This window comes from Streptomyces sp. NPDC088252 (assembly GCF_044740965.1).
Taxonomy (GTDB): Bacteria; Actinomycetota; Actinomycetes; order Streptomycetales; family Streptomycetaceae; genus Streptomyces.
The window spans coordinates 293,881-409,223 of sequence record NZ_JBIURS010000005.1; the positions used below are offsets into that span (position 1 = coordinate 293,881).

90 protein-coding genes and 4 pseudogenes (1 of these 94 running past the window's edge) are annotated in these 115,343 nt (G+C 70.2%); 52 read left to right on the forward strand and 42 right to left on the reverse strand.

Annotation, left to right across the window (positions count from 1 at the left end):
- Positions 1 to 162 precede the first annotated feature (162 nt).
- From ACIOHC_RS13285 to ACIOHC_RS13305, 5 genes and pseudogenes are all read right to left on the reverse strand, one after another.
- Complete coding sequence (locus ACIOHC_RS13285) at positions 163 to 1,296, reverse strand: FAD-dependent monooxygenase (protein ID WP_351075022.1); 1,134 nt, start codon at positions 1,294 to 1,296, stop codon at positions 163 to 165.
- 43 nt (positions 1,297 to 1,339) lie between these two features.
- A pseudogene (locus ACIOHC_RS13290) lies at positions 1,340 to 1,908 on the reverse strand (GTP-binding protein).
- 6 nt (positions 1,909 to 1,914) lie between these two features.
- Positions 1,915 to 2,319 (reverse strand): DUF742 domain-containing protein, encoded by a 405-nt coding sequence (locus ACIOHC_RS13295; RefSeq protein ID WP_389636234.1) that lies wholly within the window; start codon positions 2,317 to 2,319, stop codon positions 1,915 to 1,917.
- Entirely contained in the window at positions 2,316 to 2,753 is a 438-nt protein-coding gene (locus ACIOHC_RS13300; RefSeq protein WP_351075020.1) for a roadblock/LC7 domain-containing protein, read from the reverse strand. Before ACIOHC_RS13300 ends, ACIOHC_RS13295 begins: the two co-directional genes overlap by 4 nt.
- On the reverse strand, positions 2,750 to 5,554 hold the full coding sequence (locus tag ACIOHC_RS13305) for a nitrate- and nitrite sensing domain-containing protein (RefSeq protein WP_401842748.1): 2,805 nt from the start codon (positions 5,552 to 5,554) through the stop codon (positions 2,750 to 2,752). The genes ACIOHC_RS13300 and ACIOHC_RS13305 overlap by 4 nt, the downstream gene beginning before the upstream one ends.
- Before the next feature lie 179 nt (positions 5,555 to 5,733).
- On the opposite strand from ACIOHC_RS13305, the gene ACIOHC_RS13310 reads away from it, so the two are divergent.
- The 9 genes from ACIOHC_RS13310 to ACIOHC_RS13350 all read left to right on the forward strand — a co-directional run bounded on the left by ACIOHC_RS13310 (position 5,734) and on the right by ACIOHC_RS13350 (position 14,588).
- Positions 5,734 to 6,129 carry a (4Fe-4S)-binding protein gene (locus ACIOHC_RS13310; RefSeq protein ID WP_365691599.1) on the forward strand — a complete coding sequence of 132 codons (396 nt, stop codon included), beginning with the start codon at positions 5,734 to 5,736 and terminating at the stop codon, positions 6,127 to 6,129.
- Positions 6,130 to 6,377: 248 nt separating this feature from the next.
- The gene (locus tag ACIOHC_RS13315; RefSeq protein ID WP_401842749.1) at positions 6,378 to 9,305 is read left to right on the forward strand and encodes a Na+/H+ antiporter subunit A; all 2,928 of its coding nucleotides are present in this window, start codon (positions 6,378 to 6,380) and stop codon (positions 9,303 to 9,305) included.
- On the forward strand, positions 9,302 to 9,904 hold the full coding sequence (locus tag ACIOHC_RS13320) for a Na(+)/H(+) antiporter subunit C (RefSeq protein ID WP_351075015.1): 603 nt from the start codon (positions 9,302 to 9,304) through the stop codon (positions 9,902 to 9,904). Before ACIOHC_RS13315 ends, ACIOHC_RS13320 begins: the two co-directional genes overlap by 4 nt.
- Positions 9,901 to 11,553 (forward strand): Na+/H+ antiporter subunit D, encoded by a 1,653-nt coding sequence (locus ACIOHC_RS13325; RefSeq protein ID WP_389636236.1) that lies wholly within the window; start codon positions 9,901 to 9,903, stop codon positions 11,551 to 11,553. The genes ACIOHC_RS13320 and ACIOHC_RS13325 overlap by 4 nt, the downstream gene beginning before the upstream one ends.
- Complete coding sequence (locus ACIOHC_RS13330; protein ID WP_351075011.1) at positions 11,550 to 12,176, forward strand: Na+/H+ antiporter subunit E; 627 nt, start codon at positions 11,550 to 11,552, stop codon at positions 12,174 to 12,176. The genes ACIOHC_RS13325 and ACIOHC_RS13330 overlap by 4 nt, the downstream gene beginning before the upstream one ends.
- Complete coding sequence (locus tag ACIOHC_RS13335) at positions 12,173 to 12,526, forward strand: monovalent cation/H+ antiporter complex subunit F (RefSeq protein ID WP_365691544.1); 354 nt, start codon at positions 12,173 to 12,175, stop codon at positions 12,524 to 12,526. Before ACIOHC_RS13330 ends, ACIOHC_RS13335 begins: the two co-directional genes overlap by 4 nt.
- Positions 12,523 to 12,876 carry a monovalent cation/H(+) antiporter subunit G gene (mnhG, locus tag ACIOHC_RS13340; protein WP_351075007.1) on the forward strand — a complete coding sequence of 118 codons (354 nt, stop codon included), beginning with the start codon at positions 12,523 to 12,525 and terminating at the stop codon, positions 12,874 to 12,876. The genes ACIOHC_RS13335 and mnhG overlap by 4 nt, the downstream gene beginning before the upstream one ends.
- Positions 12,877 to 12,997: 121 nt before the next feature.
- Positions 12,998 to 13,756 (forward strand): TIGR03086 family metal-binding protein, encoded by a 759-nt coding sequence (locus ACIOHC_RS13345; protein ID WP_365691546.1) that lies wholly within the window; start codon positions 12,998 to 13,000, stop codon positions 13,754 to 13,756.
- 10 nt (positions 13,757 to 13,766) lie between these two features.
- On the forward strand, positions 13,767 to 14,588 hold the full coding sequence (locus ACIOHC_RS13350; protein WP_351075003.1) for a hypothetical protein: 822 nt from the start codon (positions 13,767 to 13,769) through the stop codon (positions 14,586 to 14,588).
- A gap of 588 nt (positions 14,589 to 15,176) precedes the next feature.
- Here ACIOHC_RS13350 and ACIOHC_RS13355 read toward each other — a convergent pair.
- Both ACIOHC_RS13355 and ACIOHC_RS13360 read right to left on the reverse strand, forming a co-directional pair.
- A pseudogene (locus tag ACIOHC_RS13355) lies at positions 15,177 to 15,572 on the reverse strand (DUF7003 family protein); the annotation flags it as partial.
- Positions 15,573 to 15,795: 223 nt separating this feature from the next.
- Positions 15,796 to 21,207, reverse strand: a complete 5,412-nt coding sequence (locus ACIOHC_RS13360) for an FAD-binding protein (protein WP_401842751.1) — start codon at positions 21,205 to 21,207, stop codon at positions 15,796 to 15,798.
- Positions 21,208 to 22,011: 804 nt separating this feature from the next.
- Between ACIOHC_RS13360 and ACIOHC_RS13365 the strand changes: the two genes are divergently transcribed.
- The 4 genes from ACIOHC_RS13365 (at position 22,012) to ACIOHC_RS13380 (ending at position 24,603) form a co-directional block, all read left to right on the forward strand.
- Complete coding sequence (locus ACIOHC_RS13365) at positions 22,012 to 22,401, forward strand: hypothetical protein (RefSeq protein ID WP_351074995.1); 390 nt, start codon at positions 22,012 to 22,014, stop codon at positions 22,399 to 22,401.
- A gap of 94 nt (positions 22,402 to 22,495) precedes the next feature.
- On the forward strand, positions 22,496 to 23,788 hold the full coding sequence (locus ACIOHC_RS13370) for a hypothetical protein (protein ID WP_365691550.1): 1,293 nt from the start codon (positions 22,496 to 22,498) through the stop codon (positions 23,786 to 23,788).
- Entirely contained in the window at positions 23,788 to 24,114 is a 327-nt protein-coding gene (locus ACIOHC_RS13375; RefSeq protein ID WP_351074991.1) for a hypothetical protein, read from the forward strand. Before ACIOHC_RS13370 ends, ACIOHC_RS13375 begins: the two co-directional genes overlap by 1 nt.
- Positions 24,115 to 24,381: 267 nt before the next feature.
- Complete coding sequence (locus ACIOHC_RS13380) at positions 24,382 to 24,603, forward strand: hypothetical protein (RefSeq protein ID WP_351074989.1); 222 nt, start codon at positions 24,382 to 24,384, stop codon at positions 24,601 to 24,603.
- A gap of 675 nt (positions 24,604 to 25,278) precedes the next feature.
- Here ACIOHC_RS13380 and ACIOHC_RS13385 read toward each other — a convergent pair.
- The 3 genes from ACIOHC_RS13385 to ACIOHC_RS13395 all read right to left on the reverse strand — a co-directional run bounded on the left by ACIOHC_RS13385 (position 25,279) and on the right by ACIOHC_RS13395 (position 28,176).
- A complete protein-coding gene (locus ACIOHC_RS13385) occupies positions 25,279 to 25,473 on the reverse strand; it encodes a hypothetical protein (protein WP_365691552.1) in 195 nt (64 codons plus the stop codon).
- A gap of 226 nt (positions 25,474 to 25,699) precedes the next feature.
- Positions 25,700 to 27,229 carry a UDP-N-acetylglucosamine 1-carboxyvinyltransferase gene (locus ACIOHC_RS13390; RefSeq protein WP_351074985.1) on the reverse strand — a complete coding sequence of 510 codons (1,530 nt, stop codon included), beginning with the start codon at positions 27,227 to 27,229 and terminating at the stop codon, positions 25,700 to 25,702.
- Positions 27,230 to 27,540: 311 nt separating this feature from the next.
- Entirely contained in the window at positions 27,541 to 28,176 is a 636-nt protein-coding gene (locus ACIOHC_RS13395; RefSeq protein ID WP_351074983.1) for an RraA family protein, read from the reverse strand.
- Between the two features lie 562 nt (positions 28,177 to 28,738).
- Here ACIOHC_RS13395 and ACIOHC_RS13400 point away from each other — a divergent pair.
- Both ACIOHC_RS13400 and ACIOHC_RS13405 read left to right on the forward strand, forming a co-directional pair.
- A complete protein-coding gene (locus ACIOHC_RS13400) occupies positions 28,739 to 29,953 on the forward strand; it encodes a beta-ketoacyl-[acyl-carrier-protein] synthase family protein (protein ID WP_351074981.1) in 1,215 nt (404 codons plus the stop codon).
- Positions 29,954 to 30,217: 264 nt separating this feature from the next.
- Positions 30,218 to 31,192 carry a phosphotransferase gene (locus ACIOHC_RS13405; RefSeq protein WP_351075078.1) on the forward strand — a complete coding sequence of 325 codons (975 nt, stop codon included), beginning with the start codon at positions 30,218 to 30,220 and terminating at the stop codon, positions 31,190 to 31,192.
- Between the two features lie 312 nt (positions 31,193 to 31,504).
- Here the strand turns inward: ACIOHC_RS13405 and ACIOHC_RS13410 are convergent, their stop codons facing one another.
- Positions 31,505 to 32,971 carry an IPT/TIG domain-containing protein gene (locus tag ACIOHC_RS13410; protein WP_351075076.1) on the reverse strand — a complete coding sequence of 489 codons (1,467 nt, stop codon included), beginning with the start codon at positions 32,969 to 32,971 and terminating at the stop codon, positions 31,505 to 31,507.
- 857 nt (positions 32,972 to 33,828) lie between these two features.
- Between ACIOHC_RS13410 and ACIOHC_RS13415 the strand changes: the two genes are divergently transcribed.
- Complete coding sequence (locus ACIOHC_RS13415) at positions 33,829 to 34,149, forward strand: hypothetical protein (RefSeq protein ID WP_351074979.1); 321 nt, start codon at positions 33,829 to 33,831, stop codon at positions 34,147 to 34,149.
- A 38-nt stretch (positions 34,150 to 34,187) separates the two neighbouring features.
- Here ACIOHC_RS13415 and ACIOHC_RS13420 read toward each other — a convergent pair.
- A pseudogene (locus ACIOHC_RS13420) lies at positions 34,188 to 34,742 on the reverse strand (TnsA-like heteromeric transposase endonuclease subunit); the annotation flags it as partial.
- Between the two features lie 358 nt (positions 34,743 to 35,100).
- Here ACIOHC_RS13420 and acnA point away from each other — a divergent pair.
- A complete protein-coding gene (acnA, locus tag ACIOHC_RS13425) occupies positions 35,101 to 37,815 on the forward strand; it encodes an aconitate hydratase AcnA (RefSeq protein ID WP_351074975.1) in 2,715 nt (904 codons plus the stop codon).
- Here acnA and ACIOHC_RS13430 read toward each other — a convergent pair.
- Positions 37,778 to 38,572: a hypothetical protein gene (locus ACIOHC_RS13430; protein WP_401842755.1), complete on the reverse strand. Its 795-nt coding sequence runs from the start codon at positions 38,570 to 38,572 to the stop codon at positions 37,778 to 37,780. The two genes, acnA and ACIOHC_RS13430, sit on opposite strands and share 38 nt — an antisense overlap.
- Here ACIOHC_RS13430 and ACIOHC_RS13435 point away from each other — a divergent pair.
- Both ACIOHC_RS13435 and ACIOHC_RS13440 read left to right on the forward strand, forming a co-directional pair.
- Positions 38,566 to 38,769, forward strand: a complete 204-nt coding sequence (locus ACIOHC_RS13435; protein ID WP_351074971.1) for a hypothetical protein — start codon at positions 38,566 to 38,568, stop codon at positions 38,767 to 38,769. The two genes, ACIOHC_RS13430 and ACIOHC_RS13435, sit on opposite strands and share 7 nt — an antisense overlap.
- Positions 38,770 to 39,098: 329 nt before the next feature.
- Positions 39,099 to 39,743 carry a histidine phosphatase family protein gene (locus ACIOHC_RS13440; protein ID WP_351074969.1) on the forward strand — a complete coding sequence of 215 codons (645 nt, stop codon included), beginning with the start codon at positions 39,099 to 39,101 and terminating at the stop codon, positions 39,741 to 39,743.
- A gap of 128 nt (positions 39,744 to 39,871) precedes the next feature.
- Here ACIOHC_RS13440 and ACIOHC_RS13445 read toward each other — a convergent pair whose 3' ends face one another.
- Positions 39,872 to 43,717 (reverse strand): GH92 family glycosyl hydrolase, encoded by a 3,846-nt coding sequence (locus tag ACIOHC_RS13445; protein ID WP_401842757.1) that lies wholly within the window; start codon positions 43,715 to 43,717, stop codon positions 39,872 to 39,874.
- A 499-nt stretch (positions 43,718 to 44,216) separates the two neighbouring features.
- On the opposite strand from ACIOHC_RS13445, the gene ngcE reads away from it, so the two are divergent.
- The 9 genes from ngcE to ACIOHC_RS13490 all read left to right on the forward strand — a co-directional run bounded on the left by ngcE (position 44,217) and on the right by ACIOHC_RS13490 (position 56,500).
- Positions 44,217 to 45,665 carry an N-acetylglucosamine/diacetylchitobiose ABC transporter substrate-binding protein gene (gene ngcE / locus ACIOHC_RS13450; RefSeq protein ID WP_351074965.1) on the forward strand — a complete coding sequence of 483 codons (1,449 nt, stop codon included), beginning with the start codon at positions 44,217 to 44,219 and terminating at the stop codon, positions 45,663 to 45,665.
- 50 nt (positions 45,666 to 45,715) lie between these two features.
- Positions 45,716 to 46,639, forward strand: coding sequence for a sugar ABC transporter permease (locus ACIOHC_RS13455; RefSeq protein ID WP_351074964.1), 924 nt, complete (start codon positions 45,716 to 45,718; stop codon positions 46,637 to 46,639).
- A 100-nt stretch (positions 46,640 to 46,739) separates the two neighbouring features.
- Positions 46,740 to 47,657 carry a carbohydrate ABC transporter permease gene (locus ACIOHC_RS13460; RefSeq protein ID WP_351074962.1) on the forward strand — a complete coding sequence of 306 codons (918 nt, stop codon included), beginning with the start codon at positions 46,740 to 46,742 and terminating at the stop codon, positions 47,655 to 47,657.
- Positions 47,658 to 47,855: 198 nt separating this feature from the next.
- Positions 47,856 to 49,055 carry an ROK family transcriptional regulator gene (locus tag ACIOHC_RS13465; protein ID WP_351074960.1) on the forward strand — a complete coding sequence of 400 codons (1,200 nt, stop codon included), beginning with the start codon at positions 47,856 to 47,858 and terminating at the stop codon, positions 49,053 to 49,055.
- Between the two features lie 121 nt (positions 49,056 to 49,176).
- The gene (locus ACIOHC_RS13470; RefSeq protein ID WP_351074958.1) at positions 49,177 to 50,274 is read left to right on the forward strand and encodes a substrate-binding domain-containing protein; all 1,098 of its coding nucleotides are present in this window, start codon (positions 49,177 to 49,179) and stop codon (positions 50,272 to 50,274) included.
- Positions 50,275 to 50,579: 305 nt separating this feature from the next.
- Entirely contained in the window at positions 50,580 to 51,374 is a 795-nt protein-coding gene (locus ACIOHC_RS13475) for an ATP-binding cassette domain-containing protein (RefSeq protein WP_351074956.1), read from the forward strand.
- Positions 51,371 to 52,681 (forward strand): sugar ABC transporter permease, encoded by a 1,311-nt coding sequence (locus ACIOHC_RS13480; protein WP_401842760.1) that lies wholly within the window; start codon positions 51,371 to 51,373, stop codon positions 52,679 to 52,681. The genes ACIOHC_RS13475 and ACIOHC_RS13480 overlap by 4 nt, the downstream gene beginning before the upstream one ends.
- A gap of 173 nt (positions 52,682 to 52,854) precedes the next feature.
- The gene (gene dxs / locus ACIOHC_RS13485; protein WP_351074952.1) at positions 52,855 to 54,783 is read left to right on the forward strand and encodes a 1-deoxy-D-xylulose-5-phosphate synthase; all 1,929 of its coding nucleotides are present in this window, start codon (positions 52,855 to 52,857) and stop codon (positions 54,781 to 54,783) included.
- A gap of 172 nt (positions 54,784 to 54,955) precedes the next feature.
- Entirely contained in the window at positions 54,956 to 56,500 is a 1,545-nt protein-coding gene (locus ACIOHC_RS13490; protein ID WP_351074950.1) for an amino acid permease, read from the forward strand.
- A gap of 15 nt (positions 56,501 to 56,515) precedes the next feature.
- Here ACIOHC_RS13490 and ACIOHC_RS13495 read toward each other — a convergent pair whose 3' ends face one another.
- Together ACIOHC_RS13495 and ACIOHC_RS13500 are read right to left on the reverse strand one after the other, a co-directional pair.
- Complete coding sequence (locus ACIOHC_RS13495; protein WP_351074948.1) at positions 56,516 to 56,914, reverse strand: NTP pyrophosphohydrolase; 399 nt, start codon at positions 56,912 to 56,914, stop codon at positions 56,516 to 56,518.
- A 37-nt stretch (positions 56,915 to 56,951) separates the two neighbouring features.
- Positions 56,952 to 58,064, reverse strand: coding sequence for an LCP family protein (locus ACIOHC_RS13500; RefSeq protein ID WP_365691590.1), 1,113 nt, complete (start codon positions 58,062 to 58,064; stop codon positions 56,952 to 56,954).
- Positions 58,065 to 58,402: 338 nt separating this feature from the next.
- Between ACIOHC_RS13500 and ACIOHC_RS13505 the strand changes: the two genes are divergently transcribed.
- Entirely contained in the window at positions 58,403 to 59,524 is a 1,122-nt protein-coding gene (locus ACIOHC_RS13505; protein WP_351074945.1) for a hypothetical protein, read from the forward strand.
- Between the two features lie 75 nt (positions 59,525 to 59,599).
- Here the strand turns inward: ACIOHC_RS13505 and ACIOHC_RS13510 are convergent, their stop codons facing one another.
- The 9 genes from ACIOHC_RS13510 to ACIOHC_RS13550 form a co-directional block, all read right to left on the reverse strand.
- A complete protein-coding gene (locus tag ACIOHC_RS13510) occupies positions 59,600 to 61,606 on the reverse strand; it encodes a glycosyltransferase (RefSeq protein WP_401842762.1) in 2,007 nt (668 codons plus the stop codon).
- Between the two features lie 73 nt (positions 61,607 to 61,679).
- Positions 61,680 to 63,158: an SDR family NAD(P)-dependent oxidoreductase gene (locus ACIOHC_RS13515; RefSeq protein WP_401842764.1), complete on the reverse strand. Its 1,479-nt coding sequence runs from the start codon at positions 63,156 to 63,158 to the stop codon at positions 61,680 to 61,682.
- A gap of 53 nt (positions 63,159 to 63,211) precedes the next feature.
- On the reverse strand, positions 63,212 to 65,227 hold the full coding sequence (locus ACIOHC_RS13520) for a hypothetical protein (RefSeq protein ID WP_351074939.1): 2,016 nt from the start codon (positions 65,225 to 65,227) through the stop codon (positions 63,212 to 63,214).
- Between the two features lie 311 nt (positions 65,228 to 65,538).
- Positions 65,539 to 66,576 (reverse strand): signaling protein, encoded by a 1,038-nt coding sequence (locus ACIOHC_RS13525; protein WP_401842766.1) that lies wholly within the window; start codon positions 66,574 to 66,576, stop codon positions 65,539 to 65,541.
- Between the two features lie 166 nt (positions 66,577 to 66,742).
- Entirely contained in the window at positions 66,743 to 68,872 is a 2,130-nt protein-coding gene (locus ACIOHC_RS13530) for a 3-hydroxyacyl-CoA dehydrogenase NAD-binding domain-containing protein (RefSeq protein ID WP_389636246.1), read from the reverse strand.
- Positions 68,869 to 70,098, reverse strand: coding sequence for an acetyl-CoA C-acyltransferase (locus ACIOHC_RS13535; protein ID WP_351074933.1), 1,230 nt, complete (start codon positions 70,096 to 70,098; stop codon positions 68,869 to 68,871). The genes ACIOHC_RS13530 and ACIOHC_RS13535 overlap by 4 nt, the downstream gene beginning before the upstream one ends.
- 351 nt (positions 70,099 to 70,449) lie before the next feature.
- Positions 70,450 to 71,724, reverse strand: coding sequence for a ribonuclease D (locus tag ACIOHC_RS13540; protein WP_351074932.1), 1,275 nt, complete (start codon positions 71,722 to 71,724; stop codon positions 70,450 to 70,452).
- A 117-nt stretch (positions 71,725 to 71,841) separates the two neighbouring features.
- Entirely contained in the window at positions 71,842 to 72,504 is a 663-nt protein-coding gene (locus ACIOHC_RS13545) for a response regulator transcription factor (protein WP_024488613.1), read from the reverse strand.
- A 232-nt stretch (positions 72,505 to 72,736) separates the two neighbouring features.
- Positions 72,737 to 73,396, reverse strand: coding sequence for a DUF3000 domain-containing protein (locus tag ACIOHC_RS13550; protein WP_351074930.1), 660 nt, complete (start codon positions 73,394 to 73,396; stop codon positions 72,737 to 72,739).
- 91 nt (positions 73,397 to 73,487) lie between these two features.
- Between ACIOHC_RS13550 and hemE the strand changes: the two genes are divergently transcribed.
- The gene (hemE, locus tag ACIOHC_RS13555; protein WP_401842768.1) at positions 73,488 to 74,561 is read left to right on the forward strand and encodes a uroporphyrinogen decarboxylase; all 1,074 of its coding nucleotides are present in this window, start codon (positions 73,488 to 73,490) and stop codon (positions 74,559 to 74,561) included.
- A 24-nt stretch (positions 74,562 to 74,585) separates the two neighbouring features.
- Here the strand turns inward: hemE and ACIOHC_RS13560 are convergent, their stop codons facing one another.
- Positions 74,586 to 75,971, reverse strand: coding sequence for an FAD-dependent oxidoreductase (locus tag ACIOHC_RS13560; RefSeq protein WP_351074928.1), 1,386 nt, complete (start codon positions 75,969 to 75,971; stop codon positions 74,586 to 74,588).
- Positions 75,972 to 76,008: 37 nt separating this feature from the next.
- Positions 76,009 to 76,989: a DUF4349 domain-containing protein gene (locus ACIOHC_RS13565; RefSeq protein ID WP_401842770.1), complete on the reverse strand. Its 981-nt coding sequence runs from the start codon at positions 76,987 to 76,989 to the stop codon at positions 76,009 to 76,011.
- A gap of 127 nt (positions 76,990 to 77,116) precedes the next feature.
- Between ACIOHC_RS13565 and hemG the strand changes: the two genes are divergently transcribed.
- Both hemG and hemQ read left to right on the forward strand, forming a co-directional pair.
- Positions 77,117 to 78,604, forward strand: coding sequence for a protoporphyrinogen oxidase (hemG, locus tag ACIOHC_RS13570; RefSeq protein ID WP_401842772.1), 1,488 nt, complete (start codon positions 77,117 to 77,119; stop codon positions 78,602 to 78,604).
- Between the two features lie 4 nt (positions 78,605 to 78,608).
- Entirely contained in the window at positions 78,609 to 79,322 is a 714-nt protein-coding gene (hemQ, locus tag ACIOHC_RS13575) for a hydrogen peroxide-dependent heme synthase (RefSeq protein ID WP_351074923.1), read from the forward strand.
- Between the two features lie 188 nt (positions 79,323 to 79,510).
- Here hemQ and ACIOHC_RS13580 read toward each other — a convergent pair whose 3' ends face one another.
- The 4 genes from ACIOHC_RS13580 to ACIOHC_RS13595 form a co-directional block, all read right to left on the reverse strand.
- Positions 79,511 to 80,305: a TIGR04222 domain-containing membrane protein gene (locus tag ACIOHC_RS13580; protein WP_351074921.1), complete on the reverse strand. Its 795-nt coding sequence runs from the start codon at positions 80,303 to 80,305 to the stop codon at positions 79,511 to 79,513.
- 98 nt (positions 80,306 to 80,403) lie between these two features.
- Entirely contained in the window at positions 80,404 to 81,522 is a 1,119-nt protein-coding gene (locus tag ACIOHC_RS13585) for a TIGR04222 domain-containing membrane protein (RefSeq protein ID WP_401842774.1), read from the reverse strand.
- 7 nt (positions 81,523 to 81,529) lie between these two features.
- Positions 81,530 to 82,840 carry a DUF692 domain-containing protein gene (locus ACIOHC_RS13590; protein WP_401842776.1) on the reverse strand — a complete coding sequence of 437 codons (1,311 nt, stop codon included), beginning with the start codon at positions 82,838 to 82,840 and terminating at the stop codon, positions 81,530 to 81,532.
- A gap of 172 nt (positions 82,841 to 83,012) precedes the next feature.
- Complete coding sequence (locus ACIOHC_RS13595) at positions 83,013 to 83,732, reverse strand: peptidyl-tRNA hydrolase (RefSeq protein WP_351075074.1); 720 nt, start codon at positions 83,730 to 83,732, stop codon at positions 83,013 to 83,015.
- A 123-nt stretch (positions 83,733 to 83,855) separates the two neighbouring features.
- Between ACIOHC_RS13595 and ACIOHC_RS13600 the strand changes: the two genes are divergently transcribed.
- From ACIOHC_RS13600 to ACIOHC_RS13615, 4 genes are read left to right on the forward strand one after another with little or no spacing between them, the layout of a single operon-like run.
- Entirely contained in the window at positions 83,856 to 84,533 is a 678-nt protein-coding gene (locus ACIOHC_RS13600; protein ID WP_351074918.1) for an AIM24 family protein, read from the forward strand.
- A 44-nt stretch (positions 84,534 to 84,577) separates the two neighbouring features.
- Positions 84,578 to 85,417 carry an ATP-binding cassette domain-containing protein gene (locus ACIOHC_RS13605; protein WP_365692604.1) on the forward strand — a complete coding sequence of 280 codons (840 nt, stop codon included), beginning with the start codon at positions 84,578 to 84,580 and terminating at the stop codon, positions 85,415 to 85,417.
- Positions 85,414 to 86,082 carry an ABC transporter gene (locus ACIOHC_RS13610; RefSeq protein WP_351073886.1) on the forward strand — a complete coding sequence of 223 codons (669 nt, stop codon included), beginning with the start codon at positions 85,414 to 85,416 and terminating at the stop codon, positions 86,080 to 86,082. The genes ACIOHC_RS13605 and ACIOHC_RS13610 overlap by 4 nt, the downstream gene beginning before the upstream one ends.
- A gap of 14 nt (positions 86,083 to 86,096) precedes the next feature.
- On the forward strand, positions 86,097 to 86,294 hold the full coding sequence (locus ACIOHC_RS13615; RefSeq protein WP_401842779.1) for a hypothetical protein: 198 nt from the start codon (positions 86,097 to 86,099) through the stop codon (positions 86,292 to 86,294).
- Positions 86,295 to 86,310: 16 nt separating this feature from the next.
- Here the strand turns inward: ACIOHC_RS13615 and ACIOHC_RS13620 are convergent, their stop codons facing one another.
- The 5 genes from ACIOHC_RS13620 to zapE form a co-directional block, all read right to left on the reverse strand.
- Positions 86,311 to 87,168, reverse strand: a complete 858-nt coding sequence (locus tag ACIOHC_RS13620) for a polysaccharide deacetylase family protein (RefSeq protein ID WP_401842780.1) — start codon at positions 87,166 to 87,168, stop codon at positions 86,311 to 86,313.
- 20 nt (positions 87,169 to 87,188) lie between these two features.
- Complete coding sequence (locus ACIOHC_RS13625; RefSeq protein ID WP_365692602.1) at positions 87,189 to 87,767, reverse strand: hypothetical protein; 579 nt, start codon at positions 87,765 to 87,767, stop codon at positions 87,189 to 87,191.
- Between the two features lie 30 nt (positions 87,768 to 87,797).
- A complete protein-coding gene (locus ACIOHC_RS13630; RefSeq protein WP_351073882.1) occupies positions 87,798 to 89,177 on the reverse strand; it encodes an alkaline phosphatase PhoX in 1,380 nt (459 codons plus the stop codon).
- A 125-nt stretch (positions 89,178 to 89,302) separates the two neighbouring features.
- Positions 89,303 to 89,728, reverse strand: coding sequence for an OsmC family protein (locus ACIOHC_RS13635; RefSeq protein ID WP_365692601.1), 426 nt, complete (start codon positions 89,726 to 89,728; stop codon positions 89,303 to 89,305).
- 102 nt (positions 89,729 to 89,830) lie between these two features.
- The gene (gene zapE / locus ACIOHC_RS13640) at positions 89,831 to 90,970 is read right to left on the reverse strand and encodes a cell division protein ZapE (protein WP_365692600.1); all 1,140 of its coding nucleotides are present in this window, start codon (positions 90,968 to 90,970) and stop codon (positions 89,831 to 89,833) included.
- Between the two features lie 192 nt (positions 90,971 to 91,162).
- Here zapE and ACIOHC_RS13645 point away from each other — a divergent pair, with 192 nt between their 5' ends.
- From ACIOHC_RS13645 to msrB, 4 genes are all read left to right on the forward strand, one after another.
- Positions 91,163 to 91,927 (forward strand): pyrimidine reductase family protein, encoded by a 765-nt coding sequence (locus ACIOHC_RS13645; protein ID WP_351073879.1) that lies wholly within the window; start codon positions 91,163 to 91,165, stop codon positions 91,925 to 91,927.
- 149 nt (positions 91,928 to 92,076) lie between these two features.
- Positions 92,077 to 92,529, forward strand: coding sequence for an indole-3-glycerol phosphate synthase (locus ACIOHC_RS13650; protein ID WP_351073895.1), 453 nt, complete (start codon positions 92,077 to 92,079; stop codon positions 92,527 to 92,529).
- A 40-nt stretch (positions 92,530 to 92,569) separates the two neighbouring features.
- Complete coding sequence (gene murC / locus ACIOHC_RS13655) at positions 92,570 to 93,964, forward strand: UDP-N-acetylmuramate--L-alanine ligase (protein ID WP_365692598.1); 1,395 nt, start codon at positions 92,570 to 92,572, stop codon at positions 93,962 to 93,964.
- Between the two features lie 9 nt (positions 93,965 to 93,973).
- A complete protein-coding gene (msrB, locus tag ACIOHC_RS13660) occupies positions 93,974 to 94,381 on the forward strand; it encodes a peptide-methionine (R)-S-oxide reductase MsrB (protein WP_266729075.1) in 408 nt (135 codons plus the stop codon).
- A 174-nt stretch (positions 94,382 to 94,555) separates the two neighbouring features.
- Here msrB and ACIOHC_RS13665 read toward each other — a convergent pair whose 3' ends face one another.
- From ACIOHC_RS13665 to ACIOHC_RS13675, 3 genes are all read right to left on the reverse strand, one after another.
- Positions 94,556 to 95,026 carry a hypothetical protein gene (locus ACIOHC_RS13665; RefSeq protein WP_351073877.1) on the reverse strand — a complete coding sequence of 157 codons (471 nt, stop codon included), beginning with the start codon at positions 95,024 to 95,026 and terminating at the stop codon, positions 94,556 to 94,558.
- Between the two features lie 128 nt (positions 95,027 to 95,154).
- Entirely contained in the window at positions 95,155 to 97,593 is a 2,439-nt protein-coding gene (locus ACIOHC_RS13670; RefSeq protein ID WP_401842784.1) for a GTPase-associated protein 1-related protein, read from the reverse strand.
- 208 nt (positions 97,594 to 97,801) lie between these two features.
- Positions 97,802 to 98,197, reverse strand: coding sequence for a hypothetical protein (locus ACIOHC_RS13675; protein ID WP_401842786.1), 396 nt, complete (start codon positions 98,195 to 98,197; stop codon positions 97,802 to 97,804).
- Between the two features lie 283 nt (positions 98,198 to 98,480).
- Here ACIOHC_RS13675 and ACIOHC_RS13680 point away from each other — a divergent pair, with 283 nt between their 5' ends.
- Positions 98,481 to 98,723 (forward strand): RCC1 domain-containing protein, encoded by a 243-nt coding sequence (locus tag ACIOHC_RS13680; RefSeq protein WP_351073874.1) that lies wholly within the window; start codon positions 98,481 to 98,483, stop codon positions 98,721 to 98,723.
- A gap of 197 nt (positions 98,724 to 98,920) precedes the next feature.
- On the forward strand, positions 98,921 to 99,805 hold the full coding sequence (locus ACIOHC_RS13685; RefSeq protein WP_401842788.1) for a peptidase S1: 885 nt from the start codon (positions 98,921 to 98,923) through the stop codon (positions 99,803 to 99,805).
- Between the two features lie 392 nt (positions 99,806 to 100,197).
- Here ACIOHC_RS13685 and ACIOHC_RS13690 read toward each other — a convergent pair whose 3' ends face one another.
- Complete coding sequence (locus ACIOHC_RS13690) at positions 100,198 to 100,404, reverse strand: DUF5988 family protein (protein ID WP_351073872.1); 207 nt, start codon at positions 100,402 to 100,404, stop codon at positions 100,198 to 100,200.
- Positions 100,405 to 100,646: 242 nt separating this feature from the next.
- Between ACIOHC_RS13690 and ACIOHC_RS13695 the strand changes: the two genes are divergently transcribed.
- From ACIOHC_RS13695 to ACIOHC_RS13705, 3 genes are all read left to right on the forward strand, one after another.
- The gene (locus ACIOHC_RS13695) at positions 100,647 to 101,306 is read left to right on the forward strand and encodes a zinc ribbon domain-containing protein (RefSeq protein WP_401842790.1); all 660 of its coding nucleotides are present in this window, start codon (positions 100,647 to 100,649) and stop codon (positions 101,304 to 101,306) included.
- Between the two features lie 369 nt (positions 101,307 to 101,675).
- Entirely contained in the window at positions 101,676 to 102,500 is an 825-nt protein-coding gene (locus ACIOHC_RS13700; RefSeq protein ID WP_351073870.1) for an LLM class F420-dependent oxidoreductase, read from the forward strand.
- A 120-nt stretch (positions 102,501 to 102,620) separates the two neighbouring features.
- Positions 102,621 to 103,049, forward strand: a complete 429-nt coding sequence (locus ACIOHC_RS13705; RefSeq protein ID WP_351073869.1) for a TIGR03668 family PPOX class F420-dependent oxidoreductase — start codon at positions 102,621 to 102,623, stop codon at positions 103,047 to 103,049.
- Between the two features lie 186 nt (positions 103,050 to 103,235).
- On the opposite strand, the pseudogene ACIOHC_RS13710 reads toward ACIOHC_RS13705, so the two are convergent.
- Positions 103,236 to 103,411: pseudogene (locus ACIOHC_RS13710) on the reverse strand (helix-turn-helix domain-containing protein); the annotation flags it as partial.
- A 283-nt stretch (positions 103,412 to 103,694) separates the two neighbouring features.
- On the opposite strand from ACIOHC_RS13710, the gene ACIOHC_RS13715 reads away from it, so the two are divergent.
- The 7 genes from ACIOHC_RS13715 to ACIOHC_RS13745 all read left to right on the forward strand — a co-directional run bounded on the left by ACIOHC_RS13715 (position 103,695) and on the right by ACIOHC_RS13745 (position 112,597).
- A complete protein-coding gene (locus ACIOHC_RS13715; protein ID WP_401842792.1) occupies positions 103,695 to 104,639 on the forward strand; it encodes an ABC transporter ATP-binding protein in 945 nt (314 codons plus the stop codon).
- Positions 104,636 to 105,517 (forward strand): ABC transporter permease, encoded by an 882-nt coding sequence (locus ACIOHC_RS13720; protein ID WP_351073867.1) that lies wholly within the window; start codon positions 104,636 to 104,638, stop codon positions 105,515 to 105,517. Before ACIOHC_RS13715 ends, ACIOHC_RS13720 begins: the two co-directional genes overlap by 4 nt.
- Positions 105,518 to 105,525: 8 nt before the next feature.
- The gene (locus ACIOHC_RS13725; protein ID WP_401842793.1) at positions 105,526 to 105,963 is read left to right on the forward strand and encodes a hypothetical protein; all 438 of its coding nucleotides are present in this window, start codon (positions 105,526 to 105,528) and stop codon (positions 105,961 to 105,963) included.
- Positions 105,964 to 106,130: 167 nt separating this feature from the next.
- The gene (locus ACIOHC_RS13730; protein WP_401842795.1) at positions 106,131 to 108,953 is read left to right on the forward strand and encodes a bifunctional YncE family protein/alkaline phosphatase family protein; all 2,823 of its coding nucleotides are present in this window, start codon (positions 106,131 to 106,133) and stop codon (positions 108,951 to 108,953) included.
- 321 nt (positions 108,954 to 109,274) lie between these two features.
- Positions 109,275 to 110,303 carry an L-threonine 3-dehydrogenase gene (gene tdh, locus ACIOHC_RS13735; protein ID WP_351073864.1) on the forward strand — a complete coding sequence of 343 codons (1,029 nt, stop codon included), beginning with the start codon at positions 109,275 to 109,277 and terminating at the stop codon, positions 110,301 to 110,303.
- Positions 110,304 to 110,341: 38 nt separating this feature from the next.
- Positions 110,342 to 111,535, forward strand: coding sequence for a glycine C-acetyltransferase (locus ACIOHC_RS13740; protein ID WP_401842797.1), 1,194 nt, complete (start codon positions 110,342 to 110,344; stop codon positions 111,533 to 111,535).
- Between the two features lie 129 nt (positions 111,536 to 111,664).
- Positions 111,665 to 112,597, forward strand: a complete 933-nt coding sequence (locus ACIOHC_RS13745; protein ID WP_351073862.1) for a LysR family transcriptional regulator — start codon at positions 111,665 to 111,667, stop codon at positions 112,595 to 112,597.
- A 176-nt stretch (positions 112,598 to 112,773) separates the two neighbouring features.
- Here ACIOHC_RS13745 and ACIOHC_RS13750 read toward each other — a convergent pair whose 3' ends face one another.
- A protein-coding gene (locus ACIOHC_RS13750) for an ABC transporter permease (RefSeq protein WP_401842799.1) crosses the window boundary here: on the reverse strand, positions 112,774 to 115,343 show its 3' portion. 13 nt of this gene lie beyond the right edge of the window; 2,570 of the gene's 2,583 nt are visible here — the last part of the coding sequence; the start codon falls outside the window, past its right edge; the stop codon is at positions 112,774 to 112,776.

Consider the following 115,343-nt stretch of genomic DNA (forward strand, 5'->3'; position numbering starts at 1 on the left):
GGTGTCTTGGGGGTGGTGGGGGGGGGGGGGGGGGGGTGGGGGGCGGGGGGGGGGGGGGGGGGCGGGGCGGGGGTGGGGGGGGGGGGGGGGGGGGGGGGGGGGGGGGGCCGGGCGGCGCGCGGGCCCCCCCCCCCCCCCCCCCCACGTCCGGCTCCGCGCGGATCAGTAGGGCTTCACCAGCACATGCGCCGCGCCCGGAATACCGACCTTCAGCAGTTCGTCCTCCTCGGGCGTGGTTTCGATGCCCGTCTCCTGCTTGAGCACCGCACGCGACATGGCCTGCACCCACATGGCGCGCGGGCGGCGGCGGGCCTCCCACGCTTCGAGGGCCTCGGCCACGTCCGCCTCGGCGTCCAGCGACTCGGCGAGCACCAGCGCGTCCTCGACGGCCATCGCCGCCCCCTGCGCGATGTGCGGCGTGGAGGCGTGCGCGGCGTCACCGGCCAGCACGACCCGGCCCACGTGCCACGGCTCATCGACCGTCACCTGGGAGATCCGCGAGTAGACCACCGCGGCCGGGTCGGTGACGGTGGCGAGTGCCTCGGCGACCGGCCCGGAGAACATCGCCAGCCGCTCCGTGAGCTGTTCATGGGCCCGCTCCGGGTCCGGCCGGAAGTCCTCCTGCTCCGCGAACACCGCGCCCAGGTACATCAGTTCCTCGGTGATCGGGGTGAGCAGCGCCTTGGCCTCCTTGCCCGCCGTGCCCATCACGACTCCCCGCACCCGGGACTGCCGGGGCACCGTCACCCGCCAGTTGGCGAAGCCGGTGTACTCGGGGGTGTAGCGGTCCCCGTACAGGCGGGTGCGCAGCGGCGAACCGATGCCGTCGAAGCCGACCACCAGGTCCCAGCGTCCGGTGGAGCCGTCGGAGAGAGTGACGTCCACCCCCGAGCCGTCGTCGGCCAGCTCGGTGATGGTGGTCCCGAAGCGGATCATGGCCCCGGCGGCGACGGCGGCGTCGTTCAGCAGCCGGGCCAGGGCGGGACGCGGGATGCCGTTGTTGGAGGGGGCATCGCCCATGCGGGGCTGCGGTATCTCGGCGAGTGTGGCGCCGGCCGGGTCGGCGATGGTCAGGATCTCCCACTCGAAGCCCGCCTTGAGGCAGTCGTCGAGGACCCCGATCTCCCGCATGACATGGAGGGCGTTGGACGGCTGGATGATGCCGACGCCGAGCGCCTCCAGCTCGTCGCGGAGCTCGGCGACCTCGACGGTGTGGCCGCGCCGGGCCAGCGCGGTGGCGAGCGTGAGCCCGCCGATGCCGCCGCCGTGAACCAGGACGCGCAGAGGTGATGCCATCTCAGATCTCTCCAGAGCGAGAAAAGTAAGGGGGTACGAGGGGTCAGCCGGCCGCTACGGGCAGGCTCATCAGATGGTCCACCAGGGCCAGCAGCACGTCCCGGCCGAACGGCCGCTCCCGGACGTCGCCGATCAGCAGCGGCACATGGGGATCGAGGTCGAGAGCGGCCCTGATCTCCTCCGTCGTACGGGTGTTGTGGCCGTGGAAGCAGTTGATCGCGACCACGAACGGGATGTCCCGGCTCTCGTAGAAGTCGATCGAGGCGAAGCTCGTCTCCAGCCTGCGCGTGTCGGCGATCACGACACCGCCGAGCGCCCCGTGGACGAGGTCGTTCCACATGAACCAGAAGCGTTCCTGGCCGGGGTGCCGAAGAGGTAGACCACCAGCTCGGGACTGACCGTGATCCGGCCGAAGTCCAGGGCCACGGTGGTCGTGTCCTTCCGGCCGACACCGGCCAGGTCGTCGACACCGACGCTGGCCTGGGTCAGATATTCCTCGGTGCGCAGCGGGGTGACCTCGCTGACCGCGCCCACCAGGGTGGTCTTGCCGACGCCGAAACCTCCGGCGACGAGGATCTTGACGGCGGCGGAGGCCGCCTGACTGCTTGTCATCTTGGTTCAGAGTCTCCGGAGTCCGTCACGAACGGCGGCCAGCAGGCCCATGTCGGCCCCGCCTGCCGCCCGCGCCACCGACAGCGGGGCACGGGCCAGCAGCAGGCCCTGGGCGACGAGGTCGGCCAGCAGGATCTTGGTCACCGACACCGGGAGCCCGAGGCCGGACGCGACCTCGGCGACCGCGGACGGGCGGCGGCAGCGCTCCAGGATCAGCCGGTGCTCCGGCTGGAGCCGTCCCGGCAGGATCGGCGCGCCGTGCTCGTCCCGCGGGTCCCGCGTGGTCGTCAGCACGGTGATGAGGCTGAAGTCGTCCCGCTCGGGAGCGGTCCGGCCCCGGGTGATGGTGTACGGGCGCACCATCGTGCCCGCCCCGTCCTTCTCGGCCTCCTCCTCCCAGTACGGGGTCACGCGCGCTGCCCCTCCCCGGTGCCGAAGGCGTCGAAGTCGTCGCGGGCCGGGGTGCCGAGCTTCTGGCCGACCTGCTGCACCAGGTTGTGCATGGCGAGCGACATGATCTCGGCGTCCACCTCCTGGGAGGCGATCACGGCCAGGTGGGTGCCCTGGCCGGCCGAGATGATGAACAGCCAGAGATCCGCCAGCTCGACGATCACCTGGTGCACGCCGCCGCCGTCGAAGAGCTGCCCGACACCGCGGGCGAGGCTCTGCTGACCGGTGCAGATGGCGGCCAGCCGCTCGGCGTCGGCACGGTCGATGGTGCGCGAGTGGCTCACCACCAGGCCGTCGTCGGAGAGCAGCACGGCGTTCAGGGTCTCGGCCACCGAATCGACCAGGCCGTCGAGCAGCCAGTCGAGATCCTGGTGGGTGGCGGTTGTGCGTGTCATGACCGTTCTTCTCTCGTGGGGAGGGGGGTGGCGGACGGTGCCGGCCGCGTGGGCGTCTCGTCGGTCGCCCGGGCGGCACGGGACCGGCGCTGGAACGCTCCGATCGCGGCTCCGGCCCGGCGCGGGGCCGGTCGCAGCGGTGCGTTCTCGTTCGAGTTCGGCGAACCGGGCACGGCGGTCCGGGTGGCCGGGGCGACCCGCAGTTCGTCCACCAGGCTGGCCTGCCGCACCCGGCGTGGCAGCGGGGGCTCCGCTCCGGGCGCGGGCAGGGCGGGCGGTCCGGACCCGTTCTCCCGGCGGACGGCTTCCGGCTCCGGCGGCGCCGGGTGGTCCGGCACGGAGATCGGCAGCTGCGCGGGGCGCGCGCCGTCGGACCGCCGCGGCCCCGGGATCGGGAGACCGGGACCGCCCGCCCCGGCCCCGGAGGGGTACGGAGCGGCGTACGGCTCCTGCGGCGGAGCGGCGTACGACTCCTCGGGCACCGGGTACGACGGCTGGTCCACGGGGTACTGGCCGGCGGCCGTCATGTACGGCTGCTCCGTCGTGTCGTACGGGGCCTCGTGCCTGCCGTACGGCACGGCCGGTGCGGCGTACGGATCCGTGGGCGTCCCGTACCGCTCGTCCTGCGCCGGGACCGTGTTCTCCGGTGCCGGGCCGGGCCGTCCCCGGCCGCCCGGGAACGCGTCGTCCGCCGGCCGGTACGGCTGCTCGGCCACGGTGTACGGCTGTTCTGCCGTGGCGCGGGGAACGCCCGCCGTGTTCAGCGCGGTGACCCCGGCCAGCGCCTGACCCTGGACGCGGGTGGGCAGCGGCTCACCGGCGGCCGTCGTGGCGGCGGGCGCGGCTGCGGGGGCGGCGGGTGCCGGGGACGGTACGCCGACCGGACCGGAGGGCGGTTCGGGAACGGTGAGTTCGTCGGGGACGAGCACGACCACCCGGGTGCCGCCGTACGCCGAGGAACGGAATTCCACCCTCAGGTTGTGCTGGTCCGCGAGCCGCGCGATGACATACAGGCCGAGCCGGATGTCGTCGGAGTGGGCGAGCACATCCATGCGGGGCGGCCGGACCATCAGCTCGTTGGCCGCGGCCAGCTGGTCCTCCTCCATTCCCAGGCCCCGGTCCTCGACCTCGATGGCCAGACCACGGCTCACCTTGGCGGCCCTGACCTCGACCGGGCTCGGCGGGCGGGAGAAGGCGAGCGCGTTCTCGATGAGCTCGGCGAGCACATGGGAGACCGGGCCGACGGCCCGCTCCGACAGCCAGGGGCTGCCGTCGAGGTCCAGCACCACACGCCGGTAGTCCTGCACCTCGCCCTGGGCGGAACGCATCACGTCCAGCAGCGGGACCGGCTTGCGCCAGCGCCGGTGCGGGGAACCGCCCGCGAGGATCACCAGGTTCTCCTCGTACCGCCGCAGTCGGGCGGTGAGGTGGTCGAGGTCGAAGAGGCCGTCCAGCACCTCGGGGTCCTCGTGCTTGCGCTCCAGCTCGTCCAGCTTCTTCAGCTGCTGGCCGATCAGCTGCTGGGTGCGGCGCGCGATGCGCTGGAGCAGCCGCTCGAAGCCCCGGTGCTGGTCGGCCTGTCCGACCGCAGCCGCCAGGGCACTGGTACGAGCCAGATTGAGTGCGTCGCCGAGCCGGCTCAGCTCGTCGGACCCGCCGTCCCTGTTGTCGTGCTCGATGGCGCGGGCCTCGGACTCGACATCGATGCGCTCTCCCCGGCCCAGCCGTTCGACGACATCGGGCAGGGCACTCTCCAGCTCCTCGGCGCGCTCCTGCAGGCTGCCGATCCGGCGGCGGAGGTTACGGGTGAGGCGCCAGGTGGTCCAGATGACCGCGATCACGGCGACCAGGCCGACCACCGTGGTCAGCACCATCTTGAACAGCAGCGACATCACGCTGCCCTTGCCCTCCTCGACCACGAGGGCGGTGCGGTGCTCCAGCAGCTTCTCGATCTGCGGATCGAGTTCGTCCATCGCGCCGCGCCAGGTCTTCTCCTCGGCGCCGACACGGACGAAGCCCGCGGCATCGGCTTCGGCCGGACGCAGTACCTCGTTCTCCACCCGCGTCTTGGTCTTCCAGGCCGGGCTGTGGGTGATCTCCTCCCACATGGCCTTCTCGTCCGACGGCAGATAGGGAACGACCTTGGTGGAGTACTGGAGCGACTGGCCGGAAACCGCCTCCCGGATCTGCCGCAGGTCCTCGCTGCTCAGCTTCCCCCTCGGCCAGCCGCGGATCAGCAACGCGTTGGAACGGGAGATCATCTCCTTGGTCCAGAACAGGTCGACGAGCGGCTGCGAGAGCGTGGTGATCCTGCCGTTGTCGACATGGCTGAGCGCCGTGAAGAGTTCGAGGTCGACCGTGATCAGATCGGTGTAGTAGCCGTACACGGCCTTCTGCTGGTCATTGCCGCCGTCGTCGACGAGGGCGCGCTGGGCGGGCAGTTGGTTGATCGCCTCGCGCGCCTTGCGGACCGCGTCGCGGACCTCGCCGGGGGCGTCGTCGGTCGCCACGTCGGAGAGCGACTGGAAGCTCTTGATCGCGTCGTCGGTCAGCTTCCGCTGCCGCTGCAGTGCGTCGTTGGCGCCCTTGTGCCGGGCGAGCGCCTCGGCGCTGAGCCGGCGCTCCGCCTGCAGGTTGTAATACACGATGTTGGACGGCTGGCCCGCCTTCTGGGCCAACTTCCCCTGGGTGGCCTGGCGTTGGAAGTCGAGCAGGGTCTGGCCACTGGTGACGGCCCAGAGGGCGGCCAGAGCGACGCCGGGAACGATGGCCAGTACGAGCAGGGCCGTCCGCAGCGACATGGTGGTCGATTTTGGTCCGCCGTGTGGCGCGCGTGCGCAGGGCGTGCTCCTTGACGATGATGCCAGCCTCACGGCTGGTCAAATCCGTTGAGAACTTCGACACATAGATATTAGTCACACTGCAAAAATGAAAAGAAAGTGGGCTCACAAGTGCATCACTGATCACGCACATCTCCGCCATCCGGGATCCCGAATCGCCTGTTCCGAGCTGGTTCGAGTGGCGGGCCGGGTGGTCGCGGGGGTGCGTCCGCGGTCTCCCGTCGGTCTTCGACACCGCCCGCAAGCCGTGGATGCAGCCCGCGAACGCCCCGGCCGACGACATCGCCGACGTCATCCGCCGCTGCCCGAGCGGCGCACTGCAGTACCACCGCACCTCCGGCACCTCCGACGGGGTGCCGGAGGTGCCGACGCATGTCTCGCTGCACGTCGACGGCGTACTCCATCTGCGCCCCGACCTCGAAGTGGTCACCCCCCAGGGGGCGCGCCAGGAGACCCGGGTGATGCTGTGCGGCTGCGGACGCACCGGGAACGCGCCGTACTGCGACCGCAGCGGGGTCTGCGGCGAGCACGGGTGAACGAGCCCCGGCGCTGTCCGCGGGTGAGCGGGGCCGGGCGCGCCACGGTGTCCCCGGCGAGCAGGGGAGGCCCGACCCGGTGTCCGCGCAGGGCGCGGGCGAACCCAGCGCGCCGGGCCGGGCGCGGCGCGCCGTACGGGTGAAGAGCGTTCAGGGATATATCTGTATTTGGTGCCCTTTGCCCGTGATGCATCATCCAGGCCCGCGACGCCCTCCCGGGGCAGGCGCGGGACGCCCCCCGGGCCCGTATGACCGCGCTCATCGTCTGCCATTTCGTCCTGGCCGCCTGTGCGCGCCCGCTGGTACGGGCTCTGGGCCGGCGCGCCTTCGTCGTGCTCGCGCTGCCACCGGCCGCCGCCACCGCGTGGGCGGCCACCCAGTGGAACACCGCCGCGTCCGGCGGCTCGGTCACCTGGTCGTGGCAGTGGATGCCGGCGTACGACGTCACCGTCGATCTGCGGCTCGACGCGCTCGCCGAGCTGATGGTGCTGCTCGCGGCCGGAATCGGCACGCTGGTCCTGCTCTACTGCGCCTCGTACTTCACCGACCGGACCCCGCAACTGGCCGGCTTCGCCGGGAACCTCCTCGCGTTCGCGGGCGCCATGCTCGCCCTGGTCCTCGCCGACGACCTGATCTCGCTCTATGTGTTCTGGGAGCTGACCACGATCTTCTCGTACCTGCTGATCGGGTACGACAGCGAGCGGAAGCACAGCCGCCGCTCCGCGCTCCAGGCACTCACCGTGACCACCCTCGGCGGCCTGGCGATGTTCGTCGGCTTCCTGATCATCGGTCGGTCGGCGGGCACCTACCGGATCTCCGCCATCCTCGCCGACCCGCCCGCGGCGAGCCTCGCCGTCTCCGTCGCGGTGGTGCTGATCCTGTGCGGCGCCCTGTCGAAGTCGGCGATCTGGCCGTTCAGCCTCTGGCTGCCGAACGCCATGGCCGCGCCCACCCCCGTCAGCGCCTATCTGCACGCCGCCGCGATGGTCAAGGCCGGTGTCTATCTGGTCGCCCGGCTCGCCCCGGCCTTCGCCGACGTGCCGGTCTGGCGGCCCGTCGTGATCGTCCTCGGCGCCGCGACCATGCTGCTCGGCGGCTGGCGCGCGCTGCGCCTCAACGACCTCAAGCTGGTCCTCGCCTACGGCACCGTCAGTCAGCTCGGCTTCCTCACCCTGCTCGCCGGGGTCGGCGACCGGGACACGGCACTGGCCGCCGCGGTCATGATCCTCTCTCACGCCCTGTTCAAGGCACCGTTGTTCCTCGTCACCGGCATCGTCGACCACGCGGCCGGCACCCGGGACCTGCGCAGACTCTCCGGCGTCGGCCGGGCACTGCCGTACGTCTGCACGGTCGCGGTGCTCGCCGCGGCGTCCATGGCCGCCCTGCCCCCGCTGCTCGGATTCGCCGCCAAGGAGGCCGCGTTCGAGGCGCTGCTGCAGGGCGACACCGCGGACCGCTGGGCACTGGGCGTCACGGTCGCCGGGTCCGCGCTGACCGTCGCATACACCGTACGGTTCGTCTGGGGCGCCTTCGCCCGCAAACCCGGGGTCGAGGACACCCCCGTGCACCGGGTCGGCGCGGCGTTCCTCGCGCCGCCCGCCGTGCTCGCGGTCTGCGGGCTGGTGCTCGGACCGGGCGTCGGACGGGTCGACCGGCTGCTCAGCGCGTACGCCGACACGTTCCCCTCGTCCGCGCGTCCGTACCACCTGTCGCTCTGGCACGGATTCGGTACCGCCCTGCTGCTCTCGGCCGTCGCCCTGGCAGGTGGTGCGGTGCTCTTCGCCGGGCGCGCCACCGTGACCCGGCTCTCCCGGCGGATCGCGTGGCCGACCGCCGACAGCGTCTTCGGACACCTGCTGCTCGGCCTTGAACGGCTCTCCCTCCAGCTCACCGGCTTTGTCCAGCGCGGCTCGCTCTCCGTCTACCTCGCCACCACCCTCCTCGTCATGCTCGTCGGTCAGCTGACCGTCCTGGGGGTGGACCAGCCCTGGCGCGGTGCCGTCGTCCCGCGGGCCTGGGACGTCCCGCTCCAGGGCGCCGTCGCCGTGCTGACCTGCACGGCGGCCCTGCTCTGTCTCACCGTCAGCCGCCGTATGAAGGCGGTGGTCCTGGCGGGGCTGACCGGATACGGGGCCGCGCTGCTCTTCGTCGTCCAGGGCGGCCCGGACCTGGCGCTCACCCAGTTCTGTGTCGAGACCGTGTCGATGATCGTGTTCGTGCTGGTGCTGCGGCGGATGCCGGTGCGCTTCCAGGAGTCGGTCAGCACCTGGCGGCGCGCCCTGCGCATCCCGGTGGCGCTGGCCGCGGCGGCGACGCTCGGCGTGGTGGTGTGGGTCGCGGCGGCCGCCCGTACGGCACCACCGGCCGGCGCGGCCATGGTCGAGGAGGTCTCCCACCACGGCCTCAAGGACGTGGTGGCGACCATCCTGGTCGATCTGCGCGCCTGGGACACGATGGGGGAGTCCGCCGTGCTCGCCGCCGCGGCGATCGGCGTGACGAGTCTGATCTATCTGCACCGCCGCACCGAGGGGGAGTCGCTGCGGGAGGAGGTCCGGGGACGTACCGCGTGGTCGTTGACGGGGGCCGAGTTGACAGGGTTGCCGCACGGTGACGAAGGGGCGCCGGAGCGCGGCTGGCTCGCGGCAGGCTCGACGCTCGCGCCCGAGCACCGCTCGATCGTCTTCGAGGTCGTGGCCCGGCTGCTGTTCCACCCGGTCCTGGTCCTCTCCGTGTATCTGCTGTTCTGCGCCGAGAACATGCCGGGCGGCGGCTTCGTCGGCGGGCTCGTCGCCGGGCTGGCCCTGATCACCCGCTACCTGGCGGGCGGCCGATTCGAACTCGCCGAGGCCGCACCCCTGCAGCCCGGACTCTTCACCGGACTCGGGCTGTTCATCTCCACCGGCGTCGCCCTGCTCGGCCTCTCCGAGGGAACGGTCCTGCACGCCTGGACCCACCACGGCCGACTGCCGCTGATCGGTGAATACCACCTGGGCACCCCGATCCTCTTCGACTTCGGGGTCTATCTCCTGGTCCTGGGCGTGGTGCTGGACATCGTGCGCGCGCTCGGCGCCAAGATCGACCGGCAGATCGAGCGAGCGGCGTTCGAAAAGGCCGCCGCGACGAGCGCCCGCACCCCACCCGGAGCGGAACCCGGGACGGGAGGCACCCCCGGATGACGGTCAGCGCCTCGCTCCTGGCAACCGCCGCGGTACTGTGCGCGGTCGGCGGCATCCTCATGCTCACCCGCCCCCTCACCCGCATCCTGCTCGGCGCGGTGATCGCGGGCAACGGCATCAATCTGCTCGTCCTCGCCGCGACCGGGTCGGCCGGCCGGGAACCGCTGCTCTACGGCGTTCCGCTGCACCGGGTCACCGACCCCCTGCCACAGGCCATCGCGCTCACCGCGATCGTCATCACCCTCGCCACCACGGCGTTCCTCCTCGCCATGGCCTACCGCAGTCACCAGCTCACCGGCACCGACGAGGTCCACGACGACGACGAGGACCGCCGCATCGCACTGCGCTCCGAGGTGCTGGGGGAGCGGGACGAACTGCGCGAGCGCTACCGCGCCGCCCCCGACGTCACGGAGGAGGACCGTGCCCGCTACCGCAAGGAGCGCCGCCGCCTGCGGGCCAGGCTGCGCGCCGACCGCGCCCTCCAGGCCCGCGGCAGGTACGCCACCGGGGACCTCTGGCACGACGTACTGGGCGCGGACCCCGAGGACTACGCACAGAAGCAGGCCCATGCCGACGCCGACCCGGGAGCCACCGGATGAACGCACTCGTCCCCCTGCCGGTACTGCTGCCGCTCTGCGCCACCGGCCTGAGCCTCGCCGTCGGTACCCGGCTCAAGCAGGTCCAGCGCTTCGTCAGCGTCGCCGTGCTCACGGCCGTGCTCGGACTCTCCCTCACGCTGATGGTCGTCGCCGACACCCGCGGCCCGCTCACCGTCCACCTCGGCGACTTCGCCCCACCGCTCGGCATCACGCTGGTCGCCGACCGGCTGTCCGGGCTGATGCTGTCGGTCTCCTCGGCCGTCACGCTCTGCGTGCTGATCTACTCCCTCGGCCAGGGCATGGCCGACCGGGACGAGGAGACACCCGTGGCGGTCTTCCACCCCGCGTACCTGATCCTGGTCGCCGGGGTCTCCTGCACCTTCCTCTCCGGTGACCTCGTCAACCTCTACGTCGGCTTCGAGATCATGCTCGTCGCCAGCTTCGTCCTGCTCACCCTCGGCGGCACCGGACCCCGCGTCCGCGCGGGTTCCACCTACGTGATCATCTCGCTGTTCTCGTCCATGCTGTTCCTCACCGCCATCGCCATGACGTACGCGGCCACCGGCACCGCCAACTTCGCCCAGCTGGCCGGCCGGCTCGCCGAACTCCCGCTCGGGGTACAGACCCTGATCCAGGCGATGCTGCTCACCGTCTTCGCCATCAAGGCCGCCGTCTTCCCGCTCGCCGCCTGGCTCCCCGACTCCTATCCGACCGCACCCGCCCCCGTCACCGCGGTCTTCGCCGGCCTGCTCACCAAAGTCGGTGTCTACTCCATGCTGCGCACGGAGACCCTGCTCTTCCCGGGAAACCGGCTCGGCGACCTGCTGATGGCCGCCGCGCTCGCCTCGATGGTGGTCGGCATCCTCGGAGCCGTCGCCCAGACCGACCTGAAGCGACTGCTCTCCTTCACCCTCATCAGCCACATCGGCTTCATGGTCTTCGGCATCGGCCTCGCCACCCGGGACGCGTACGGGGGCGCGATCGTGTACGTCGCCCACCACATCACCGTCCAGACCACGCTCTTCCTGGTGGCCGGGCTGATCGAGCGCCGGGACGGCACCACCGAACTCACCCGGATCGGCGGACTGGCCAAGGCCGCCCCGCTGCTCGCCGTCCTCTTCTTCGTCCCCGCCATGAACCTGGCCGGCATCCCGCCGCTGTCCGGGTTCATCGGCAAGCTCGGGCTGATGCGGGCCGGTGTCGCCGACGGCGGTGTCTGGGCATGGATCCTCGTCATCGGATCGGCCGTGACCAGCCTCCTCACCCTGTACGTGACGGCCAAGGTCTGGAACCTGGCGTTCTGGCGGGCCGCTCCGCCAGGACAGACCGCGGCCGGCACCGTCCTGGAGTCCGACTCCGACGAGGACGACGACGTCGACGAGGGCCCCGACCACATCCCCGGCAGTGGCGACGAAGCGGTCCGCCCCCGCCATCAGCCCGCCGGGCGCGCGGTGGCGGCCACCCTGCACGGACACGCCGTCACCACCACGACGCAGCTCCCGCGGCTGATGACCGCGGCCACCGCGGCGACCGTCGTGCTCGGACTCGCCTTCACCGTCCTCGGCGGACCGCTGACCTCCTACACCGACCGCGCGGCCGCCGAACTCATCGCACGCACCCCCTATGTCGAGGCGGTGCTCGGCCGGTGAAACGCCGCATCAGACTGTCCTTCCGGAACAAGGACCTGCCGCCCTTCAGCTGTGAGTTCGGCGGTCGGCGGCGACGCGTCCTGGACCTCCCGCTGATCGCCTGGCTCACGTTCATCTGGGTACTGCTCTGGTCCGGCCTCCACTGGGCCAACGTACTGACCGGCGCGGTCGTCGCGGTGGCCGTCTGCCTGGCCTTCCCGCTGCCCCGGGTCGACCTCGGGCTCCGCCTGCACCCCTGGGGCATCCTGCTGCTCGCCGGCTATCTGCTCTACGACATGTACACCTCGGGCGTACGGGTCACGCGGCAGATCTTCGTCGACCATCCGCACCGGGCCGCGGTCATCGCCGTACCGTTGCGCTGTCGCTCCGACCTGATGCTCGCGGCCACCGCCGTCGCCGTGTCGAACGTCCCCGGCGGATCGATCGTCGAGGTGCGCCGCTACACGGCCACCCTCTTCCTGCACGTCCTCGACGCGGACAGACCCGCCGCGCTCGACGCGGCGCGGCGCTCCGTCTGGCGGCTCGAACGGCTGATCGTCCGAGCCTTCGGCACCCCGGACGAGATCGCCCGCGTCGCCGAACCACCTCCACCGGTCGGGCACGAGAGAGGAGAGTGGGCATGAGCGGGCCGGAGACCATCGACCGGGTGCTGCTCACCGCGGCCGTCGTGGTGATCATCGTCGCCGGAGCGGGGCTTCTCGCCCGGATCTGGTGGGGCCCCTCCATGCTGGACCGGGCCATCTCACTGGACGTGTGCGCCGCCCTCATCATCGCGGGCCTCGGCGCCAAGTCCGCCTTCGCGCGTGACCCGTTCTATTTTCCGATCATGCTGGTGCTGGCCTTCCTCGGGTTCACGGGGTCGGTGGGCATCGCGCGATTCATCGCCGTGCGCGACCGGCCGGCATCGCGGCACGGTACGGAGGCGATCGGGAGGGACGACGGACGCGCCGGCACCGGGGGAGAAGGCCGGTGAAGCTCTGGCTCCAGATCCTCGACACGGCCGGTGCGGTACTGGTCCTCGTCGGCGCGGCCATCTGTCTGCTCGGGGTGATCGGGATGCTGAGGCTGCCGGACGTGCTGTCCCGCAGCCATGCCGCCACCAAGCCGCAGACCCTCGGCATGCTCCTCGTGCTCGGCGGGGTGGCCCTGCGGCTGCGCAGCGGCATGGATCTCGCCACCCTCGCGCTGATCGGCTTCTTCCAGATGATGACCGGTCCGGTCGCCGCCCACCTGGTGGCGCGATCCGCCTACCGGACCGGGCAGATCGACCACGGCGAACTGCTCTTCGACGAACTGGACGAGCAGCTGACCGAGGAGAACTGAGACCTCTCGTGCCCTGAGGCCTTTCGTGCCCGGCCGCCCGGGTCATTCGTTGGGATCAGGCCTGATCGCCGCCCCTGGCCAGGGATCTCCCAGCCGGCGGAACCACGCCGACCAGGCCGCGGTGTCGCGTTTCTTCAAGACCGCATCCCCGGGCGGCGTCCAGGCTCCGTCCATAAGCGAAGTCGACCTTCTTTCGGGTGTGCTGTCCAAGACCGGAGACATCATCGAGGGAGTCGGGGCGGACCAGCTGAGCCTTCCGACGCCGTGCGACGACTGCGACGTCGAGGCGCTGATCCATCACATCGTCGGATGGCTGCTCGTGTTCGAGGCCGGCGCCCAGGGCCGGTCCCACGACGTCGACGCGGCGAACCACCGATGCGGCGCCGACCCCGCCCGCGAGTTCCGTACGGCAGCGGCCGGTGTCGTCGCCGGATGGGGGGCGTACGGATTCGATCGCCAGGTCACGGCCTTGAGCGGCAGCATGCCGGGCGAAACGGTGTTCACCATGACCGTCATGGAGTACCTGACCCACGGCGGGGACCTGGCGGTCGCCACCGGGCAGCCGATCCCCTCGATCAGGAAGCCGCAGAAGTCCTGGCTCGCGCGGAGGCCACACTGCAGCCGCGGTACCGGGGCGAGAACATGCCGTTCGGCCCGGTCCATCCCGTCGGCGAGGACGCCTCGGCCGTCGACCGGCTCGTGGCATTCCTCGGACGCCGGCCGTTCCCGGCGCCGTAGCCGCCGCCCCGAGGACGTGCTGGTGACACCGCGCGCCGAAGCGCCACGAGCCCGCCGTCCCCGCCCCGTTCCGCCGCTCCGTCCTCCGCGACACCACCGCCCCGCCCGGTTTCTCCCACGTGTCGGTGGCACCCCGGACTAGCCTCCGCATCATGCTCCGAATCACCGACACCCGCACCGGTCACCTCGTGGAGATCCCCGCCGCACCACGCCGCCTCCTGCGCAGCTGCGTCCATCTGCCGGCCGCCGTCGGTACCGGGATCGGCCCGGTGCACCTGCGGGTCCCGTTGATCGGTGACGTACTGGCGCGCACCGCGGAGCTGAACGGTCTGCAGGTCGTCACGGTCCTCACCACACCGGAGCTGACGCATGATCAGAGACGGGCGCTCGAACGTGTGATGGCGGTGCTCGGCATCCATCCGCCGGTGGTCGTCGGGGCCCACCGCCCCGACGCGGCACTCGGCGGCCCCGCCGACGTGCACGTGGCCGCCCGGGGCGCCGACACCGGCGACGTCCCGGACGGGGTCCGGATGGAGGTGGGGGAGGTCGGCACGGTCCTCCCGGAGGAGGGCGCCCCCGACCCCGGTCGCCTCCTCGCCCCGGAACTCCCGGACGTGTCCGTGCCGGAGGCCGCCGATCCGCTGGCGGTACGTCTGCTGTTGCTCGGCCGCCCCTACGACGCGCCGGTGACGGTCACCGGCGAAGCGCTGGCCGACGCCCGGCAGACCCTGCGGCGGTGGCGCCGACAGGTGGCGGACTGGGCACAGGAGCCGTCCAGGCCGATCCCCGCCGAACTGCTGCGGGAGTCGCACGCGGCGCTCGCCGACGATCTCGGTGTCGCCGCCGTCCTGGACCTGCTGGCCGATGTGGCAGGACGGTCCGAGGTGCCGGCCGGCGCCAGGTTCGAGACCTTCGCCCATCTCGACCGCGTCCTCGGCCTGGACCTCGTCCGCGACGTCGGCCACCAGCGCTGACCACAACGCCCCGCACCGCGGTGAACGGGCGTGACTCCCGCTCGCCCGCGCGTGCGGGCTGCTCGGCAACGGGGACGGCGTTCCGAAGCCCGGCCCGGGCGGCGTCGGACCCCTCCCCGACCCACATAGGTGCAGGTCAAAAGGGGCCCGGCGGTCCCACCCGTCAGATGTCCCGGAAGAGACCAGCGAGGCCCGTGACCTGTCGGCCTTGGTGGTTGAGAGTGGCTGACCTGCGCATATGGTCTTTCGGTTGTTTCAGGGTCGTGCCCCTTGATGCGGCCGAAAGTCCCAGAGAAGTCCCAGGGGTATCCCAAGGGCGACGGCTGATCTTTTGGCTTTGTGTAGTGGTTGGGTCCAGGCTGTCGGACACAGGCTGGGGTAACCGGCTGCGGCCTCTCTTGTCGGCGCAGATGTCAAACGGGCAGGTCCCGGCCGACGTGCTGAACGCCGTCGTGACCGTGTTGGCGGACTGGGCCCGCTCGCAGGGCGGCTGGGCCAGCGGCTCTCCTGACGCGGCCCGTGGGCCCCTGCGTCCACGGCGAGCGGTCGGCCTCTGACCACTACAGGAGCATCACCCGCGTAGTAGGTCTCCTCGTCGTCGATCTCTCCCATGTTCTCGACTCGGTCGAGGAAGTCCCCGTTCACGAAACCCGGCCCGCCGGTGGTCAGGCAGTTACCGAAGATGTGAACCACATCGACGAGGTTTTCCATGCGCGGGTTGTAGCCGACGGTCTCGACGATCAGGGCCCAGCGCTCCAGGTCGCGGAAGAGGTGCATCCGTGCGTCCACGGCGTAGGAGTAACCATGGCCGAGGTCGGGGAAGGTGAACTCGGTCGCGCTTTTGTCCAGTTGGGCGAGGATATCTTCTGCTTGGATCACGCCGAAGACGCTATCGGCACCCCCTGACAATGACCCTTCGGTAAAACCAGTATGCGCGGGCAAGGCGCTGGCCTGCAGTAACGATCGACTCAACCTGTCATGCATGGCTCAGACACAGCTTCTCAAGCCCGGAAAGACAACAGCTTCTGAGGATGCCGCGTGGCGTGTGACCGCCGCTCCCCCGGCCGGGACGACCTTGCCGAGGCCGTCCCACCGTGCGGTCATGTCGAATGATCTCCGGTGCGTTGAGCGTCATGGCGAAGGGGCCGAGGTTCGCTGCTGTGACGGCCATGCCGTCCGCGAGGGAGGGGAGGTGGGGACCATCGCGTCACTTCCATGGTGGCGGGACGGGCTCGCCCCTGCCGGTTGGCCACGGAGTGGAGGTACGCATCGGGGCTGCTGGTTGGCTGTGGGGTCCGTCCGTGGAGCGGGTGCCGGCTGTGTCCTGTGGCTGAGTGGGGAAGGCCGGCAGGGTGGGGAAGGCTGGCAGGGAGGGGACTCGGACGGCCTGGGGAAAGTCGAGCACCTGGCCGGGGTCGTAGGTCGCCTTGACCCTTTGCAGGCGGGGGTAGTTGTCGGCGTAATAGGCGTTTTCCCAGCCCAGGAGTTCGGGGTCGGTGTCGTTGACGTAGGCCCCGGGGCCCAGGTGCATCTGCATGGCGGCGTGGGTGTTTCGCATCGAATCCAGCCGGGCGGCGGAGTCGGAGGGCGGGCATGTCCGGGGCCATGTGGTGATGTATTGAAGGACTGCCAGGGCGTTTCGGTGTGGAAACGCCGTCGCGCTGCTGGTGATGTCGGCCACGGCGCCTCCCAGGGAGTCGAGGTAGAAGCCGCCGGTGGCGCCGAGCCCGTGGAGGTCGTTGATGCCTGCGATCAGGACGGCGGTGGCGGCTTCGGTCATGGGTGCACGCACGATGTGCGACTTCCCGGCCCAGGCCATCCGGTCATCGCCGCCGGGGGTGTCACCCGAGTCGTTGCAGGCACCCGGGTCCGTGAAGGCAGGGGCGGGCCAGGCGGATTCGGAGTGCGTCGCGCTGTCGCGCAGGGGGTGGTCGGTGACCATGGCGGACTCGACGTAGCTGCCGGGTGTGATGTTGATCCGTTTCGGCGGGCGTCCAACGGCTGCGATCAGGCGGTCGATCACGCGGAGAAGCGAGGCGGTGCCGCCGATCCAGGCGCCGTGCACGATGGGTTGGGAGGGCCCGCTGCCATCGAGCAGGATCCGTACGTCGCAGGAAAGTCCCCAAGCGCGGGAGAAGGCACTCTTGCCGCCACCGAGGGTCAAGCCGGCGACCCCGACCGATCCCCACCGTCCTGCTGCGATCGCCAGGTTGGAGCGTGCGAGGGTCTGTCCGGCGCTCGTGCTGCTGACACCGGCGCCCAGGCGCACCCTGTCGCGTGAGACGGTGATGCTGTTCAGGGCGGCGACATCGATCACCAGCCCTGGGGTGGTGGAGAAGCCTGCGTAGTTGTGGCCACCCGCGCGGACAGCGGTCGCTGTGCCGGTCTCGGCGGCGTAGGCCAGGCACGCCGCGGCGTCGTCCTCGTCTGCGATGCGGGCGATGGCTGCGGGCATGACGATGTCGTAGCGCTGGTTGTGCAGCACCCGGGCTTTGTCGTAGTCCGGGTCGCCCGGGCGCAGGAGCCGCCCGTGAAGCCTTCGTGCCAGCCGGGTGAGCTCCGCGTCGGAGCGGTGCCCGTGGGCCCGGACGGTGGGGCGTGATCCGGTGTGCGTCGTGACCGTACCGGTGGAAGGTGTCTTGGCGGGGGTGATGGCCTGGGGCTGGGTGAACAACTGGTCCGGGTCCACTGCGGCCTTGACGCGTTGCAGGCGGGGGTGGTTGTCGCCGTGATAGGCGGTTTCCCAGTCGTCGAGTTCGGGGTCCATGCCGTTCACGTAGCCGCCGGTGCCCAGGTGGGGGCGCATGGTGGTGTGGATGTCGCGGAGCCACTGCATGCGCTGTTCGATGTGGGGCAGCGGGGTGAACTCGTGCCAGTAGGAGTGGTATTGGACGACACCGACGGCCGACCGGTGGGGGAAGGCGGTGGCGTCCGGTGCCACGTCGTTGACCGCCCCGCCCATGGAGTCGATGAGCAGCCCTCCGGCTCCGGTGACGCCGTTGAGCCGGTGGAGCCGGTTGACCGCGGCGACCATGTCGTCGGCTGCCGCCGGGGTCATGGGCCGGCGGACGATGTGCGACTTGGCTGCGAAGGCAACGCGGGGCCCGATGGTTCCCCCGCCCCAGCGCTCCGGTTCGGCTGCCGCCTGGACGTAGCTGACGGGGTGGGTGACGCGGTCGCTCTCGGGCCTGCCGACGGCGGTGACCAGGCTGTCGAGGAGCGGCTGGACTTGGCGGGGGGTGCCGATGAAGGTTCCGGTGACAACGAGTTCGGACGGTGCGCCTCTGTCGCTGAGCTGTTCGATGGCGGTGCACAGTTCGCGCGGCAGGTTCGGGTCGGCGTTCCAGGCTGTCCAGCCCTGGATGAGGGCGGACATGTCCTTCATGGGCCAGCGCATGACGATGCGGGTGAAGGCCATGTCGCTGATGTCGACGGTGGTGTAGTCCAGTGCGGTGACCACGCCGAAGTTGCCTCCGCCACCGCCCAGCATGGCCCAGTGGAGATCGCGGTCGGCACCCGGGGAATGAGCGTTGACGCTGCGGAGTTGTCCGTCCGCGGTGACGATGTCCACACCCGTGAGGTGGTCGATGGCCAGGCCCCAGGACCGGGTGAAGGCGCTCAGGCCGCCCCCCAGGGTCGCTCCGGCCACCCCGATGGAGGGGCAGCGCCCCAGCGGCAGGCCCGCTCCGGATGCGGCCAGTGCCGTGTGGGCCGCCATCCCCAGCGTTCCCGCACCCAGCCTGACCCGGCCGTCGCCCACCGTGATCGAGTTCAGTTCGCGCAGGTGGACCACGAGGCCGGGACCGGTGGAGTACCCCGCGTAGCTGTGGCCGCCGGAGCGGATCGTCAGTTGCACGCCGCGCTCTCGCGCGAAGGTCACGCACGCGGCAACGTCCTCGGCGGTGGCCGGGTAGGCCACGGCTTGCGGGTGCACGTCGTCGTAGCGCTGGTTGACCACGAGCCGTGCCTGCTCGTAGCCGGCGTCGTGAGGCTCCAGCAGCGTTCCGCTCATCCTGACGTCGAGGGCCGACCAGTCCACGGTGCTCGGGGTTCGGCTGCTGGACCGGATTCTTCGGTGGGTCGCGGAACACGGCGACGGGGTGGCCGGGTCCTGGGTGAGCGAGGCGGCGGTGAGGAGGGCCGGCAGGGTGTGGAGGGAGGCCAGGACCGGAAAGTCGAACGGCAGCGGGCGGGGGCCCGTCTGGTCGGGTACAGAGGTGAATCCGCCGTCGGAGTCCTGGTGGGCCAGGAGGTAGCTGATGCCACGGCGGGCGCACGCGTGGTTGCCGTGGCGGGCCAGGACGGGCACGGCCTGTGCCGTGGACAGCACGTCGCTGGAGTCGTTGTTCTGCCGGCCCCAGCCTCCGTCGGCGTTCTGCACGGCAGTCAGGTGTGACACTGCTCGCGCGGTCGCCTCGGCGATCCGGGCGGCGAGGGAAGCGGAAGGCTGCGGCACCGCGTGCAGGGCGTTGAGCGTGCGGAGGATCCCGCTGGACTCGCTGATCGTCCAACTGCGCTCGAAGGTTCCGTCAGGTCGCTGGGCGTCGAGGACGAACCCGGCGGACCTGGTGAGCAATGCGTGGTGCCGCCCGGTGGGGGCGAGTGCGAGGAGGGCCCCGGCGGTCATGTCCAGGTCGGGCGCATCGCTGCTGACCCAGGTTGGGAAGCCGCCGTCCGGCCCGGCCATGGCTTCCAGGTATCGGGTGGCCCGTCGCAGGCGGGAGGCGTAGCGCTCGGGGGCACTGGCCTGGAGGAACTCCATGCAGCGGGTGGTGGTGTCGAGGTCTGTCTGGGACATGGCGCTGGCGAACGGCCAGCCACCGTCGGGCGCCTGCCAGGAGGCGACGAACTCGCCCATCCGGCCCGTGAGCGGGCGCAGCCGGTCATCGGCAAGGAAGGCCAGCCCGGCGACGGCTGCGAGCCAGAGGTCCTGGCTGTCGAGAAACGGCAGCCCTCCGTCGCGGTTCTGAGCCAGCGTCATCCTCAGAATGCCGTCGTCCACCACCGGGTGGCCGGGGCGGAAGCCGCGAACGGCGTGCAGGGCGAGCAGGTGGGTGGTGGCGCCGGCCTCCCAGAACAGCCGGTTGCGGCCGGTGCCCAGCGAGTCGACCAGCCGGTTGCGTTCGGCTCCGGTCACCATGTGCGGGTGGCCGGTCGCCCGGGCGCAGATCACCCGGATGGCGAGAAGATTGACATCGGTGTACGTCGTGATCCGGTCCGGCGGCATCGACGGCAGGAGATCGTCGTCCGTCATGGGGGCGTCGCACAGCAGGTGAAGCACTGCCCGCATCATGGCGGCCTTGAACCGGCCGCGCCCACCGGTTCCGCGGTTCAGCTGTCCGGCGAGCTCCGCGACAGCCCGGCGTGCCCGTCCCGCTGTTTCGGCGGGGTGGAGACAGGCATCGATCAAAAGGGCGTCGACGGGATCCGCGCCCACCCGGCGTGCGCGCAGAAACAAGGTCAGCTGTTCCTGCTGGGGCTCGTGTGTCCGTGCGGCGCGCAGGAGGGCGAGGAACAGTGCCGATTCCAATACCCGGCTGGCGCACCGGTCGGTCACCGCTCCTCCGGGCGAGACGGCCAACGAAAGATGCCGGGTGAGGCGGTCGATGCTCCTCGGCACGTCTGTCGGTGCCTGCCAGGGGCCGGGCGATCCGGTGGCCGGACCAGAGGGCGGAGGATTGTTGCCGGCCCGCTCTGGCTCGGCCGGCCGGGCGGCGTCGGGGCCTGCTGCCTCGGGGTCGTTGCGTCGCGTTTCTCCCTGCCAGGCCAGGGCCCCGTCGAGGAAGGAGCGGATCCGATCGACTCGTACGCTCAGACCTGCACTGTGCGGTCCTTGAGCGAGCGCGGTTGCCGCTGCCGCGTCGAAGGCGTCCATGCGTTCGCTGATCATCGTGCGGGCGATCGCGGCAGCCTCGTGGTGGGTGCACCGGCGTTCACGCGCGAGGATCGAGACGAGGTTGTCCGTTCCTTCAGCGGATTCCCGTTCCGCCGATGCCAGGTCGTTGGTCCACGCGACGAGATCCGCGGTGGCCTCGCGCAGACTCTCCAGGTCGCTCTCCTCGCCGGACAGCCCGCGCTCCACCAGAGCGAGCAGCGGCAGCACCGTGATGGTGTGCCGGCGCATCTCCACGTAGCGGGACAGCGCAAGGGGAGTGCGCCTGGTGCGCAGCAGGGATTCTTCACAGGTGGCGTCGGCGAAGTCGCGGTAGCGGGCGGCGAACCGCCTTGCCCATTGCGGGCTGGTGGCCGGTGTCGAGCGGTTCCACAGGTTCACGATCGCCCGCACCGCGGGGATGGACAGATCAGATGTGGTGGCCGACCCGTCCACCACGGAGACCAGGGAGTCCATGAGGGCCCGTACGTGCGAGGTACTGCCGTTGCCCGGTCCACGGTCGAGGCTGTCGTCGACCAGTGCGATGAAGGCACCCCACTGTGCCAGGAGTTCGAGTTCGGCCGGGTCCGCTCGGGGAGCGACGAAGCCGGCCATCCTTCCCTGCCCCATCCTCTCCAGACGCCGCTTCTCGTCCGGGGTCGTGAGCAGTCCCATGCGGTCGGCCCAGGCGCGTGCACGGCGTTCTGCCCGGTCCCACTGCCGGTTGCAGGTGGTCGGTTGGTTCATGGTTCGCTCGCCCTTGGTGGAAGTTCGTGTGCGGCTGGACAGCGGCGGGACGGGCCGCGTTCGAGGGGCTGGTGACCGACCTCGTTCCGCGAACTCATCCGTAGGGAGGCGGCCGGGATGCGGCTGGCTCCGAGCAGGGGGCCACGTCGAACCGGCGGTGCGGGCCCGCCGGTTCATACGGACCGATACCGGGCTCCGCGGCGCTCCAGGGCCGGGCTTCCTGGAGGCGGAGCGTGACCCGCTGGTGCTTGCCGGCGGCCCGGTGCTCCGACGTCCTCTTCGGCGGCGCGACCGGTGCCTCGCCCACCAACGTCGTGAACGTACGGCGGCCCGGCCCGGCCTCCTTCGTTATCTCCCGCAGGCTCATCGCACCGCACTCGACAGACCTCGAACGGCCTCAAACTCCAGCCGCCGATGCGGGTCCAAAGCCATCGTCAGTCGCCCCTCCGCCACCCCGAAACCGACCACAGCAGACTTGCGGCACCCACCCGTCACCGCATCAACTTTGGTGCACTCTCCTTCGTACGAGGTGATGCACGATCACTTGTACGGCGCCGACTGTCGGCGTACTCCTGTGTAAGTGGCTCTGGCACGCATTCCGTTTGCGCCGTGAGGCGCTGTTGGTTCGCGTGGAGGTGGAATACCTGCACCAACCCGCTGTCGCAGCAGTTAGGTTGAAGCTGAGGGCAGCCTGATCCGGGTGATGCCGGGGCGGGTGAGAGCGGCCCTGACAAAGCCGGGACGTGTCCAGTACTGCCAGATGGGGCGGGCCCGGCAAGCGCTCTGGCGCGCCGGGCTACCGGTATGCAGCTCAATCAGCTGCCGGCCGACCAGGGCGGCGGCCCAGGAGGTGCGGCCGCCGGCGGCACGCTGGACTACAACAGCGCGTCCATCAACGGGAACGCCAATCTGTTGATCGAGATCGCGGGCTTCCTTTACGAGGGGCGGCCGGACGGTGACCTGTGCACCATGGCGCGGGAACCACGGGCCCACAGCGACGTAGCCGCACAGGTCGAACGCTTCGGCAGGTTCGCTGACGACCAGTATCAGGACGCGGTCGCGCTCTTCGCTGCTCTCGCCACGCGACTCAAAAGCGCCGGGACGGACTTCGTCACCGTGGACGACGGCAACGCCCAGCAGTTCCTGGAAACTATCCTGCGTGACGGTAGCTACGTACCACCGGAGGCGAAGTGAGCGGGCTGAGTCACCGCAGTGATGTCGAGTTCCTGGAGGGCTGCAACCCGGCCCTCGTGGAGCGGACGCCGATGAATTCACCAGAATACGCAACATGCTGGCAGAGGCTGACGAGCCCGCCGAGCGGGCTGAGAAGAAGACGCACTGGCATAGTGAAGGAAGTCAGCGCTATGAGGCTCGCGTCGTTGAGGCACGCAAGCTGGTGACCAACCTTGCGGAGGGTTATGGCAAGGCGGCCAGTGCGCTCCGTAGCTGTGCCTACGCGCTGACGACCGCGAAGAGCCACTACTCCAACGGCAAGGCCAATGAACAGGCATTGGCCGAACTGATCGCCACCAAGGGAACCGCGATCACCCGTGAGGCGCAGGACGCGGAGCCCATGCGTCAGTGGGAGGACATGCGCGGTACAACGGGCGTGCTCGACTTCTTCGCTGAGCTGACCATGGACGTGGACGACATCAAGGACGAGGCGAACCGACTGCACGATGCTGCGGGGGGCAATTTTCACCTCGCCAAGACAACGGAGAAGGAGGCGCGTGACATCTGCGTACACGGAATGAAGCAGGCCTACGACCTGCTTCCTGAATTCCGATTGCGGAACGTCCCGCGCGTGGACATCTTCTCAGCCATCGCCGCCATGCAGCGCGAGGCCCACGAGGCCAGCAGCAACCCTCTGACCCATCTGCCCGGCAGCGGACCGAAACAGGACTACACGGCACAGGTCGGCAGTGCTCCGGTCTCGCCGACGCTTCGTGACATCAGGACGCAGGTCGCCAACCTGCCTCAGCCGAAGGATGGTTACTGGCTTCCTCCGTCCTCGGACCAGGAGAAGAAGGAGTGGATCGCGGCGAACAAGGAGATCATCCAGGCTGCGGCGAAGAACTCCGGACTGCCTCCGGACATGGTCGCGGGCATCGCATGGCAGGAGATCGCAGGCCAGCCGGGGTACGCGGACGACGTGGTCGACACGATCCGTGAGCAGGCCGACGCACCCTGGGGGCTGAGCCCTATCTCACCGGAGAATCTGCCGGGTCGTCTCGGCGGTAGCCCCGACGAGACTTCCTTCGGACCCATCGCGATCCAGGTCCGACGTGGTGCTGAAGTGCTCGGTTATGATCCGGACAACCTGACCGAACACCAGCGCGCCGTCGTGGAGGAGTCCCTCCAGGACCCCGGGCAGAACATCTTCATCGCGTCCGAATACCTGGCGCAACTCAAAGCGGAGAGTGAGTTCGCCAACGTGCCCGCAGAGGAGATGACGTCCGCCCAGTACCAAGAACTTGCCGCGCGGTACAACGGTGGGCCCTACTGGGAAGGCGACAAGGCCCAGGCGTACGGCCGGGGATTCAACAACGACCTCGATAACGCCAGGAAAGCACTGCGCTGATGTCCGACCAGTTCGAAACCACACGTGCGCCCGGGGACGACAGCGGCTGCCTTCGACGGGTCATGGCTGTACCGCTGACACTCCTCTATGCGATCGCAGCATTCTGTTGCTATACGGCGCTGATCACCCGCCCTTCGGGGAGCTGGGACCAGGACGCGTACGGTGCGATCACACTGATGTGTTTTCTCGCCGTCGTGGTCAGCGGCCTCGGACTGCTCGTCACGGTCGTCCCGCCCACGGTACGGCGCGCGATGGGCCCCTGGTGGTTGGCGCCGCCGCTGATGCTCAGTGCGATCGCGGTGGCCCGGTGGGTTTTGGGAGGCTGATGGCTGTCCTGTGATGGGGCAGCCTTCAGGCCGGCCGTCAATCTGGCGAACTTGGCCGATCATGAACACGACGCGGTGGTCCGGTGAATTGGTCCGGGCGAGGCTTTTCGACCTTGTGGCGGATTGGGACTTCGACCTTGCCATCTCCGTCGCCACCGGCGACCCGAAGAAGGTGCAACGACGGTTCGCGGACATGGACAAACTCTTCCGGGGGGTACTGAACCGCCCGGGTCAGGTGGAGACTCGATTTCATGAAAGGATCGAGTCATGGCACGACCTTCCCGTTATCCGCTTGAGCTCCGCCGCGGTGCGGTGCGCATGGTCGCCGAGGTGCGCGACGACTACCCGAACGAGACGGCCGCTCTGCAGGCGGTGACCGGGAAGCTCGGTATCGGTTCCCGCGAGACGCTGCGGAACTGGCTGAAGCAGCACGAGATCGACGCGGGCACGCGCCCGGGCACAACCGGGATCGCGGGGCCGAACTCCTGATCGCCCTCGCCCAGGACACCACCCTCAACTTCCACGCCCGCCGCTCGGCGGCCGAAGACCTGAGCTGAGTGGCCGGATACCAGGAACGCGCGGCCGGACTCCTCGACCGACTGCCCGACGACGACGCCATGCGGGGCACCCACCGCCGCTTCCGCATAGTCGAGAGCCTCGGCCGCAAACCCTGGCGGCGGATCCGCAAGGTGTTCAGAGGGCGTTACATGGATTCTTGGCATAGTTCATGACGCTGTGGCGGTGCCCCGAATCCCCCTCGAATCGGGCAGATTTGCGGCGTGGTTGCAGCGACTCGGCCGGATAGGGCCGTGCTTGACGGCGTCGCGCCGAAACTGCAGATCAACCGCCCGGTTGCAATCGAGGCCCTCGTCGCCAATCGTCCTGACAGTCCATGTAGCGCCTTCTCGATGACAGTCTCCGGGTTAGCAGGCAGCGGCCGCCGACCGACGCTCGCGCACCAGGCAGTGAAGGCGGCCATGTCGGCGGAATACATCAGGCGGGTGGAGTCGGTCAGCTGTCGGTTGGTCTCGGCGCTCCCCGCGGCTATGTGCTGAGGGCCAGAGCCTGGGGCGCGTAGGCTTGTCACGCTGCTCAACGTAGGGCGGCCCGACACCCCGCTGGCCCGGACGTCACGGCGGGTGCTCCCACGAGGTCGGCGCAGGCTCAGCCCGTCACGGCGCCCGTCTGCGACAGCGGACCCGCGCCCGCGTGGTGCGGGTCCTCTTGCGTGGCGAGGTGGTCAGCCGGAGGACTCGGATGCGCGGCCGGACCCCAGGCTCGCGTCGCGAGGCCGGAGACGTCGGGCAGATAGCGGTTCACCTCGTCGACCAGACGCGGTCGGCGTGACGCGACCGACATCGGACGTTGCGAGGCCACTTCGGCGACAACTCTCCGTGAAGGCTGACGGTTACTCAGGCTTCTCTGACGTACCGTCAACTATTCAAGATCATCTTGCACGTGCGTTGCACAAGATGCTGAAAAACAACAGTGATCAGTGGAGGGCCGTGAGGGTGAGTATCCGCAGGTCAGCTGGCATGTTGAGGTGTCGTGCCCCTTGCCTCCAAGGGGCACGACATCGTGCCGATCAGATGTCCCGGAAGATCTCGATCTGTGCCCCCACGGAGTTGAGCCGCTCCGCCAGTTCCTCGTAACCGCGGTTGATCACATACACATTGCGCAGTACGGACGTGCCCTCCGCCGCCATCATGGCGAGCAGCACCACCACCGCGGGACGCAGTGCGGGCGGGCACATCATCTCGGCGGCGCGCCACCGGGTCGGGCCCTCGACCAGCACCCGGTGCGGGTCGAGGAGTTGCAGCCTGCCGCCCAGGCGGTTCAGGTCGGTGAGGTAGATGGCCCGGTTGTCGTAGACCCAGTCGTGGATGAGGGTCTGACCTTGGGCGGAGGCGGCGATGGCCGCGAAGAAGGGCACATTGTCGATGTTGAGCCCGGGGAACGGCATGGGGTGGATCTTGTCGATCGGTGCCTCCAGTTTGGAGGGCCGGACCGTGAGGTCGACCAGCCGGGTACGGCCGTTGTCGGCGGTGTACTCCGTCGTACGGTCGCAGTCGACGCCCATCTCCTCCAGCACCGCGAGCTCGATCTCCAGGAACTCGATCGGTACCCGGCGGATCGTCAGCTCGGACTCCGTCACCACGGCGGCGGCGAGGAGGCTCATCGCCTCGACCGGGTCCTCGGAGGGGGAGTAGTCGACGTCCACGTCTATGTGCGGGGAGCCGTGCACGGTCAGAGTGGTGGTGCCGATGCCGTCGACGCGTATGCCCAGCGCCTCCAGGAAGAAGCACAGGTCCTGGACCATGTAGTTGGAGGATGCGTTGCGGATGACGGTCGTGCCGTCGTGCCGGGCGGCGGCCAGCAGCGCGTTCTCGGTCACGGTGTCCCCGCGCTCGGTCAGCACGATGGGACGGTCGGGCGTGACCGAGTGGTCTATCCGGGCGTGGTAGAGCCCCTCGGTCGCGGCGATCTCCAGGCCGAACCGGCGCAGCGCGATCATGTGCGGCTCGATGGTCCGCGTACCGAGGTCGCAGCCGCCCGCGTACGGGAGCTTGAACGAGTCCACCCGGTGCAGCAGCGGGCCGAGGAACATGATGATGGAACGGGTCCGGCGGGCGGCGTCCGCGTCGATGGCGGACAGGTCGAGCCGGGCGGGCGGGACGATCTCCAGATCGGTACCGTCGTTGATCCACCGGGTCCGCACGCCGATGGAGTTCAGCACCTCCAGGAGGCGGTAGACCTCCTCGATACGGGCCACCCGGCGCAGCACCGTACGGCCCTTGTTGAGCAGTGTGGCGCAGAGCAGGGCCACGCACGCGTTCTTGCTCGTCTTGACGTCGATGGAGCCCGAGAGCCGGCGACCACCGACCACTCGCAGGTGCATGGGCCCGGCGTAGCCGAGCGACACGATCTCGCTGTCGAGTGCCTCACCGATGCGCGCGATCATCTCAAGGCTGATGTTCTGGTTGCCGCGCTCGATGCGGTTCACGGCGCTCTGGCTGGTGGCGAGCGCCTCGGCGAGCTGACTCTGTGTCCAGCCCCGGTGCTGACGGGCGTCACGTATGAGCTTGCCGATGCGTACGAGGTAATCGTCTGACATGGCGAAAGGCTATCTCAGATATGAGATGAGACCTGTGGTGGGGTGTGGCATTCGGGTGACGGCAGGGCGTGGAGGCACGGAAGTTGCGCGGCCGGTCGCGTGTGAAGGGTGCGGCGAACGGCGCATCGTGCGTTCCATGGTTCACCCGGACCGGCGTGACCGCGAACGGTGTACGCCCGTCCGGGGAACGGGGAACGGGGAACGGGGAACGGGGAACGGGGAACCGGGCCGACGCTGCGCTCCGGCCGCCGGATCCACGCTGTTCCCGGCGGCCTTGCCCTGGCCTCGGGTCCGCTGCCCCGGTCCCCGAATCAGCCCTCGACGGCGCCTTCGAATCCGCTTTCGGCCAGGATCCTGTCGATGCGGGCGCGATGCGCCTTCTCCCAGTCGTCGAGGGATTCACCCGCTTCCTTGGCCAACTTCTGCCGGGCATCGAGGAGTACCTGCGCCCGGCGGGCACGGGGAGTGACCACGACGCCCTCCTCGTCGGCCACCACGATGTCGCCGGCGTGGACGTCCACGCCGCCGCACCGGACCGGACCGTTGAGCGGTCCGACGGCCTTCTTGGCTCCGGGGATGGGGACGACCCCCCTGGCGAAGACGGGAAAGCCCATGTCGCGCACCTCGGCGAGGTCACGGATCACCCCGTCGGTCACGAACGCCACGATTCCCCGCCGCTGCGCGACGGCGCAGACGTTTCCGCCGGCGAGCGCGTAGTCCACGTCGCCCGCTTCGACGACGACGACCGAGCCGGGTTCCGCGCGGTGGATGGCCGCGTGAAGCATCAGGTTGTCGCCCGGGGGGCACCGCACGGTGAACGCCGGGCCGGCGACGCGCGGCATCGAGGGCCACAGGGGGCGGATGCCGAGGTCCATGACCTGTTCCCGCCCGAGGAGATCGGCGAGGGTGGTCGGGGAGATGTCCTTGAACTCGGTGACGTCGTTCATGTTCCTCCTTCGTCCGGGCACCCGTACCGCTCCGGGGGCCGATACGCCCGTCGGGGCACCGGGCGGGCGGCGTGCGGCGGCGAGACTACCGAACGGCGGGGCGGGTCCGGGCCGCGGCGGCGAGCGCCGGGCGAGGCCGGCCGGCTGCCGGGGCGTCGGCGGGACGGACGCCGCGGCAGCGGGACACCGAAGTGTGTGGCCACCTCGGGGGGCGGCCCGGTGGCGACCACCTCCGTGGTGCCGGCGGCGAAGGCTCCCGGAGCCGGGCGGGGAGCGATGCCCGTTCTACGGGCGCGGGCAGTGGCGGGAGAGGCGGTACCGGGCGGGGCGGCTGAGAAGTCGTTGGCTACGCCTTCAGGCCGGCGTCGTTACGTCGACGGCCGAGCGCGCCCCTGCCCCGTCTCAGTGAAGTTACCAATGGTTGGGATGGGACAATCTCTCGCTTTCGAATCGGTCGACTCCTGGTCGACTCCTGCCCTGATTTCCCCTCTGAACGCTGGCATGATCCCCATGTGGCCGAGTCAGGCGCTATGTAGCATCTGCACAATTCAAGGAGGCTCGTGTGACCCGCAAAGGTCGTGTGCTGGTGACGGGTGTCGGTGCGATGACGCCACTGGGAGCCGATGCGCCGACGTCGTGGTCGGGGCTGCTGGACGGTGAGTCGGGGGTGCGTTTCCTGGAGGAGGAGTGGGCCGCGGACCTGCCCGTGCACGTTGCGGCCGGGCTCACGGTGGATCCTGCCGCCCTGCTTCCGAGGGTCGAGGCCAGGAAGCTGGACCGCAGTGAGCAGGTCGCCGTTCTCAGTGCGCGCGAAGCCTGGCAGGACGCCGGTGCTCCGCAGGTCGAGCCGGAACGACTCGCCGTCGTCATCGGTACTGGGACCGGTGGTGTCCTCACCACGCTGGGGCAGGACGACGTCTTCGAACGCGCCGGGATTCGCCGGCTGTCGCCGTTCGCGGTCCCCATGCTGATGCCCAACGGGTCGGCTGCTCGGGTGAGCATGGACCTGGGCGCGAAGGGAGGCGCCAGGACTCCGGTGAGTGCCTGTGCGTCCGGGGCGGAGGCCCTCGCCCTGGGGCGGGATCTGATCCGCAGCGGGCGGGCGGACGTGGTCGTCGCAGGTGGGGTGGAGGCATGCCTGCACCCCTTCACCATTGCGGCATTCGCCCAGATGAAGGCCCTGTCGACGCAGTCCGTGGACCCGGAGACCGTGTCCCGTCCGTTCGACGTCAAGCGGTCCGGGTTCGTCATGGGCGAGGGCGCGGGGATGATGGTGCTCGAACGCGCCGAGTTCGCCCGGGCCCGTGGAGCACGTGCCTACGGAACGCTGGCCGGCAGTGCCGTGAGTTCGAGCGCAAACCACATCACGGCCTCCGACGCGGAAGGCCAGGCCTTCGCCATGGAACTGGCGCTGCGCGACGCCGGCCTGGCCCCGGCGGACATCGGGGTCGTGCACGCCCACGCCACCTCGACGGAGTCCGGTGACCTGGCGGAGGCCGAGGCGATCGGCCGGGTCATCGGCAGCCACGCCGCGGTGACGGCGACGAAGTCGATGACAGGTCACATGATGGGCGCGTCCGGAACGGTTGGCGCCATGGCCGCTCTGTTCGCGCTCAGGGACGGCACGGTGCCGGCCACGCGCAACCTCGACGAACTCGACCCGCGCGTGGAACTGGACGTGGTGCGCGGTGGGCGGCGCACCGGCAAGTGGTCTGCCGCGCTGGCCAACTCGTTCGGGTTCGGCGGACACAACGTCAGCCTCGTCTTGACCAAGTGACGACGAGACCTTGACCGCCACACGTGGTCAGGCGCTGTCGTTCCTCGGTACGGGGAGCTCGCGTATCCACCTGTCGCCGGTTCTCCGCAGAGCTCAGTTCGGCGGTCGCCGCCGGTGATCCCGGTCGGCAGCGGGACGTCCCAGGGGACCGGAGTCAGCGGGCGCTCGGATCCGGAACAAACCAATCGCCCTCACGTCGATGCTCCCGTAGGGTGCGCGGGTTGTCGTGGCGGAGAGGCGGTTCGGAACGTGGCACCCAGGTCGGTGACGCGTGAGCAGTTGGCGGGTGCGGCGCGGGCCGCGCTGGGTGGCGGGCGGCGACTGGAGGCGGCCGAGCGGGTCGCGGGCGGCAGCAAGAAGGGCGTGTACCGCCTGGTGATGGACGACGCGACGACGGCGATCGCCTACCTGTGGGACGACGCCGAGAACTACTGGCCGGCGGCCGAGGGCGACGACGACCTCACCGATCCGTTCTCGCCCGGCCCGGGGCTCGATCCGTTCCAGGCCGCGCACACGCGGCTGGACGCGCTTGGCGTCCGCGTACCGGCGATCCGTCTTGTCGACCGCGACGGCGCCCACTGCCCGGCCGACCTCGCGATCGTCGAGGACCTCCAGGGGGAGAGCCTGGAGGAGTTGCTCGCGCGCGACCGGCGCGCCGCTGCTCCGGTCATGGCCCGGCTCGCGGAGTCGCTGGAGGCGATGCGGGGCCACCGGGCACCGGCGTACGGCAAGGTGGCTGTGGTCGACGGCGGAGGAACGTCGCGCGGCACGTCGTGCGAGGGGGTGGTGCTCGACCGCGCGCTGCGGGACCTCGCCGAGGCGGCCTCGCGCGATCCGCGCATCGCAGACGCCCGCGACCGGCTGGAGGAACGGCTGCTGAGCCTGGCGGCGGTGGTGCGGCCGCGCGCGGAGTACACGGTCGTGCACGGCGAACTCGGGCCCGACCATGTGCTGGTGGACGCGGACGGGAGCCCGGTGGTGATCGACATCGAGGGGGTGATGTACTTCGACGTCGAGTGGGAGCACGTGTTTCTACGGATCCGCCTGCACGACGCCTACCGGCCGCTGGAGGTGGCAGGGTTGGACGGGCACCGTCTCGCGCTCTACATGCTCGCACAGCGACTCTCGCTGACGGCAGGCCCGCTGCGGCTGCTCGACGGGGACTTCCCCGACCGGGCCTTCATGGCGGGCATCGCCGAGTACAACCTGAAACAGGCGCTGGAACTGGTCCGCGCTTGATCTCCCGGGTGCCTCAACGGGCTCGGCCGGATCGAGGCGCATGCCGCAGGCCTGCGCGCCCTGGTGACCCGATGGAGTGCGGTCGGTCCGGCGGGGATCACCGCGGCCGACCGCAACTCCGTCCGCAGCGACCCCTACGGCGGGCTCCGCCGAGCTCGGCAGTTGCTCGGCCGTGCCGCACAGCTCCGTGGCCTGCTCGCCGCAGGGCGAACGGTCCTGCGGCGATCCCTCGCCCGGGCACGGTTCGACCCCGTCGGCGGCCAGGGCCCGGGCTGCTCGAAGGGCCACCCTGGGAACGGGCGCGTGCGGGCGCTACCGTCCGGTGTAGGTGAACTCGTCGGCCGGGCTGGTGGGAGAGGTGGCCTTGCCGACCGTCACGGTGACGTTCACCGTCTGGCGGTCGTCGAGCTGACCGGGCGCGGTTGCGGTGATCTGGCCGGTGGAGACGAATTTGACCGAATCGGATGCCTTGTCCTTGAAGTGCACGGTGGCGCCATCGGCGAAGCCCGAGCCGCTGATGGTGACCGGGGTGCCGACCTTTCCGCTGGTCGGGCCGACCGCACTGACCACCACAGGTGCGGGTCCGCCGTAGGCGAACTGCCCCATCGCGACGGCCGGGGAGGTGCCGAGGGTGTTGGTGACGCGGACGTGGACGACGCCGGTTCCGTTGGGGACCTGAGCGGTGATCCTGATGCCGGAGGGGTCGATGTCGCGCTTGGTGCAGGCGAAGCGTCCGAAGTCGACCACGCTGTCCGGACTGAAACCGGTGCCGTTGATGGTCACCGTGGCGCCTGGTGCGCCGAAGGTGGGGGTCACGTCGGTCACCACCGGTCCGGACGGGACGGCAGGCGCCCCCACCAGGTCCAGGTAGGTGGAGTTGGCGTGCTGGAAGGCGATCTGGCCGAGGAAGTCCTGGGTGGTCTTGTTGACCAGGTTCTTGGCAAAGCTCGTGTATCCGGTGTTCATCAGGCAGAGCGTGCCGGGCTGGACGTAGACGTTACCCCTGGTGCGCTTGGAGATCGCCCCGATGAGCAGCTTCACTTCTTCGGTCGCCTGTGGTCCCGGGCCGGGGTACCAGCCGGCGGTGGTGTCGAGATCGGCCCACGCGTGCGGTACCAGGTCGTAGGCGTTGTTCTGGCGCTCGTCGATGACCCACGGCACGGAGTCGAAGTAGTCGACGAAGCTCTGCACGCCGGCAGTGGGAGCGGCATAGGTGATCACCGCGAACTTCGGCTGTTTCGGCCAGGTCTGTGCCTGCAGGTACGGCGCGAGCATGGTGGCGATACAACCGCCCAGGCTGTGACCGGTCAGATGGACGGTCGGCTGCGGCGAGGAGGGCGCCGACTTGAGCACGGCGGCGAGCGCCTGAGCGAGCGTGACGTTCGGGGAGGGGGAGGCGATCGAGCGCGCGTTGACAACCCGTTTGAACGCATCCATCGCCCCCTTGGAAACGGCGATGGGCTTCGGTGATCCGCTTTCGGGGAACGGGACGACTGTGCCGACATCGAGGTCCTCGAGGATGTCGGTCAGATCGGCGTCCGTTCCCCGAGCGACCACGGCGAACTCGTTCGAGCCGTTGGTGCTCTGCGCGATGTAGGCCATATTGGCGTTGGCCTCGCTCAGGGCGAGCCACACCAGCTTCCACACGCCCTGCGTCGCAAGGCTGGGATCGTTCAGTTGCGCGTCGATGCCGGTGATGATTCGCTCGGTCTGATGCTCCAGGGTTTCGCCGGACGGACGCGGGGTGGCCCCGGTGGCTGCAAGGGCAGCCAGGGTCATGGTCACCTGGGCGATTGTCGGATCGGGCGCCATCGTCGTTCCTGCTCCTCGGATGTTTTGCCGGTGCGGAGGCGGGACGGCCTTTCGGCAGCATCAGGGCAGATCTGTGCCGAACCGGCCGTCGGATTGGATCGCACACAATCAGACCTCCCCTCTGCGTCGTCCGGTGCTCTTCCCGCCTTCCGGTTGACCAGGTTCACCTTGTTGGCCGTTCGTCATACCCAGAACTCGAAGCCGACGTGCTGCCCGGTCGTCGCCCAGTACCAGCCTGCGAAGCGACGCTCACCACGTGACCGCCGAAACGGCCGTACCGGAGCCACGTCCTCGAAGCGGGCCGTCACACAGTCCAGCAGCGGACGGCGCTGTCGCCGGCATACGGCATTCACGTACGACAGCTCTGCGTATGGCTCTGCAAGATCCGCCCCAGCCGGTACAGCCACCCCGCACCCCGAGCACGTTTTGCCCGTACGGCTGGGTTCACCGAGACAGAAGGCGGAACGACTGGGTTCGCTGAGTGAACGCCTTGATCGGATGAGGGCGGTCACTGACCTGTCGCAGTGAAGATTGAGCGATTCTCATCGAAGGTTGAGTGACTGCTCCTAGTGAGCCGAAGCACGATATCTGTCACCAAGGCAGGCTGTCTGTCACCAGGCCTTCCGGGCAGGGTGTGCGCGGGGCTGGAAGCCGTGCGAGAACCCGTGATCCGTGACGTTCTGCGACTGTGGACCGGGTCGGTGGAGCCAGTGTGGCTCCCGGCAGTCACCTGAGACTCATCAGCGATCTCGTTTGTGCAACCCACCTCGATGCCCCGGCCTCCAGTTCTATGACAGACGGCTGCCGATCACCCGGGAGGGCATGTGGCGAAGAAGGACGGGACAACGGACGCGGCGAGGGACAAGGACCGCGAGAAGTGGATGGCGCGTTTCCAGGTACGGCTGGCCATGCAGCCGGGCGTGGACCGGGCAGTGGTGCTCCAGGCGGTCAAGGACGTCACGACGCACTGCGCGGATACGGGAGAGCACCCGCGGACTGCTTTCGGCGCCCCGGACGCCTATGCCGTGCAGGCCGCCGCGCGGCTGGTGCCGGCGGACCGGGCGGCTCGCGCGAGGCGGCACGACGCCGCGGTGGACGCGCTCGGCTCCGTGTTGAAAAGGGCCAGGGACGTCACGGGTTTGTGACCGGTTGAAGCGACTGCCCGCAGCCCCTGAGGCTGCCGGAAGACCTCCACCGGACGCTCGACGACATCGGTCTCACGGCCGCACCGCCCGTGCCGGTAGCGGGCCAGCCACCGCAGACTCGCCATGAACACCGGATCCGGGACCCCGACGTGCGCAAACTCCGAACCCACCGCCGAACAGGCCCGCTCGGACGCGGCGAACGCCTCCGCGGTCCGCTCGTCGACATCGTCCTCGGCACGGACATCCACCACCCGGGCGCGCCCGTCGGCCAGCCGTACGAAGTAGTCAGGTGCGTGCCGCCGCTTCTCTTCGCCCTCGCGCCAGTGCAGCCGGAACGGCTGTGAGGCGATCCCCACCACGTCCGGGGCGAAGTCCAGCAGGATCAGACGGCCCCGCTCCAGCCACGACTCGTAACCCACATGCCCGCCGGTGGTCACCGCGTAGTACCAGCCCGGGAAACTGCGATCGCCCTTGCTCCAACGGAACCCGCGTACCGGCGGCACGTCCTCGAACCGGACGTTCCATCCGGCACCCAACGCGGCGCGTCGGCGCTGACCGTCGGCGAAGAAGTCCAGCTCGAAGGCGCTGAGCACGGGATCGCCGTACGCGCGTACCGGTTCCCCCGCCGTCTCCCCGGACAGCCAGACCTAAACGATCACTCAACCTTCGGTGAGAAAACTCAGCGGTCACCAATCTTCGGTGACAAACGCTCAACCTCCACTGCGAGAGGTCAGTCACCCCGCCCGCACATGACCGTGCGGCAGTGATGTACTAGAGTTATCTCGACATCGAGATATATGCCGAAGGCGCACCGCAGTCCGCCACTCGGTAAGGGTTGCCTAACTAAGCCTTACCTTAGCGGATGGTCGAGGGGCCGTAGGCGGCACCACGCGGCGCCCGCCGTAATCAGGCGCGGCGCGGAGTACGCGCACATTGATGAAGGAGACTGTCGTGTCGGCGAACAGCTTCGACGCCCGCAGCACGCTGCGCGTGGGCGACGAGTCGTACGAGATCTTCAGGCTGGACAAGGTCGAGGGCTCCGCGCGCCTCCCTTACAGCCTGAAGGTGCTGCTGGAGAACCTGCTCCGCACCGAGGACGGCGCGAACATCACCGCCGACCACATCCGGGCGCTCGGCGGCTGGGACTCCCAGGCGCAGCCCAGCCAGGAGATCCAGTTCACCCCGGCCCGTGTGATCATGCAGGACTTCACCGGTGTGCCGTGCGTCGTGGACCTCGCCACCATGCGTGAGGCCGTCAAGGAGCTGGGCGGCGACCCGGCCAAGATCAACCCGCTCGCCCCGGCCGAGCTGGTCATCGACCACTCCGTCATCGCCGACAAGTTCGGCACCAACGACGCGTTCGCGCAGAACGTCGAGCTGGAGTACGGCCGCAACAAGGAGCGCTACCAGTTCCTGCGCTGGGGCCAGACCGCCTTCGACGAGTTCAAGGTCGTCCCCCCGGGCACCGGCATCGTCCACCAGGTCAACATCGAGAAGCTGGCCCGTACGGTCATGGTCCGCGGCGGCCAGGCGTACCCCGACACCCTCGTCGGCACCGACTCGCACACCACCATGGTCAACGGTCTCGGTGTGCTGGGCTGGGGCGTCGGCGGCATCGAGGCCGAGGCCGCGATGCTCGGCCAGCCGGTCTCCATGCTCATCCCGCGCGTCGTCGGCTTCAAGCTGACCGGCGAGCTCCCGGCCGGCACCACCGCCACCGACCTCGTGCTGACCATCACCGAGATGCTCCGCAAGCACGGTGTCGTCGGCAAGTTCGTCGAGTTCTACGGTGAGGGCGTCGCCGCCACCTCCCTCGCGAACCGCGCCACCATCGGCAACATGTCGCCGGAGTTCGGCTCCACCGCCGCGATCTTCCCGATCGACGACGAGACGCTGAAGTACCTGCGCCTGACCGGCCGTGACGAGCAGCAGGTCGCGCTCGTCGAGGCGTACGCCAAGGAGCAGGGCCTCTGGCTCGACCCGGCCGCCGAGCCGGACTTCTCCGAGAAGCTGGAGCTGGACCTGTCGACGGTCGTCCCGTCGATCGCCGGCCCGAAGCGCCCGCAGGACCGCATCGTCCTCGCGAACGCCAAGGAGCAGTTCGCCCAGGACGTGCGCAACTACGTCTCCGAGGACGAGGAGTCGGGCAAGGAGTCCTTCCCGGCCTCCGACTCGCCGGCCTCCACCAACGGTGTCCCGTCGCGGCCGACCACGGTCACGGCCCCCGACGGCACGACGTACGAGATCGACCACGGCGCCGTCACCGTCGCCGCGATCACCTCCTGCACCAACACCTCGAACCCGTACGTCATGGTCGCCGCGGCGCTCGTGGCGAAGAAGGCGGTCGAGAAGGGCCTGACCCGCAAGCCGTGGGTCAAGACCACCCTCGCCCCGGGCTCGAAGGTCGTCACCGACTACTTCGACAAGGCGGGTCTGACCCCGTACCTCGACAAGGTCGGCTTCAACCTCGTCGGCTACGGCTGCACCACCTGCATCGGGAACTCCGGCCCGCTGCCGGAGGAGGTCTCCAAGGCGGTCAACGAGCACGACCTGGCCGTGACCTCGGTGCTCTCCGGCAACCGTAACTTCGAGGGCCGGATCAACCCCGACGTCAAGATGAACTACCTGGCGTCCCCGCCGCTGGTCGTCGCGTACGCCATCGCCGGTTCGATGAAGGTGGACATCACCAAGGACGCCCTGGGCATCGACCAGGACGGCAAGCCGGTCTACCTCGCGGACATCTGGCCGTCGGAGGCCGAGGTGAACGACGTCGTCGCCAACACCATCGGCGAGGACATGTTCAACAAGTCCTACCAGGACGTCTTCGCGGGCGACGCCCAGTGGCAGGCGCTGGCCATCCCGACCGGCAACACCTTCGAGTGGGACCCGCAGTCCACCTACGTGCGCAAGCCCCCGTACTTCGAGGGCATGACCATGGAGACGACCCCGGTCGAGAACATCTCCGGCGCCCGGGTGCTCGCCAAGCTCGGCGACTCGGTCACCACCGACCACATCTCCCCGGCCGGTGCGATCAAGGCCGACACTCCGGCCGGCAAGTACCTCACGGAGCACGGCGTCGAGCGCCGCGACTTCAACTCCTACGGCTCGCGCCGTGGTAACCACGAGGTCATGATTCGCGGCACCTTCGCGAACATCCGCCTGCGCAACCAGATCGCCCCGGGCACCGAGGGTGGCTTCACCCGCGACTTCACCCAGGCGGACGCTCCGGTGTCGTTCATCTACGACGCCTCGCAGAACTACCAGGCCGCAGGCATCCCGCTCGTCATCCTGGCGGGCAAGGAGTACGGCTCCGGCTCGTCCCGCGACTGGGCCGCCAAGGGCACCGCGCTCCTCGGTGTCAAGGCCGTCATCGCCGAGTCCTACGAGCGCATCCACCGCTCGAACCTCATCGGCATGGGCGTCCTCCCGCTCCAGTTCCCGGAGGGCGCGAGCGCCGAGGCCCTCGGCCTGACCGGCGAGGAGACCTTCTCCTTCACCGGCGTGACCGAACTGAACAACGGCACCACGCCGCGCACGGTCAAGGTCTCCACCGACACCGGTGTGGAGTTCGACGCGGTCGTCCGCATCGACACCCCCGGTGAGGCGGACTACTACCGCAACGGCGGCATCATGCAGTACGTGCTCCGCAGCCTGATCCGCAAGTAGACGATCCGGCAGGGCGGTGGGCCGCGCCTCTTCGCAGGACGAAGGGGTGCGGCCCTTTCCCGTACCGGCTCACCGCTGCGCGGCCACCTCGGAGCTTCTTGGGCGAGGTGTAGCCGACGACGTACGGCGCCACCGCCGACTGCTTGGTGTTCTTGTAGTTGAGCTTCTCGCCGGAGTTGCCCTCGACGGAGAAGTACGCCTTGTACTTGGTGCTGTACGCGGTGAGGACCCCGACGTGGTCGATGACTCCGTCCCTGTCCCAGTCGTAGCTGACGACATCGCCCTTCTTCGGTACGCAGGCGCCCTTGGCGCCCTTCGTTTCGGCCACGTCGGCGCGAGAGTGCCAGGCGTGGTTGGTCAGCCCGTAGCTGTGGAAGGAACCGGCGGACGCGTTGAGCCCCGTGACCTTTGCGCCGCCCCAGTACCAGGTGTACTTCGCGAAGTCGGAGCACCAGGCGCGGGACTTCCACTTCACGGGGGTCCAGGTCTTGACCCAGGTCTTTTCCGGCAGTTCGCCCAGGCACCCGGGGCCGACATCAGCCTGCCCGCCGCCAGCCTCACCGGTCTGCCCCTCGCCCGCCTCCGTACACGGCTGCACCGCCTCCAGGCCCACCACCTCGTTCAGGAACGCGTCCCCGGCCGTTTCACCTGCCACGACCTGCTGCGTGCGTACGCCCTTGAGATGGCGGAAACCGTCGCCCCCGCCAGCGAAGCGGATGCGGCACTGACCCGCGTTCTCGACCACAGGCCTTGACACTGGTCCACCTGGGCCAGACCTACCGTGCGACGGAAGCCGTCGAATCGGCCAGGCGCGCCTTGCGCGAGGCACTCGACATCTACCTCGACCTCCATGTTCTCAATCCGGAAGTGGAGCGGGCCCGTGTACTCCGGCGCGAACTCGACGATCCACCGGTTCCGGATGGCCCGGACAGCCCATTCGCCGGTGGGTCCTGAGAGGTGTCCCGTAACACCTGGTGGGCGCGACGACAGCTACGGCACCTCGCCGCGTTGTCGGAACGTTCGCATACATCCGGTATGCGGACGTCCCTCCGCCTTGCGACGCACCGCATCCGACGCCGCGCACTGATCCACCACGGATTACGGGACACCCCTTGGCCTCGCTGCTCGGTTGCGATGATGCGGTGTCGTTGATCGGGACATGGGCCTGCCGTACCCGGGAAACGAGGCATCGGCCGCCCCGTCCCGGGCGCGTGGAATGCGATCGTGGACCAGGGGGTTTGCCGGTTACGCAGTACGAACAGCACAGAGAGCGGATGACACCCATGGGCGAGTTGATCCTGATCAGGCACGGCGAGACAGAGTGGTCGCGGTCCGGGCAGCACACGAGCCACACCGATCTGCCCCTCACCCCCCTCGGTGAACGCCAGGCCCGCGCGCTGGCTCCGCTGCTCGCCGATCGACGGATCGCGCTCACCCTGGTCAGCCCCGCCGCACGCGCCCGGCGCACCGCGGAGCTCGCCGGGCTCGCCGCACCCCGTGTCACCCCCGAACTGCGCGAATGGGACTACGGCGGCTACGAAGGGGTGACCACCGACGAGATCCGCCGCACCCGCCCCGACTGGAATCTGTGGACCGACGGGGTCGCCCCCGGCCCCGAGGCGCACCCCGGCGAGACACCTGCCGAGGTCGGTGCCCGAGCCGACCGGGTGCTGGCCGAAGTCGCCAGGACGGCGGAACGCGGCACGGACGGGGACATCGCGCTCGTCGCCCACTCCCACTTCCTGCGTGTACTCACCGCCCGTTACCTCGGCCTGACCCCGGCCGAGGGCACGCTCTTCCAGCTCGCCACGGGAGCGGTCTCGCGGCTCGGCACCGAGCACGGCAATCCGGTGATCACGGCGTGGAATGTGACATTGCCCGAGAGTCTGTTCCCCCAGGTCGTTCCGGGCACCCCGGAGCGGGACTGACCGAACGGGGGCTCGGCCGCTCCACACCCCGCCGGCCGCTCCACACCCCGCCGACCGCCCGGCATGCGGACGGCCGGCGCCTCGGAGCGAGGCACCGGCCGCCCGCGCACCCTGGAGCGGGTGGAGAATCAGGAGAGCAACTCCACCTCCGCCAGGCTCCCTTCACCCGCGAACACCAGGCGGTAGTGCGCGTACGAGCCCGGAGTGCGCACCGAGAACACCCTCGTCTGCCTGTCCCAGGCGAACGACTGGCCCGACCGCTCGTCGAGGTCCTTCCACGTCGTGCCGTCCGACGAGCCCTGCAGGACCCAGCCCGTCGGGGCCTTGGCCGCCGCGCTCGATGTCAGCGTGTACTGGGCCGCGTTCGTGGCCGAGGGCACCGGCAGGTCCACCGAGGCGACCGTGGCAGAGGTGGCCGAGGTGTTGTCGAACAGGGCGCCCGCACCCTTCAGCACGTCCGCCTTCGGCTTCGCCACGCTGTCGTCCGTGGTGATCGAGACCGGTGCGGCGTCCTTGCCCGTGCCCCACGACGAAGGCTTCGCACCCATGTCGAAGTCCAGGACGCCGCCCTTGGCCAGCAGGTCGTGCGGCAGTGAAGTCGATTTCCACTTCTTGCCGTTGACCCTCAGGCCCTGCACGTAGATGTTCTTCGCGCTGTTCTTCGGCGCCCTGACGACCAGATCGCGGCCGTTCTCCAGATGGACCGTGGCTTTCGTGAACAGCGGCGAGCCGACCGCGTACTCGCCGCCGCCCATCACGAGCGGATAGAAGCCGAGCGAGGAGAAGAGGTACCAGGCCGACTGCTCGCCGTTGTCCTCGTCACCGTGGTAACCCTGCCCGATCTCGCTGCCCGTGTAGAGCCGGCCCAGTACCTCACGGACCTTCTCCTGGGCCTTCCAGGGCTGCGAGGCCGCGTCGTACATGTAGGCGACATGGTGTGCGACCTGGTTGCTGTGGCCGTACTGCCCCATCCGTACGTCACGCGCCTCCGTCATCTCGTGGATGACACCGCCGTACGAGCCGACGAACTCGGGGCCCGCCGTCTCCGGAGTGGCGAAGTAGGTGTCGAGCTTCTTCGCCAGGCCGGCGCGCCCGCCGTAGAGATTCGCCAGGCCCCGGCTGTCCTGCGGGGCAGTGAAGGCGTAGCCCCAGCCGTTCGTCTCCGTGTAGTCGTAGCCCCAGACCCGAGGGTCGTACTGGTCCGCGGGGAGCCGCCAGTCGCCCTTGGCGTCCCTGCCCTGGAAGAAGCCCACCTTGCTGTCGAAGAGACCGACGTAGTTGCGGGCGCGGTTCAGGAAGTACTCGGACTCCTCCTTGTACCGCTCCTTCTTCGTCTTCTTGTAGAGCGCCCGGCCCATCTGCGCGATGCCGTAGTCGTTGAGGTAGCCCTCCAGCGACCAGGACAGGCCCTCGTGCGTGGAGGTGTCGGCGTAACCGACGAACGGGGACGTCTGCATGCCCTTGCGGCCGACGCCCGAGGACGGCGGGACCACGGTGGCGTTCTTCAGCGCCGCCTCGTACGCCGCCTCGGCGTCGAACTTCACGCCCTTGACGTAGGCGTCCGCGAAGGCGACGTCCGAGGAGGTGCCGGTCATCAGGTCGGAGTAGCCGGGGGACGACCAGCGGGAGATCCAGCCGCCGTCCTTGTACTGCTGGACGAAGCCGTCCACCATCTCGCCGGCCCTGTCCGGCGTGAGGAGGGAGTACGCGGGCCACGTCGTGCGGTAGGTGTCCCAGAAACCGTTGTTGACGTACACCTTGCCGTCGACGATCTTCGCGCCCGTGTGGGTCGGGGTGTCGGAGCCGACCTGCGGGGAGAAGGGGCTGGCGTACTTGTCCTTGCCGTCGACCGTCTCGAAGCCCGAGTTCGGGTACAGGTAGAGCCGGTACAGGCTGGAGTAGAGCGTGGTCAGCTGGTCGGTCGTGGCACCCTCGACCTCCACCTTGCCCAGGATGTCGTCCCAGGCCCGCTGCGCCCGGTCCTCGACCCGTCCGAAGGATCGGGAGGCGGGGATCTCGGCGGCGAGGTTCCGCTTCGCCTGGTCGACGCTGATCAGCGAGGTCGCCAGACGCAGCTCGACCGTGCGGTCCCTGCCGGCGTCGAAGCGGAGGTAGCCCGTGACGTCGTCGCCCCCGCCGCCGGACAGCTTGCCGCTCGCGGTGACCGGCGCGTCGAAGACGCCGTAGACGAAGAGGCGGGTGGCGCCGGTCGAGCCGCCGCTCTTCACATCGGAGTAACCGGTGAAGGAACTGGTCCTCGGGTCCAGGGTGAGCCCGCCGTCGTTGGAGACGTTGTCGAAGACTACGCTCGCGTCGGCACCGGGGTAGGTGAACCGCATCCGGGCCGCGTGGTCGGACGGTGTCATCTCCGCCTTGAGGCCGTTGTCGAATGTCACACCGTAGTAGTGCGGCTTCGCCGTCTCGTTCTCGTGGTGGAACGGCAGGGCCCGCGCCTTGCGGGAGGCGTCCGGGGTACCGGGGACCACCGACGGCATCAGCTGGAAGGTCTGCCGGTCGCCCATCCAGGGGCTCGGCTCATGGCTGGCGCTGAAGGCCTGGAGGGTGGGCAGGTTGTCGTCGTTGTTGCCGCGCGCGTAGTCGTACAGCCAACTGGTCGATCCGGCGTTGGTGACCGGGGTCCAGAAGTTGAAGCCGTTCGGGAGCGCGGTGGCGGGGAAGTTGTTGCCGCGCGAGAAAGAACCGCTGGAGTTGGTGCCGCGGACCGTCGACGCGTAGTCGGAGAGGTGCGCGCGGCGCTTCTCGGGCGCCTTCGGGGCGATCTTGATGTCGTCGATCCAGCCCTGGAACTTCGACGGACCCTTGGGGGAGTCGTACGCCACCAGAATCCGGTCCACGGTCCTGCCCGCGGCGACCGTTCCGATCGCCGAGTCGACCTTGTTCCACTGGTTGACGTAGAGCCGCTTGGCATCGGCCTGACCCTGCGGGGTCAGCAGGCCGCCGTTGCTGTCCGTGGCCCGCAGATCGCTCAGGTACGTGCCGTCCGTGAACGCCAGGTCCACCGAGACGTGCGTGGCCGGGTAGGAGAGGTCCGTCTCGCCCATCTGGGGATAGATCAGATAGGAGAGTGAGGTGTCACGGGTGACAGCCGTGTTCACATCGAAGATCTTGTTGTACGAGTAGGCCCGGCCGTCCGCCTTGTGCGTGCCGGCGTACCGCAGGGCCTTCCTGCCGGTGAAGCCCGCACCCGACTTGGCGGTGGGGGAGCCGGACGGGCCGCGGTCGACCTGGCTGCGCATCGATTCCGGCGCCGGGGCCGAGGTGCCGCCGTCGGAGAACTGGATGTCGGCGAGCTGGGTGGCGTCAAAGGCGCCGTTGTTCTTCGTGATCTGCAGCCGGAAGTGCTGGTAGGCCGCGTCGGATGTGAAATCGTACGACTTCGTCCGGAACCGCTCGGTGAAGCTCTGGCCGGTCCGGGAGTCGAGATCCTTCCAGTCCTTGCCGTCCGTGGAGCCCTGCAGGGTCCAGTCCTTCGGGTCGCGTTCGTCGTGATCGTTGGCCGAGGTCAGCGCGTAGGTCACGACCTTGACCGGTTCGACGAGATCGAACTCGACCCAGCCGGTGGGCGCGAAGGTCAGCCACTTGGTGCCGGACTCCCCGTCGACCAGGTTCTCCTTCACCTCCCCGCCGCCGGTGTTCTCGCCACTGGCACGGACGTCTGTCACCTTGTCGGTGACATTGCCCGGTATTCCAGTGGAGAATCCGCCGTCGACACCCGATGACCGCTTCTTTCCGCCAGAGCCTTCTTCGACGGTGTTGCGCCAGTCCGGTTGCTTTTCATCCGCTTCGAATGACGAGCCGAATGTCCGTTCACCCGAGGTGCTTTGGCGCTTTTCGCCTGTCCCGGCCGATTGCGCGGCGGCCGCGGTGGGGGCTGTCACGACCAGAACCAGTGAAGCCGCGACCAGTGCGGCCGTACGGCTTTGTCTCCTGCGAGAACCATGTCGGGGCTGCATGCGGAGCCATTCCTCCCGAGGAAGTGCGCTTGGACAACGTTGTCAGGGAGATGCGCAAGGTCCAGTAGGGAGCCAAGTGGCGTGATGTGTCAAGGGTGTTGAGCGCGAACCGCCAGTCGAATCGACCGTAATGCGGAAATCGTTACACCCGGACGGAGGCGCACGGGGTCCAGGTATCCGCGAGGTCTCAACTCGGGAAAGACTGCTGCTCAACCTTGCATTCGATCTTGCTCAGTCGGGCGCAAGTGGACTATACCTGTCGGCGTCTGCACAGCTGTTTCCGGCGCTGCGGACAAGGGGGACACGGGGGAACGGTCACGGGGCACGACAAGTGCATCCGCTGCCCGATCTCCCGAAGCCCCCCACTGCACATGGCTAGCCTGAAATCAGCACTACCCAAGCGCAACTGACCGCGGTGGCGGGGCCCTTCGCCTGAGGCGAATATCGACGGGCGACCGGTACACACCGCCTGAGTCCTGGAGAAGGCGAGGACTTGAGCATGGGATCCACCTCCGCCCACAAGAATGAGGGCCTCGGCCGTCGCGATGTGATCAAGCGATCTGCCGCGCTCGGCCTGCTCACCGTACCTACGATGGGTTTCCTGTCGTCGTGTGCGAGCAGCGACAGCGGCAGTGACAAGAAGGTCGAGAAGGGCAAGGTCAGCAAGACGAACCCGCTCGGCGTCAATGAGACGGCCCCCCTTGAGGTGGTCATCTTCGACGGCGGCTTCGGCCAGCAGTACGCGATCGACGCGGAGAAGAAGTACAACGCGGCGTTCCCGAAGGCCCCGAAGGTCAAGCACGTCGCGACCCAGAAGATCCAGTCGCAGCTGCAGCCGCGTTTCAACGGCGGCACCCCGCCGGACCTGATCGACAACTCCGGTGCCGAGCAGATGGACATGGGTGTCCTGGTCGGCAAGAAGCAGCTGGCGGACCTGACGCCGCTGATGGACGCCCCGTCCATCGACGACCCGACCAAGAAGGTCCGCGACACGCTGCGCCCGGGTGTCCTGGAGATGGGTCAGTTCGACGGCGACCCGGTCTGGATCATGTACTACGCGTACACCGTGTACGGCGTCTGGTACTCGCAGACCGCGCTCGACAACCTCGACGCGCAGTACCCCGAGAACTGGGACGACATGCTCGCCCTCTGCGCGAAGGCGAAGAAGAAGGGCATCGCCGGCTGGACGTACGCCGGTAAGTACCCGTACTACCTGCCGTTCTCGCTCTACCCGTTCATCGCCAAGATCGGTGGCCGGGAGGTTCTCGACAAGATCGACAACCTGGAGCCGAACGCCTGGAAGGACCCCGCGGTCAAGGCGGCGTTCGAGGCGTACTACGAGCTGTACCAGAAGGGGTACATCCTCAAGGGCACCCCCGGCCTGACCCACATCCAGTCGCAGACCGAGTGGACCAAGGGCAAGGCGCTCTTCATCCCGAACGGTTCGTGGGTGGAGAACGAGGCGGCGCCGACCACGCCCAAGGACTTCAAGATGATGGTCGCGCCGCCGTCCAGCCTGGACTCGTCCGACAAGATGCCGTTCGGCACCATCTGGGCCTCCGGCGGTGAGCCCTTCGTCGTCCCGGCCAACGCGAAGAACCCCGAGGGCGGCATGGAGCAGCTGCGCATCATGCTCTCCGAGGAGTCCTCCAAGAACTTCACCAAGCAGGTCAAGTCGCTCAGCGCCTTCAACGGCGGCACCGACGGTCTGACCCTGTCGACCGCCATGCAGTCCGGCGTCGACTCGCTGAAGAAGGCCGGCGACAACGTGGTGAACCCGCGTCTGCAGGACTGGTACGTGAAGCTCCAGAAGGAGCAGATCGGTGTCGCCGGTATCGGCGAGATGATGGCCGGCCGCGCGACCCCTGCGGAAGCCATCAAGAAGATCCAGGCCTTCGCCGACGCGGCGGCCAAGGACCAGTCCATCAAGCACTACAAGCACCAGTGAGCAACCGTCACCAGCGGCGGCACCCGCGGAAAGATCGGGGTCGGTAAACGATGCAGCACGGCAAGTACCGTTTCATCGTGGGATTCTTGGTGGTCCCACTGGCGTTGTACGCGGTCTTCGTCATCTGGCCGTTCATCCAGTCCATCTACTACTCGTTCACGGACTGGACCGGCCTGAGCCCGGACTTCAAGATGGTCGGGTTCGACAACTACACGAGGATGCTGAAGGACGACATCTTCTGGAAGTCCTTGCAGCACAGCGTGTTGCTCGTGCTGCTGCTGCCGCTGGTGACGCTGGGCCTGGCGCTGTTCTTCGCCTTCATGCTCAATGTCGGAGGCCGGCGGCGCAAGAACGCCGCGGTCTCCGGTGTGCGCGGGTCGAGTTTCTACAAGATCGCCTATTTCTTCCCGCAGGTGCTGTCGATCGTCATCGTCGCCCTGCTGTTCCAGTTCGGGTTCAACCCCACCAGCGGGGTGCTGAATTCGACACTGAAGGCGATCGGTCTGGGCTCCATCCAACCGGACTGGCTGGGCGATCCGAACCTCGCGCTCATCTGCGTCATGTCGGTGCTGGTCTGGTCGACGGTCGGGTTCTTCGTCGTCCTCTTCTCCGCCGGCATGGCGTCCATCCCGAAGGACTTCTACGAGGCGGCGCTCCTCGACGGTGCCAACCGCTTCACCACGTTCTTCCGGATCACCCTCCCGCTGCTCTGGGACACGGTGCAGTCGGGCTGGGTCTACATGGGCATCCTGGCCCTCGGCGTGGAGGCGTTCACCGCCGTACAGGTCATGACCGTGGGCCCCGGCGGCCCCGACTACTCGACCACGGTTCTGCCGCTGTACGTGTACCAGACCGCCTTCCGCGACGGACAGGCCGGATACGCGACGACGATCGGTGTCGGACTGCTCATCGTCACCATGGCCTTCGCCGCCATTGTGATGCGACTGGGCCGGCGCGAGCGGCTGGAGTTCTGATGCCGCGACTGACGGGAGACGGCGCCCGGACCCCCAGCAGGCACCACAAGCACCACAGGTCGGCCTCTGTGTCCGGCTCGACAGTACGAGGTGAGTACACGTGAAGACCACTGACACCCCTCCTGCGGCCCCGGCGGCGGAACCGGCCCCTGTGGCCGAAGTGCCCGCTCCCGCGGTCAAGGAGAAGAGCAGCGAGGGCCAGGTCCTCAACGTCTTCTCGCACGGTGTCCTGATCATCTGGGCGATCCTGGTCGTCATGCCGCTGCTCTGGGCGGTCATGTCGTCGTTCAAGTCCGACGACTCGATCCTGTCGACGCCGTTGGCGCTCCCCGACAAGCTGCACTTCGACAACTGGTCGCGCGCCTGGAGCCAGGCGCACATGAGCGACTACTTCTTCAACACCGTCGTGGTGGTGGGTTGTTCGCTCGTCGGGACTCTGCTGCTCGGCTCGATGGCGGCGTACGTACTGGCGCGGTTCGACTTCCCTGGGAACCGCTTCATCTACTACCTGTTCATCGGCGGGATGAGCTTCCCGATCATCCTGGCGCTGGTCCCGCTGTTCTTCGTCATGAACAACATGGCCCTGCTGAACACGCGACACGGACTGATCATGGTCTACATCGCGTACTCGCTGCCGTTCACCGTCTTCTTCCTCACCTCTTTCTTCCGGACGCTGCCGACCTCGGTGGCGGAGGCGGCGATGCTCGACGGGGCCTCGCACACCCGGACGTTCTTCCAGGTGATGCTGCCGATGGCGAAACCCGGCCTGATCAGCGTTGGCATCTTCAACTTCCTCGGGCAGTGGAACCAGTACATGCTGCCGACCGTGCTGAACACCGACCCGGACCACCGAGTGCTCTCCCAGGGGCTGGTCGAACTCGCCAACAGCCAGGGGTACAAGGGCGACTGGTCCGGTCTCTTCGCCGGTCTGGTGATGGCGATGCTGCCGGTCCTCGCCGCCTACATCGTCTTCCAGCGGCAGGTCGTCGCAGGGCTCACCGCGGGTGCGGTGAAGTAGCACCCGTCACCTCCGCAGGGATCCGAACCGCCCGCCGGCCACGCGCCGACGGGCGGTTCGCCATGTGCGGAAGACCACCCAGGTGAGGGCACGGTGCTCATCCGAGGCTTCGCATGCTCAAGGTCTTGACGGGGAGTACCCCAAAACGGTCAGCTTAGAGTTCACATGTTAGAGAAAACGGTAGGAGTGAGAGCGTCGATGGAGACTCCGGGGTCGCAGACATCTCTGCATCGCGCCAACCTTGAGCGGGTCGTGCGCGCGGTGCGCATGGCCGGTTCGCTCACGCAGGCGGAGATCGCACGGAGCACCGGCCTGTCAGCGGCCACCGTCTCCAACATCGTTCGCGAACTGAAGGACGGCGGCACGGTCGAGGTTACCCCCACCTCGGCCGGCGGCCGCCGGGCCCGCAGCGTCTCGCTCAGCGGCGACGCCGGCATCGTGGTCGGTGTCGACTTCGGTCATACGCATCTGAGGGTGGCGGTCGGCAATCTCGCCCACCAGGTGCTCGCCGAGGAGTCCGAGCCGCTGGATGTCGACGCCTCGTCGGCCGAGGGGTTCGGCCGGGCCGAGCGGCTGGTCAAGCGGCTCATCGAGACGACCGGGATCAGCCCGGAGAAGGTGATCGGGGTCGGCCTCGGTGTACCCGGCCCGATCGACGTCGAGTCCGGCACGCTGGGCTCCACGTCGATCCTGCCGGGCTGGACGGGCATCAACCCCAGCGAGGAGCTCGCGGGCCGGCTCGGGGTGCCGGTGTACGTCGACAACGACGCCAACCTCGGGGCGCTCGGCGAACTGGTGTGGGGGAGCGGCCGGGGGGTCAGGGACCTCGCCTACATCAAGGTCGCCAGCGGGGTCGGGGCCGGTCTGGTGATCGACGGGCACATCTACCGGGGGCCGGGCGGCACGGCCGGTGAGATCGGGCACATCACGCTCGACGAATCGGGCCCGGTGTGCCGCTGCGGCAACCGGGGATGCCTGGAGACCTTCACGGCCGCGCGCTACGTGCTGCCGCTGCTCCAGCCCAGTCACGGACCCGACCTCACCATGGAACGGGTGGTCCAGCTGGCCCGTGAGGGCGATCCGGGCTGCCGTCGGGTGATCGCGGACGTCGGACGGCACATCGGCAGCGGGGTGGCCAATCTCTGCAATCTGCTCAACCCCAGCCGGGTGGTGCTCGGCGGTTCGCTCGCGGAGGCGGGCGAGTTGGTGCTCGCGCCCATCCGTGACTCGGTCTCCCGCTACGCCATTCCGAGCGCCGCCCGGCAGCTCTCGGTGCTGCCCGGAGCGCTCGGCGGCCGGGCCGAGGTGCTGGGTGCGCTGGCGCTGGTGCTGAGCGAGATGGGGGATTCAACCCTTTTGGAAAGCACCCTGTCGACGGCGACCCCTGCCTTCACTTAGATAACGGATGGCACCGTTGTCATCTCGTTAAGGATTTACTCCTTGACGCTGCCGTCGCAGCCGAGTTGACTTCCAGCCACCTCGGCCGCGACGTCGCGGCCTCGTCAGGGAGGCAACCCGCATGAACGCAACGACGCGACGCATCGTCATAGGCACGGCCGCAGTTTCCATGGCCGTCTCCCTCGCCGCCTGTGGCAAGGCCGGTGACGACAAGGACTCCGGCAGCGGCGGCGACGGCAAGACCATCGGCCTGCTCCTGCCGGAGAACAAGACCACGCGTTACGAGACGTTCGACCGCCCCATCATGGAGGCGAAGATCAAGGCGCTGTGCTCCGACTGCGAGGTCAAGTACAACAACGCCGCGCAGGACAGCGAGACCCAGAAGAAGCAGTTCGACGCGCTCGTCACGCAGGGCGTGAAGGTCATCATCCTGGACACCGTCGACTACAAGGCGGCGAAGTCCTGGGTCCAGCAGGCCGCGAAGAAGGGCGTCAAGGTCGTCGCGTACGACCGTCTCGCCGAGGGCCCGATCTCCGCCTATGTGTCGTACGACAACGAGAAGATCGGCCAGCTCCAGGGCGAGGCGCTGGTCAAGGCGATGGGCGCCAAGGCCAAGGACAGCAACGTTGTCATGATCAACGGCTCGCCGACCGACCCGAACGCCCCCTTCTTCAAGCGGGGCGCGCACAGCGTCCTCGACAAGCAGGTCAAGAAGGTCGTCTACGAGCAGGACATCCCGGACTGGTCGGCGGACGAGGCCAACAAGAAGATGGGAGCGGCCATCGACTCCCTGGGCAAGGACGGCTTCCAGGGCGTCTACTCCGCCAACGACGGCATGGCCGGCGGGATCATCACGGCCCTGAAGAAGCAGGGTGTGAAGGTTCCGGTCGGCGGTCAGGACTCCGAGCTCGCCGGTCTGCAGCGCATCCTCACGGGCGAGCAGGCCTTCTCGATCTACAAGCAGATCAAGCCGGAGGCCGAGACCACCGCCGAGATCGCCGTCCGGCTGCTCAAGGGCGAGAAGATCGACGACCTGGCCCCGGTCAAGGTCGACAGCCTCTCGGGCGAGTTCAAGGGCACCCCGTCCAAGCTGTACGACGCCTCGGTCGTGACCAAGGAGAACATCGCCTCCACGATCGTCGCCGACAAGGTCTACAAGGTCGAGGAGATCTGCACCGCCCAGTACAAGGCGGCCTGCGACGCTGCCGGCGTCAAGTAGTCACCCGTCGGCAGACGTCACCCCGGTCCGGTCCGGCGCCCGCCCCGTCACATGCCCCGCAGCAGGGGCGGGCGCCGGACTTCCCACCGGTTCCGGTCACCGCGCGCGGTGCCCCCAGGGGCGCGCCGCGAGGCCCCGGCCGGCACGGAACTCCTTCCCGGGCGCGGTCTCGGCGCGTGGTCGTCCCCCGGCGACGACGTTCCGAGGCGGTCCCCGAAGACGTTCCGTTCTTCCCGGCGGCCCGGTGACCGGCACCGCCCCCTGTGCTCAGCAGCACCATCCCCGCCGGTCAGGCGGCGAAGGAGATGATTCACGTGTCCGCTACGCCCGTGCTGGCGTTGCGCGGAATCTCCAAGCGGTTCGGCGCCGTCCAGGCGCTCACCGATGTGGACCTGGAGATTCGCTCCGGCGAAGTGGTCGCCCTGGTCGGCGACAACGGCGCCGGCAAGTCGACCCTCGTCAAGACCATTTCGGGTGTCCACCCGATCGACGAAGGCGCCATCGAGTGGGAGGGCGAACCGGTCCGCATCAACCGGCCGAACGACGCCCAGGAACTCGGAGTCGCCACCGTCTACCAGGACTTGGCGCTCTGCGACAACCTCGATGTGGTCGCCAACCTCTTCCTCGGCAGCGAACTGCGCAAGGCCTCCGTCCTCGACGAGATCGGGATGGAGAAGCGCGCCAAGGAACTGCTCGACACGCTGTCCATCCGGATACCCAGCGTCCGTATCCCGGTCGCCTCGCTCTCCGGCGGCCAGCGCCAGGTCGTGGCCATCGCCCGCGCCCTGATCGGTGACCCCAGGGTCGTCATCCTCGACGAGCCGACCGCCGCCCTGGGCGTCGAGCAGACCGCCCAGGTCCTCGACCTCGTCGAGCGGCTGCGCGAGCGTGGCCACGGCGTCATCCTCATCAGCCACAACATGGCCGACGTGCGCGCCGTCGCCGACAAGGTGGCGGTGCTGCGGCTGGGCCGCAACAACGGAGTCTTCGACATGGCGACCACGTCCCACGAGGAGATCATCTCCGCGATCACCGGTGCCACGGACAACGCCGTCACGCGCCGCCAGGCCCGCACAGCCACGAAGGAGGACGCGAAGTGAGCGACCTCGCCAAGACCCCCGAAACCGCCGATCACAAGTCCGCGGCGACACCCGCGGCCGAGCCGTCGGCGGCCCCCGTCCCCGCGGTGGACCCGCGCCTGCTCGTCCGCGAGGAGGGCTTCAAGGGCTACTGGTCCGAGTTCACCCGCAAGGTGCGCGGCGGCGAGCTCGGCTCACTGCCGGTCCTGGTCGGCCTGATCGTCATCGCGGTCGTCTTCCAGTTCCAGAACAGCAACTTCCTCTCCGCCAGCTCCATCGCCAACGTCGCCGTCTACAGCTCCGGCCTCGGCATCATGGCGGTCGGCATCGTCTTCGTGCTGCTGCTCGGCGAGATCGACCTGTCCGTCGGCTCGGTCGCCGGTGTCGGTGCGGCCGTCTGGGCCGTGCTCAACGTCAACCACGGCTGGAACGACTGGTCGGCGGTGCTCGTCGCGGTGCTCTCCGGCATGGTGCTCGGCGCGCTGCACGGCTTCTTCTTCGCCAAGATCGGGGTGCCGGCCTTCGTCGTCACCCTGGCCGGTTTCCTCGGCTGGAGCGGTCTGCAGGAGTGGATGATGGGCGGTGAGGGCTCGATCAACACGCCGTCCGGCAGCATCGTCGAGAACCTCACCAACTACTTCTTCGAGGACAAGGCCGTCGCGTACGGTGTCGCCCTGGTCGCCGTCCTCGCCTACGCCGCCTCGCTCCTGATGGACAGTCGGCGCCGCGGGGCCGCGGGCCTGCCGGCTCGTCTCACCACCGAGGTCCTGCTCCGCACGGGCATCGTCGCGATCCTGTGCTTCGCCGTCGCGTACGTCCTGAACGAGCCCTCCGGCGCCCGCGGCCTGCCGCTGGCCCTGGTGCTCTTCCTCGCCGTGCTGGTCGTCGCGGACTTCGTGGCCCGCCGGACCACCTTCGGCCGCCAGGTCTTCGCCGTGGGCGGCAACCCGGAGGCCGCGCGCCGCGCCGGTATCAACGTGGACCGGATCCGGATCACCGTCTTCGCGCTCTCCGGAATGCTGGGCGCCTTCGGCGGACTCTTCATCGCCAGCCTCTCCGGCGGCGCCACCAAGAGCGTCGGCGGCGGAAACACACTGATGCTGGTCATCGCGGCCGCCGTCATCGGCGGTACCAGCCTCTTCGGCGGCCGGGGCAAGGTCTGGTCCGCGCTGCTCGGCATGATCGTGATCCAGTCGATCCAGCAGGGCCTGAACATGATCGGCATGGCCAACGCCATCCAGTACATGATCACCGGCGCGGTGCTGCTGGCCGCCGTGGTCATCGACTCGGTCTCCCGCCGCACCCAGAAGACCGCGGGCCGCGCGTAACCACCACGCCGCACGGTCCTGTGCCCGGCGCCCCGAACCGGGCGCCGGGCACTTCCGGGTGCCGGGCACGGGGTGGGACAGCACATTCCATGCCCGATGCCCGGGAGGACGAGCGGAACATTAGACTCATCGGATCGGCATGCTCGACCAGCTCAAGACGCAAGGAGGCACGGGTGGCTCTGCTGACCCGCATCGGTGGACCGCGTGACCTGGACCGGCTCACTCCCGAGCAGCTGGACCAGCTCGCCGAAGAGATCCGGACCTTCCTCGTCGACGCCGTATCGAAGACCGGCGGCCACCTCGGCCCCAACCTGGGTGTGGTCGAGCTCACCATCGCCCTGCACCGGGTCTTCGACTCGCCGAAGGACAAGGTGCTGTTCGACACCGGTCACCAGAGCTATGTGCACAAGCTCCTCACCGGCCGGCAGGACTTCTCGAAGCTCAAGAGCAAGGGCGGGCTCTCCGGCTACCCCTCCCGCGCCGAGTCCGAGCACGACATCATCGAGAACTCGCACGCCTCCACCGTGCTCGGCTGGGCCGACGGCCTCGCCAAGGCCAACGAGGTGCTGGGCAAGGACGACCACGTCGTCGCGGTCATCGGTGACGGCGCGCTCACCGGCGGCATGGCCTGGGAGGCGCTGAACAACATCGCCGCCGCCAAGGACCGCCCGCTCGTCATCGTCGTCAACGACAACGAGCGCTCCTACGCGCCGACCATCGGCGGCCTCGCCAACCACCTCGCGACACTGCGCACCACCGACGGCTACGAGCGTTTCCTCGCCCGCGGCAAGGACCTTCTTGAGCGCACCCCCGTCGTCGGCAGGCCGCTGTACGACACACTGCACGGCGCCAAGAAGGGGCTGAAGGACTTCATCGCCCCGCAGGGCATGTTCGAGGACCTCGGCCTGAAGTACGTCGGTCCCATCGACGGCCATGACATCGAGGCCCTGGAGTCCGCGCTCCAGCGCGCCAAGCGTTTCGGCGGGCCCGTCATCGTGCACTGCCTCACGGAGAAGGGCCGCGGCTACACCCCCGCGCTGCTCGACGAGGCCGACCGCTTCCACGCCGTCGGCAAGATCCACCCCGACACCGGCCTCCCGGTCGCCACCTCGGGCCTCGACTGGACCTCCGTCTTCGGCGAGGAGATGGTCAAGCTCGGCAAGGAGCGAAAGGACATCGTCGCGATCACCGCGGCCATGCTCCAGCCGGTCGGCCTGACCAAGTTCGAGAAGGAGTTCCCGGACCGCATCTACGACGTCGGCATCGCCGAACAGCACGGCGCGGTCTCCGCGGCCGGCCTGGCCACCGGCGGACTGCACCCCGTCTTCGCGGTGTACGCCACCTTCCTCAACCGTGCCTTCGACCAGGTCCTGATGGATGTCGCGCTGCACAAGTGCGGTGTGACCTTCGTCCTGGACCGGGCCGGTGTCACCGGCACCGACGGCGCCTCGCACAACGGCATGTGGGACATGTCGATCCTGCAGTGCGTGCCGACGCTCCGGATCGCCGCACCGCGCGACGCCGACCAGGTCCGCGCCCAGCTGCGCGAGGCCGTCGAGGTCGACGACGCACCGACCGTGGTGCGCTTCTCCAAGGGCGCGGTCGGCCCTGCCGTCAAGGCCGTCGGCCGGGTCGGCGGGATGGACGTCCTGCGTGAGCCCGGCACCGCCCGGCCGGACGTCCTCCTGGTCTCCGTCGGAGCGCTGGCCCCGATGTGCCTGGAGATCGCCGATCTGCTGGATGCCCAGGGCATCTCGACGACGGTCGTCGACCCGCGCTGGGTCAAGCCGGTCGACGAGGCCATGGCCCCGCTCGCCGAGCAGCACCGGGTCGTCGTCACGGTCGAGGACAACAGCAGGGCCGGGGGCGTGGGCTCCGCCGTCTCCCAGGCGCTGCGCGACGCCGGGGTCGACGTACCGCTGCGTGATTTCGGCATCCCGCCGCGCTTCCTCGACCACGCCTCCCGCAAGGAGGTCCTGGCCGAGATCGGGCTGACCGCACCGGACATCGCGCGCCAGGTCACCGGCCTCGTCGCCAAGCTGGACGGCCGCTACGAGACGGGCGCGGACAGTGAGGCCGTGATCGAACCCGTCCGCGACTGACCCGCGGAGCACGGGTCCGTACGAGCGAACGGCGTTACGGCCGATGGGCCGGTCGGCCACCCTGTAAGGGTGGTCCGACCGGCCCATTCGTGTGAAATCTCCCGATAGCGGCCCTGCGCCGCCGGGGCGGTCCCAATCATGGCGTTCACGACGAGTGCGTGGAGGTACGCCGGTGACTGCCCAGCAGGAGACACCACCCAGCAGGGACGGACTGTTCCGGACCAAGACGGTCGAGCAGTCCATCCGCGACACCGAGGAGCCGGAGCACGCACTCAAGAAGTCCCTCTCCGCGCTGGACCTCACGGTCTTCGGAGTGGGCGTCATCATCGGCACCGGCATCTTCGTGCTCACCGGCAAGGTGGCCAAGGAGACGGCGGGGCCCGCCACAGCCCTCGCCTTCGTGGTCGCGGGCATCGTCTGCGCCCTGGCCGCGCTCTGTTACGCCGAGTTCGCCTCCACCGTCCCCGTCGCCGGCTCCGCCTACACCTTCTCGTACGCCTCGCTCGGCGAACTCGTCGCCTGGATCATCGGCTGGGACCTGGTGCTGGAGTTCGCGCTCGGCACGGCGGTGGTGGCGGTCGGCTGGTCCGGCTACGTCCGCTCGCTGATGGACAACTTCGGCTGGGCCATGCCCGAAGTGCTCTCCGGAACGGATGTGGCGAAAGGATTCGGCTTCGACGTCCTGGCCTTCGCGCTGGTGCTCGTGCTGACCGTCGTACTGGTGCTCGGCATGAAGCTCTCCGCCCGGGTCACGACGATCGTGGTCGCCATCAAGATCGCCGTGGTCCTGATCGTCATCGTCGCCGGACTGTTCTTCGTCAAGGCCGCGAACTACTCGCCCTTCATCCCCGAGGCGCAGCCGCAGCCCTCCGGTTCGGGACTGACCGCGCCGCTGATCCAGCTGATGTTCGGCTACGCCCCGACGAACTTCGGCGTCATGGGCATCTTCACCGCCGCCTCCGTCGTCTTCTTCGCCTTCATCGGCTTCGACGTGGTGGCCACCGCCGCCGAGGAGACGAAGATGCCGCAACGTGACATGCCACGTGGCATCCTCGCCTCGCTCTTCATCTGCACCGTGCTCTATGTGGCCGTGTCGCTGGTGGTCACGGGCATGGAGCACTACAGCGACCTGTCGGTCGAGGCTCCGCTGGCCGATGCCTTCAAGGCCGTCGGCCACCCCGTCTACGCCGGGTTCATCAGCTTCGGAGCCGCCATCGGCCTCACCACGGTCTGTCTGATCCTGCTGCTGGGCCAGACCCGGGTGTTCTTCGCGATGAGCCGCGACGGGCTGCTCCCGAGATTCTTCTCCGTGACCCACCCCCGCTTCCGCACCCCGTACCGCCCGACCATCCTGCTCGGCGTGGTCATCGCGATCGTCGCGGGCTTCACGAGCATCAACGAACTGGCGACGCTCGTGAACATCGGCACGCTCTTCGCCTTCGTGGTCGTCGCCCTGGGCGTCATCGTGCTGCGCCGGACCCGCCCCGATCTGCACCGCGCGTTCCGCACACCGTGGGTGCCGCTGCTCCCGATCCTCTCGGTGGCGGCCTCGGTCTGGCTGATGCTGAACCTGCCGGCCGAGACCTGGCTGCGGTTCGCCGTCTGGATGCTCATCGGCGTGATCATCTACTTCGCGTACGGGCGCGGACACAGCCGGATCAACGTCCCGGTCGGCCGGGGCCGGGACCTCCCACCCGGATCACGCGGGGCGGCCTGATCCGGACGGAAGACCTCAGCTGGTGCGCGACGGCGGCAGCGGCCGCACCGTACGGGGGCCCATGCACCGCGCCCCGCACTCCGCCACCCGCCGCCGCAGCTCGCGGTCGGCGGTGACGACGACACAGGCGCGTTCCCCCCGGGCCCCGGTCAGCTCCACGATCAGGTCGTCGCCGCTCCCGGATGCCGATTCCACCCGCACCCCGGACACCGATCCGATGCCGCGAGCCGCGCCCTCGACGACCAGCAGCAGCTCGACGGGGCCGGGGCACCCCGGCAGACCGGCCGCGGCGAACGGGACCAGGAAGTCCCGCAGCCGTTCGGCCGCCCCACGCCGGTCCCGCCACCAGCCGTCGGGGACGGACCCGACCACGTTGGCCGCGTCCACGATCACCAGGGTCCGTTCGGTCGGCATGCCGGAAGCGTGTCACGGACCGGCCGACGACGCCCCGTCAGCCGCCGGTGGCGGGGGACTTCTTCGCCGACTCCGGGATCGTGCCGTCGTTGCGGATGGCCTTCCACAACTCACCGGCCTGGGGCTGGGCCGCCACCACCCGGTTCGGGTCCTGCTTGTCGTACGCCACCGGAAGCATGATCGTTTCCATGGTGTTCGGGTTCACGCCGTTCATCGACCGGCCGAAATCCGCGAGGGACGTCAACGAGGCGAGCCCGGAGTCGGTGGTCAGCGACTTGGTGGCGGAGTTGGCGATCTTGTACGACTTGGTCGGACTGCCCAGCAGGTCCTGCGACTTGACCTCGCTCAGCAGGGCGAGCAGGAACTGCTGCTGCAGACCGATCCGGCCGAGGTCGCTGCCGTCCCCGATGCCGTGCCGGGTCCGGACGTACGCCAGTGACTGGGTGCCGTCGAGCTTGTGCGTCCCCTTGGTGAGGTGGAGACCGGAGGACTTGTCGTCGATGTCCTGCGGTACGTCGACGGTGACGCCGCCTATCGCGTCGACCAGATCCTTGAACCCGGCGAAGTTGATCTCCAGGTAGTGGTCGATCCGGACCTTGGACATCTTCTCGACGGTCTTGACCACACAGGCCGGGCCGACCTGGGAGTATACGGAGTTGAACATCACGCGGTTCGCCGACGGCGCCGTCGAGCCGTCGGCCTTCGTGCACTCGGGCCGGGTCACGAGGGTGTCACGGGGTATGGACACGGCGACGGCCTGGGTGCGGCCCTCGGGTATGTGCACCACCATCGCGGTGTCGGACCGGGCGCCGCTGACGTCGCCGCCGCCGCCCAGTTCCTTGTTCTCGGCGCCGGCCCGCGAGTCCGAGCCGAGAACCAGCAGGTTCTGACCGCTGGTCGGCAGCTTCTCGGGCCGGTCGTCGCCGAGCGCCTTGTCGATGTCGACGCCCTTGATGTTCCCGTCGAGGCGGCTGTACAGCCAGTAGAGGGTGCCGCCGGCGGCGAGCACCAGGACGAGCAGGCTGATCAGCACAATGCGGCCGGTACGGCGCCGAGGGCGTCCGCTCCCGGCGTCCTTGCTGCGCCCCTTCCTACGGGAATCGGCCCGCCGTGACGGGTGCGGGCCGGGGGGAACGACGTCATGGCTCATCCTGCGAGTCCCTTGATCTCGTGGCCGCGGAAGGGCCGATGGGGCTGGGGGACTCGGGTGGGGCCGGTCCACGCATGTGGGGGGCTGAGCGTGCACTATAGACAGGTTTTCGAATCTTGTGTAATCCTTCGCGCGATCTTCAACTCCGGAATCGAATTGTTATTCCTGTCCGTGATAGGGCGGTTGCCCGGCGGGCTCCCCCCGACGCCGGGGGAGCGCTGGTTCCCGGGGCGAACCAGGAATCTATGATGGGTGGGTTCGGCCCATTGCGTGCCGGAGAGCCGAGACGGCCTCCGATGCCGGGGCCGAGGAACCATGGGGAAGGACGACTTCACGTCATGCCGGTCAGATCCAGGCGCGCTGCCCGGGGAAGGGCCCCGATTCCGGGCGCCGACGTCCACGACGCAGGCAGGGAGCGAGCGGCGCGGGCGACTGCCGACGGCCGCTGGCTCGTGCTCGGCAAGGACGGCAGGCTCACCGCCTACGCGCTCTGCGACGAGGGAATGCTCCGCTGGACGGAGGTCCGTCCCGGCGGCCCCGACTGGGAGGGACCGGACCTCTTCCCGGCGGCCGGCCTGACTCGGCTGTCGGTGACTCAGGGCCCCGACGGTTTCGTGTACTTCACCGGACGCCGCACGGTGCGCAAGGACGCGGGACCCGTCGTCGACCTCGTGCATGCCACCCAGTTCCAGTCCGGACGCCCCGTCACCGCGTGGCACTCCCTCGGCAATCCGCACAAGGACCGCGAGAAGGCGGCCCGGCTCGGGGCGCCGACGGCCGTCGTCAACGCCGAAGGGCTGCTGCACGTCTTCGTCCGCAACGCCGACGGCAGGCTCGCGCTGCGGCGTGAGAAGCCGGGCGGCAAATGGGAGGGCTGGCAGGACCTCAAGGGCGGGCGGCTCCGGGACGGGGCGGCCGTGGCCGCCACCGCCTCCGGACGCGTCGAGGTGCTCGTCCCGGGGGAGGGGCGGGCGATGCGCTGGAGCCGGAACGAGTCCGGTGGCGCCTTCACGCAGGACCAGGACATACCGTTCGCCCAGGTCCCGGGCACTGCCTCGGCCCTGGAGACCGCACCGGACAGGGTGACGTACTACTGGGCCGACGAGGCCACCGGCGGTGTCGTCGCGCACCGCCCCGGCACCTGGGCGATCCCGCTCAACAGCTCCGCCGCGAACGGCCCCGTGGCGGCGCTGCGCGCCATGCTGGACGGCTACGACTGCACCGTACTGGCCCATCGCGACCCCGAGGGCCAGATCATGCTCACCGCCTGCGGTACGGAGAACGAGGGGGCGGGCGTGTGGTGGTCGCCGACGGGCGAGCGCTGTACGGGCGGACCGGCGCTGGCGTGCGACGCGTACGGCCGCGTGGTGCTCGCGCTGATCGGTGCGGACGGCGCTCTGCACATCGCCCGGCAGAACCGTGAGCCGGGCCTGGCGCTGGAACGTTCGGTGCGGGTCTGAGTCGCGAGGTCCGCACGGACCGGGGGCACCCACCGCGGTGAGTGCCCCGTTCACGTCCGTGGGCGGATTCATGGTTCAGGAGGCGGACTTCAGCCCGAGCGACAGGTAATTGCTGTCCGTGTAGTAAGGGTTGAAGGTCACCGAGCGGCCCTCCGCGGTGGTGACGGTCCGCTTCGGATAGACGTGGATGTGCTTGCGCTGCATGATCTCGTCGCCGAACCGCCCCAGCCGCAGCCGGTGCGCCTCGCCCGTCACCGTCAGATTCCCCGGAATGCTCAGCGACAGGTCCCAGATGGTGTCGACGTCGATCATCCGGTCCGCGTACTGATGGAGATCGAGGGTGAAGACGGCCCCGCCGTCCGAGAACGCGCACGGGATGGTGATGCAGGAGTCCGCGTTCTTCCGGCTCTGCGCGATCACCTGCGCGCCGTGACCGGCGAGGTCGACCTGCGGACCGCCGGGCACCGAGGGGACCCCCAGAACGTAGCACCGGACGCTGAGATGCGAGCCGTTCGTCTCCACCGAAAGCACCTCCGCATGAGCGGGGAACTCGCGCGAGACGATCTGGAGGAAGCCCCCGTCCTCGGAACGCCTGAACGTGCGGAACCGCACCGGGCCGGCCTGGGCCGGGGAGGAGATCAGCGCATTCGCCGACTGCTGGAGCTCGTCGACCTTCACCCGGCGCATGACACCGTCGTCCTCGCGGCGCAGCAGCACGTTCCACGTTCCTGAGGCCAGCCGCAGCTGCGCCGGTACGCAGGCGTACAGGCGCCCGTCGGTCGTCTGCTCGGCCTGCGCCGCCAGCAGCGCCTGCCGCCCGTCCGCCGCGTTGACACACAGCACGGTGAACCGGCTGCCCGGCGCTCGCGCCGGATCGACCGCGAACTCCAGGTCCCCCGCGGGGGTGGCCCGGCACAGTGCCTCGGGCCGGTAGGCGCGCGCCGTGAGCAGACGCGAAAGGTACGACTCGTACGCCTGCGCCTGCGACTCGTTGCTGTAGTGCCGGGACTTCTCCACCGCGTTCGAGCCCAGCCGCACGCGCAGTTCGGCGTCGCTCAGCAGCCGGTCCAGGTTCTCGGCGAACGCGTCCACATCGCCCACGGGCGAGAGCGCGCCGTCCACCCCGTCGGAGATGATCTCGGACGGGCCGTGCGGGCCTGCCGTGCTGAGTACCGGCACACCGCAGGTCATGGCCTCCACGATGGTCAGGCCGAACGTCTCGTCCGTCGAGGTCGAGGCGTGCAGCGCCGCCTTGGCCAGCTCCTCACGCAGCTGCCTCGTGTGCCCCATGAGGAGAATGCGCTCGTTCGCCCCGAGATCGTCGATGAGCTTGCGCAGTTTCGCCTTCTCGTCGCCGCTCCCGTAGATCCGCAGGGTCCAGTCCGGGTGCTTCCCGCCGAGCTGCGCGAAGGCGTTCACGAGCAGGTCGAACCGCTTCCAGTCGACCAGTCGTCCCGACGCCGTGACGATGCGCGAGCCGTGCACGTCGGCCCGCAGGAAGGTGCCGGGGACGGCGTTGGGAATGGCCTGGAATGCCGTCCCGACCGCGCCGTACGCGTCTCGGTGCGTCTGGGCGTCCTTCGCGGTCAGCGTGACGAAGCCGTCCAGCCGCGGAATCGCGGCGTCCAGCATCTTCCGCAAGGCCGCGGTCTGGTGGTGGTAGTGCGTGTGCGCCTGACCCAGCGCGATGTACTGTCCGGTCCCCAGATCGGTCAGCAGGGACACCGTGTTGGGGGCGGTGGCGATGACGGCATCGGCGTCGCAGCTCTGGAGATAGGCGGCAGCCCGTTCGTCCATCAGCCGGCTGCAGCGGTTCTTGTCGTCGGCCTTGAAACCCGTGCAGTGCTGGGACGCCGTCGCGTGCAGCGGGTTCTCCAGGTCCGGCGAGCCGTTGCGGGTGTCCACGAGGGTGCGCAGGGTGACGCCCGGCCCGAAGCGGAGCGGCGGAACGTCGTGGTACTGGAACAGGCTCACCAGCTCGACCTCGTGCTGCCGGGCCGCGAGCGCGTTGGCCAGCGTCTGGGTGGCGACGGACGTACCGGCCCGTCCATAGGCGCTGTACATCAGAAAAGCGATCTTCACGCGGGTCCTCCTGGATCCGTGGCCGTGGCGGCTTCAGCTCCGAATTCCGTGGGCGCCGGTCTCCGGTACGGGGTCAGACGGGTCGGCTCCCGGAGTCGTCGAGCACCTGCGACAGGGCGGACTCGAATGCCGAGCCGGGCGTCGGGGCCGGACCCGGCCGGCGCACGTCGATCACCTGGCCGGTCATGCCGGAGAGCAGGACGTCGAGCGAGCTGCGCGCGACCTCCCGCGAGGCGAGCGACGAACCGGTGGACTCCCGGCCGGGTGCCTCGGTCCGTGCCGGATTCATGCAGTTGACCCGGATGCCGTCCTCGGCCCACTCCTCCGACAGTGCCTGGGTGAGGTTCACCATCGCCGCCTCGACCGAGGAACAGATGCTGTACTCGGCGCGCCCGCGGGTGTAGCTGCCCGAGGTGAAGAGCAGCAGCCGGCCCGCGGTCTCGGCGAGGTACTTGTACGCGGCGCGTGCGATGTTCACCGGGGCGAGGTAGTCGATCCGGAGCGCCTCGCGGATCGTGGCCCCGTCGGTCTCGTCGAGCCGGCCGATCGGGAGGACACCCGCGGTGCTGACGACGTGGTCGATCCGGCCGGCCTCCGCGTACGCCCTGGCGAAGGCCGCCGCCACCTCCTCGGGGTTCTCCGCGTGGATGCCGGTGGCGGAGCGGCCGAGGGCGTACACCCGGGCCCCGTACTCCTCGGCCATGCGCGCGATGTCGGTGCCGATCCCGTACGAGTCGCCGAACACCAGGAGGGTCCGCCCGGCCAGCCGCTCCCAGTAGGACGTCTCGGAGCCGTGCGCCGGAGCGGTCGTCGAGGCCAGCTGGAACAGCTTGTCGGCGATGAAGACGTCGACGGGCTGGGTGACCTTCATGTTGTGCTCGTCGCCCATGACCACGTGCACGGGTACGTCGGGCAGGTACTTCACGACGACCGAGCAGTCGTCGGTGGCCCGGAACAGCGGGTCGGCCGCCGCGAGCCCGTACGCCCGGCGGATCGTGGAGAGCCGGAAGCCCTGGGGCGTCTGGCCGCGGCGGAGGCGTCCGCGGTCGGGCACCTCGGTGATGAACTCGCCGTCGTCGCCGTGCGTCCGGGTCACGATCACGGTGTCGGAGGAGGGGATCGCCACATCGACGGCCCGGTGGCGCTCCAGCGCCCGTACGCACTCCTCGACCACGCGTTGCGACAGCAGCGGACGCACCGCGTCGTGGAACAGCAGGTTGCAGTCCTCGTCACCGTCGAGTCCGGCGGCCACCGCCTCGATCGCGAGGTGTGTGGTCCCGCTCCGGGTACTGCCGCCCGCGAGCACCCGGGACACCTTGCGCAGACCGGCCTTCGCGACGATCTTCTCGGCGTCGGCGACATGGTCCGGCGTCATCAGGACCACCACCTCGTCGATGTCCGGGGCGTTCTCGAAGACGTGCAGGGTGTGTTCGAGCATCGACTTCCCGGCGATCTTCAGCAGCTGCTTCGGGGTGGCGAGCCCGATGCGCTGCCCGGTGCCACCGGCGAGGACGACGGCGACGGTACGGCGACGGGAGGCACGGATGGTCAAGGTCTGCTGCTTCCTGTGGGCGGGGCGGGGTGACGGGCGTGCGGCGGCGGGTCTCAGACCGGCTGGTGCGGCTGGGGCTCGGGGAATCCCGGCTGCTCCGGGTACTCGACGGGGAAGTCCCGCAGGCCGCGCAGATAGAGATCGTTCGCGGCGTCGGCGAAGCGCACGGTCGACGGCGGATTGTCCGGCCCGAGCAGATAGTCCTTGAGCTGTTCCCGGTACGGGGCCATGACGTCCTGGTCCCGGGAGAACATCGCGGAGAGCGCCGTCTCCAGGCCGTTGCACTCGGAGTCGAGCAGGTACGAGGCGTACGCCGTGCGCTGCTCGTTGCGGAACTCCGCGTCCGGCAGCCCCTCCAGGTTGAAGATGGCGTACGGCTTGCGGGTGGCCACGAAGTCCGAGACCACGCTCGACATGTCGCCGATCAACAGGTCCGAGTGGTTGAAGCAGTCGTACAGCGTGGGCACCCTGTCCGTCACGACGTGGTGCGCGTCGACGGGCAGCGAGTCCCAGTAGAGGGTGCCCGCCTGGTCACGGAACTTGCGGATCCGGGTGGTCCGCTCCTCCTCGGTCAGGTCCGGGTACTTCGAGCGGACGCCACGCTCCTGGAGTGCGGCGAGCCGCTTGTCGATACGGGCCAGCCGACGGGCCGCGGTCTTCGAGTCCAGGATCTTCCGGCCGAACCGGCGGGCGTTGTCGTCCTGGAGCAGCGCGATGATGCGCCGGTGCGCGGCCGCGGCGGCGGGGGAGCGGGTGCCGGTCAGCGGGTGGGGCTTGTAGATGATGCGCAGCTGCCGCTCATGCGCGAGCAGGGTCCGGATGAGGTGCTCGCCCGCCGGGATGACCGAGGTGTAGCAGGCGTCGTCGGTCCAGCCCTCCCAGGTGGGGGCGTAGATGACGGTCGGGATCTCCTGGCCGACGGAGCCCGTCCAGCGGTGCAGCGGCATCAGCTGGGGCCGGCCGACCTCGACGATCTGGTGGGCGGTGACCGCGTGCTTGATGCGCTCGTAGCGGTCCCGCCCGGCCCGTCCGGCCACCCAGATCTCGTCGAAGACCTTGCTGACGCGGTTGCTGCTGGCGAGCTTGTCGCTGTCGCCGTGACCGATGAAGACGTGCTTGACCTCGTGCCGTTGGAGCATGTGCACGTTCTTGCCGGCGTTGCCCGGGTAGAGCGTCACCCGCAGTTCGGGCATCTCCACACGGGCCAGGTACTCGGCCTTCGGGACACAGATGACCGGTACGGAGGTGGCGTCCAGGTACCTCAGGGTGGCCCGTTCGCGCAGCACGATGATGGGACGCAGATCCAGCGACTCCAGCGACTCCAGCCACATGTTCACCTGGTACATGAAGTCCCTGGAGACGGCGGCGAAGGTGAAGTAGAGCGCGACCTGCGGTCGGTACTGCCGCAGCTGCCAGTTCAGCTCGTCGATGGCGTCGTCGGCCGTGGGCAGGATGAGCGCGTTCCGTGCCCCGGGCACCAGGACCAGGAAGGCGACGAACGCGAACCAGACCGAGGCGATCCCGCCGTATGTCACGTACTCCCACCGGTCGGTGGCGATCGTGCCGATCGCGCCGCCGACCAGGGGGATGTCCAGGTGCAGCATCTTGCGGACGTGCTTGTTCATCAGGAACGGGTGCGGCAGCCGCCGGATCCCCAGCGCGTCCAGGTCGAGTCCGCGCGTGGTGAAGGGCAGCGCGGCCCGTTCGGACTTGACCCGCTTGAGCAGGGCGCCGTAGGCGAGCTGCAGTACGAAGAGCAGCAGCAGTCCCACGGACGTCATCTGGACGACGAACGAGTCCAGGTTGTGGATGGAGCCGCAGAGCGCCAGCAGCAGGAACTGCCGGATCAGGAACCGGATGGTGAGGCCGAAGCGCGAGTCCCGGAGCCGGTCGAGGGTCGAGGACTCGGAGGTGTGCAGGAGCAGGTCGGCCGCGTAGCTGACCGCCGCGGCACAGGCGAAGACGGGCAAGGAGGCCATCACCACCGCCGCCAGCATGGCGACGAAGCTGAGCACCAGGGCTGCGGTGATCAGAAAACCCAACGCGGCCTGACGTCGTGCTTTGCCCATGAGCGGCCGACTCCTCCTTCTGTGCCTGGGTGCGGCGCACGGCTGCGTCGCCGGTGCGGACAGGGTCTGCCGCACGTCACAGTGGGGGCCGAACCGCGATCGAACATGGGTGCGGACGGTGCGTAAGGAACTTGTGAAGCATCCGACCGAACTTTAGACACTGCTGACGCTTTTGGTGAACTTTCATTGGCTGAAAAGTCGAACATTCGATGTCTGGATGCCGAACAGTTATGAACGGGCGAGGTGCGCTGTGATCTTCGTTACACTCGCTCGCGTGTTCGGCTGCCACGTTCGTCGATCGTGGTTCGCGGTCACGGCTGACACGAGTAGACCGTCAGCTTCCGTCGCCCCGGAGTCTTGACCGAGAAGCCCACACAGAGCCGGGGCTCCGGACCCGGCCGTACGGCGATCCCCTCCGGTTCACGGAAGTCCAGCCCCGGTGCGACGGTCACCTTGCGGCGCCCGGCCGCCCGCCCGCTGCGTACGTCGATCGCCGAAACGTAGGTGTTGCCCCCGGAGGAGGGCGGATTGTCGCCCGCCGCGTCCGTGTAGGGCTTCCCGGTCAGCTGGTAGATGTGATCCCCGTACAGGGCGCAGCCCTGGAACGTCTCGCCGTCCCGCAGCGCGCTGTCCCTCACGCGGTGCAGCGGCGCGTACCGTCCGGCGAGGAAGTCCTCCACACGGTGGACCGCGTAGTGATGGGTCCGGCCGATCCAGTGGCTGACCAGAACGCGGCGGCCTGTCGGATCCAGGGTCGGATGGACCTTGTGGCTGCTCGGCAGCGGGCGATGGTGCCGTATCCGGGGCGACGCGCTGTCGAGCACCGCACCGTCGTGGAACGGGACCCGGGCGACGGCACGCCCGTACCCGGTCCGCGTGTCCACATCGGACTCCACCCACAGAGCCACGTTCCCGTCCGAGTGCTCCACCCCGAACGAGATCCCGTGACCGAAGCCCCGCAGATGCATGTGCCCGGTCTCCTCCCCCGAGGGGGAGAGCGCCGTCACGCACATGTCGCCCGCCAGCCGCCGGGCCCGGCCGCCGAGAGGCCGCTCCTCGTCGGGCAGCCGGACGGAGGCGGGCACGACCTGGAGCGCGTACACCTCGCCGGCCGCGCTGCCGTACGAGATCGACTGCGGGCCCGAGACATGGTGCAGCGGGCTCGGCGGGAGCAGTTTCGACGCCGTGTCGATGTCGAACAGTCCGACGGATCCGGCGGTCGGCAGGTCGTCGCCCGCACCGTCACCCGAAGCTCCGCCCAGCAGGACGCCACCGGCCGCCGCCACCGCGGTCCCGCCGCCCGCCAGGAGCAGCGCTCTGCGACTGAGGTGGCCTGTGGTGCCCGCCATGCCTGACCGTGACCGCCGTCTCTGCTCGGGGAGGGGACGTCGTCCACCCCTGGGGTGAGGTCGGACATTCTGTCATCGCCCCGTCGGGCCCGGACGCCCCGGGCAACGCGGACGGAGGGTACGGCCCGTCCACCGGGCCGTACCCTCCGTCGTCGAGCTCGCGGTGTTACGCCGGAACGCTCGCCACGCCCTGCGCCAGGAACTTCTTGCCGTTCACCCGCTCCGAGACGCCCTCACGGTCCAGGTACGGCGTGATGCCGCCCAGGTGGAAGGGCCAGCCCGCGCCGGTGATCAGGCAGAGGTCGATGTCCTGGGCCTCGGCGACGACGCCCTCGTCCAGCATCAGACCGATCTCCTGCGCCACCGCGTCCAGGACGCGGTCGCGGACCTGCTCCTCGGACAGGACGGCGTCGCCCTGCTTGAGAAGAGCGGCGACCTCCGGGTCCAGCTCCGGCTTCCCGGAGCCGTACACGTAGAAGCCGCGCTTGCCCGCCTTGACGACCGCCGCGAGGTTCTCGGAGACGGTGAAACGCTCCGGGAAGGCGCGGTTCAGGGTCTCGGAGACATGCAGGCCGATGGCCGGGCCGACCAGCTCCAGCAGCACCAGCGGGGACATCGGCAGGCCGAGGGGCTCGATGGCCTTCTCCGCCGTCTCGACCGGGGTGCCCTCGTCGATGACGTTCTGGATCTCGCCCATGAAGCGGGTGAGGATGCGGTTGACGACGAACGCCGGGGCGTCCTTCACCAGCACCGCGGTCTTCTTCAGCTTCCGCGCCACGCCGAACGCCGTGGCCAGCGAGGCGTCGTCGGTCTTCTCGCCGCGGACGATCTCCAGCAGCGGGAGGATCGCGACCGGGTTGAAGAAGTGGAAGCCGACGACCCGCTCCGGGTGCTGCAGCTTCGACGCCATCTCGGTGACCGAGAGGGACGAGGTGTTGGTGGCGAGGATCGCGTGCGCCGGGGCGACCGCCTCGACCTCCGCGAACACCTGCTGCTTGACGCCGATCTCCTCGAAGACGGCCTCGATGATGAAGTCGGCGTCGGAGAAGCCCTCCGCCTTGTCCAGCACACCGGAGACCAGGGCCTTGAGACGGTTGGCCTTGTCCTGGTTGATGCGGCCCTTGCCGAGCAGCTTCTCGATCTCGGCGTGGACATAGCCCACACCCTTGTCGACGCGCTCCTGGTCGATGTCGGTCAGCACGACCGGCACCTCCAGACGGCGGAGGAACAGCAGCGCCAGCTGCGAGGCCATCAGGCCGGCACCGACGACGCCAACCTTGGTGACCGGGCGGGCCAGGGACTTGTCCGGAGCTCCGGCCGGGCGCTTGGCGCGCTTCTGGACCAGGTTGAAGGAGTAGATACCCGAACGCAGCTCGCCACCCATGATCAGGTCGGCGAGGGCCCGGTCCTCGGCGTCGAAGCCGGCGCCCAGGTCGCCGTTCTTCGCCGCCGCGATGATCTCCAGCGCGCGGTACGCGGCCGGGGCCGCACCGTGCACCTTGGAGTCGGCGACGGCCCTGCCGCGGGCGACGGCCTGGTCCCACGCGTCACCCCGGTCGACCTCGGGGCGCTCCACGGTGACCGTGCCGTTCAGCACGTTCGCGGTCCAGATCAGCGACTGCTCCAGGAAGTCCGCACCGTCGAAGAGGGCGTCGGCGATCCCGAGCTCGAAGACCTGCTTGCCCTTGAGCTGGCGGTTCTGGTTCAGCGAGTTCTCGATGATGACGGAGACCGCGCGGTCGGCACCGATCAGGTTCGGCAGCAGCGCGCAGCCGCCCCAGCCGGGAACCAGACCGAGGAAGACCTCGGGCAGCGAGAAGGCGGGCAGCGCCTTGGAGACGGTGCGGTAGGTGCAGTGCAGACCGACCTCGACACCGCCGCCCATCGCCGCACCGTTGTAGTACGCGAACGTCGGGACCGCGAGGCCGGAGAGCCGGCGGAAGACGTCGTGGCCGCCCTTGCCGATGGCCAGCGCGTCGTCGTGGTTCTTCAGCAGCTCGACGCCCTTGAGGTCGGCGCCGACCGCGAAGATGAACGGCTTGCCGGTGATCCCGATACCTGTGATCGCACCCTCGGCCGCCTCCTTCTCGACCTGGTCGACGGCGGCGTTCAGGTTCGCCAGCGACTGCGGTCCGAAGGTGGTCGGCTTGGTGTGGTCCAGGCCGTTGTCCAGCGTGATGAGGGCGAAGCGGCCCGCACCGGCCGGCAGGTCGAGGTGGCGTACGTGCGCCTGCGTGACGACCTCGCCGGGGAACAGCTCGGCCGCACCCTTCAGAAGCTCGGTGGTGGAGCTCACTTGCTGCCTCCGTCTGCGGTGTCGAAGTGCGGGTTCTCCCAGACGACCGTGGCGCCCATGCCGAAGCCGACGCACATGGTGGTCAGGCCGTAGCGGACCTCCGGCTGCTCCTCGAACTGGCGGGCCAGCTGCGTCATCAGACGCACACCCGAGGAGGCCAGCGGGTGACCGTAGGCGATGGCGCCGCCGTACTGGTTGACGCGCGCGTCGTCGTCGGCGATGCCGTAGTGGTCGAGGAAGGCGAGGACCTGGACGGCGAACGCCTCGTTGATCTCGAACAGGCCGATGTCGTCGATGGTCAGCCCGGCCTTGGCGAGGGCCTTCTCGGTCGACGGGATCGGACCGTAGCCCATGACCTCCGGCTCGACACCCGCGAAGGCGTAGCTGACGAGGCGCATCTTGACCGGGAGGCCCAGCTCGCGGGCGACGTCCTCGGCGGCGAGCAGTGAGGCGGTGGCACCGTCGTTGAGGCCCGCGGCGTTTCCGGCGGTGACCCGGCCGTGGGCGCGGAACGGGGTCTTCAGACCCGCGAGGGACTCCAGGGTCGTGCCCGGACGCATCGGCTCGTCGGCGGTGACCAGCCCCCAGCCCGTCTCGCCGGCCTCGGCGTTCGTGCGGCGGACGGAGATCGGCACCAGATCCTGCTGGATCTTGCCGTCGGCGTACGCCTTGGCGGCCTTCTCCTGGGAGCGGACCGCGTACTCGTCGGCGCGGAGCTTGGTGATCTGCGGGTAGCGGTCGTGCAGGTTCTCCGCGGTCATGCCCATGAACAGGGCGGACTCGTCGACCAGCTTCTCCGACACGAAGCGCGGGTTCGGGTCCACCCCCTCGCCCATGGGGTGGCGGCCCATGTGCTCCACACCACCGGCGACGACGACGTCGTACGCGCCGAAGGCGATGGAGCCGGCCGTCGAGGTGACGGCGGTCAGGGCGCCCGCACACATGCGGTCGATGGAGTAACCGGGGACGGACTGCGGCAGACCGGCCAGGATTCCGGCGGTGCGGCCCAGCGTCAGACCCTGGTCACCGATCTGCGTGGTCGCGGCGATGGCGACCTCGTCGATCCGTGCGGGGTCCAGGTCCGGGTTGCGGCGCAGCAGCTCCCGGATGGCCTTCACGACGAGATCGTCGGCGCGGGTCTCGTGGTAGATGCCCTTCGGGCCCGCTTTGCCGAACGGGGTGCGGACGCCGTCGACAAAGACGACGTCCCGGATGGTACGAGGCACGGTGGCTCTCCTCCAGGGTGCGGGATGGCACTGCTGCGGGGCACGCCCACCGGCGCGCCACCCCCTCATGCTACTTGCGGGTAACCACACTGCCCACCCCTTGCGGCGGGAGCGGTGAAGGTCACATGCGAACGGGGTGGGTGCGGCGGCCGTTTCGCCCCGAATGCCGGACGGGCCGCAGGCGCTCCGGATGTCGGACGGAGCGGACACGGGCTGCGGGGCCGGTCGTCGGCGGTGCCATGAACGGCAATCGCCGGACGGGGCGGAAGAAGAGCCCGTCCGGCGATCAAGGACGCGGTGCGGCCGGGGGCCGCGCAACCTGGCGTGAATACGACCCTCGTCGGCGAGCTCTCAGGCCGCCGACGTCAGCGCGCGGAACAGGAGCGGGGCCACGTGTTCGATCTGCCAGCGTCGCGCCCCGTATCCGGTGAGCGCCGTCTCGATGGCGTCCGGGGTCGGGTTCCTGGGCGGCTCCCAGCAGACCCGGCGCACCGTGTCCGGGGTGATGAGGTTCTCCTGCGGCATGTGCAGTCGCTCGGCGAGCTCCGACACGGCGGTGCGGGCGGCCGAGAGCCGGGCCGCGGCCGCCGGGTCCTTGTCGGCCCAGGCGCGCGGCGGCGGCGGACCGGCGACGGTCTGGCCGGGCTGGGGGAGTTCCGAGTCCGGCAGCGCCTTGGCCCGGTCGACGGCCGCCTGCCACTGCTCCAGCTGCCGCCGTCCCATGCGGTGGCCGAACCCGGGCAGGGCGGTGAGCGCGTGGATGTTCGGCGGAAGCGCGAGAGCGGCCTCGACGATCGCGGCATCGCCCAGGACCTTGCCGGGGGAGACGTCCCGGCGCCGGGCGATCTCGTCGCGGGCGGTCCACAGCTCCCGTACCACCGCCATCTGACGGCGGCGGCGGACCTTGTGCATGCCGGAGGTGCGGCGCCACGGGTCCTTGCGCGGGGGAGCGGGCGGTGCCGAGGCGATCGCGTCGAACTCCTCCCGCGCCCACTCCAGCTTGCCCTGCCGGTCGAGCTCGTCCTCCAGGGCGTTGCGCAGATCGATCAGCAGCTCGACATCGAGCGCCGCGTAACGCAGCCACGGGTCGGGCAGCGGGCGGGTGGACCAGTCGACGGCGGAATGGCCCTTCTCCAGGGAGTAGCCGAGCACGTTCTCGACCATGGCCCCGAGGCCGACCCGCGGGAAGCCGGCGAGGCGCCCGGCCAGCTCCGTGTCGAAGAGTCCGCTGGGGGTCATCCCTATTTCGCGCAGACAGGGCAGGTCCTGGGTGGCCGCGTGCAGGATCCACTCGCTGCCGTGCAGGACCTCTCCGAGCCCCGACAGGTCGGGGCAGCCGACCGGGTCGATCAGTGCGCTGCCCGCGCCGTCGCGGCGCAGCTGGACGAGGTAGGCGCGCTGGCCGTAGCGGTAGCCGGAGGCGCGCTCCGCGTCGACGGCCACCGGGCCGGAGCCTGCGGCGAAGGCGGCGATCACCCGGGCGAGGGCGTCGTCGGAGGCCACCACCGGGGGAATGCCCTCGCGCGGTTCGAGCAAGGGGATCGGCGCCGGGGCGACGTCGTCCGGGGGAGCGCCCCCGGTGGTTCGCAGTGAAGTGTCTGCTGCGGTCTCTTGGGCGTCGGTCACGTGTCAAGGGTATCCGTGTAAGTGCGGCGCCCGTCGACGGAACGTTCCGTCGACGGGCGCCGATGCATGTAAACCAGCCGGTCCGTAAGGCCGCGCGGACCTGCCTGGGGGCGAGGGTCAGTGGATGATGCCCGTTCGCAGGGCGACGGCGACCATTCCGGCACGGTCTCCGGTGCCGAGCTTGCGGGCGATTCGGGCGAGGTGGCTCTTGACGGTCAGGGCGGACAGGCCCATGGAGACGCCGATGGCCTTGTTGGACTGGCCCTCGGCGACCAGCCGGAGGACCTCGACCTCGCGGCCGGACAGTTCGCGATAGCCGCCCGGGTGGCTCGGGGTGCCGGGGGGCCGGCGGTGCATACGGGCGGCATTGGCGCCGATGGGGGCGACGCCGGGACGGGTGGGGTGGCCGATGTTGGTTCGGGTGCCGGTGACGACGTAGCCCTTCACGCCGCCCGCGAGGGCGTTGCGTACGGCGCCGATGTCGTCGGCGGCGGAAAGGGCGAGGCCGTTCGGCCAGCCGGCGGCTCGGGTCTCGGACAACAGGGTCAGCCCGGAACCGTCGGGCAGGTGGACGTCGGCTACGCAGATGTCGCGTGGATTGCCGACGCGGGGACGGGCCTCCGCGATGGACGACGCCTCGATGACGTCACGTACTCCGAGTGCCCACAGATGGCGGGTGACGGTGGAACGGACGCGCGGGTCGGCCACGACGACCATGGCCGTCGGCTTGTTCGGGCGGTAGGCGACCAGGCTTGCGGGCTGCTCTAGGAGAACGGACACCAGGCCTCCTGGGGAGTGGCGGGACGGGCCGGCTCGGGGATGAAGCCGGGGCGAACCGTGCTTGAAGGGTCATTGACCTCTTCGGCAGCAGACCCGTCCTCCTTTAGGGGAAGATCACGATTTGCTGAGTAACAATTAGGGCAAATCGGACATGCGATCGATTGTACGAAAAAAATGCCGGTAGCGCCGCGTCTTAAGTCACGCAGTGTTACCGGCCTTCGAGGGTGAGGCTTCAGGAAACCTGGGGGCCGCGCCGCTGGGGGAGCGTCACCACCGCCGCGTCGGCGGGACCCGACGGAGGCAGCCCGGCGATCTGGCACAGCAGATCGCCCCATGCCATCAGATGCGCCGCCGTGTCCGGCACACCGCCGCGGCCCTCGCGCGGTGTCCATGACGCCCGGATCTCGATCTGCGTCGCCGGACGCCTCGTGGCCAGCGCGCCGAAGTAGTGCGACCCCGCACGCGTCACCGTGCCGCCGGCCTCCCCGTACGACAGGCCGCGAGCCTCCAGCGCGCCGGTCAGCCACGACCAGCACACCTCCGGCAGCAGGGGATCGGAAGCCATCTCCGGCTCCAGCTCGGCCCGCACGAGAGTCACCAGGCGGAAGGTCCCCTGCCAGGCCTCGTGCCCGGCCGGATCATGGAGCAGCACGAGACGGCCGTCCGCGAGATCGTCCTCGCCCTCGACGACCGCGGCCTCCAGGGCATACGCGTACGGAGCGAGCCGCTTGGGCGGCCGTGTCGACTCCACCTCCAGCTCCGGGCGGAGCCGCGCCGAGCGCAACGCGTCCACCGCCGACCGGAAAGCGGGCGGGACGGAACCACCCTCCGCGCTGTCCTTGCTGTCAGCGCCATCGGATTGATCGGAGAACTGTCCCTGAGCCGGAGCCATGCGGGGAAGAGTAGGCGGAACCGGAGCCTCGCGCAGGGAGGGACACCCGGGCGGGCCCGGCGGCTTACGGCTTCGTGCGAAGATTCTGGGTGTGAGTGCCAACGGTCGCCCCATGGGCCAGCAGACGAAGACATCCGCCACCCATGAGTCGGCGTTCCTGAAGGCGTGCCGCCGCGAGCCGGTGCCGCACACACCGGTCTGGTTCATGCGCCAGGCCGGACGTTCGCTCCCGGAGTACCTCAAGGTCCGCGAGGGCATCCCGATGCTCGACTCCTGCATGATTCCGGAGCTCGTCGCGGAGATCACGATGCAGCCCGTGCGCCGACACAAGGTCGACGCCGCGATCTACTTCAGCGACATCGTCGTACCACTCAAGGCCATCGGTGTCGACCTCGACATCAAGCCCGGCGTCGGTCCGGTCATCGCCGACCCGATCCGCACCCGCGCCGATCTGGCCCGGCTGCGCGACCTCGCCCCCGAGGACGTCGGCTACGTCACCGAGGCCATCGGCCTGCTCACCGCGGAACTGGGCGCCACCCCCCTGATCGGCTTCGCGGGCGCGCCCTTCACCCTCGCGAGCTACCTCGTGGAGGGCGGCCCGTCGCGCAACCACGAGCACACCAAGGCCCTGATGTACGGCGACCCGCAGCTCTGGGCGGATCTCCTCGACCGGCTCGCCGAGATCACCGGCGCCTTCCTCAAGGTACAGATCGAGGCGGGCGCCTCGGCCGTCCAGCTCTTCGACTCCTGGGTGGGCGCGCTGTCCCCCGCCGACTACCGGCGTTCGGTGCTGCCCGCCTCGGCGAAGGTCTTCGAGGCCGTCGCCCCGTACGAGGTCCCGCGCATCCACTTCGGTGTCGGCACCGGTGAACTCCTCGGGGCGATGGGCGAGGCCGGCGCGGATGTCGTCGGCGTCGACTGGCGGGTCTCGCTGGACGAGGCCGCGCGGCGGGTCGGTCCCGGCAAGGCGCTCCAGGGCAACCTCGACCCCGCCGTGCTGTTCGCTCCGACGGCCACGGTGGAGGAGAAGGCCCAGGAGGTGCTGGACGCGGCCGCCGGCCTGGAGGGGCACGTCTTCAACCTGGGCCACGGCGTGATGCCGTCGATGGACCCGGACGCCCTGACGCGGCTCGTGGAGTACGTGCACGAGCGCACCGCGCACTGAACGACGCGGGGCGGGCACCGCGACTCAGGCGGTGCCCGCCCTGCGCACCGCTGTGACCGCCTTGCGGGCCGCCACCAGGATCGGGTCCCAGACCGGGGAGAACGGCGGGGCATAGCCCAGATCCAGGGCGGTCATCCGGTCCACCGTCATCCCGGCGGTGAGCGCCACGGCCGCGATGTCCACGCGCTTGGCCGCCCCTTCCCGGCCCACGATCTGCACACCGAGCAGCCGCCCCGTGCGGTACTCGGCGAGCATCTTCACCGTCATGGGCCGCGCCCCCGGGTAATAGCCCGCCCGGCCCGTCGACTCGATCGTCGCCGTGACGAAGCGCAGCCCCACCGCGCGGGCGTCCTTCTCGCGCAGCCCGGTGCGGGCGATCTCCAGATCGCACACCTTGCTCACCGCGGTGCCCACCACGCCGGGGAACGTCCCGTACCCGCCGCCCACATTGGCCCCGATGATCTGGCCGTGCTTGTTGGCATGGGTGCCGAGCGCGATATGACGGGTGCGGCCCGCCACCAGGTCGAGGACCTCGACGCAGTCGCCTCCCGCCCAGATGTTGTCGTGCCCGACCACCCGCATCGACAGATCGGTGAGCAGACCGCCGTGCGGGCCCAGCGGGAGGCCGACGGCGCGCGCCAGCGTCGTCTCCGGCTCCACGCCGATGCCGAGCACCACCACGTCCGCCGGGCAGGAGCCGTCGCCGGTGGCGACCGCGCTGACCCGGCCGTCCGGTCCGGTGCGGATCGCGGTGACCTCGGCCCCGTTGACCGTGGTGATGCCCAGGCCGTCCATCGCCTCGTGGACCAGCCGCCCCATGTCGGGGTCGAGCGTGGCCATCGGCTGCTCGCCGCGGTTGAGCACGGTCACCTCGAAGCCGCGCTTCAGCATCGCCTCCGCCATCTCGACGCCGATGTAGCCCGCTCCGACGACGACCGCCCGTCTGCGTCCCGGTGCCAGGTCCAGCGAATCCAGCAGCGCCTGCCCGTCGTCGAGCGTCTGCACTCCGTGCACCCCCGGCGCGTCCATGCCGGGCAGCGCCGGGCGCACCGGCCGGGCACCGGTCGCGATCACCAGCTTGTCGAAGGCCGTCCAGTACGTCTCGCCGGTCTCCAGGTCCAGCGCCCGGACCCGCTGTCCGGCGACATCGATCTCCGTGACCTCGGTGCGCATCCGCAGGTCGATGCCGCGGGCCCGGTGCTCCTGCGGTGTACGGGCGATGAGGTCGTCCCGCTCCGCGACATCGCCGCCGACCCAGTACGGGATGCCGCAGGCGGAGTACGAGGTGAAGTGGCCGCGCTCGAAGACGACGACGGCCAGCTCGTCGGGGCCCTTGAGCCTGCGGGCCTGGGACGCGGCCGACATGCCCGCCGCGTCACCGCCGATGACCACCAGTCGCTCCGCCGTCATACCTGGTCCCTTCGACATCGAGTCCGAAGGGAACACGCTACGACGCCGGGGGTGCGGACGTCGGCTCGGTCGGCTCGGACGCACGCGGCGCACGGCGTGCGGCCGGCCGGTTCCGCAGCAGCCGCCACAGCAGCAGGAGAACGGCGACCGCCGCCAGGAACGGGGCCGCGGCACCGACGGCCATCGCGAGCCACCGCAGCATCGTGACGAACGCGTGCCAGCCGCCGCCGAGCGCGTCCAGGAAGCCGGGGTCGTCGTCACCGCCCTTCGTCGCCGTCTCCGGCTCGGACAGGTCGAGGGTGATCGTGGCCAGCGTGGTGCGGTCCTTCAACGACGCCTGCTGGGCGAGCAGCGACTCCAAGGACGCCTGACGGCTGCTCAGTTCCCCTTCCAGCGCCACCACGTCGGTGAGCTTCTCGGCCCGGTCCATCAGCTTGCGCACCCGTGCCACGCTCGCCCGCTGGGTGGCGATCCGGCTCTCCACGTCGACCACCTGGTCGGTGACGTCCTTCGCGGACGACGTGCGCGAGAGCAGCTTCCCGGCACCCGCGAGATCCCTCAGGACCGCGTCGTACTCGCCCTGCGGGACACGCAGCACGATATGTGACATTTCGCGTGTGTCGTCGACCCGCTCGGTCTCCTCGCCCGCCACCAGACCGCCCGCGCTCTCCGCGACCGAGCGGGCGGCCGCCGCGGCCCTCGGCACGCTCTTCACCTCCACCGAGAGCGAGGCGGTACGGATGACATGGGTGCCGACGGGCAGGGCATCGGACTTCTTCCGCTCCGCGGGCGAACCGCCCGCCTCCTGCGGGCCCTGTGCCGCCTTTCCGTCCGCGGCGTCCGCGGCGCTCCGTTCGCCCGCGGAGACCGCCTTCTTGCTGTCGCCGGAACCCGAATCGCTCGCGCTGTCCCCGGCGCCGCATCCGCTGAGGGCGAGGAGCCCGGCCAGGAGCCCGGCGGCCAGGACCGCGCGTGAACGACGGACGGATGAACGGCCGGAATGCCGGTCTGTCTGCATAACTGCTCTCCCGGGACGGGTGGTTGATGGTGCCGGTTCGACGTGCGGGGCAGGGGTGCGGGTTGCCCGATACCGGTTTCGAAGCGGTCACGTTCAGGACTCGGATGAGGTTTGAGAGAGTGGGGGCATGCAGCGTTCACACAACCGCGCGGACACAGGTACGGGTCATGTCGTCGTCATCGGCGGCGGCATCGCCGGGCTCGCCGCCGCCCACCGGCTCCTCGGGGCCGGGCTGCGGGTCACCCTCCTGGAGGCCACCGACCGGCTCGGCGGCAAGCTCATGACCGGTGAGATCGCGGGGACCCGGGTCGACCTGGGTGCCGAGTCGATGCTCGCCAGGCGCCCGGAAGCGGTCGCGCTGGCGCGCGCCGTCGGGCTCGGCGACCGCCTCCAGCCACCCGCCACCGCCACCGCATCGGTCTGGACGCGCGACGCCCTGCGACCCATGCCCAAGGGCCATGTGATGGGCGTACCGAGCGACCCGGCGGCGCTCGGCGCGGTGCTCTCCCCGGAGGGCCTCGCCCGCATCGCGCAGGAGCGCGACCTCACCCCGACCCCCGTCGGCGACGATGTCGCGGTCGGTGCGTACGTCGCCGACCGGCTGGGCCGCGAGGTCGTCGACCGGCTCGTGGAGCCGCTGCTCGGCGGGGTGTACGCGGGCGACGCCTACCGGATCTCGATGCGCGCCGCCGTGCCCCAGCTCTTCGAGGTGGCACGGGAGGGCGGTTCACTGCTCGACGGTGTCCGGCGCGTCCAGGAACGGGCCGCCGCCCGGCAGCAGACCGGACCGGTGTTCCAGGGCATCGACGGCGGCATCGGCACCCTGCCGTCCGCGGTCGCCGACGCCGTGCGCGCGGCGGGCGGGGAGATCCTGACCGCCACCCCCGTCCTCGGCCTGACCCGTACCGCCGACGGCTGGGACGTGCGCACGGACGCCCGGGTGATCACCGCCGACGGCATCGTGCTGGCCGCGCCCGCCTGGTCCGCCTCCACCCTGCTCGCCGCCGAGTCCCCGGCCGCCTCCGCCGAGCTCGCCGGTGTCGAGTACGCATCGATGGCCCTGGTCACCATGGCGTTCCGCCGCTCCGACGTGGCCGCCACCCACGCACTCCACGGGCGCTCCGGCTTCCTCGTGCCCCCGGTGGACGGTCGCACCATCAAGGCCTCCACCTTCTCCACCCACAAGTGGAACTGGGTCGCCGACGGAGCCCCCGACCTGTTCGTCCTGCGCACCTCCGTCGGCCGGTACGGCGAGGAGGACCACCTGCACCGTGAGGACGGCGAACTGGTCGATGTGTCGCTGCGCGACCTCGCTGCGGCGACCGGACTGACCGCGAATCCCGTGGACACCGAGGTCACCCGGTGGATAGGCGGACTGCCCCAGTACCCCGTGGGCCACCTCTCCCGGGTCGCCCGGATCCGCGACGAGGTCGCCAAGCTGCCCGCGCTGCGGGTCTGCGGAGCGGTCTACGACGGCGTCGGCATCCCGGCGTGCATCGCCAGCGCCCACCGTGCCGCCGACGAGATCGTCCGCGACATCTCGGGCGGTTCCGGGGAAGAGATCATCGCCACGCCGACCCTGGTTCAGGGCACTCGGAGCGAGGCGGGACAATAGCCGTATGAGTGCGCCCGAGAAGATCCCCAACGCCGGTAAGAAGGCCAAGGACCTCAACGAGGTCATCCGTTACACGCTGTGGTCCGTCTTCAGGCTCCGCGACGTCCTGCCCGCGGACCGTGCCGGTTACGCGGAAGAGGTCCAGGAGCTGTTCGACCAGCTCGCCGCGAAGGACATCACCGTCCGAGGCACCTACGACGTCTCCGGCCTGCGTGCCGACGCCGACGTCATGATCTGGTGGCACGCCGAGACCGCGGACGAGCTGCAAGAGGCGTACAACCTCTTCCGGCGCACCAAGCTGGGCCTGGCGCTGGAGCCGGTCTGGTCGAACATGGCGCTGCACCGCCCCGCCGAGTTCAACAAGTCGCACATCCCGGCGTTCCTGGCCGACGAGACGCCGCGCAACTACATCAGCGTCTACCCCTTCGTGCGCTCCTACGACTGGTACCTGCTGCCCGACGAGGACCGCCGCCGCATGCTCGCGGACCACGGCAAGATGGCCCGCGGCTACCCCGACGTCCGGGCCAACACCGTCGCCTCCTTCTCGCTCGGCGACTACGAGTGGATCCTCGCCTTCGAGGCCGACGAGCTGTACCGGATCGTCGACCTGATGCGCCACCTGCGGGCCTCCGAGGCTCGGATGCATGTCCGTGAGGAGGTTCCGTTCTACACGGGACGCAGGAAGTCGGTCGCAGACCTGGTGGCCGGGCTCGCGTAGCGAGCGGGCTCCGACCACCCCAGCCCGGAAGATCAGACGGCGGGCGTCGGCGCGTTCCGCGCTGCCCGTCGTTCCAGCGACACCGGGTTCGGATCCGGGTTCGCCGCAGGCACCGGCCTGCGGCGACCCCGGACCCCACAGAGAAGCACGCGGAGCACGGCTCCGCTTCCCGGACGGCCGGGTGACGGTCAGCCGGAAGGACGCCTGGCCCCGAGCGCGGCACGCAGTGCCGGATCGTGCACGGCGCGGACGCCCCGTACGGCCATCGCCGCCAGGACGTCGTGGTCGGCGTCCGACACCGAGGTCTCGTTCGCGGCCAGCAGCCGCCGGCCGGCGGGCGAGGCCCAGGAGCTGTACGGATGGACCTCCATCCGGGCGATCGCCAGACATCCCAGGGTCAGCGCGAGCGGCAGCCCGAACCAGACGAGCACGGACACCACCGGGCCGCCGGAGCGCGCCTCCTGACCGGGTATCAGCAGTGCGGCAGCGCCCATCGCGACCACCAGCAGAGCCGCTCCCCGCACCGCGCGGACCGCGGCCGCGACATCGGTCCCGACACCTCCGGGGACGGCCAGCCCCGCGGCGACGAGCCGGTCGGCCAGGGCACGCACGGTATCGGCGGCCGCCGCTGCCGCCCGTACCGGCGGAATGGGGGACTGGCCCAGGGGCCCTATCGCGCGGATCACCGTGCGCTCCATCTCGTCCCGGCCCTCGGGGTCGACGACCGTCGCCCAGCCGGTGTGGGCGAGCAGCAGGCGCCGCCGCAGGTGCATGGTGACCAGCGCCAGGTCCACCACCCGATGCGGGCCGCCGGCCAGGAACGCGGTCTCGTACAGGGTCAGCTGATGGCCGTCCGCCCCCGTTCGCACGGCATCCGAGGCCGTGTCCGGCAGCAGCCCCGTGCGGACGGAGACGAGACAGAGCCGGACGCACGAGATCGCCGCCGCACCCCATGCGACCAGCAGAAGGAGAACCCGGAGCATGGCGGCTTCCTGTTCGGGACGGGCGGCGGAACGCCGTGGCCTGTTCAGCATGCGGAGGGTGCGGCGCCGCGGGGGAGAGCGCGGGGCGCCGCAGGCGCTCAGGAACTGCTGCCGCAACTGGAACCCCCACCACCGCAACTGGAACCACCACCGCAGCTGGAACCACCACCGCAGCTGGAACCACCACCGCAGCTGGAACCACCACCGCAGCTGGAACCGCTGCTGCCGGAACAACCGGAGCCGCTCGATCCGCCGCAGCCGGATCCCGAGCCGCAGCTCGCCCCCGAACCGCACCCCCCACCACTCCCGCCGCCGCTGCCTCCGTCGCTGGAACTCCCGCAACTGCCGTTGCCGGGGCTGGTACCGGCGCACCAGACCACCGGTGCGACGAACAGGTTCGAGGAGTCCGACGACGCGTGCGAGCCCGAACCCGGGCCCGTGAACAGAGGCCGTCCGGCCGGGCGCATCCTGGCCGCCGCGATCAGCTGCGTCCGCAGTACGGGGTCGGGGAGGGCGCGCAGTCCGAGTGTGGCCACCAGGTGGGCCGGCTGGGGGTTGTACGCGTGGGCGGAGCGGTACACCTCGGCCGCCCGCCGCCCCGGCTTGGTGACGCGCCCCCGGGCGATGCCCGCGCAGACGAAGCCGATCGGGAAGCCGATGATCAGGGCCGGGAGGGCCTTGAAGACGAAGGGTACGGAGAAGTCCGTCTCGGGCGAGTCGTCGGCCATGAACTGCATGGCCGTCACCACGACGGTGAGCGGGATGGCCAGCAGACAGGCCAGGCCCTGCACGACGCCCCAGCGGCGCCACACACGGGTCGTCGTGGGCGAAGCCAGCAGCCCGCGGGCCGCGAGGCCGTCGCCGATCTCCTGCACCGCGGGGTGCCGCATCACCGCGTCGCGCAGGGTGTGCAGAGCGCCGCTGGGAGCGGTGGCATGTGTCTGGAGCACCGCGCGCTCGACCGGGTCACGGGCGTCCACCTGCTGGACGGCGACGATTCCGGGGCCGCCGATGGTGAGCCGTCCGTCCGTGTGCATCGCGGTGAGCGTGGTGTCCACGACCCTGCCCGGCCCCCCGTTCAGGAAGGCGACTTCGAGGAGGTCGTGGACGGAGCCGCCGGACCCGCCGCAGGCACGGGCGAGTCCCACGACCAGGAGGACGCAGGAGACCGCTACGGCGAGGTCCACCAGCAGTGCGAGCGTGTTCGTGTCGGTCATCCTCCGGTCACCTTCCGACCAGGGCCGCGCGGGCCGCACGTACCAGCCGGGTGGTGCGGCGCGGCGGTCGCGCGCCGGCCCGGTCCTGCCACCAGTACGTCAGCCGGCGCCGTGCCGCGGCGTCGGCGGGCCGGCCGGCGATCAGCAGATCCTCGGCGAAGTCCAGTGCGTCGCGCCGGTATCCGGCGGACATGGGACGGGTCCTGGCGTACGCGAGGAACGCGTCCCGGTACCCGGCGCCCAGGATCTCCGGCAGTTCGGGGGCCACCTTGGCGACCACCCCGGCCCGCTTGGCCGCCAGGGCGCGGCTCTGGATCCCGAGACGGCGATGGTCGAAGCCGTGCGGGGCGGGCGTGCCCGCGACGAGGGCGGAGAGCAGAGCGGTCTGGGCGACCGCGACCCGGTCGCGCGCCGAGTCGGGGTGCGCGGACTCCTCGGCACCCGGGGCGGGCCGGCTCGCGCCCCCTCCGGCGGACGGGGCCGGGATGCTGCGGGAGGCCGCCCGGTCCAGTGTGGCGCGGATCGTGGTGAGTTCGTCCGCCAGCTCCGCGGCGGGCGGGAAGTCGTCGTCCCGCTCCAGCAGCACACCGGGCGGGTCGACCCGGGAGCGGAGTTCGGCGAGGACGTCGAGGACGGGCCGGGTGACCGGGTGGGCGTGGGTGTCGTGCCAGACGCCGTCCTTCGCGACGCCCCCCGCCACATGCACGTACGCGATGGCCTCCACCGGCAGTTCGTCGAGCGCGGTGGCCGGGTCCTCTCCGCGGTTGACGTGGTTGGTGTGCAGATTGGCGACATCGATCAGCAGCCGGACGCCGGTGCGCTCGACCAGTTCCGCCAGGAACTGCCCCTCCGTCAGCTCCTCGTCGGGCCAGGAGATCAGCGCCGCGATGTTCTCCAGTGCCAGCGGTACCGGCAGCGCGTCCTGCGCGATCCGTACGTTCTCGCACAGCACGTCCAGTGCGTCCCAGGTCCGGGGGACGGGGAGCAGATGGCCCGCTTCCAGTCCCGGCGAAGCGGTGCGCGGGCCCCCGGCCCGTACGAACGCGATGTGCTCGGTGACCAGCGGAGTGCCGAGCAGTTCGGCGCGGGCCGCGAGATCCGCGAGCCGGCCGGCGTCGGGGCGCTCGGCCCCACCGAGCCCCAGCGCGACGCCGTGCGGGACGACGGTGACACCGCGCTCCCTGAGCCGTACCAGCGAGTCGGGCAGATGACCGGTGCAGATGTTCTCCGCGACCGTCTCCACCCAGTCGATCCCCGGCAGCGCCTCGACCACGTCCGCGATCTCCGGCCGCCAGCCGATACCGATTCCCAGCTCCATGCCGTCCCCCTCCTCCACTCCGTGCAGGGCTGATGGCCCCGGCGAGCAGTGGTCAATCCGAACAGGGGGACGTTCAGAGCTTCATTTGAGGTTCCGTGCCCGGGGAGATCAGGGCAGCGCGACGGGTGGCGGGGCGCGGGACGGTCGACCGGCCCCGCCCTCCCCTCCCCGCTCACCCCCGCAGCGCGGGATGGTCGGCGACCACCGTGCACGAACCGGGCGCGATCTCGGTGAATCCGGCGTCGCGCACGACCGGGAGCCCGCTCACCGTGAGCTCCCGCCAGCGGCCCGCCCCGGGGGTGGCGACGGACAGCGGGAAGCCCGCCTCGCGCCACGCCTTGCGCTCCGTCTCCGACAGCTCCCACCAGGCGAGCTGTGCGCCGTGCCCGGCCTGTGCCATCGCCTTGCCGGCGGACATCTCCAGCTCCGGATTGAGCCAGAGCACCGGGCCCGCGAGGTCGGGCACGGCCGGTGGTTCGAGGTCGTCCAGATCCGTCCCGGACACCTGGAGCTTCGCCAGTTCCTTCGGCCAGCCGTCGAGGGGCACCGGCGGGAAGACCCGGACCTCGGCGCTCTCGCCCGTGACCGTGAGGCCGGGCAGTGCGGACGCCTTGCGCCACTCCGCGCCGCGCGCCCGACGCACCACCTTGCGGATCCGGGCGTCCTGCCAGTCCCGCATCGCCCGCGCCCACTCGCCCTCGCCGGCCGACCGCTCGTCGGAGAGCATCACGAGCACCGCGCGGGCGGCGGTCCGCAGCGCGTCGTTGCGCGCCGGGGGAGCCGTCTTTTCGATGTGCACGACCAGCGGCAGCACGTACTGCGGGGCCTCGTCGCGGCTCGTCCGCCCGGACCTGAACGGGCTGTCCGCCACAGCGGTGCCGGACTCCGGCAGAGACGTGGCCGGGGATTCGGAGGGGAGTGCGGGGGTGTTGTTGTCGCTCACCCGGTCCAGTCTGCCAGCCGCCGAAGAAACGCTTCTTGGCGGAATGAATCGCTCCGGGTGAGGATGCAGCGCATGAAGAGCGATCTCTTTTCCAGCGAGAACCTGGCGCAGCAGGCGACAGCCCCCGGGATGACCCTGCAGAACGCCAAATCCATCAAGTACGCCGTCAATGGTGAGATGCACGCCCGCCAGGGATCGATGATCGCATTCCGCGGCGATCTGCAGTTCGAGCGCAAGGGGCAGGGCATCGGCGGGCTGCTCAAGCGCGCCGTCACCGGTGAGGGGCTGCCGCTGATGGCGGTCCGCGGCCAGGGCGAGGCATGGTTCGCGCACGAGGCCGCGAACTGTTTCATCGTGGAGATGGAACAGGGCGACGTCCTCACCATCAACGGCCGGAACGTGCTCTGTTTCGACGCCACGCTCTCCTACGAGATCAAGACCGTGAAGGGCGCCGGAATGACCGGCGGCGGCATCTTCAACAGCGTCTTCAGCGGGTACGGCAAGCTCGGGCTGATGTGTGAGGGCCACCCCATCGTGATACCCGTCACGCCCCAGCAGCCGGTGTGCGTCGACACGGACGCGGTGGTCGGCTGGAGTGCCAGTCTGACCACGTCGCTGCACCGCTCGCAGAGCTTCGGCTCGATGATGCGCGGCGGGTCGGGAGAGGCCGTCCAGCTGCGGCTGGACGGTGAGGGCTTCGTGATCGTACGGCCCAGCGAGCTCAAGCAGGAGAAGGCATCGGCGAACTGAGACTGAGTGGGGTCGGCCGCCGGTACGGCCGGGGCGGGCCATGGGTGCTGCGCGGGGTCGACCTCGACCTGCCGCCGCACGGCCTGGTCCGGATCGAGGGTGCCAACGGCACCGGCAAGTCCACGCTGTTGCGGCTGCTCGCCGGGATCGACACCCCGACGGAGGGCCGGATCTCCGGCCGCAGACCCCGGACCGCGTACGTCCCCGAACGATTCCCGGCCGCACTGCCGTTCACCGCGGCCGGGTACCTCGTGCACCTCGGCCGGATCCATGGCCTGCGGACTTCGCAGGCGGCGGCGCGGGCGCAGTCGTGGCTCGTCCGCCTCGGCGCGGCCGGCCATGCCCGCACACCTCTCGCGGAACTCTCCAAGGGCACCAGCCAGAAGGTCGCCGTCGCCCAGGCGTTCCTCGCCGAACCGGAACTGCTGGTCCTGGACGAGGCATGGACCGGCCTGGACGCCGAGGCCCGCGACGAACTGGACCGGGCGGTGGCCGAACGGGTCGCGGCGGGCTCCACCGTCGTCTTCGTCGACCACGATCCGCGTCGGCTCGCCGGGGTGGTCGACACCGTGTTCCGGGTCGAGGCGCACGGGCTCTTCGCCGTCCCCGTCGATCCGTACGCGCAGCAGGGCCCGCGCGTACGGATCGACGTGGCGGGCCCCCGGGATGCCGCACTCCCCACGGACCTGCCGGGCGCACCCGAGCGCACGTCCACGCCCGACGGGGGTGTACGTCTCACCGTCGCGGCGACGCACTCCGACGCGCTGCTGCTCGCCCTGCTCACCGCGCGCCCGCCCTGGCACGTCCGGCAATTGACGCCCGCCCCGGATCCCGCTGCCACCACCCCCGCGCCGGGTGGCCGTCCGACCCGAGAGGCACCATGACCGCGCTCCTCCGCTACCAGGCGGACCTGCTCGTCCGCTCCCAGCGCTGGCTCGCGCCCGTACTGCTGTACGCGGCCTTCCTCGGCATCGGCGTGCAGTCGGGGCAGCCGGTTCTCGACTCGCTCGGGTACGCCGCCGCTGGGCTCCTGCCCGTCACCGCCTGGCTCGTCCAGCTCTGCGCCGGCCAGGAGCCGCCCGCCGCCCGGACCGTCGCCGCGGCGGCGGTGGGCTCGGCGCGGGTCCATCTGGCGGCGCTGCTCGCTGCGCTCGGGTGTGCCGGGCTGCTGGGCGCGGCCGGCACCCTGCTCGTCGTGCTGATCAGCAAGCCGGCCAGCACCGACAACGCCGTACGGGTGCCGCTGCTGCCCGCCGGGCTCGCCGGTCTGCTCGCCGCCGCCTGCTGCGTGCTGCTGGGGGCGGTGGTCGGCGCGCTGTGCACCCGGCCGGTGCTGCACCGGCGCGGGTGGTCCGTCCTCGCCACCGTGCTCGCCGCCCTGCTGACCCTGGTGACCAGCGGTTCGCCGGCGCATCACGCCGTGACGGGTCTGGTCACCGGCTCGCGGACCGGCACGGTGCACCTGCCGGTCCTGCCGCTGCTCGCGGCCACCGCCCTCGCGGCGGCGGCGGTCGCGTTCACCTGCAGACTCACTTCCCTGCGCGGCTGAGTAGGCTCCTGCACATGGACGAACGCAAGGACGAGTCGTACTGCGGGACGCCCGCCGCCGCCCCCGCACCCGCCGGGGCGGAGCCCGCCGCGGGACCTCCGTACGCCGAGTGCGTCCTGTGCCGGAAGCCGACCGAGTACCCCGAGTCCGTCAAGGGCATCACGCTCTGCCCGGTCTGCGAATGGCAGGAGGCCCAGCGCTCGGCGTGCTAGGGCTGACGACGCCCGGTCAGCCGCGCATCAGGTCGGAGACCTTCACGAAGCGGTACCCGCGCCTGCGCAGCTCCGGGACCACCTGACCCACCGCCCGGTCCGTGACCGGCGCCGCGCTGCGGGTGCAGTGCATGACGACCAGGGAGCCGGGACGCACCCCGTCCAGCACCTGTTGCGCCACCGCGTCCGCGTTCGTCGCGAACGCGTCGCCGCTGACCACGTCCCACTGCACCGCCGTGACCCGCTCGGGCGCGAGCGCGCGCCGCACCGCGTCGTCGTAGCAGCCGCCGGGGAAGCGGAAGTACGGCACCACATTGCGCACACCGGCCTTCCGGAACGCGGCGAAGGCCCGTTCCACATCACCGCGCATGTCGCCCTTCGCCACGGTCGGCAGCCCGTAGCAGGGGGACGTGAAGGCGTAGTGGCTGTACGAGTGGTTGGCGACCTCGAAGAGCGGATCGGCGCCGATGGACCGGGCCTGTGCCGGGTACTCATCGACCCACCGCCCCGTCATGAACACCGTCGCGGGCACCTTCAACCGGCGCAGCAGCGCGATCAGTTCGGGGTTGTCGAAGTGCTCGCCCGCGGCCGCGCGCGGGCCCTCGTCGGCCGTCATGTCGGCGTCGAAGGTCAGCGCCACCACCTTCTCGCCCGTCCGTGCCCCGTGTGCGAAGACCGGCGTCAGTCCGCCCGGGGCCGGCGTGGGCGGCTGCCTCGTCGTGGTGGGGGTCGCGCCCACGGACGGCGATGCCGAGGGGGCACGGACGGCAGTGGGGGTACGCCCTCCGGCCGAGGGGTGGTCGCTGGAGGACGTACCGCCGCTCCCACACCCGGCGAGACTGCCGAGCACCGTACCCAGAACAGTCAGAGCCATAAATTTTGGTGCAGAGTTGATCACTCGCGGAAAGTATCGGACTGTCCGATGGAGGGATGTGTGCGGCGCTCCTGCGCATCGAAGTCGCTCCCGGATTCACTCGGGCCGTCCAGCAGACGCTCCGCGGTGAAGCCGAGGAGTCGTCGCGCGGCCGCGGTGTCCACCGGCGCGGTACGTCCGGGCAGCGGGCGCAGCAGCCGGGCGGTCGGGAGGTAGCGGCGCAGGAGCTCCCGCGTCGGGAACGGCACGAGCGTCTCGGGAGCGCGCAGATGCACCGCGTGCGCACCCGGGCCGGGTACGTCGAGGGCCGGCAGGGCGGCCCGTGCGGCGTCCGGGACCTCCGGACAGGTCCACAGATCCCGGGCACCGGCGGCCGGTTGTGCGGTGAGATGTGCCGCGTGCGCGCGCAGCCGTTCGTCGAAGCCGCCGACGAACGGGTAGCGCAGGCAGATCACGCTCATCGAGTGCAGCCGTGCCACCATCGTGGCCGTCGTCTCGTCGACCTGCTCGGACAGCCCGCACGCGTCCTCCACCAGGGGCGTCATGGCCTCGTCGACCGGGAGATCCCGCCCCGGGCGGCACGCGGGGGCGGGCGACAACGGCCCGCCCTCCACGCGCGCGTCAGCGCGTCAGCGCCAAGGCCCCGTCACCGCGAACGTCGTCCCCGGCGTGTAGCAGTTGACGAACATCGTCCCGCCGTCCGGCGCGAACGTGACCCCGGCGAACTCGCCCCACGCGGGCTCCTCGGGCGTCCCGATGTTCTGGCGGCCCCGCGCCATCGCGTACACCTCGCCGCCCCGCGTCAGGCCGAACACGTGCTGGGCGCCGTCGCCGTCCTCGCACACCATCAGCCCGCCGTCGGAGGCCAGACAGATGTTGTCCGGGGATTCGCCGGGCAGCTGGACGTCCGTTCCCGGACCGAAGACGATCACCAGCGTGAGGCGGCGCCGCTTCGGCTCGTACCGCCACACCTGGCCGTAGTGGTCGGCCGCCGAACCCTGCGAGCTGTGCGCGAAGCTGGAGACGAAGTAGACCGCGGACCCGCCCCAGTAACAGCCCTCCAGCTTCTGCGCGTGCGTGATGCCCTTCGGGCCGAAGTCCTGGAACCGGATCGGGGTCACGGCCGCCTGCGGATCCGGTACGGGCACCCACTCGACGCCGTCGAAGCTCGCGCCGGTCTCCTGGACCACGGAGAGGTCGGGGACGCCCGGCACCCGCATCGCCTCCAGATGACCGCCCGCCCGCAGCGAGCCCGTCCCGCCGAGCGGCTTGTTCGGCAGGAAGCGGTAGAAGAGCCCGAACGGCTTGTCGAACGCGTCCTCCGTCTCGTACACGATCCCGCTCTTCGGATCGATCGCGATCGCCTCGTGCTGGAAGCGGCCCATCGCGGTGAGCGGCACGGCGCCGGTGCGGCGCGGATCGGCGCCGTCCACCTCGAAGATGAAGCCGTGGTCCTTGGTGTAGCCGTTGGTACCGGCCCGGTCCTCGGTCTCCTCGCAGGTCAGCCAGGTGTTCCAAGGGGTGCGGCCGCCCGCGCAGTTCACCGCGGTACCGGCGATGGCGACGCGTTCGCCCAGGACGTTGTTGCGGCCGTCCAGTTCCAGGGCGGTGCAGCCGCCCTTGCCCATCGGGTCGTAGGTGAGGCCCTCGACGGCCGGGACCGGGATCCTGGCGGTGACGCGGTTCTCGTGGTTGCGCACCAGGCGGACGTGACCGTGCCGCCCCGCGAAGGCGGCCATCCCGTCGTGGTTGCTGGGGACCTGGCCCTCGCCGGAGCGGAGCGGGTCGCCCTCCCGGGAAAGGACCCGGTAGCGGAAGCCCTTCGGGAGGTCGAGGAGCCCGTCGGGGTCGGGCACCAGCGGGCCGTAGCCGCTGTGTCCCCGGGCGGCGGCGGTACTTGCGAAGAGTTCGGAGAACGCCCCGGTGAAGGCGATCGAGGCAACGGCCGCGCCGCTGCCGGCCAGGACCTGTCGTCGTGTCGCGAGGTGTCGTGCTGCTGTTGATGACATGAGGCAACTCCCTGCTGGCGGACAGGAGAAGTGACCCGCATGTGTGTACCACGCGTATCGTCGCGCGGAAACCATGCGGGTCACCGTGCCTCGTGCGTGTCACGGCCCCACGGGGGCCCGTGGGATCAGGCCAGGGACGCGGCGAGCGTGATCGTCGTACCCGTCAGCGCCTGGCTGACCGGGCAGTTCGCCTTGGCGTCCTCGGCGGCCTTGACGAAGCCCGCCTCGTCGAGTCCCGGCACCTCGCCCTGGACGGTGAGGTGAATACCGGTGATGCCGGTACCGGGCTGGAAGGTGACCTCGGCCCGGGTGTTCAGCCGGGTGGGCGGGGTACCGGCCGTGGCCAGACCGTTGGACAGCGCCATCGAGAAGCAGCTGGAGTGGGCCGCCGCGATGAGCTCCTCGGGGCTCGTCCTGCCGTTCGCCTTCTCCGCGCGCGAGGGCCAGGAGACCTCGTAATCGCCGATGCCCGAGGAGTCGAAGGTGACGACGCCCTTGCCCTGGATCAGGTTGCCTTCCCAGATCGTGTGCGCCTGACGCGTGGTAGCCATGCTGGATCCCTTCAAACGGTGTGCGCGGTTGCTACGGGAGGAACGAGGCGCCCCGCAGGGCACCTCGGGTGGTACGCCCCCGAAGGGTGTTGTGCCCCGAACCTACTGCGCCACCAGGCCCTTCGCGTCGCGCGCCAGCGCCGTCAGCCGGGAGATCGCCCGGAAATACTTCTTCCGGTACCCGCCGTTGAGCATCTCCTCGCTGAACAGCCTGTCGAACGGGACCCCGGAGGCGAGCACCGGGACCTCACGGTCGTACAGCCGGTCGGCGAGGACGACGAGCCGCAGCGCGGTCGACTGGTCCGGTACCGGCTGGACCTCGGTCAGGCAGACCGCCCGCAGGCCGTCCGTCAGCGCCCCGTAGCGGCTCGGATGGACCCGGGCGAGATGGTCGAGGAGCGAGGGGAAATCGTCCAGGCTGGCGCCCTCGGTGGCGTACGCGGCCCGGGTGACCTGTTCGTCGGAGTACGGCGCGGGGGCCTCGGGCAGCCCGCGGTGGCGGTAGTCCTCGCCGTCGATCCGCAGCGGACGGAAGTGCGCGGACAGCCCCTGGATCTCCCGCAGGAAGTCGGCGGCGGCGAACCGGCCCTCGCCGAGCTTGCCGGGCAGCGTGTTGGAGGTGGCGGCGAGCGCGACCCCCGCCTCGACGAGCCTGCTGAGCAGCGACGACACCAGGACGGTGTCGCCCGGATCGTCCAGCTCGAATTCGTCGATGCACAGCAGCCGGTGCCCGCTCAGCGTCCGCACGGTCTGCTGGAAGCCCAGCGCGCCGACCAGGTTCGTCAGCTCGACGAACGTGCCGAACGCCTTCAGCGAGGGCGCGGCGGGCGTGGCGTGCCAGAGGGAGGCCAGCAGATGGGTCTTGCCGACGCCGTAGCCGCCGTCGAGATAGACCCCGAGGGGGGACGCGGGCGCCGTCGGCTTCCTGCTGAACCGCCCACCCGTCGCCCGCCACCACCCCTCCGAGGACGCGCTTCGCGCTCTCTTGTTCCTGCCGGAGCCGGTGGCATGCGCCCCGCCGAGCCCGGCCGCGAAGCCGCTCAGGACCTCGACCGCCTCGGTCTGGCTCGGCCGGCCCGGATCCGGGACATACGTATCGAAACGCACGGAGTCGAAACGCGGCGGCGGCACCATCTCGGCGACCAGTCGGTCGGCGGGAACGTGCGGTTCGAGCGCGCACAGGGACAGCGGGGCCGTTTCGGCTATGGGGCTCTGCCCCGGCACGGCGGTGGAGGACGACACAACCGTCAAGCTTAACGGCCTGCTGCACGATGGAGAGTGGATCGGCGAGCGGCGCCATGCGGCTTCGAATCCGAGGCGGAGGAGGGGGGCGACGCGGAGCGTCGTCGACCGACGACAACGCCGGGGGCAAAGTCGCGTGACGCCGCTCGCTGTCGTGCACCAGGCCGTGAGGGCCGTGCCAGACTGCGGGGCATGCGACGCCTCTTCCCTGTGACCGACACGACACCGGCCGACGACGAGGGGGAGTGGAGTCTGGACGATCTGGCCGATGTCTACGCGTACCCCGAACAGGACGGTCCCTGGCTGCGCGCCAACATGGTTTCGACGCTCGACGGCGCCGCCCAGCACGACGGACGCTCCCAGCCGATCTCGTGCGAGAGCGACATGCGGATCTTCGGCACGCTGCGCGGTCTGGCCGATGTGGTGGTGGCGGGGGCGGAGACGGTGCGGCTGGAGGGCTACCGGCCGGCCAGGGCCCGTGAGGCCTTCGCCGCCCGCCGGGCCGCGGCCGGGCAGGGGCCCGCACCGGCGATCGCCGTGGTGAGCGGGAGCCTGGACCTGGACTTCTCGCTGCCGCTCTTCGTCTCGCCGCTCGTCCCGACCCTCGTGCTGACCGGCTCCGGAGCCCCTGCGGGCCGGATCGAGGAGGCGCGCAGGGCGGGCGCCGAGGTGGTGATCGCGGGGGAGGGGGCCCGGGTGGACCCCGCCAGGGCCGTACGCGAACTGGCGGACCGGGGACTCAAGCGGCTGCTGACCGAGGGCGGACCCAGGATGCTGGGTCAGTTCGTGGCGGCCGGCGTGCTGGACGAGCTCTGTCTGACCCTCTCGCCGATGCTGACCGCCGGAGACGCGCAGCGGATCGCCGGTGGCCCCTCGGTGGCCGTGCCGGAACGATTCGCCCTGACATCGATGCTGGAAGAGGCCGGGTTCCTCTTCACCCGATACCGTCGGATCTGACAATCGGCGGAATTTACCGTTCCGCTTAGCTTCCGGTGGGCACAATTACTCTCGCAGACCCCGTGCCGGCACGGGGAAGGATGGTTTCAGCAGAGACCGGCGACGGTCACTGAAGCAGAAGGGCGCCCGTGGTGTTCACCAGCGTTTTGATGATCGAGAAGCCCCTCACTTCCGAGGACGTCGAGTTCGTCACCACCCTGCACGGGGAGGAGCGGACCTCCTTCGTCGTGCTCATGCAGCCGCGCGGTGACCAGGCCGATGTGCTGTTGCGGGCCATCGACGACCTGGCGATGGGAGAGCTGAAGGAGGCCGCCCGCGAGGGTGAGGAGCCGGAGGGCAAGAATGCCAGGGAGTCAGCCGAACTGGCGCTCGAAGTGTCACTCGAAGCGCTGCGGCAGGCAGGCTCGGAAGCCGTCGGACAGGTGATCGAGGAGCACCCGTTGGACAAGCTGAAGTCCGTGGTCGACGACGCCGAGGCGGACGAGGTCATCGTGCTCACCGCGCCGCACTACGTGGAGGAGTTCTTCCACCGGGACTGGGCGTCGAGGGCCCGGCACAAGGTCGGCGTACCGGTGCTCAAGCTCTTCGCGCACAGCGAATAGGCTGTGGGCGACGCGCATCGACATTTGGGGAGACATACGCATGACACCCGGTATTCCTGCCGCCATGGAACGGCCGCACTTCATCGGCATCGGCGGCGCCGGAATGTCGGGCATCGCGAAGATCCTCACCCAGCGCGGCGCGAAGGTCGCGGGCAGTGACGCCAAGGAGTCGGGCACGGCCGAGGCGCTGCGGGCGCTGGGGGCGACCGTCCACATCGGGCACGCCGCCGCACATCTGGCGGACGACGCCTCGTGCGTGGTCGTCTCCAGCGCCATCCGCCCCGACAATCCGGAGCTGGTGCGCGCCGCCGAGCTGTCGATCCCCGTCGTGCACCGGTCCGACGCGCTGGCCTCCCTGATGGGCGGCCTGCGCGCGATCGCGGTGGCCGGTACGCACGGCAAGACGACCACCACATCGATGCTGGCCGTCGCCCTGTCCGAACTGAACCTCGACCCCTCGTACGCCATCGGCGGCGACCTCGCGGGTCCCGGCACCAACGCCGCGCACGGCGAGGGCGAGATCTTCGTCGCGGAGGCGGACGAAAGCGACCGCAGCTTCCAGAAGTACGACCCCGAGGTCGCGATCGTCCTCAACGTCGAGTTGGACCACCACGCGAACTACGCCTCGATGGACGAGATCTACGAGTCCTTCGAGACGTTCGTAGGCAAGATCGTTCCCGGCGGCACCCTGGTGATCTCCGCCGACCAGGCCGGTGCCGTCGAACTGACGAAGCGGGTGCGCGACCTCTCCTCGGTGAAGGTCGTCACCTACGGCGCGTCCGAGACCGCCGACGTACGCGTCCACAAGGTCACCCCGCGCGGTCTGACCAGCGAGGTCACGGTCGTCCTGAACGGGAAGTACCTCACGTTCACGGTCTCCGTGCCCGGCCGCCACTACGCCCTCAACGCGGTCGCGGCCCTCGCCGCCGGTGTCGCCCTCGGCATCCCGGCCCACAACCTGGCCTCGGCCCTCGGCAAGTACACCGGCGTCAAGCGCCGCCTCCAGCTCAAGGGCGAGGCGGCGGGTGTGCAGGTCATCGACTCGTACGCGCACCACCCCACCGAGATGACCGCCGACCTCGAAGCGATGCGCGGGGCCGCGTCCGACGCCCGTCTCCTGGTCGTCTTCCAGCCCCACCTCTTCTCCCGCACCCAGGAACTCGGCACCGAGATGGGGCAGGCACTCGCACTGGCCGACGCCTCCGTGGTCCTGGACATCTACCCGGCCCGTGAGGACCCGATCCCCGGCATCACCAGCGCCCTGATCATCGACGCGGCGAGGACCGCGGGAGCCGACGTCGCCGCCGTCCACGAAAAGGCGGCGGTCCCCGGGATCGTCGCGGGAATGGCGAAGCCCGGCGACCTCGTTCTCACCATGGGGGCGGGCGACGTCACGGACCTCGGCCCGCAGATCCTGGACCACCTGTCGAGCTGAGGGAGCGACGTGTCGTACGACATCGAGAAGCCGGACGAGCAGTGGCGGGCGGAGCTGACCCCGGCCGAATACGCGGTCCTGCGCCAGGCCGGCACCGAACCCGCCTTCGTCGGCGAGTACACCGACACCAAGACCACGGGCGTCTACTCCTGCCGCGCCTGTGGCGCGGAGCTGTTCCGCTCCGACACCAAATTCGAGTCGCACTGCGGCTGGCCGTCCTTCTACGACCCGAAGGACTCCGATGCCGTCGAACTCATCCAGGACCGCAGCCACGGCATGGTCCGCACCGAGGTCCGCTGTGCCCGCTGCGGATCGCACCTCGGCCATGTCTTCGAGGGCGAGGGCTACCCGACCCCGACGGACCAGCGGTACTGCATCAACTCGATCTCACTGCGCCTGACGCCCGACGAGGGCTGACGTCGCGGCGGCCGGGGACCGAGGGCGTCCGGGCGTTCGGCGGCGGGTGAGATCCCGTCGCCGGTGGCCGGCCGCCGGGCAGCAGGCCGCCGCCGGCACGAAGAGGACCGACGGCCGTGGCCGGTGCCGTGACCGGAGAGGCCCATCGGCCGGAGCGGGGGACGACGCCCGGCGTCAGCCCTCGTCCGCTTCCCCGGCGCTCTCCGGCCGCAGCAGCGGATGGGAGACCCCCGGAAAGACCCGGGCCCGTACGACGGGCTCCGCGGAGCCGCCCCGGACCACCGCGTCGACGACGCCCCACGGCCGACCGGGCAGCACCACGGTCAGGATGTACGAGGACGCGCAGCCCATGCAGTCGTAACGGTCCGCCCAGGTCTCCACGTCCGTGACGCTGCCGGGACGGCGCGCCACGTGCCGGTGGAGCGCGTGGCAGCGCTCGCACCTCTCGCCGGGCTCGCACGTGCCGCCGCAGGGGCACGGCACATCGAGCGTCTCGGCGGGACGCCAGCGCTGGGTGAGGACCGCCTCACGCGTGGCGCCCATGTCCTTCATCGCCTTCAGATTGCGGGCGGCGACGTTGTACGACTCGCCGGTCGCGGCCATCCGGTCCCGGATGACGTCCTTGCGTCCACGGTTCGTCGTCATCTGTTCCTCATCCGTTCCTCGGGGGTCGCGCAGCCCGCCAGGAGCACACGAGACAGACATGTCACACGGTACCGGTCACCCCGGACGGCCCACGACACCCGGGGCCCCGGCGGGGCAGGCGCGCCGCCCTACGACCGCCGCACCCGTGCCGTCAGCCTGCTGCCGAGCCGTCTGCCGAATCCGCCCGGCCGGTTCCACGCCCGGAACGCCTCCACCGTGCGGCTGCTGCCCGTACGCTCCACGGCCTCCTCCACCGTCGCCACCTCACCGGCGGACAGGCCGCGTACCACCGGTCGCAGCACGTCCGCCAGCAGTGCCGCCCGCGTCTCGCTCCAGGCACGGCCCGCGTGCGGGTGGGAGCTCCATACGGTGAAGCAGTCGGCCACATAGGCCGGTTCGGAACGCAGCCGGGCAAGGACCGTGTCATGGCGGGCGGCCGTTCCGTAGGCCGCGATGAGGTCCGCGTCGTCGCTGTGGACGAACGCGTACAGCTCCGCCTCGGGCCGGTCCGGAGCGAGCAGCCGTCCCGCCAGGGCGCCGAACGCCTGGTCACGCACCCCCGGTTCCACCGGCTCGGCCCCTGCGCACAGCTTCCGGGCCCGTTCGGCCCAGCCCGGCTCCGCCGCACCCGAGCGCACGTCCCGCGCGTACTCCAGCAGCAACAGGGCGCCACGCACACGGGCGTCGATCTCCCCGGGGAAGCCGCGCAGCAGGTCATGGGCGAGTTCGGGGGCCGCCTCGTCGTCGGCGGGGGCGCCGAGAGCAGCCGCGACGAGCGCGGACCACGTACCGGCCGTACGGTGCGCATCGGAGGTGGACCCGCCCAGCAGCTGACGGGCCTCGCCCGCCGTGGGCGTCTCCTCGCCCCACACCAGTCCCACCGCGGTCCGCAGCACCAGCGGTTCGGTGAAAGGTGACATGCCACCGGCGCGGAGCACCATGTGCACCACCTCCAGCCGGTCGCCGCCGCGCGCCCTGGCGTCCGGCGCCGCCGCGCACATCCGCAGGTGTGGCAGCGCCTGCGTTCCGGTGAAGGGCAGACGGACCCCGGTCAGCAGCCGTTCCGTCGCGTTCGGATCGTGCGGGGCGACGCGGTCCAGCTCGCCCAGCAGCGCCGTGCGGACGTCGAACTGTTCGTCCAGCAGGTCGAGCAGCACCGGTCCGCAGTCGGCGGCCCCTTCGGCCAGCAGGGACCGGGCCATCCGGCGCACGACATCGGGGAGCAGATCCGCGCAGTCCACATCGAGCAGTCGCGCGATCCGCAGCAGTTGCACCGCGCGCGCCACGGCCCGGCCGGGTGCGGTGGCCGGGGCGGGCGCACCCGTGGCCAGTTCGCCACGGAGGTCGTCGCCCAGGGCCGTGACGAGTGCGGCGACGGCACGCTCCCCGGCCGGTCCGGCGAAGGCCGAGCGTGCGGGCGGTTCGAGCGCGACATCACCGCCGCGTACCGCCTCCGTCACCAGAAGAGCGGCGAGCGAAGCCGTCGTGGCGGCGGGAGAGCGCCCGTCGAGTGCGGTCAACAGACGTGACACACAGGCCAGTTCGGCTGTCGTGCGGTCGATGCCCGGTGCCGTCAGCGCATCCGTCAGCAGCCGCGTCCGCTCCTCGTCCAGCGCGTACGGCCGCTCGGCGGCCCAGTCGGCCGCCGCGGCACGCTCGGTGGGGCCGAGAGCGATGCCCGCGCACAGTGCGGTGACGGCGAGCGGTCCGGCCGCGAAGGGCTCGCCGGGCAGTTCCGCCGCCGCCCGGAACAGCTCCGGGGACCGGTTCCGCCAGATCCGGGCACAGGTCTCGGCCCAGGCGTCGTCCACCGGTCCCTCCGGGCGCGCCCCGGAGCAGGAGTGCACCCGCAACGCGCCGTCGGGGACGCCCGGTTCGGGCGCGTCCTGGGGCAGCACCCCGACGACCTGATGAGGGGACCGCGCCGGACGGCGGGTGTACGTCGTGAAGGTCAGCCGCTGTGCGTGCTCCGGTGGGAGCACGGCTGAGGCCAGGGCGATCCACCGGGCCACGTCGGCACTCTGCCGCTCCACGAGAACCACTCGTGCCGCCGACGGATCCTCGTGCACCCGTCGCAGATCGGCGAAGACCGCCGCCAGCCAGGGACTCCGGGAGACCGCGAAGTCGTTCAACGCCTCCGGTCCGAAGGCGGCGGAGGCGGGCAGAGAGGCTATTCGGGCGGGCGTGCCGCCGTTCGGCGCGGTGGAGGCCCAGTTCGGCGACCGCCAGGCCGTGATCGGCAGTGCGTCCCCCGGCAGTCGGGTGCCGGCCGGAAGGTGTACCGCGTGTGCGTGGAAACCACCGGTGCCGGGACCGCCGAGCGCCACTGCGCGCCCCAGCAGATGACTGCCGTCGGACAGTGCGCTGAAGCTCAACGCCTCAGGGAAGGAGCGGAGTTCGGCGGCCGTCGGGTGATACGGGGCCCCGGCCGGCGGTTCGTATCCGAGGAGTTGCTCGGCCTCGGCCAGCACGGGCGTGGGCAGGCCGGCGCTGACCGCCGTGAACCGTGCGCCGCCCCCGTCGTCGCCCGCAGAGGCAGAGGTGTAGTGCAACTGCGCGAGGCTCATGCGTCGGCCCTCTTCGTCCTTGCCGCGAACGTCCCCGTGCCGTGAGCACGCCCGCTCCCGTCGGCCGTCCGTCGAGGGCAGGGCTGACCGGGCGCAGCGACGACCCCGGCGGGGAGCGGTCCGCAATCGCGGGAGCGACGCTATCAAGCACGCCGCCCTCGTACGCATCCCGCCGAAAGGTCGTCCGGGCGACCGCTGCCCCGGGTTCTCAGCCCAACGGCACGCTACGCAGCGCCCGTACGCCCGGAGCGGTCGGTGTTCCGACGTTCAGCCGGCCCTTGTCCGCGCAGGACGCCGCGGCGTCCGCGCCCACCGGCGTCCTGGTCATCGGCCGGGACGCGGCGCAACGCTGCTTCTCCGCCTCGGACATCGGACCGGTGCGCCGCAGGATGCGGTCCGGCACGGCACGCGAGGGTCGGTCGATCACCGCGTGCAGCCGGTGGCCGTCCTTGCCGCTGAGGAACGAGCCCTCGACCCGTTCCCGGCTCGGCTGCATCTCCACCCGGCTCACCTCGCCGGGCTGGATCCTCTCCACGATCTCCCGCCGGTCACTGCTGAACCACTGCCACCCCTTCTCGTAGGCGAGCGTGAACGGGGTCGCCATCGGGCGTTCCTTGATCCGCTTCTCGTCCTCCGCGCGGTCGCCGGTGGTGGGCAGCCTGGTGCCCCCGGGCGTACGAGGTTCGCGTCCACATACGTCTGCGAGATGCTGTCGTGGCTGCGCCCGGCGCAGGTGAGGAAGCGGGAGTGCTCCAGCGGGTTCCGGGTGCAGTTGATGAACGCCTCGCCGACCACCCGCGCCCGGTCGTAGTAGCGGAACGACATCAGGGTGTCGGGCCGGAAGGCGCTGGCGTTCTCGCCGTTGCAGATGGCGGCCGCGTTGTGCAGTGTCTTCTCGCGTTCGTTGCCCTTGTACGCCTGCAGGGCGTACGGACATCGCGAGCGGCGCGGACTACAGGGTCGCCGCCCGCGACGACGGTTCGGTGATCGCCTGGGGCGCCGACGCCAACGCGCAGCTCGGTGACGGCACCGTCAACCCCACCCGCAAGCCGGTGACCGTCCTTCCTGCGGGCAACGCCATCATGCGCGTGGCGACCACGGAGACGGGCAAGTCCGGCTTCGCGTACTGAGCCCGACCGAACCGGAGTTCATGTTCTCGCCGTCCCGGTTCCGGCACGCGGCAAGGACGTGTTCAACGCTCCTTCATCACTCCAATGGCCTACACGCCGTCGGTCCGGTCAGTCGTTGATCGTCTTCGGATCGAAGATTCCCCCGCGGGCGCCGCACTCCGGGCCCAAGGGTCGCCCTGCGTACAGGAGTTACTCGGATGAATCTCAAGAATCTCTCCGTGGCCGCCACCGTTCTGGCGCTGGCCGGTCTCACCGGTGCGTCCACGGCCAACGCGGTGCCCGGCACGGTCTCCGGTGACGGCGGCAACCGTATCGGCTCCCTGCGTGCCAACGGTGACGCGTACGTGAAGGAGGGCGGTCTCAGCGCGACCTGGGTCAAGGAGCACGACCACGTCAAGCAGGTCGTCCTGTCGGGCAACCGCATCGGTGTCCTCACGGGCAACGGTGTCGCCTGGGTGAAGGAGGGCGGTCTCAGCGCGACCTGGGTCCGGGAGGCCGACGACGTCAAGCAGCTCGCCCTGTCCGGCAAGCGCATCGGTGTCGTGAAGGACAACGGTGACGCGTACGTGAAGGAGGGCGGCCTCAGCGCGACCTGGGTCAAGGAGTCCGACAAGGTCAAGGAACTGGAGCTGTCGGGCAACCGCATCGGCATCGTCAAGGGCAACGGTGACGCCTATGTGAAGGAGGGTGGCCTGAGCGCGACCTGGGTCAAGGAGTCCGACAACGTCATCGGCATCGACCTGTCGGGCAACCGCATCGGTGTCCTCACGGGCAACGGTGACGCCTGGGTGAAGGAGGGCGGCCTGAGCGCGACCTGGGTCCGCGAGGCGGACAACGTCATCCAGCTCGAACTGTCGGGCAACCGCATCGGCGTTCTGACGGACCACGGTGACGCGTACGTGAAGGAGGGCGGTCTGAGCGCGACCTGGGTCCACGAGTACGAGCACACCATCCGGATCGCCCTGTCCGGCAAGCGCATCGGTGTCCTCAAGGGGGACGGCGACGCACGGGTGAAGGAGGGCGGTCTGAGCGCGACGTGGGTCCTGGAGGCCAGCAACGTCACCGAGCTCGCGCTGTCCTGAGGCCTGACGCCTGACGCCTGAAGGCTGACACCCGCCGTGCCGCGCAACGGAGTTGATCCGATGCGCGGCACGGTGCCGTGTGCGTCCGGTCGGCCGTGCACGGCGTACGCGACGAGGCCGGTCCCGGCGACGGGCCGAGGCCGGGCCGGGCCCCTGCCCGGCCCTGGAGTGCCGGACGCGGACGGCGGTGGGGCGGTTGGTTGCCTCTACGGGCTCATGCCGGAGCCGCTGCCGGAGCTGGACCGGTGTCGGGCGGCGCCGGGTCGCGTACCGCCGGCAAGGACCGTCCGCGCGGCACCGGATCCGCTGTAGCGCCCCGCCGCCCCGCCGCCCCACCGACGCACCGACCCGCCGGGCCGGAGCTCTGCCGGTCGGGCGTGCGGAAACACGCTTCACCCCGGCACTTCGGTCCGCTCCCACCACTCGTAGACGGGCAACTGGCCCTCGGCGGTCTCCTGGTGGCGTGTTGTCGCCCGGAAGTGCTCGTATCCACCACGGAACGGGATCTTGAGGTCGGCCCCCGGCGTGGTGAGGGAAACGATCCGCTCAGGAAGATCGTCGGGGCCGCCTTCAAGGACTGCTTTCATCGCGTTGCTCATGGCGAAAGTCTCCCCGGAGGGTGGTCCGGCTTCTTCGTGACGCGCCGGAGGGCCGTGCCCGCTGTTGGCGCACCCGTGGGAGGCGAAGGGGAGGCGCCTGCCGCGCACGATTCCGACGGCCGTGGAGCCCCGTGTCTGACCTGCGGAGGTATTACCAAACAGTGACCGGACCGCCCGTACCGGTGCGCCGATCGTTGCCATCATACGAGGGGGAGAACTGATCGAATGAGCGAGGACCAGACGTGGGCGACGAAATCTACTTCAGCAACAACTACAGCGACCTGTCGCAGCAGCACGGCACCGGTGCCGGTTTCCAGTTCGAGTTCAGGTGCTCGCGATGTTCGGACACCTGGCGCTCGCCGTTCGAGCCGTTCAGATCGGGGCAGGCGGCCAGCTGGATAGGCAAGGGGGCCAATGCCGCCTGGAGCCTGCTGGGCGGCAGCGCCGGTGCCATCAACAACGCGGCCGACGGGCTGGCGGGTGCCACCTGGGGCGGTGCGAGGGACACCGCGTTCCGGCGTGCGATCGACAACGCACAGGGACACTTCAACCGCTGCCCCCGCTGCACCTCGTACGTCTGCGGTCGGTGCTGGAACATCGAGCAGGGTCTCTGTCTGCAGTGCGCCCCCGACACCGCCGCCGAGGCGGAGGCGGCCCGTCGGCGCGGGATGAACGACTTCGTGGCGGACCGGGCCTACGCCGCCGGGCAGACCGCCGGGCAGAGCTACGACGTGAGCGCACCCCGGCAGCTGGTCTGCCCGCAGTGCCGTACGGAGACCCATGGCGGCGCGTTCTGCCCGGGATGTGGTCATCGCCTCGCCCAGAGCCCGCAGTGCGCTTCCTGCAGCGCGACCGTTCCGCGGGGAGCCGCGTTCTGCCCGGGGTGCGGTTCGAGGCAGTAGGAGCTCCGCCAGCGGGCGTCGCACCGGGCACGTGCGGCGCCCGGTCCGGTCGGTACCGCGTCCGTTGCGGCTCCGGTCAGGGTTCCGGCGGGCCGCGAGGAGACAGCTCGGCGGCTCCCCGGCGTGGGTGAGGAGACAACCCGACGGATCCCGGGGGCACTTGCCCCCGACGGCGGCGCATGCGGGCCGCGCGACGGCAGAAGCCGGGGTCGGGTCGTGCCGGCTGCCGCGGACGCGGACCGGGACCCCGGAACCGTGCTCCGCGATGGTTCACCCGGGTGGTCATCGGGGCGGGCGCGCCCGGGGCGGGTAGGCAGAAGGTCTGTGCCACCCCTCCGTATCCCCCATCCGTCCCTATGAGGAGCCGCCGTGAAATTCGGGGTCTCGACCTTCCTTACCGACCAGGGCATCGGGCCGGCCGCGCTCGGGGCCGCCCTTGAGGAACGTGCGTTCGACTCGTTGTTCATCGCCGAGCACAGCCATGTACCGGCGAGCCGTCAGACGCCCTACCCGGGCGGTGGCGAACTTCCGGAGATGTACTACCGCACCCTTGATCCCTTCGTCGCCCTGACCGCGGCCGGTGTCGTGACCGAGCGACTGCTGCTGGGCACCGGCATCGCACTGATCCCGCAGCGCGACCCGATCATCACGGCGAAGGAGGTGGCCTCGCTCGATCTGGTCTCCGGCGGCCGCGTGATCCTCGGCGTCGGTGTCGGCTGGAACCGTGAGGAGATGCGGAACCACGGCACCGATCCCGCCACCCGCGGCCGGCTCACCGACGAGCGGCTGCGTGCCATGCGGGAGCTGTGGACGGCCGAGAAGGCCGAGTTCCACGGCGAGTTCGTGGATTTCGATCCGGTCTTCGCCTGGCCCAAGCCCGTGCAGCGCCCCCATCCGCCGATCTACGTCGGCGGCGGCGAGGGCGCGTTCCCCCGGGTCGCGCGGCTCGGAGACGCGTGGCTGGCCAACAGCACGTCGCCGCAGGAACTCGGTCCCCGGATCGAGCGGCTGCGCGCCATGGCCGACCGGGAGGTGCCGGTGACGGTGTACGCGGCACCTGACGATCCCGCGCAGATCGACGGCTACCTCGCGCTCGGGGTGGAGCGGCTGCTGTTCTACGTACCGACGCTGCCCGAACGGGAGACGCTGGAGTACCTGGACGGGCTGGTCGTCGTAGCCGCCCGGTATCGCTGAGGTGCCGGAAGCAGGTGTGTCCCAAAACCGCGGGACCGGCCCGGAGACCCGTGCCCGCGGCGTCGTCCGTGTTCGTCGCCTCCATCGCGGGCGTCGTGAGGCCTGTCGGCAGGGGCCGCGATGCCCGCTCTGACGAGTGCCGAGGCACGGGAGCGGTTCGCCGCCGCGCGCGTAGCCCGTCTGGCGACGGTCGACACGGCGGCCCGCCCGCACCTGGTGCCGGTGGTGTTCGCCGTGGACGGCGACACGGTGGTGCTGGCCGTGGACCACAAACCGAAGCGGACGACACGGCTGAAACGCCTGGCCAACATGGCTGCCAACCCCTCGGTCTGCCTGCTCGCCGACCACTACGAGGAGGACTGGGGCCGACTGTGGTGGGTCCGGGTCGACGGCTGGGCCCGTGTGCTTCCGTCACCGGTCCGGTCGCCGCAGGCAGTTCGCCGCATCGGCCTGCTCACGGCGAAGTACCACCAGTACGCCGACCGGCCCCCCGGTGGACCGGTGGTCGAGGTCACGGCCCTGCGCTGGAGCGGCTGGCGTGCGTCGTGACGCCATGAGGCCACGCCCTCACCTGCGCCCGGCGGCTGTTCTGCGACGCGAGGAATCGGCGGCGACGGCCCGTCGACGATGTTTCGCCGACCCCGGTGGGCACGGCAAGTGTTCCGCCTCGCGGACCTGCCGGGAACACGGGGGTGGGACAGCTCGGACGGCCCGTGCACGGAAGCGGCACAGCTCGGCCTGTGTACGGAAGCGGCGGCGTAGGCCGCCGGGGTGGTGGCGAGGTGCCTCCTGAACGCCCGGTGCAGGGTCTCCACCGAACCGAGTCCGGCAGCTGCCGCGACCTGGTCGAGCGGGCGGTCGGTGGTCTCCAGCAGGCGCCGGGCCACTTCGGTGCGGGCCGCTTCGACATAGGTGCCTGCGCCGCGCCGGTTGCTCCGAGCGGGGCGAGGGGGCTCGGCCTCTTCGCATGCGAGGGCGTGTCCGGCTCGCACCGCCATCCGCCACCGGTCCCAACGGTGAGGAACGCCGAAGGCCGGGCGCCCCGGACGCCGGGCGCTCGGTCCGCGCGGAGCCGATCGCGGGTGTCCTGCGCGATGCCCGACCGTGCGGTGTTCGTCTGAACGTCGCCCAAGTGTCGCTCATCATCCGTAAGTTGCCGCGTGTGGGCAGCGGCGACGGATGGGGTGAGGGCGGTTGGACGGCTCGGACGCGGGCGCGGGACCGGGGGTCGTGGTTGCGCGAGGGGTGGGGAAGCGGTTCGGGGGGACGGTCGCTCTTGAGCGGGTCGATCTGACCGTCCGGGCCGGGGAAGTCCACGGGCTGCTCGGGCCCAATGGGGCCGGGAAGACGACGTTTCTGCGGATGGTGCTCGGGCTCGTGCGGCCCGACGATGGCGAACTCGGTGTGCTGGGGAGCGAAGTGCGGCGGGCCGGGCGCGGGGGGGTCGAAGGGCCGGCCGGGTTCGTCGAGAGTCCGCGGTTCTATCCGTATCTGTCCGCCGAGCGGAACCTGACGCTGCTGGCCGCCTACGACGGCATCGGGGCCGATGAGGCCGCCGTGAACGGGGCGTTGGAACGCGTCGACCTGGGTGGTTCCGCACGGCGGAAGGTCGGTGGATTCTCGTTCGGGATGCGACAGCGGCTCGGGATCGCGGCCGCGTTGTTGCGCGGGCCCCGGCTTCTGGTGCTCGACGAACCCGCCAACGGGCTGGACCCGGCCGGGGCGCGCGACATGCGGGCCCTGGTGCGGGAGCTCGGACGGGACGGGCTCACCGTGCTGCTGAGCAGCCACAACATGGCCGAGGTCGAGCAACTCTGCGACACCGTCACGATCATGAACCGTGGGCGGATCGTGTACACCGGGGGACTCGACGAACTCCGCGACCGCGCCCCGGACCCCGCGCACCGGCTGCTGACCGGCGACGACCGGGCAGCCGTGAAGATCGCGGCGGACGTGGAAGGGCTTTCGGTCGAGGACGAGGGGGCCGCCGGGCTCGCCGTGCGGGCGCGGCGCAAGGCGCTCGACCGGTTCGTGCTGGAACTGGGGCGCGCCGGCATCCCCGTACGGGAACTGCGGCTGGAGACCACCTCCTTGGAACAGCAGTTCCTCCGCCTGACCGAGGAGGCCTCGGGCCGATGAGTGATGTGACATATGACAGCCCGGCCGAAGCGACCGGAGCCGTGCGGACCGCAGCCCGTCCGCGGGGCGGAGCCCGTACCGTCTACCTCTGGGAGTTGGAGAAGCTCACCGCGCAGTGGCGGATCAGAGCGGTGCTCGTGCTCTGCCTGGTCGCGCCGTTCCTCTTCGCGCTGGGGCTCAGGGCCCAGGACACCCTGCCGTCGGACACGCTGTTCGGGCGGTGGGCGCACGACTCGGGGTTCGCTGTGCCACTCGTCGTCCTCGGGTTCGCCGGGCAGTGGGCCCTGCCGCTGCTGGTCTGCCTGGTGGCCGGGGACATTTTCTCGTCCGAGGACCATCACGGCACCTGGAAGACCATCCTCACCCGCTCCCGTACCCGTGGGCAGGTCTTCGCCGGGAAGACCCTCGCGGCGGTCACGTACTCGGCCGTGGTCGTGCTGTTGCTGGGCGCGGGAAGCCTGGCCGCCGGAGTGCTGGTCATCGGTCACCAACCGCTCGTCGGGCTGTCCGGACAGGAGATCGGGGCGGGCCGGGCGGCCGGGATCGTCGTGGAGAGCTGGCTGTACATGCTGCTGCCGTGTCTCGCCTTCACCGCGCTCGGTGTGTTCTTCTCGCTGGCCACCCGGCACAGCGCGGCCGGCATCGGCGCCCCCGCCGTGCTCGGGCTGCTGTTGCAGCTGGCGTCGCTGGTGGACGGGCTCGGGCCGGTCCGGCGTCTCCTGCCGACGACCGCGTTCGACGCCTGGCACGGGCTCACCACCGCCCCGGCCTTCCACCGGCCACTGGTGACCGGGGCGTACGTCAGCGCGGGCTGCGCCGTCGTCTTTCTGGCGGCCGGTCATCTCCTCATGCGGCGACGCGACTTCACGAAGGGATGAACGCTGTGATGCGAAGGATCGCTCTCACCGGCGGAGCCGTGGCCGCGGCGATCGTGACGGTCGGCGGATGCGCCGGCACGGACGTCACCGAACAGCGCCTCGAAGGCGCGGTCGGACCGGAGTTCAGCAATCTGTACCTGCTCCAGCAGCGCGCCCGGTACGGCAACGACCGGGCCGAGCGCCCGGACCGCTGGGCGGACTGCAAGCGCGGCACGAGGTCCTCACCGGACCGGGGCGCCGCCGACGACTGGACATGTGTGGTGCGGTGGCCGTCCCCCGGCGGGGTCACCCGGCCGCTGACGTACGAGGTGCATGTGCTGCCCACCGGGTGTTTCACGGCGCAGGGGCCCGCCACCCAGGTGGGGCAGCAGCTGATGACGGACATCGACGGGGTCGGCCGTACGAATCCGCTCTATGAGTTCGACGGCTGCTTCGACGTCTCGTAGTGGGCAATTGCCTGCATTCCAGGGGGTGTTGGGGGCATGTTGGGGGCACACTGTTTGCCGAGTGGACGCCGCGGCGACACATGGACACGGCACGTACCGTTCACGGCCGGCTCCTAGCGTCGCCGTGGCATCCGATCCGGGTGCCACGGTTCTCGACAGGAGACAGGATGCTCGGCAAACCCTTCAGGAGAATGAGCGGTACGGCGATCACGGCCGTCGCCCTCGTGGCCGCGCTCGGCACCACGGCAGCCGCCACCGCCGTCGGTATCAACGGCGGACTCGGCGGCTTCGGCGACAGCAAGGTGGACGGGAAGGCGACCGCCCGCGGCATACTGCTGCCCGGCAACCAGCGCGTCGCCCCGCTCGGCAACCGCCACCTGGTGAACGACGCACGGATGCTGTCCAGCACACTCAGCCCCGACGGACGCACCCTCGCCGCCCTCACCTATCTGCACGGCACCGGCTATCTGACCCTCATGGACGTCACCACCGGCGCTGTCCTCCAGCGCGTCGGCACCGGGGCGAGCGGAGACAAGAAGATCGGCGACGGCAAGGCCGGCACCGACGGACCGCTCTACTCGTCCGACGGCAAGACCCTCTGGTTCCCGCAGTCCCACACCCTGCTGCGGTTCACGGTCAACGGCGACGGCACCGTCGTTCCCGCGCCCGTCGCCGCGATCACCCTCAAGGGCCCGCACGGCGACGCCCTGCCCGGCGGCATGGCCCTGTCCGACGACGGAACGAAGCTGTACGCCGCACTCAACGGCAGCAACACCCTCGGCGTCATCGACACCGCGACGAACACCCTGGTCAAGGAGATCCCGGTCGGCAACGCGCCCCGTCAGGTGGTCCTGACCGGCGGTGAGGCCTACGTGTCCAACGAAGGCGGACGTCCGGCGGAGGAGGGCGACCACACCAACCTCTCCAACGGCACCGCGGTGGTCGCCGACACCCGGAACGGCGCCGTCACCAACGGCACCGTGTCGGTCGTCGACCTGGCCGCGGAGAAGGAGACGAAGACCGTACGCGTCGGCCTGGAGCCCAGCGCCCTGCTGCTCCGCGGGCGTTCACTGCTCGTCGCCAACTCCAACAACGACAGCGTCTCCGTCGTCGACGTGACGTCGAAGAAGGTCACCCAGACCTTCAACGTCAATCCGCTGCCCGGCTCCTCGGTCGGCAGCGCTCCCAACGCCTTCGCCTTCACCGACGACCACACCCTGCTCGTCAGTCTCGGCCGGGACAACGCCCTGGCCCAGTACCGATGGAACGGCGGCATCGCCCCCGTCCGCTACGAAGGGCTGATCCCCACCGACTGGTACCCGAGCGGTGTCCAGGTGAGTCGGGCCACCGGCGACGTGGTCGTCACCAACGCCAAGGGCATCGGTACCCGCGGCACCCCCAGCCAGAACAGCCAGGGCCCGAGCGCCGGACCCGACAACGGTGGCACGGCGACCGGTCACAACACGTACAACGACACCGCCTCCGTCACCACGTTCCCGGTGCCGTCCAAGCGGCAGCTCGGAGCGCTCACCCACCGGGTCTTCATCAACAACGACTGGGCGAAGCTGCTGAAGCAGAAGCAGACCTACGGCTCGGCGCGCGACCGCGAGCAGGTCGTCCCGGCGAAGCTCGGCAGTCCCTCCAAGATCAAGCACATCTTCTTGATCATCAAGGAGAACCGCACCTACGACCAGGTGCTCGGCGACATCGGCAAGGGCGACAGCGACCCTTCCCTGGCCCAGTTCGGCCGGACCGTCACCCCCAACCAGCATGCGCTGGCCGACGAGTTCGGCGTCAACGACAACTTCTACGACGTCGGTACGCTCTCCGCCGACGGACACAACTGGCTGACCCAGGCCGACAACAACGACTACATCGAGCACGAATTCGGTACCTGGTACCGCAGTTACCCCTCGCTCGGCAACGACGCCCTCGCCTACCAGCGCAGCGGATTCCTCTGGAACACCGTGGAACGGGCCGGCAAGACCGTCGACAACTTCAGCGAGTACGCGGGCAACATCGCCCTCCCGGCGACCGGCGCGCCGACCTGGGCGCAGTGGTACCACGACTCCCAGGTGCTGGAGGGCAAGGCGACCGGGGAACTCGACACCCCCATCGGGGCGTACCCGTCGACCTCCGACGTCCCCTCCGTCAACAGGATCAACCACCCGGATTACCCGACGTTCGACACCGACATCCCCGACCAGTACCGGGTCGACATCTGGCAGCGGTACTTCAAGGACTACGAGAAGAAGGGCAAGCTGCCGAACTTCACCATGATGGCGCTGCCGCAGGACCACACCAACGGCACCAGCGGCATCGACCCGTACCCGACCGCCATGGTCGCCGACAACGACCTCGCCGTCGGCAGGGTCGTCGACACGATCTCGCACAGCAGGTTCTGGAAGGACACGGCGATCTTCGTCGTCCAGGACGACTCGCAGGCCGGTGTCGACCACGTCGACGGACACCGCGCGCCGCTCTGGGTGATCAGCCCCTACGCGAAGCGCGGAGCGGTCACCTCCACGTACTACACCCAGATCAACGTGGTGAAGACCATCGAACAGATGCTCGGCGCCCAGCCGATGAACCAGATCGACCGGGCCGCCGAGCCCATGCGCGACCTGTTCACCGAGAAGCCCGACTTCACCCCGTACCACAGCCTGCCCAACCTGATCCCGCTGGACTACGGCCTCAAGAAGCCCGCCTCGGCGGCTGCCGCGAAGGCGGCGGACAGCGGTGCGCAGCGCCCGCAGGTGCCCGCGCATCTGCGGGAGGTCGCCGCGCAGTGGGAGGCCTGGAGCACGATCCAGGCGAGGAGCACGGGAGGTTCCCACCCCGTCGAGGACCAGGTGAACCCGGCGCAGCTGAACCGGATCACCTGGTACGCCTCCACCGGATGGACCAAGCCGTACCCGGGCGACAGCCGCGTCCTGGCGCCCAATGAGGTGCCGGGCCGCGACAACCCGCCCCAGGAGCTCGGCGACTGATCACGAGGAGGTGCGGGGGCCGGTCGCCCGTGCGGGGCGGCCGGCCCTTGCGGCCGCGCCGTACGGAGAGGAACCCGGACGGAGGAACCTGTACGGAGGAACCGGGCATGAAGCACAGCTGCGGGCGCGCTTAAGAAAACCTCGATGGACCTGTGGCGCGCGGTGCGGCAGATTTCTCGGTGACGGCAGAGGATGGTGCGCGGCAGCCGATCGACGCGCGCTGCCATGCCGTCCCTTTCATTCCTCCCCGGGCCGCAGGCTTCCCCAAGGCTGCCCCCGGCCCGGGGTACACCACGCCGTACAGCGCAGGGAGCCGCAGCCGTGAAGGCACTCGTGAAGCAGAAGGCCGAGCCGGGACTCTGGCTGATGGACGTGCCCGAGCCGGAGATCGGCCCCTCGGACGTACTGATCAAGGTGCTCCGTACCGGCATCTGCGGCACCGATCTGCACATCCGGAACTACGACGGCTGGGCCCGGCAGGCGGTACGCACCCCGCTCGTCCTCGGGCACGAGTTCGTCGGCGAGGTCGCGGAGACCGGCGCCGACGTCGTCGACATCAACGTCGGCGACCTGGTCAGTGGCGAGGGACACCTGGTCTGCGGGAAGTGCCGCAACTGCCTGGCCGGACGCCGTCACCTGTGCCGTTCCACGCTCGGGCTCGGCGTCGGCCGGGACGGGGCGTTCGCCGAGTACGTCGCCCTGCCCGCGTCCAACGTCTGGGTGCACCGGGTTCCCGTCGACCTCGACGTCGCCGCGATCTTCGACCCGTTCGGCAACGCCGTGCACACCGCGCTGTCCTTCCCGCTGGTCGGCGAGGACGTACTGATCACCGGCGCCGGACCGATCGGCATCATGGCCGCCGCCGTCGCCCGGCACGCGGGCGCCCGCAACGTCGTCATCACCGACGTCAGCGAGGCCCGGCTGGAACTGGCCCGGAAGGTCGGTGTCAGCCTCGCTCTCAACGTCAGCGAGGAGACCATCTACGAAGGGCAGAAGCGCCTCGGACTGCGCGAGGGCTTCGACATCGGCCTGGAGATGTCCGGGCGGCCCGAGGCGATGCGCCACATGATCGAGAACATGACGCACGGTGGCCGGATCGCCATGCTCGGGCTTCCGTCCGAGGAGTTCCCCGTCGACTGGTCCCGGATCGTCACCTCGATGATCACCATCAAGGGCATCTACGGACGCGAGATGTACGAGACCTGGTACGCCATGTCGGTACTGCTGGAGGGCGGCCTCGACCTCGCCCCCGTGATCACCGGCCGGTACGGCTACCGCGACTTCGAAGCGGCCTTCGACGACGCGGCGAGCGGCCGCGGCGGCAAGGTCATCCTCGACTGGACCTCCTGACCTCCGACCGCCTCCGTACTCAGCTGGGAGACACCCTCATGTTCGAATCCGTACGCGACGACATGCGCACCACCCTCGACGAGATCCAGGCCGCCGGACTCCACAAGCCCGAGCGCGTGATCGGCACCCCGCAGTCCGCGAGCGTCGCCGTCACCGCCGGCGGCCGTCCCGGTGAGGTGCTCAACTTCTGCGCCAACAACTACCTGGGCCTCGCCGACCACCCCGAGGTGATCTCCGCCGCCCACGAGGCACTGGACCGCTGGGGCTACGGCATGGCCTCGGTCCGCTTCATCTGCGGCACCCAGGAGGTCCACAAGGAGCTGGAGCAGCGGCTCTCCACGTTCCTCGGACAGGAGGACACGATCCTCTACTCCTCCTGCTTCGACGCCAACGGTGGTGTCTTCGAGACCCTCCTCGGCCCCGAGGACGCGGTCATCTCCGACGCCCTCAACCACGCCTCCATCATCGACGGCATCCGCCTCTCCAAGGCCAAGCGCTTCCGCTACGCCAACCGCGACATGGCCGACCTGGAGACGCAGCTCAAGGAGGCGTCCGGGGCCCGGCGCCGGCTCGTCGTCACCGACGGCGTCTTCTCCATGGACGGCTACGTCGCCCCGCTGCGCGAGATCTGCGACCTGGCCGAGCGCTACGACGCCATGGTCATGGTCGACGACTCGCACGCCGTCGGCTTCGTCGGCCCCGGCGGACGCGGAACGCCCGAGCTGCACGACGTGATGGACCGCGTCGACATCATCACCGGCACCCTCGGCAAGGCGCTCGGCGGTGCGTCCGGCGGCTACGTGGCAGCCCGCGCCGAGATCGTCGCGCTGCTGCGCCAGCGCTCCCGCCCGTACCTCTTCTCCAACTCGCTCGCCCCGGTCATCGCGGCGGCCTCGCTCAAGGTCCTCGACCTGCTGGAGGCCGCAGGCGACCTGCGCGAGCAGCTCAATGCCAACACCGCGCTCTTCCGTACCCGGATGACCGAGGAAGGCTTCGACATCCTGCCCGGCGACCACGCCATCGCCCCCGTCATGATCGGGGACGCGGCGAAGGCAGGCCGGATGGCGGAGCTGCTCCTGGAGCGCGGTGTGTACGTGATCGGGTTCTCGTACCCGGTGGTCCCGCAGGGCGCGGCCCGGATCCGCGTCCAGCTCTCCGCCGCGCACTCCACGGCGGATGTGAACCGGGCCGTGGACGCGTTCGTCGACGCGCGGGCCGCGCTGGGGAAGTAGGGACATCGCGGGCGGGGCGCCGTACGGGGCCCCGCCCACGCTCTTGTCCCCAGGCCTTGTCCTCAGGCATTGTCCGGGAGCCTCACCCGGACGGCCGGGTTCCCTCCGTGACCTGGGACAATGGGGCACATGATCGATGCACGACGGCTGCGCATTCTCCGTGCGGTGGCTGACCACCGCACGGTGACCGCCGCAGCCGCCGCGCTGTATCTCACACCCTCCGCGGTCTCCCAGCAGCTCGCCGCCCTGGAGCAGGAGACCGGGCACCGGCTGGTCGAACGCAACGCGCGCGGCGCCCGGCTCACCCCCGCCGGGGAGATCCTGCTGACCCACACCAACGCGGTCCTCGCCCAGCTGGAACGGGCCGAGGCGGAGCTCGCCGCGTACGACGCGGGGGATGCCGGAACGGTCACGGTCGCCGCGTTCGCGACCGGCATCGGCCTGGTCCTCGCCCCAGCGATAGCCGAACTGACGCTCACCGCGCCCGGTATCCGGGTCCGTGTCCAGGACGCCGAGGGAGATGCGAGCGTGCCGATGGTGCTGGACCGGCAGGTCGATGTCGCGGTCGCCGTCGAGTACCGGGGCGCGCCGGGCGAGGACGACCGGCGGCTGACCCGGGTGCCGCTGTACTCGGAGCCGTTCGACGCGGTGCTGCCGGTGGGGCACCGGCTGGCCGTTCAGGAGCAGGTGGCGATCGCCGACCTGGAGAAGGACCCGTGGATCGGCCCGTACCCCGGCAACCCGTGCCATGACGTGGTGGTCCTGTCCTGCGAGTTCGCCGGGTTCCAGCCGAGACTGGAGCACTCCTCGGACGACTTCCGTGCCGTGGTCGCACTGGCCGGGGCGGGTGCCGGGGTGGCGCTGGTGCCGCGGTCGGCGTTGCAGGGGATGGAGCTGACGGGGGTGGTGGTGCGCCCGGTGGAGGGCAGCGCCCCCACTCGCCGGGTCTTCGCGGCGGTGCGGCACGGGGCGGAGGGCCATCCGCTGATCGCACCGGTGCTGGAGGCGCTGGCCGCGGCGGCGGTTCGGGAGGGCGCGCTGTTCCTGCCGGTTTCGCCGTGACGTGCGACGACTGCCCGCCGTGATCCGTGGTCGATGCGCGAGGGATCCCGGCAGGCCGGTGACGGGCGGCGGTCCGCTCCGCGGCCCACCGGCCCTTCTCGCACGCCAAGGCCCGGTCCTGAACGCGAACCGTTCAGGACCGGGCGCCCGGTCGTGTCCGGCGACGCGGTACCTGCTCAATCCCGGCGCCCCAGGACGAACCGGTCGCCGGACGGGCCCGGCCACATCGTCCCCGCACCCGCCGCCAGCGTCACGGCCAGCACCAGCACCCCGTACCGCTCCGGCGGCAGATACGGCGTCGTACCGGCCGTCGACACCGCGAACGCCACCAGAGGGATCGCCGCCACCAGCGTGCCGATCGCCAGGCCCGTGACCGCCACCAGCCCCGTCTCCAGGACCAGCATCCGCCTCACCTGGCGGCGGCCCGCGCCGACCATCCGCAGCAGATGGAACTCGGGGCGCCGGCCCACCGTGATCAGGGACAGCGTGCTGATCACCGCGAGCAGCGCGAAGCCGCCGATCACCCCCACACCGGTGATCATCATGGCGTTGTCGGCGTCCGACGTCGGCGGGGCGATCCGTACGTCGTCGGCCGTGGCGGGGCGGACCCGCACACCCGTGTACGGGGCGAGCGCGTGCCGTACCGCCGAGGCCGCCGCCCCGCCCCTCGCCGAACGGATCAGGATCCGCTGGTCGTTCGGTGCCGAGACATGCCCGGCCAGGGCCTCGCGCGGCAGCATGAACTCACCCAGTCCCAGGGACCGTTCGTAGAGCGCCACCACGCGGAGCCGTACCTCCGTACCGTCGCCGAGACGGAGTTTCACGGTGTCCCCGGTGCCGAGGCCGAGATCGGCGGCCCGGTCCTTGCCGACCGCGACCGTGCCCCGGCCGGTGAGGTCGGTCAGATCACCGGCGGTGACGTGCGGATCGAGCGTGTCGGACAACTGATCCGCCGTCACCCCCAGCACCGGGAACCGGTCGAGCTTCGGATCACCCATCTCGCGATGCGCGAGGACGACGCCGGAGCGCAGCACACCGGTCGCCGCCGACACCCCGGGAGCCTCGCGCACCGCCTGCGCGGCGCCGGCCGGCAGCCCGGCGGCCGGGCCCGTCACCACCAGGTCCGCCCGGAGCGCGGCGACGGCCTGCCGGTCGGCGGCCCGCTCCAGCGTCGAGCCGGCCGCCAGCTGCACGCAGACGAACGCCACGACCAGCACGATCGGGGTGATCGCGGCGCCGAGCCGCCGATGGTGCGCGGCGGCGGACCTGGCGGCGAGGAACCCGGAGATCCGGCCGGCACGCCGTATCGGTGCACCGAGCACCCGCATGGCGATCCGGGCGATCCACGGACCGAGCAGCGCCACCGCGATGATCAGCGAGGTCGCCGCACCCGAGGCGGCCACCGCGGCGGCCTGCCCGCCCTGCGCCGTCGCCGCGCCCGCAGAACCGACACCCGCGAGGGCCAGCACCGCTCCGCAGAGCGTACGCAGCCGGCCCGGTTCGCCCGGCTCGGGCGCGCGGGCCGCTCCCAGCGCCGCGGCGGGCCGCAGCCGGGTGATCGACCGGGCCGCGAGCATCGACACCGGACGGGCCGCCAGTGCGACGAGCAGCGCGCCCGTGGCGCCTGCGGCGAACGGCAGCCACACCGGCACGGGCAGCGGCAGCGGATCCGTGGTCAGCAGGGACCGCATCAACAGTCCCAGCGGTACGGACCCGATCGCGCCCAGCACCGCGGCGGTGCCGGCCACCCGGCTCACCTCGCGGCCGACGGCCGACCGGAGCTGCCGGGGGGTCGCCCCGACCGCGCGCAGCAGGGCCAGTTCGCCGGAGCGCTGGTGGACCGCCTGGGAGAGGGCGGTGGCGATCACCAGGAGCGCGACCATGAGGACCGTTGCCGCGACGGAGGCGAGCAGCGGCAGGAGATCGCCCCGGGTGCCGAGCGCGTCGATGTGTTCGGCCTGCCCGCGTTCCGCGCCGGTGAGGACCAGGACCTCGTGGTCGCCGCGCACATGGTCGGGCAGCGCGGCGTCCAGTGACGCCCGCAGTGCGTCGGCCGGGACGCCCTTCTCGGCGACGATGCCGATGGCGTCGACCGTTCCCGGGTGCCCGGCCAGGGCGGTCAGCCGCCGCTCCGTGAAGAAGACAGCCGGGGCGGCGCCCCGACGACCGGTGTCCGCGACGCCGCTGACGGTGTACGGGCGGGGGGTCCCGTCGACCTGCAATGTCACATGGCTGCCGGGGGCGCCCCCGACGGCGGCCGCCAGCGCGCGGTCGACGACCACCTCGGTGGACGTACGCGGCGCGTGTCCGGCCGTCAGCCGGTACGGGGTGAGCACGGCGGAATCCCAGGAACGGCCGACGGCCGAGGTCGTACCGTCCCCCGGCTCCCCGCCGGTCCCGCCGCCCACGGCCACCGGGACCGAATCGTCCGCGACGGCCTTCGCGACCCCCTCGGCGGCAGCCGCCTTCGCCACCGCGGAGCGGTCGAGACGGACCCGTTCCGGCAGATACGTCCTCGCGGTCTGCGGCTTGCTGCCCCACGGCTTCGCCGTGTACGTCACCTGCTGATCGGCCGCCACCACCGCGTCGGCTCCGGCATGGCGCTCCACCGGCGGCTGCGCCAGCAGCAGCGAACCGAGGACGAAGGCGAACGCGCCGATCAGCGCGGCCGCGGCCGTCGTCGCCGCGAACACCGCGGCCCAGGCCCGGCGATGGGCCTTCAGCGAACGCCGGGCGAGGAACGCCG

What these genes read in the sequence shown, in the direction of transcription:
- ACIOHC_RS13360 (WP_401842751.1), bottom strand. Translation starts at nt 21,207, where the DNA reads ATGAACCAACCGACCACCTGCAACCGGCAGTGGGACCGGGCAGAACGC.
- ACIOHC_RS13385 (WP_365691552.1), bottom strand. Translation starts at nt 25,473, where the DNA reads ATGTCGGTCGCGTCACGCCGACCGCGTCTGGTCGACGAGGTGAACCGC.
- ACIOHC_RS13390 (WP_351074985.1), bottom strand. Translation starts at nt 27,229, where the DNA reads ATGTCAGACGATTACCTCGTACGCATCGGCAAGCTCATACGTGACGCC.
- ACIOHC_RS13565 (WP_401842770.1), bottom strand. Translation starts at nt 76,989, where the DNA reads ATGCAGACAGACCGGCATTCCGGCCGTTCATCCGTCCGTCGTTCACGC.
- ACIOHC_RS13690 (WP_351073872.1), bottom strand. Translation starts at nt 100,404, where the DNA reads ATGAGCAACGCGATGAAAGCAGTCCTTGAAGGCGGCCCCGACGATCTT.
- ACIOHC_RS13315 (WP_401842749.1), top strand. Translation starts at nt 6,378, where the DNA reads ATGACCGCGCTCATCGTCTGCCATTTCGTCCTGGCCGCCTGTGCGCGC.
- ACIOHC_RS13325 (WP_389636236.1), top strand. Translation starts at nt 9,901, where the DNA reads ATGAACGCACTCGTCCCCCTGCCGGTACTGCTGCCGCTCTGCGCCACC.
- ACIOHC_RS13685 (WP_401842788.1), top strand. Translation starts at nt 98,921, where the DNA reads ATGAATCTCAAGAATCTCTCCGTGGCCGCCACCGTTCTGGCGCTGGCC.
- ACIOHC_RS13630 (WP_351073882.1), bottom strand. Translation starts at nt 89,177, where the DNA reads ATGTCATCAACAGCAGCACGACACCTCGCGACACGACGACAGGTCCTG.
- ACIOHC_RS13560 (WP_351074928.1), bottom strand. Translation starts at nt 75,971, where the DNA reads ATGACGGCGGAGCGACTGGTGGTCATCGGCGGTGACGCGGCGGGCATG.
- ACIOHC_RS13550 (WP_351074930.1), bottom strand. Translation starts at nt 73,396, where the DNA reads ATGGCTCCGGCTCAGGGACAGTTCTCCGATCAATCCGATGGCGCTGAC.
- hemG (WP_401842772.1), top strand. Translation starts at nt 77,117, where the DNA reads ATGCAGCGTTCACACAACCGCGCGGACACAGGTACGGGTCATGTCGTC.
- ACIOHC_RS13370 (WP_365691550.1), top strand. Translation starts at nt 22,496, where the DNA reads ATGCTGGCAGAGGCTGACGAGCCCGCCGAGCGGGCTGAGAAGAAGACG.
- ACIOHC_RS13670 (WP_401842784.1), bottom strand. Translation starts at nt 97,593, where the DNA reads ATGAGCCTCGCGCAGTTGCACTACACCTCTGCCTCTGCGGGCGACGAC.
- murC (WP_365692598.1), top strand. Translation starts at nt 92,570, where the DNA reads ATGACACCCGGTATTCCTGCCGCCATGGAACGGCCGCACTTCATCGGC.
- ACIOHC_RS13465 (WP_351074960.1), top strand. Translation starts at nt 47,856, where the DNA reads ATGGAGACTCCGGGGTCGCAGACATCTCTGCATCGCGCCAACCTTGAG.
- ACIOHC_RS13730 (WP_401842795.1), top strand. Translation starts at nt 106,131, where the DNA reads ATGCTCGGCAAACCCTTCAGGAGAATGAGCGGTACGGCGATCACGGCC.
- ACIOHC_RS13590 (WP_401842776.1), bottom strand. Translation starts at nt 82,840, where the DNA reads ATGGAGCTGGGAATCGGTATCGGCTGGCGGCCGGAGATCGCGGACGTG.
- ACIOHC_RS13615 (WP_401842779.1), top strand. Translation starts at nt 86,097, where the DNA reads ATGGACGAACGCAAGGACGAGTCGTACTGCGGGACGCCCGCCGCCGCC.
- ACIOHC_RS13375 (WP_351074991.1), top strand. Translation starts at nt 23,788, where the DNA reads ATGTCCGACCAGTTCGAAACCACACGTGCGCCCGGGGACGACAGCGGC.
- ACIOHC_RS13585 (WP_401842774.1), bottom strand. Translation starts at nt 81,522, where the DNA reads ATGACCGACACGAACACGCTCGCACTGCTGGTGGACCTCGCCGTAGCG.
- ACIOHC_RS13350 (WP_351075003.1), top strand. Translation starts at nt 13,767, where the DNA reads ATGCTCCGAATCACCGACACCCGCACCGGTCACCTCGTGGAGATCCCC.
- ACIOHC_RS13675 (WP_401842786.1), bottom strand. Translation starts at nt 98,197, where the DNA reads ATGGCGACCCCGTTCACGCTCGCCTACGAGAAGGGGTGGCAGTGGTTC.
- ACIOHC_RS13395 (WP_351074983.1), bottom strand. Translation starts at nt 28,176, where the DNA reads ATGAACGACGTCACCGAGTTCAAGGACATCTCCCCGACCACCCTCGCC.
- ACIOHC_RS13720 (WP_351073867.1), top strand. Translation starts at nt 104,636, where the DNA reads ATGAGTGATGTGACATATGACAGCCCGGCCGAAGCGACCGGAGCCGTG.
- ACIOHC_RS13620 (WP_401842780.1), bottom strand. Translation starts at nt 87,168, where the DNA reads ATGGCTCTGACTGTTCTGGGTACGGTGCTCGGCAGTCTCGCCGGGTGT.
- ACIOHC_RS13475 (WP_351074956.1), top strand. Translation starts at nt 50,580, where the DNA reads ATGATTCACGTGTCCGCTACGCCCGTGCTGGCGTTGCGCGGAATCTCC.
- ngcE (WP_351074965.1), top strand. Translation starts at nt 44,217, where the DNA reads ATGGGATCCACCTCCGCCCACAAGAATGAGGGCCTCGGCCGTCGCGAT.
- ACIOHC_RS13410 (WP_351075076.1), bottom strand. Translation starts at nt 32,971, where the DNA reads ATGACCCTGGCTGCCCTTGCAGCCACCGGGGCCACCCCGCGTCCGTCC.
- ACIOHC_RS13705 (WP_351073869.1), top strand. Translation starts at nt 102,621, where the DNA reads ATGCCCGCTCTGACGAGTGCCGAGGCACGGGAGCGGTTCGCCGCCGCG.
- ACIOHC_RS13495 (WP_351074948.1), bottom strand. Translation starts at nt 56,914, where the DNA reads ATGCCGACCGAACGGACCCTGGTGATCGTGGACGCGGCCAACGTGGTC.
- ACIOHC_RS13320 (WP_351075015.1), top strand. Translation starts at nt 9,302, where the DNA reads ATGACGGTCAGCGCCTCGCTCCTGGCAACCGCCGCGGTACTGTGCGCG.
- ACIOHC_RS13580 (WP_351074921.1), bottom strand. Translation starts at nt 80,305, where the DNA reads ATGCTCCGGGTTCTCCTTCTGCTGGTCGCATGGGGTGCGGCGGCGATC.
- ACIOHC_RS13635 (WP_365692601.1), bottom strand. Translation starts at nt 89,728, where the DNA reads ATGGCTACCACGCGTCAGGCGCACACGATCTGGGAAGGCAACCTGATC.
- ACIOHC_RS13525 (WP_401842766.1), bottom strand. Translation starts at nt 66,576, where the DNA reads ATGGCGGGCACCACAGGCCACCTCAGTCGCAGAGCGCTGCTCCTGGCG.
- ACIOHC_RS13745 (WP_351073862.1), top strand. Translation starts at nt 111,665, where the DNA reads ATGATCGATGCACGACGGCTGCGCATTCTCCGTGCGGTGGCTGACCAC.
- ACIOHC_RS13520 (WP_351074939.1), bottom strand. Translation starts at nt 65,227, where the DNA reads ATGGGCAAAGCACGACGTCAGGCCGCGTTGGGTTTTCTGATCACCGCA.
- ACIOHC_RS13470 (WP_351074958.1), top strand. Translation starts at nt 49,177, where the DNA reads ATGAACGCAACGACGCGACGCATCGTCATAGGCACGGCCGCAGTTTCC.
- ACIOHC_RS13725 (WP_401842793.1), top strand. Translation starts at nt 105,526, where the DNA reads ATGCGAAGGATCGCTCTCACCGGCGGAGCCGTGGCCGCGGCGATCGTG.
- ACIOHC_RS13455 (WP_351074964.1), top strand. Translation starts at nt 45,716, where the DNA reads ATGCAGCACGGCAAGTACCGTTTCATCGTGGGATTCTTGGTGGTCCCA.
- ACIOHC_RS13365 (WP_351074995.1), top strand. Translation starts at nt 22,012, where the DNA reads ATGCAGCTCAATCAGCTGCCGGCCGACCAGGGCGGCGGCCCAGGAGGT.
- ACIOHC_RS13740 (WP_401842797.1), top strand. Translation starts at nt 110,342, where the DNA reads ATGTTCGAATCCGTACGCGACGACATGCGCACCACCCTCGACGAGATC.
- ACIOHC_RS13335 (WP_365691544.1), top strand. Translation starts at nt 12,173, where the DNA reads ATGAGCGGGCCGGAGACCATCGACCGGGTGCTGCTCACCGCGGCCGTC.
- ACIOHC_RS13440 (WP_351074969.1), top strand. Translation starts at nt 39,099, where the DNA reads ATGGGCGAGTTGATCCTGATCAGGCACGGCGAGACAGAGTGGTCGCGG.
- ACIOHC_RS13500 (WP_365691590.1), bottom strand. Translation starts at nt 58,064, where the DNA reads ATGAGCCATGACGTCGTTCCCCCCGGCCCGCACCCGTCACGGCGGGCC.
- ACIOHC_RS13300 (WP_351075020.1), bottom strand. Translation starts at nt 2,753, where the DNA reads ATGACACGCACAACCGCCACCCACCAGGATCTCGACTGGCTGCTCGAC.
- ACIOHC_RS13610 (WP_351073886.1), top strand. Translation starts at nt 85,414, where the DNA reads ATGACCGCGCTCCTCCGCTACCAGGCGGACCTGCTCGTCCGCTCCCAG.
- ACIOHC_RS13380 (WP_351074989.1), top strand. Translation starts at nt 24,382, where the DNA reads ATGGCACGACCTTCCCGTTATCCGCTTGAGCTCCGCCGCGGTGCGGTG.
- ACIOHC_RS13645 (WP_351073879.1), top strand. Translation starts at nt 91,163, where the DNA reads ATGCGACGCCTCTTCCCTGTGACCGACACGACACCGGCCGACGACGAG.
- ACIOHC_RS13285 (WP_351075022.1), bottom strand. Translation starts at nt 1,296, where the DNA reads ATGGCATCACCTCTGCGCGTCCTGGTTCACGGCGGCGGCATCGGCGGG.
- hemQ (WP_351074923.1), top strand. Translation starts at nt 78,609, where the DNA reads ATGAGTGCGCCCGAGAAGATCCCCAACGCCGGTAAGAAGGCCAAGGAC.
- ACIOHC_RS13650 (WP_351073895.1), top strand. Translation starts at nt 92,077, where the DNA reads ATGATCGAGAAGCCCCTCACTTCCGAGGACGTCGAGTTCGTCACCACC.
- ACIOHC_RS13445 (WP_401842757.1), bottom strand. Translation starts at nt 43,717, where the DNA reads ATGCAGCCCCGACATGGTTCTCGCAGGAGACAAAGCCGTACGGCCGCA.
- ACIOHC_RS13665 (WP_351073877.1), bottom strand. Translation starts at nt 95,026, where the DNA reads ATGACGACGAACCGTGGACGCAAGGACGTCATCCGGGACCGGATGGCC.
- ACIOHC_RS13505 (WP_351074945.1), top strand. Translation starts at nt 58,403, where the DNA reads ATGCCGGTCAGATCCAGGCGCGCTGCCCGGGGAAGGGCCCCGATTCCG.
- ACIOHC_RS13305 (WP_401842748.1), bottom strand. Translation starts at nt 5,554, where the DNA reads ATGTCGCTGCGGACGGCCCTGCTCGTACTGGCCATCGTTCCCGGCGTC.
- ACIOHC_RS13600 (WP_351074918.1), top strand. Translation starts at nt 83,856, where the DNA reads ATGAAGAGCGATCTCTTTTCCAGCGAGAACCTGGCGCAGCAGGCGACA.